Genomic DNA, 92,982 nt, shown 5'->3' with positions numbered 1-92,982 from the left:
GGCGTGAGTGGAGCGGAAGAGCTGGGCGGGATGAAGTATCGTCTTCAATACACGGATTTCCAGGAGGTTACTGAGCGGCTCGTTGAGACGAGTGTCACCCGAGGATGGAGATTGACGGAGGTTTACCGGGAGAAGAGTTCCTTGGATGCCGTTTTTGCCGAATTATCAAAGAAGTAATTTTAAAACACGTTTACGATGAAGACAATATTCAAGATAGCGAAAACGGAATTACAAACGTTGTTCTACTCGCCGATCGCCTGGTTGATCCTGATCATATTCACGTTTCAATGTAGTATGACCTTCTCCGGTTTGATTGAAAATTTTGTTCGTCGGGAATCCATGGGGTATGGAAACTGGGCTCTCACGCTTGGACTTTATGGAGGCTGGAGCGGTTTGTTCACGGCCGTTCAGTCTTACCTTTACCTTTACATTCCCTTGTTGACGATGGGTTTGATGAGCCGGGAGCTGGGAAGCGGTTCCATTAAGTTGCTTTACTCCTCGCCGGTAACGAACACGCAGATCATCATGGGAAAATACCTCTCGATGATGGTATACGCTCTTGTTTTAATCGGCGTTTTGACGGTTTACACGATTTACGCCGCTTGCGTTGTAAAGGATTTTGATTTTCCGGTAGTTCTTTCGGGGATGCTCGGTATATACCTTTTGATCTGTGCTTACGCGGCGATCGGTCTGTTTATGTCGAGTTTGACCTCTTACCAGATTGTTGCTGCTGTCGGCACCTTGGCTATCTTAGCAGCTTTGTCTTACGTGAAAGGATTGTGGCAGGAGATCGATTTCGTGCGGGATATTACTTTTTGGTTAGCCATTTCCGGACGTGCCGGGGAGTTTGTAAACGGTTTGATCTGCTCGGAAGACGTGCTTTATTTCTTGATCGTTATCGTTTTATTCCTCTCGATGTCTATCGTTCGTTTGCAATTGCGGCGTCAGAAAGCATCTTGGATGGTAACATGGGGAAAATACGTCGGTATTTGGTGTGTGGCCATGTTTATCGGTTATCTCTCCTCCCGTCCGGCGTTGATGTCGTTTTATGATGCTACGCGGACGAAGACAAACACGTTAACTCCGAACAGCCAGAATATAGTGGCGAGGATGGACGGCAAGTTAAAAATTACCACTTACGTGAATGTTTTGGATGGTTTTGCCTGGTATGGTTTACCTTCCAGCCGGAATTGGGATTTACAACGTTTCAGACAATACCTTCGTTTTAAACCGGATATGGAAATGAACTACGTTTATTATTACGATTCGGTGAATATGGAAGAACTGGACAAGCGATTCCCTAACACGACGATGGAGTGGAAGGCTAAAAAGATGATCGAGAGTTTCGGTCTGGATTCCAACAAGGTATTGACACCGGAACAGATTCGTGAAAAAATCGATTTATCGGGTGAGAAAAACCGTTTTGTTCGTTTGTTGGAACGGGAGAACGGCCAGAAAACCTTCTTGCGGGTGTTCGATGACATGTCGGTTTTCCCTGGTGAGACCGAGATCTCTGCCGCTTTCAAACGTTTGGTGATGAAGTTGCCGAAGGTCGGGTTCTTGACCGGACACGGGGAACGTAACACGGAGCGCGAGGGAGATCGTGATTTCAGTATGTTCACCCAGGATAAACCTTTCCGTCACTCGTTGATCAACCAGGGATTCGATTTCGAAAACCTGACGCTGGATAAAGAGATTCCGGAAGATGTTAATATTTTGGTTATTGCCGAGATGCGTCAACCGATGACGGAGGTAGAAAAAGTGAACTTTGACAAGTATATCGCCCGGGGGGGCAACTTGTTTATTGTCGGAGAACCGAAACGCCAGGAGGTGATGAACCCCGTAATCGAGCAATTCGGAGTGCAGTTCATGCCGGGTATTCTTGTACGCCCGACGGAAAACTTTTAGGCTGATCTTATCGTTGCTACCCCGACAAAAGAGGCTGCTGATTTCTCTTATGTTTACAAACGTATGAAAGCCTGGGGATACGTGGCCACGATGCCGAGTGCCACGGGGTTAGATTATGTAACGGATAAGGGGTATACGGTAACGCCTTTATTTGTCAGCGACACGATCGATTGCTGGAACGAGTTGCAGATGACGAACTTTGTTGACGACACGGCCCGTTTCGATCCTTCTGCGGGAGAGATCCGGAAAACCTTCGTGACGGGTTTGGCTTTGACTCGTAAGATAGGTGACAAGGAGCAGAAAATTATGATCTTCGGTGATGCCGATTGCGTGAGTAACGGCGAATTCAGCCGAAGTCGAAAAGGTATTAAAGCTTCCAACTACATGATTATACAAGGAGCCTTCTTCTGGTTATCGGATGAAGAGGTGCCTATCGACGTGCGTCGTCCTCCTATTCCTGATAATAAAATATACGTGGGAGAAACGGGGGCTTATATTATCAAAATAATGTTTATGGGAGTATTTCCTGTCGTCTTACTTTTCTTTGCTCTATTTATCTGGATCAGGAGAAGAGGAAGATAAATGTCCGGCCTTTTTCGATCCAGAGAACGTGAGGAAGATTGCGAGTGATACTATAAGGGGAACGAATATGATTCGCTCCCCTTTTTACGATAATCGATTGAAAAATGCTTGCTTTTCTTTTGGAAAACTTTCCGGAAAGTAATTCATATTTGCAAAAATTTAAATACTATGGCAACAGTAAAGGTTAAATTACGCAATTCAACGGTCGCAGGAAAAGCCGGAACGGTTTATTATCAATTATCCCATAGGGGGAAAAGTCAGCAAATAACAACTCGGATACATCTGTTTCCTGACGAATGGAATTCGAATACCGGGCAGGTAATCTCTTCTTTTAGAAATGTGGTTCCGATACAAAAACAGATAGATAATGACCTGATGCATTTGAAACATATTATCAAGCTTCTCGATCGTCGGGGTAAGACATACACGGTAAACGATATTGTCAGACGTTATAAAACCGCTAACAGTCCAGTGTCCGTACTGGCTTTCATGCAAATGCAAATCGAATTTTTGCAACGTTGCAATCGGTGGGGAACGGCAAAAAATTATGAACGTACAAAGAATAGTTTTTCCTCGTTTCTCGCCAATATGGATCTGCCTTTTGTGGCTATGACCGAGGAGCTCATCGACGATTACAGTATTTTTCTTGTCAGGCGCGGGATTGTCCGTAACTCCATCTCTTTTTACATGCGTGTTTTGCGGGCGATTTATAACAAGGCGGTCCGGCAACGTATAGTCGAGCAGACCTATCCGTTTCAAAATGTCTATACCGGTGTGGACCAGACGCGTAAACGTGCGGTCGATGAACAAATCATACGCCGGCTTCATAAACTCGATCTGTCATGGAATGCAGCATTGGCATTTGCCCGTGATCTTTTTATATTCAGTTACTGTACGAGGGGTATGGCGTTTGTGGATATTGCCTACCTGCGTAAATCGGATATTCAGAACGATATGATTTGTTATACGCGACATAAAACCGGGCAACTGCTTTGTATTCGGCTTGAACCCAGTATTCGGTCTATTATCGTCCGATACGAGAAAGCGACTGAAAATTCGCCCTATGTTTTCCCGATCTTGACGACGGACGATAGGTCAGTAGCTTACAGACAATACTTGGCTGCATTAAATAATCATAATCGCCTGCTTCATAAATTGTCCGGATTATTATTGGCGGGATGTAAAATCACTTCATACACCTCCCGGCATAGTTGGGCGACTGCCGCTCGCAATTGCAATGTTCCGATATCGGTTATCAGTGCGGGATTGGGACATACGTCCGAGCGAACGACTCAGATTTATTTGACAATGTTGGAAAATTCCATCATAGATTCTGTGAATCAGGGTATTATAGAGATGTTGGATCAGTAGATCTCTATGCAAGAAACATGATATATTACTCGCAAAAATAAAATATTTTCGTCATTGAATCAAAGAAATTACAGCATCTTTTAACTAAAAAAAAACTATCCGATTGTGTAGAATGCTATATAATAGTATTTTATATATATTGTTAAAAAATCGAGATTTAATCATTTAATGTTAATAATAAATAAAATTTAAGATAGGATTATGAATCTGGAGAAATAAAAAATTATAAAATATATAAAAATCAAATCACGTCTTTTATTATTGTTCTAATAGTCAAATATTTAATCTACATAAAGATTTCTTGCATAGAGATCTGCAATTTGTTGTAGCGTATGTTGTCGTAGATAGAATATAGATATGAGAAAATGAAGATGAAAGTCGAAATTAGAACAATTCTGTTTTTATGCATGGCACTCGGAAGTCTATGTGCCAAAAGTCAGAATGTGGCGGTTAAAACGAATCTGCTTTATGATATTGCCGCTTATACTGTGAATGCAGGTGTAGAGGTGGGACTTGCTTCCCGTTGGACCTTGGATGTATCTGCCAACTACAATGGCTGGACACTTTCGCATGAGCGAAAGTGGAAACACTGGCTCGTTCAGCCGGAGGCCCGTTATTGGTTTTGCGACCGATTTGCCGGGCATTTCATGGGAGTACATGCTTTGGGCGGTCAGTATAATATAGGAAGCTTGAAGAATAGTATTTCTTTTCTTGGTACTGATTTTTCGAATCTTTCCGATCGACGTTATCAGGGATGGTTCGTCGGTGCGGGTATTGCTTACGGTTACACGTGGATACTGGGTAAACACTGGAACTTGGAAGCGGAGTTGGGAATAGGTTATATTTATACTCGTTATGACAGTTATCCTTGCGCTACCTGCGGAAAGAAACTTGCGAAGAATAAGTCGCATAATTATGTCGGTCCCACGAAGGCCGCGGTCAATCTGGTATATACGTTTTAATTCATGGGGTTATGGTTGTGGATAAAATAATGAAAATACTTTGCAGCGGCCTGTTGCTTCTGTTTTGTATAATGGAAGCCGGTGCTCAGACGATTATGAATGGAAAGGTAACGGTATCGAATCTTGCTGTTTCTAGTACGGAGGATAAATTATTCGTATCGATGGATATCGATGTTTCGGCTTTGGAAATGAAAAGCAATCGGGAAGTGATATTTACGCCGTTATTAGCCGGAGAGAGAGACAGTTTGCGTCTTTCTTCGGTAGTGGTCGCCGGTCGTAACCGTTACTACTATCACTTGCGTAACGGTTTTTCTTCGGATGATATGGCACTTTATCGTTGCGGAGAAGTTTCGGTTATCGAATATCGTACGGTGATACCCTACGAAAAGTGGATGTCTGCGGCGATGCTTACGATGGAGGAGGGAGAGTGTGGATGTCAATGCGAAGTATTGATGGAAAACGGCGAATTGCTTACCTCGTTAAATCTCGAGCCGGAAAAATTCAAACCGGAGTTTGTCTATATACCTCCGAGGGCAGAAATTAAGATGCGGGAGGAGAAGGGTTCTGCTTATATCGATTTTCCCGTGAACCGGACGGAAATCCATGAAAATTACCGGAATAACCCGGCGGAGTTACAGAAGATCAGAAGCACGATAGATGCCGTACGGAATGATCCGGATATGTGGATTACCGCAATCCGTATCAAGGGGTATGCTTCGCCGGAAGGTTCCTATGCCAACAACACTCGTTTGGCCAAGGGGCGTACGGAAACGCTGATGAGATACGTACAAGGGTTGTATGATTTTGCCGATACGCTCTTGTCGACCGCTTATGAGCCGGAAGATTGGGCAGGATTGGCCCGGTACGTGGAAAGTTCCGACTTGACCAATCGGCAAGGTATTCTGGAACTGATTCGAAGCAATATGGATGCGGATGTCAAAGAAAATAAAATCAAGTTGACTTATCCGGCGGATTATCGTTTTTTGCTGGAAAACGTCTATCCCGGTTTGCGGCATTCCGATTATACGGTGGAATATGTCGTGCGTCCGTACGCGAATGTTGACGAGATAAGAAGTCTTTTGGCTACCACTCCTCAGAAATTGAGTCTTCAGGAGATGTTCCTCGTTACGCGGGAAATGGAGCCGGGTAGTGAAGAGTTTAACGAAGTATTCGAAATTGCGGTGCGGATGTATCCTACCGATTCGACGGCAAACCTTAATGCAGCCAATACGGCGATGGCTATGGGGGATTTGAAAAAGGCAGAGCGTTATCTCCGTAAGGCAGGTAATGCTGCCGAGAGTGTATATGCCCGGGGAGTTTATGCTGCGCTCGCGGGCGATTACGATGCGGCAGAGAAATTTTTCGTTGAAGCCGGAGAGAAAGGTATTGTGAAGGCTGAAACGATGTTAAAACAAATCGAAAAACTGAAAAACGAATCGAGTCAAAAACAACCTCAGCATGATAATAATAAAGCAAATGAAACATTGGAGTAAAATTTTAGCTGTTTTTTTCATAGCCGGATTAATAGCTGGCTGTCACAGCGAAGAGAAAATTCCCGACGAATGGCCTGATGATAAAGGAGAGCGGGAGATGTTGTATATGAATGTTAACGTGGCATTACCGACCAAGACATTGGCGCGCAGTACGACGGGGAATACCGGTCAGGAGGTGGGCCAGGATTATGAGAATCATGTGGCTTCCATTCTTCTGGTGTTGGCCGATACGAAAGATAAATACGTGACACATGGTATTGTAGGCGGACTTCCGGCACAACCCGGAACCCGGGCTACTATAACCGCTACTGCGGCAATCAGTCGAACAGGTATCCAAAGATTGTATGATAACAACGGAATTTTAAAGGATCCGGGCAACAATAAAGTTCACGTGTATGTATTTTGTAATCCCACGCAGGACCTGATAGACGAGTTGTCCGACATGGAAGAAGGCCATGAAGCAGATTGGGCGAACAAGGTTTGCCGTGTGTTACAGAATGATATTGAGGGTAGCGACAAGAATACCACCATTTGGTCTAACGGGTTGTTTCTGATGTCTAATGCGGGAAAGGCCGAGCGGTTGATTCCCAATACGTTCCAAGAGTGGGTGGAGGCATACGCTACCGAAGCGAATCCCTTCAATCTGAGCGGGGATAACGGTGGAAATTACGATAATGCTACGAACGATAGAGGAGCGATCGATGTGGAACGTTCCGTGGCGCGTTTTGATTTCAGGGACGGGAGTGGTACCGGAAAGAATACGTACAACATCGGAAGGACGCCCGAAGGAAAGGAAGACGACGGCTTGCAAGTACAGTTGATCCGCATGGGTTTGGTCAATATGAGCAAAGAGTTTTATTACTTGAGGCGTGTGTCTGCGGACGGGAAGGGAGAGAATGCGGTAATCGGCGGCAAGGAAACCGCTTCCAATTACGTTGTAGATACGGATGCTGAGTTCAAACAAAATGATTTGAACACATCTGAGGTAATCAATAAACTGAAAGATCATTTTAATTTTCGACTGTTTAACAACGATGGCCGTATTGATGCCAGTACACGCAGGCAATGGGACAATTACTGGATCGACGATGTGATTAAGGGACGTGAAGACAATGACGAAGGCTGGACGCCGGAGGCAGGAACTTCGGTCGTGAAGGACTATCGTATCTGGCGTTATGTGACGGAGAATACGATTCCGGGGAATGACGACCACCAGAAAAACGGCATTTCGACGGGGATCGTTTTTAAAGGGAAGCTACTTGCCGGAACCAATCTTGAAACGACGAATGAGCAGCTTTATAAGGCTATCCGGGGCGAATATACTTTGCCTGAAGGTATAAAGGGATACACGTATAACGTGGAAGGCAGCAATGCCGTTTACCCCATTTTGTATACTTTCCAAAATCAGATATACGTGGGATGGAACACCGGGGTGAAGGTGGCAGCACAACAGACTGCTCCGGGACATCCGCTCCATTCGGCAGCGAGGATCGGCGAGGAGAGCGGGCCGGATAAATTATACCAGCAGCTGATAGAGATTTGGGATGAGGGCAAAGGGGATGTGCAAAAAACGGAGGAAGCGCTTGCCGCTTTCCGTAAGGCAGCAACCGAAGCCGGTTTCACTCTTTATCAGGCAAGCAATGATGCGGAGATGGATAAAGACAATCATGCCGGAGTGGGATACTATTTCTACTATTATTACTGGAACCGTCATAACGACAATGGTTTTCCCGGTACGATGGGGACAATGGAATTCGGCGTGGTACGCAATAACGTGTATAAACTGGCAGTAACGGGTATCAGTAAGCTGGGGCATCCCCGTATTACAAGTAACGATCCCGACCCCGTGGATCCCGACGATCCGGATGAAAGCGGTGAGATATACCTGACGGTGTCGGTGGAAGTGTTGCCTTGGACCGTACGTGTCAATAATATCGAATTTTAAAAATGAAAAATAACAGACAGTTTATAATATCACGCTTCATCGGCATGGTGCAGAGCGTTATGTTAGCAACGGCCTTACTTTCGTGCGAACGTATTTATGAAGACCTCGAACCTTGTCAGCATGGTGTGTCTCTGCGATTCGTGTACGATTATAATATGGAGTATGCCAACGCATTTCCGAAAAAGGTGGATTGTCTGACATTGCTTGTGTACGATGGGGAAGGCCGTTACGTGACGAAGCGGGTTGTGACGGGGACCGAGTTACGGGATGAGGCATACCGGATGACCTTGGACTTGGAGGAGGGAGATTACCGTTTCGTGGCGTACGGGGGATTAGCCTGTGAGAAAAGTTCTTTTGAGATGGTATCGGAGCCGGACAAAAGGGCTGTATATGACGATTTGCAGGTAGTGATGGACAGGGAGTGTCTCACGGTGGCCGGAAAAAAGAGGCTGCATGATATGTACTGGGGAGAATTGAGTTTACGGACGGCTGATTCCTACCGGGAAGGTGTGGTGGAGATGATGAAGAATACGAATAACATCAGGATTGTTCTGCAACAAACCAATGGCGATCCGGTAAACGATAAGGATTTCGAATTCGAAATTACGGATGACAATACACTTTTCGGTGTAAATAACGATTTGATCGACAACGGAGTGGTGAGGTATACCCCCTGGGCGCAGGGACAAGCGTCAACGGGGGTGATCGAGGGAGGAAAAGAGGCGATAGTGGCCTACGCGGAGTTTTCGACATCGCGGCTGATGACGAAAAATGCTCCCCGGTTGGTCATCAAAAGGAAGAAGGATGGAACGGAGATTATCGATATCCCTCTCAATAATTACCTGTTGTTATTGAAAAGTGAACTTTATGCCGAGATGGATCCACAGGAGTTTCTCGACCGGGAGAGCGAATGGTCGTTGATTTTTTTCCTTCGCTCGGATTATTCCTGGCTCAGGACTTATATCAAGGTTAATGACTGGACCGTGAGACTCAACGAAACAGAGTTATGAAAATAATAAAATTGTTGGCATATATCATACCGTTTCTCATGTGCCTTATTTTCATGGGATGTAGTTGCGAAGGGATAGAAGAGACACGGGAGGGAGAAGACAGGTTGGTAAATCTGGAAATCGATGTGGCTTTATCCGACGTACCGGTACGGATGCGAAACAGCGAGCCGGCGTCGAACGAAAACGAGAAGATGAAAACGTTGCGCATCGTCGTGGTGCGTCCCGACAATACGGTGGAAGCCAACCGTTTGCTGGAACTCTCATCGGCTGTCGAGACATACGGGAACGTTTTGTTCAGGGTGGTAGGCAAAGAGACCAAACGGATCTATCTTTTTGTCAATGAAGAGACGATGATTCCAACGAAGGAGACCGGGGTATTCCGCAAACTGCTGAAGGAGGATCTTTCGGCGATTTATGTCGGATTGCCCTTTCCGGAGGACAGGTTGGGGGGATTGACGATACAGTTAGACAATAATTCGGAGCAGATTCTCGGACCATTACCCATGAGCGAATGCCACAAGGTAGAGGTTGCGGACAGTGATGCCTATTGTAGGCTTTACGTAACACGGGCTGCCGTTAAATTCTCTTTCCGTATAATCAATCGTACCGGTAGCGATAGAGTATTCACCGGATTGAGTATCGACAAGATGGCTCGCCGGGAGTATTACCTGCCGAAAGATACAAAATATAACGAAAACAAGGAAATTACCGAATATGCCGTTCCCACGATAGGGAGTAACGAGTATTACACGTTTGAACGGAAGGAGAATATAAAATTACCTGTTGGACAGGAGATCACGTTGGACCCGATCTATTTGTTGGAAGGTAAATATACCGATCCGGGCGGAGATCCGAGAAATTACCGGATGTCCATCTCTTTGGACAAGGGGGCGGTGTTGAGCGATTATTTTCCCGATTTGTCATGCCTGCCGCGCAACACGCATGTGGTAGTAAAGATCATTATCAATGACAATCAGGTAAATTGGCAGGTCGATCTCGAACCCTACGGGGAGGTGGTCCTTGAGCCGGATTTCGGATTGTAACAAAGGAAGTATTTAAGAATATGAAACGCAATATCTTATATGGTATTTTGTACATTTTAATCATCGGACTGGCAGCTTGTACCGATGATTTGATAGATGGAGAAGATGAATTTGTGCCGAAGGGTGAAAGTTCCTTAATGGCTACCGTGGAGTTTAAACCGTTGGCTGCGGCTTTGACCGGGAAAGCTAAGACTGCTGGCAATACCATTAAAAGTATTGAAAATCTTTGCGTGCTATTGTATGATTTGGAAGGGAAGTTGATAGAGCAGCGTCTGCTTGCATCCGGACAATTTTCCGTACAAAACGAAAACAGAGAGGGAATCAATATCGCCGAGAGTTCTACGCCCCGGGCCGTGTTTAAATTGACGATACCCTATGGGCGCTATTATATCTATGTCGCTGCCAACATGGGGGATCTCGGTTCTTATGCAGAGAAAATCCAAACGATAGAAGGCCTTAAAAGTATCTCTTTTGATTGGCAAAACAAGGTGGCCGAAAATAACCAGATGTTCGGTCATTTTACCGAGGAAGATGAAATTCATGATGAGGCACCCGTGTTGACTGTCAATAAAAAAAATATGCGGCTACATGCGTGGATACGCCGTGCGGCTTCGAAAGTGACGGTTGCTTACGACGGTACGAACCTTGAAGAAGGGGTTTTTATCTACATTAAATCTGTGCAGATCAGAGATATTCCCGCTCGTTGTTTCCTTGGACAGAAAAATACTCCCGTTAAAACGGACGAACTCATTCGCGAAGGCGAAAGGATAACATATGCCGATCCTAAGAATCAGCCTTACGACGAGACTTGGCCGGTACGTGTCACCAAGGGAAAACCGAAGCACGGAAGCGATCATTCCGAAACTGCCGATGCGCTTTTCTTTTATGAAAACATGCAGGGAGAAGGGAAAAGTAAGCGTCAGGATGCAAACGAGAAAGGAGTGATTGCCTATCCTAACGGGAATCAGGAGGGAGCCGACGGATACAAAGATAATAAGCCTTACGGCACTTATATCGAAGTTCGGGCTTACTATCGTTCCATTAATGAAAAAAGATTGGGAAACGGGGATATCGTGTATCGTTTCATGCTTGGTAAGGATACGGATAAGGACTATGATGCGGAGCGTAATCATCATTATAAATTAACATTGAAATTCAATCATTTTGCTAACGATGTGGATTGGCATATTGATTACGAAGAGGAGATACCGAGTATCCAGGTACCGGAGCCTTATTACATTTCCTATCTCTATAATCACTCCATGTTGTTACCCGTTAAAGTCAACGGCGGTCCTCATGAAGTGACGGAATTATCGGCCAAAATCGATACGAACGCGTGGGCTCCTTATAATGCTCCCCGTTTCGATTACTGGAGAAATATGGATCCGGAGGTGACTTCGAGTGCCCCTTTAAATCAGTGGAACGGCTTCTTGTCTCTCCGCAGGACAACGCAGACCATTCTTGAAGAATCGAAAGTCACATCGAACGAGATGTATTATAAAAACACCAACCGAGGAGAACGGGTGTACAAAGAGGTGACGACAGGCGTGTACGGGTCGGATACGGAGGACGGCCGGTATTACGTGGTGAAAGAACCTGAGGAAAATACGGTGACTTACCGGCTTCCCATGTATACTCGCGCTAAGCAGATGATTGTTAAAACGGGTTACACGGGTAATAATCCCTATGTCGCTTACCAGCGTAAAGCGGTGGTTACGTTCACGGCAACGTTGTCTAACGGAAAAAAAATCGTAAAGCCGGCTACGGTTATGCAGGTACGTCGTGTAGTGAACCCGAAGGGAATATGGCGTAAACACGATAACAAGCGGCCGTTCCACGTCGTGTTGAAACGACTACCGATGGAAAATGCCACGGAATTTCAAACTTTTACTTCAGAAGGAGCGTGGAAGGCTTATATCGTGCGGGGGGATAAACAAACCATCACTTTAGCAAAAGATACGGTGAAGGGCAGCACGGGTACTCCCATCGATTTTCAAATTTATTTTAACGGTTGTGATGAACATGAATCCCGTTGTGCGGTGATTCGAGTGGAGTATCATAACTACAGTTGTTACCATCTGATTTTTGCCCGTCAGGGGTACGCTCCCTTGGCGCTAATAGAGAATGGCAGGAAATGGCATTCGTTTAATATGCGTACGGCCACGCGAGAAGCGGAAGCTCCCACGGAGGAAGGTTCGCTGTTTAAATTCGGAAACTGGGAGCAACCGATCGACGCTACTAATAATAAAAACGATAAGCCGATTTGGATTGACGTATCCGAAAGTGATTTCAAAGATCATAAGGATACTCCATTTCTTATTGCCGGGACAGATACAACTTGCCTTTGGAGCGAAATAACCTCAAAGAATCATTTCGGAAGTTTTTCCGATCCTACTGTAAACGGGAAGAAAGTATCCGTGGCAACTTATAAAGATTATAATGATTTGTGGGATAGCGACGACATTGAACAAGGTTTTGGCGTACTCTACGGTGACGAAGCTACCGAGACCCTCTCCAAAATAGAGGAAGTTTATGGTTATCAGTATAATACGAATCCGAAATTCGGCATGCGCGGGGTTTTCGTGTACAACAAGTCGGAAACGTCAAAAGAGTACGGGGGCAGAAACGTGTTTTTTCCTTTGGGAGCTTCCGGGTACGGCCATCGGAAAGACGGAAAGAACGAAAATGGGAAAGTAGCGGTACTCAGATATGCTTCGGGGCGAAGTGCTCCCTTTCCTACACCTGATGATAAGCCGCTTTTCTATGATCTTTATATGCGACCGGGAGCTATTTATTGGTTAAAACAGAAAGAGAATAATGGAAGGGAAGGTAATGCTATTGGTTGGGATTTTAATTATTTTACTTTCGATTTCAATTTGATAAGCAGTTCTAACATTTTCAACAATAACGAGAGTGTGAATACCAGCGATGCATGTTTTATACGTTGTGTGGAATAGGCGACAGGACTGTCGAATTTATAACGAAATAAAGAAGATATGAAAATTGGAGGCGGAATATTCGTTTTATCGGTGTTGTTTGCCGTTTGTGGAAACGGTGGGACGGCTCAACCTCGTGATACGGCGATCTGCGATAAGATTTTAGGGGATACCTTGTCGTCTCGGGAACTTCCTCTTCCCGAAATCCCTTCGACTCTTCGTAGTGCTCCCGAAAGGGCGGCTTACGTTGTTACGCATTTCTGGGACGATATGGACTTCCGGGATACGCTATGCAGTCGTGATACGGCTTTTATGGAACAGAATTTTGTCAATTTTGTCGCTTTGTTTCCTCATGCCGAATCGACTTCATTGCAGCCGGCTGTCCGGAACCTGATGCGACGAGCCGAAGCCGACCCCGTGGCCTATACGCTTTTAATGGAAATAGCTGAAAAGTATCTTTATGAACCCGTTTCCCCGATGGTGAACGAGGAGTATTTTATCTTTTTTTTAGAGGAAATGGTGCGTACGCCTGTTTTGGGAGAGTACGATAAAATGCGTTCCGTCTATTTGTTGGAAGCGGCAAAGAAAAATCGCCCCGGAATGAAGGCTGCCGATTTTACCTATTTTACCCGGGACGGGAGGCTGCAGACACTTTACGGTACGAAAGGGCGTCGAATACTGTTGATCTTTTATGACCCTGATTGCGACCACTGTAAAAAAATGATGGAGAAGTTGCAAGGAAATGAATTTCTCCGGCAACAAATTCATGCACAACAGTTGACGGTACTCGCTATTTACGCGGATGACGACCGGAAGGCATGGAACCGTACGAAAAACGATTTTCCGACGGAGTGGATTGTCGGATTGGACCGGGGCGATATTCGTGAGCGGGAACTGTATGTCATGTCAGTCATGCCGACGCTTTATCTGCTTGATTGCGACAAGAAAGTGGTTTTGAAAGAGGTGCCGTTGCAGACACTGCTCGGTGTGTTGTCCGATGATTTATATCGATAATTCATAAAGGTATTTCAGAGGATATGGACCAACTTTTTTCAGTATGACATATGCTTTACCGCTGAATGAGCTGACTGATCAGAATTACAGTAATCCGCCAGAAAATTTTATCGGTCAAATTCCGCATTATTTGCAAGAGATCAATAAGACTTTAAAGAGCGGTTTGAAAAAGGCATAATGATTTTGAACGTCTTTATCCCGTAAAAACAAACCTATTAACGGGATTGCGATCCATTAAGTTGGTTAAGAGATTATTTTTAAATCAAACGGTTCTTATAAAAAGGGGCCTCTGCATAGGATTTTTTGCCGATAAATAAGTACTTTTGCCGATCGACAGAAGGAATAGAATGGAATATTTTTTAGAATATTTGGGCGTTGTGACGGGGATTGTATACCTGATATTGGAAATTTTTCAGCATCGGGCGATGTGGGTTGTCGGGTTCCTGACCTCTTTCGTCTATGTATTTGTCTTTTTCTTTTCCAAATTTTACGCGGACATGAGTTTGAATATTTATTATGTTTGCATGAGCGTCTATGGTTTCTGGCAATGGCGGAAAATGGGGAACAGGGGAGAAAAACGAGAGGTCGCTATACTGTATCACCATTTGAATCTGAAAATATTTTTAGGGATTATAGCGGTAACAGGAGTGTTGTACGGGGTTTTATTCCGCGTACTTGCCGATTATACAGATTCTCCTGTTCCGGTCGGTGATGCTTTTACGACGGCGTTGAGCATTACGGCCACGTGGATGCTTGCCCGCCGGATTTTGGAACATTGGTATTTTTGGGTAGTAATTAATTTTGTATCGGTGTATCTCTATTACCAGCGGGAACTTTATCCTACTTGCTTTCTTTTTATATGTTACGGAGTTTTGGCTGTCGTAGGGTGGGTCAATTGGAAGAAAAAGGGAATCTTATATGATGGAAAATTATAAATGTGTAGTTGTCGCTAATGGTTTGTTTCCTTCCGGAGAGTTAGCGTTGAGAATATTGAATCAGGCGGAGTATATCATTGCATGTGATGGAGCTGTAGTTCACCTGGAACAACACGGAATTGTTCCGGACGTTATTGTGGGGGATTTAGACAGTTTACCGGAAGAGTTGTGTACTCGTTACGCGAATCGTTTGTATCAGTTGAGGGAGCAGGAGACCAATGATTTGACAAAAGCCGTTCGTTATGCCGGGGAAAAAGGAATTCGTGAGGTGCTGATACTGGGAGCCACGGGGTTACGTGAAGATCATACATTAGGAAATATCTCGCTGTTACTACAATATGCTCCCGATTTCGCCCGGATTGAAATGTTATCTGATTATGGTTTGTTTACGCCGCTCTTGAAAGATGCGACCTTGTCATGTCGGCCCGGGCAACAGGTTTCGCTCTTTTCTTTGTATCCTCACGGGATGGTTTCGACCTTCGGTTTGCGTTATCCTATCCGGAAACGGAGGTTTTTATATTGGTGGGAAGCCACCCTGAACGAAGCTTTAGGGAAGACCTTTTCCGTTGTATTGGAAGAAGGGGCTAAGGTTATCGTTTATCGTCAAATGTGACTATAGATTCGTTTCGAATGAAGTAGTAATATTTGTTTTATGTGATTAATAGTCTTCCTTTTCTTCTTGCTTGACAGGTTCTTTTGTTTCCGGTAACGGATTGTTAAATATATCGTGTTTATCTTTAGGCTGAAGGTACTTTAACCATTGAAAGCCTTTTAGCCGAGCTTCCTCGGGATCAACAAGGAACAAGGGATTCAGTTCTCCTTCCGGCTTGTTTATAAAGATAATATCCGTTACCTTTCGGTTTTTTATTTCGATACGTATGTTTGAACTCGTGGCCCGGTTCATTCCTATAATGGCTCCTTTGTCGTCCGGATAGTAAATACTCTCTCCGTTTCCATCCACGAACACTCTATAAAGTTCGTTATCTTTAAAATAACCGGTCATGTTCCTACCCTTGAGCTGATCGAACATTTCGGTTTCCTCCCTTCGGGCTATCATCATAGCCTGATTTTTCAGGTAAAACTCTTTTACGGTTCCTTTTCCGGTAAGAATAGATATAATTTCTCCCGTCATTTGATTACCAGAGGCCCATATTACCGGACGCTTATAAATGGAGATCATAGAATCGACCGTTAAGTAGACCACGGAATCGCCTACTCCTTGTAGGTCTTTACTATAAAACCGGACCTTGTAGTAAGCTTTTAAAATATTATTGCCTAATGTATCCTTGTTTAAAAAAAGGGTATCGCCGTGTAAAAATAAAGAGTCTTGTTTTCCCGCGAGAATCAATAAAGCGCGATCGGTAACGAAAGCGTTGTTACTTTTTTGGTTAACCATTCCATAATTTCCTTTTACAATGACATCATTGACCGTATCGGTAAGTACTACATCGTCTATTAAAAGAGCTTCTTGCGTAATACTGTCGATGACCATGGTCTTGGCTGTTCCTCCATAAGTTAGGTAAGTGATATGATTATTTTTGTAAAGTTCGGCATGTCCTGTCAACGTGTTGTACCATCCATCCTCTGAATATAAAGTAGTACCCTCTTCGCCTTTTCCGTATATATTCGTAGGACCTAATATGGAGACCACTTTCGTCTCTGTTTGGTATTTTAGGGTATCCGAGTGGATAATATAGTCGGGAGCATCTACTCGTACACTATCTTTAAAGTACGCTAATTTGGTCTTGGTAAAGTAGTTTCCTAATTTGCTGGTTAGAACCGTTACGCTGTCTTTTATTTGTCCGCCATTAAAATAATAACCTATTTCAAACAAACCGTCGTAATCTAAAAAGTTGGTTGTTAAGGTGATCTTAGGATCTCTTAAAGAAACATTGTTTCTGATTTTCACCATTTTCGTGTTGCCGTCGTAATGCATGTAATCACCTGCCAAGTGTATGCTATCGTTCTGTCTGGCTCTAACATGTCCGAAAGCTTCAATATAGTTACTGTCCGGATATTGGTAAAGGCTGTCGCACCACATAAGCATATTTTCATGAGTCATATGAACATTGCCGATAAATTTATTTATTTTTTTCAGGTTGTCGATCTTAAGATTATCAGCATGTTTTATGTCGATCTTTGCCGGTTTTTTGTTTTGTGCGGAAATATTCCCAATCAATCCTCCAAGACAGATACACCATATAATTCCCCAGATACGTAGCATTTTGTTTACGATTATATTGATTAAAACGTGGCCTACTCTTTTAGGAATTTATTTGATCCAGCCGTCAAAATTAAACTTGGCATTCTTGTATTCGTCGTCAATATGTATATAAGTACTTTCTTGCTTTTCTTTTATCCATTTCTGAAAAGCCTTTTGTCGTTTCTCTATTAATAAATTATTCTCGAAGAAACTCCAGTCGTCTTGAAGATTGGCTTTGTGGGTAGGGTAGTAAGCCTTGATTTTTATAATTTTATACTCTTCGATAGGACCGGATTGATCCCAGAAAGGCTCTGAAATTTCTCCTACTTGAAGGTTTTTTACCTGTTTGGCCATTTCCCCTTTAATTATCTCCAAAGGGAGTTTGGGGTTGGCGTCTTCATCTACGATTAACCCGTAATTATTTCTCGTGTTTTTATCATCGGAACGCATTTCAGCCACGTACTCGAAAGGCACGCTGTCTCTTTGGATATATTTCACGATGGAATCCATTCTCTGTATGGCTTCTTGCCGTTGGCTGTCTTCTATACGCGGACGTAACAAAATGTGACGTACGTTTACTTTATCTCCCTGTCTGTCGATTCCCTGAATGAGATGGAATCCATATTCTGTTTCTACGATTTTAGAAAGTTTTCCCGGTTTTAAGGCAAAAGCCGCTTCCGCGAATTCGGGGGCTAATTGGCTTTTAGCTATATATCCTAACTCTCCTCCCTTGGAAGCAGACACGGGATCTTGCGAATAGAGTCCGGCCAAAACAGTAAAAGATTGTTTGCCGCTTAAAACTTCATCCCTGAATTCTCTCAATTGGTTTCTGATCCTCTCTTTTTCCGAATCGCTGATTTTTGGACGAATCACGATTTGTTGAATTTCGTATTGAGCTCCTACGTCTCTTATACTGTCTTTATTTAATTTTTTATAGTAGTAACGAACTTCAGAAGGAGTGACTCTCACGTCTTTTACGATTTTTTGTTGCATTTCCGAGGTAATTGCTCCCTCTTTTACAACGGTTCGCATTTCGTTTTTAAGTTCTTCTATCGATTTACCGAAATAACTCTCCATTCTTGCCTGAGAACCGATTTGATTAATATAACTATCTATTCTGGCATTTAACTCTCTTTCCACATCTTCGTCCGTCACAACGACACTGTCTACTTTCGCTTGTGCCAACAACAATTTGTTTACCAGGAGTTGTTCCAATACCTGAGTTTTATAATCGATTTGGGGATCGAGTATATTTTCACTTCTTAGGTGTATCAGCTGATTTTCGATTTCCGATTTTAATATGATCTCTTCTCCCACGACAGCCACAATTTTGTCTATAACATTATTTTGTGCTGAGGCATAGCTTATTAAGAATGATAACGTAAGTAGTACTAAATATCTCATAATTTATTTGTAAAGTTATTTCAATAAAAACGCTCTAAACTAATACTTTTTCTTCAAAAACACGGAATAATCTCTCGATTTTCTACGATTTCAATATATTTTGACGTAATTTTTTTCTATTCCCTCTTCGTTGATCTGTTTTTCCAAATTATCTTCGAAGTTCATTTTTTTCTTGTTCCGTAAAATAATTTCAATTTCCTGTTTCACGTAATCTGCCGGGGCTGTATCGTGTTCATTTAAGATCTCCTTGATTCTCAAGAAAAAGTAATTTTCATCATCTTCTATCTCAAGGTATTCTTTATTCTTGTATTTCTTTTCCCAATCTTCTTGAGTGATGGGTAGAATATTTAATAAATATCTTAATTCTATCCATTTATCATTGAAATTATCGTACTTTTTAGCATTGGTGATACAATACTCTTCTAAAGCCGCCTGATCGTTTGCTTCATTGGAGCGGATCCATTTTCGAACATTATTGATGTTAGATGCCGATTTCGGGATGATAATCAATTGAGCTCTGACGACGGGAGTTCTCAATACGAAGTTATATTTGTTTTTTTCATAATATTCGTCTATTTCTGCTTGACGGATTTGAGCCTCTAATTTTTGGGATATCAGTTTTTCCTTGTATTTATAAATTAGGATAGAGGAAGAGTATTCTTCTACCTGTTTGCGGATGTCTTTTTCTTTATCGGAAAGATTTTGCAGGGCCTTATTTAATAATAGCTCTTTTGTGATCCATTTTCTCACGTATTTTTGTGCTATCAAAGTACTGTCTGTTTTGGAGGTACCCGGAGGGATTATTTCATTTACTTCGGATAGAAGCAGGTATTTATCCAATACTTTGGCTACCGGTACATCGTTCGGATCGATTTTATTACCGCATCCGCTGAGGAGTAGAGTGAACAAGACAAGTATAATTATCGATTTCATGTTGTTGTTAAATAGTTGGGCGAAAATAGTAAAAAACCGTTTTAAATAGATCTTTTCGCGGATGAAAGTTGAAAATAGGAGTAGTAATTTTTTAGAAACGACTTATTTTGTACGTTTGTAGGGAAATCAGCTAAAAGATGGTAAAGATCGATGATATATTGAAAAAGTATTGGGGATACGATGAATTCCGTTCTCTCCAAAGAGAGATTATTTTGTCTGTTTTAGAGGGTAAAGATACACTTGCTTTAATGCCTACCGGAGGAGGGAAGTCTTTGACCTATCAGGTGGCGGGAATGGTTCTTGACGGCATTTGCTTGGTCGTGACGCCGTTAATCGCTTTAATGAAAGATCAGGTAGAAGATTTGAGGCGTAGGGATATTGCCGCTGAGGCCATACATACGGGAATGGATGCGGATGAAATCGCATCCGTGATCAACAAATGCATTTATAAAGGGGTTAAATTCCTGTATGTCTCTCCGGAACGTTTGACTTCCGGGCAATTTCGGTTGAAGCTGAAAGAGATGCCTTTGTCTTTGATAGCCGTGGACGAGGCTCACTGTATCTCTCAATGGGGATACGATTTCCGGCCTTCTTATTTGCGTATAGCCGAGATTCGTGATTTTTTTCCTGGTGTTGCGGTATTGGCGCTAACGGCGACGGCTACTCCTGAAGTCGTTAAGGATATACAGGAACAATTAAAATTTAAGGCGGCTCACGTGTTGTCAAAAAGTTTCCGTCGGGATAACTTATCTTATGTCGTCCGGAAAGTGGAAGATAAAGCCGGAGAGTTACGGATGATTCTTTCCCGGGTGAATGCTCCGGCTATTGTCTATGTACGTAAACGTAAGAAAGCGGAGGAGTTGGCTGACTTTTTGCGGAAAGCGGGTATACGCGCGGATCATTATCATGCCGGGATGTCGGCTGTGCAACGAGAAAAAAGACAGGAGGCATGGAAAACGGGAGAAGTTCCTGTCATCGTTGCGACAAATGCTTTTGGTATGGGTATCGATAAGGCGGATGTCAGAGTGGTTGTGCATTATGATATTCCGGATACTCCGGAATCTTATTTTCAGGAGGCCGGACGTGCCGGAAGAGACGGACAGCGGGCATATGCCGTTTTATTATACAATACTGCTTCTTTAACGGCTTTAAAAAATCGCGTAGAGAAAGAGTTTCCGGAAAAAGATTACGTGAAGCGGGTCTATGAAGCTTTGGGGAATCATTTCCAATTGGGAGAAGGAGAGGGGGCTGGACGAGTATTCGAATTCGATCCGGACTCTTTTGCTTCTTGTTTCGAGCTGGATCAGGTGAAAGTACTTTCGGCTATCGGTATATTGAGTGTGGCGGGGTATATGGAATGTACGACAGATATCAACTCTCGTTCCAGAGTTAGGTTTCTGTTGTTACGCGATCAGTTATACGACGTGGATTTGGGAGATGAGTTGTCGGAGCGTCTGATGGTTGTGTTGATGCGGAGTTATGCCGGTATATTCGTGCAGGACGTGTACGTGGATGAAGAGTATATCGCGGGGGAACTGAATGTGGACAGGTATAGACTCTATCACGCTTTTGTCGTTTTGGCCAAACAAAAGATTCTTCGTTATGTTCCGGGAAACAGCAGACCCTATATCTTGTATCATCAGCCTCGCTTACCCTTGTCTTATTTGTCGATCGGCCGCGAAGCGTATGAATGGAGGAAACAGGCCTACCAGAAGAAAGTGGGAGCCATGGTAGGGTATATCGAGTTGGGAGAGACTTGTCGGCAATTGTATTTGATGGCTTATTTCGGACAAAAAGAGTATAAAGGGTGCGGGATATGCGACGTATGCATAGATAGAAGAAAAGCTTCCGTAAAATTGGGAAAGGAGAGGATCGATCAGGAAATCCTTGCAGAACTTGCTAAAGGAGATATGGATATAAAAGAATTGGTTTGTTCCGTACCCGGCGATCGGGATGCGGTGATCGCCCGAATCCGTTTTTTATTGGATGAGGATCTTATTCATTATGTTACGCGTACCCGGCTGGGATTAAAAAGGTAAAGCAATGGAGGGTGTTTTTTTAGAGACGAAACGATTGATTCTTCGAAAAATGTCCATGGAGGATTTTTCGATTTTATCGACGATGTTACAGGACCGGGAGGTTATGTACGCGTGGGGATATACTTTTACAGACGAACAGGTATACTCTTGGATCGGACGGATGAACGAGAATTATGAAAGATACGGATACGCTTATTTTTTGGCGTGGGACAAGCAGCTGCACGAGGTGATAGGCCAAATCGGTTTGTTGCCGGAAGAGATAGAAGGGAAAAAATATATCGGTATAGGTTATATATTGTGTAAAAAACATTGGGGGAAGGGATACGCGACGGAAGGAGCAGGAGCTTGTATGGAATATGCTTTCCGTGTTTTGGGTGCATCGATAGTGATTGCCGATATTCGTCCTGAAAACCTATCGTCCCGTGCCGTGGCGGAAAGGGTCGGTATGAAAATGGTAGGTGAGTATGATAAAATAGTAAACGGTAGGGAGATGACTCATCTTGTATACCGTGCTACTAACTAAAGAAGAAGTCCTGTTATAGTGGATTATACTCCTTGTTTATTGCCGAAAAGAGAGAGGTGAAGACGGTCGCAATAGCGCCAGCCGTTACGAATGCAATGCTCCAAAGTCTTGGGAATAGTACGTTGTAACTCTTCGGGAGTTGCTCCCATGGGCATCAATAGAATATCTTCGTTTCTCCAATCCGTGAGCTGAGTCAATATCTTTTTTATTTCTTCCCCATCGTGTTCCGCGGAATAAACAAATTTGAGTTGAAAATCTTTTCCGTATTGCCGTGCATGAGTGATGAACGATTGGATGTTTCCTAAATTTATCCGGGTGGTACTGTGCCGACGGTCATGTGGCGACGGGGGAGTAGAACTGGCTAATTTAGGGGAGATGCTGAAAAAATCGATTTCGGCGGCGCAAGCTTCATTGAAAAGGGTTCCGTTTGTCTCTAAGGTGATATGAAACGGGTACTCTTTTTTCAGTTCCCGACAAAGCATAAGCACTCCTTCTGCTTGCAAAAGGGGTTCTCCCCCCGTAATGATGATGTGACGGATGTTTTCCCGGTTGTGTTTAACGATCCGAGTGATATCCGTAACCGGAAGCCGGAAGCTCTCCTCGATCTTAAAAGCGGCATAGGCCGTATCGCATTCGACGACTCCTTCCGGAGTTTGCCAGCAACAATGTAAGTTGCATCCTGCCAATCGGATAAACAGTGAAGGTATACCGTTCAATTTTCCTTCTCCTTGAATGGTTCCCGGAAAAGTAAACCCGGAAGCCGGAAGTTTTTTTAATGGATTACCTGCTTTATCCCGCGTAATAGGAAAGATGCCGTCTTTTGCCAATTGAATAAACATAACCGTTGAATGAACTCGATTCACTTTAATGTTTTCCACCATACATTGTCTTTCCATTCTTCCTGAATGGCTTCGGAGAAACGGATGTCTTTCAAGGAGAAGTCAACCAAAGACAGATCTTCCCGGAAGGCTTCCGCGTAACCGGTTGCCGTTTCATGTACCCGCACGGAATTTAACCGTACATTCCCTTCTCCGTTTTTATGTTCCGTACGTTGCAGGATTTTATCGATCAGGAATAGAAACAATAAAGCGTAGCCTTCGGCGGAGGGAGACACGGGGATCTCCGCTACTCGACGGTTATAGCGGTATACGAACTGTTTCAAATCTTCTTCTTCTTTTTGCCAGAGAGAGTAGGAGTGATCGAAGCTGTCGATCAGTTCCTTTACCTTATCTAATAGTACAAAATCCATGACCATGTAGCCTTTGTCCAGCTTGTCGGAGGCGATAAACACTTCAACGATATAGGAGTGGCCGTGGATGTTCTCTCTGCATCGTTGCGACGAACAGTTCCGTACGATATGGGCTCCTTCGAATTTAAACAATTTACGAATTAACATATGGTGTTTTTTGAGTTACTCTATCGCGGGATCCTCAATTCCGGCTTCGGCAAACGCTTTTGCCCGTAAGAGACAGCTGTCGCATGTACCGCAAGGTTTGTCGCCTCCCCGGTAACAACTCCACGTGAGACCGAAATCTACTCCCAGTGTCGTTCCTAAACGAACCTCTTCAGCCTTGGTCATATGCATAAAAGGGGCATGTAGGGTTATACGGCGTTTCTTTTCGGCCCCCAAAACCGTTCCCAAGTTTATGGCATTTTCCATGGCTTTGATAAATTCTTCCCGGCAATCCACGTAACCGGAATAATCCACTTCGCTGACTCCGATAAAAATATCAGTGATCTCCAGGGCATCCGCGTAAGAGGCGGCAACGGATAAAAATACCATATTTCGGGCCGGAACATAAGTAGCCGGAATATCGTCCCGTTCGATATTTCCGTCAGCAATGTCGATCTTTTCATCGGTAAGGGAACAACCGTCCCACTGGTTCAACATCAACTCGACGATTTTATGTTCTTTAACGCCGACGGCTTTTGCGACGGCTTTTGCAGAAAGTAATTCCTTATCGTGTTTTTGACCGTATAGGAAGGTTATAGCATACAGTTCGTCGAATCCCCGGTGTTTTGCCAGGTAAACTGCAGTCGTCGAATCCAATCCTCCCGATAATAAAACAATCGCTTTCTTCATAATGTCTTCTACTTCTTGTTTTGTTTTACAAAAGTAGTGAAAATATTTTGTAGAACAAGGCTGTTCCCGAGAGGCTTATTTGATAAAATAAATGAAAGCAATAAATGAAATTTTAATCAAATTTTGTGTTTGATGATCTTATTATTAAAATAATTGAAATCTGATTCATCCTTTTGTAATATTAGATCGTTCTTTTGTTGAGATAGTATATAAAAAGAGGGAATATACTGTATGTTTAATTTATTTTATATTTAAATTATTATGAGAAGAATTTAAAAAAAAAGCATGGTAGCAATACTGTTAATTGTATTATCTGCACCTTTATTTGCTTCAAAAGTAACTATTTACATTAAAAAACCCCTTAGTGATGGAGGATCTAAAGTTTTAGGATATATTATTGAGAAAAAAAATCTTGGAGCAGAAGAGTGGGTAAGATTGGTTAAGGATATTTTGCCATTACCTGGCAATAATCCGATGTATACCGTAATATTGGACCCTGGTATTTATGATTTTAGGGTAATGGCTGTAACTAAAGTCGGCACAAGTGCTCCTAGTGAACCAGGTCGAGCACGAGTTCCTTATAATAATTCGGAAAGTGAGGTTAGATTGGTATGTAACGATTGTCCGCCGATCAGTGGAAAATCAATTTCTAAGGCTTTTAGTACACCATTTGATTTTTTGAAGTTTAATAATAAGTCAGAAGTCAAAGTTCCGTTCCGACCGACAAAATAAAGAAGTATTAGCGAACAGAATAAAATTAAAGTGGCATGAGCTATAAAAATATAAAACAAATTGCAAAATATGAGGTTAAGATACTGATGAGAGACAATGGATTTCGATTCGTATCGCTATTTTGTATAGTATTAGTAACTTGTATTCATTTGTTAAGACAAGGAAATATAAAAAATCCAGATTGGATAGCTATTTCACTTCCCTCTGCTATTCCGTTCGCTAATGCCTATTTGATAAGTTTTTTTTTAATTTTTATAACTGTTTTTTTCGGAGGAAGATTCATTAGCAAAAGGCGTTATGATGAATCATTATCCTCAATCGATATTCGTCCTTTTTCAAATATAGATTATACTCTTGGAAAAATTGTAGGATTTATGATTGTTGTTTTAGGATTGGATTGTATGCTGGCATTGATTGCTATATTTATTAATATTTTGCTGAGTGATGCTCCTTTTGCTATTTTTCCTTATGTTTTTTACTTCTTTACTTTGACATTGCCTTTATTCGTATTTGTTTTGGGATATAGTGTGATGGTAAAAGGAGTAGTGAAAAATCAAGCAATGGCTCGGTTTGTTTTACTGTTTTTGTCTTTTATTTTAGTAAAGATTGTACCTGATTATTTCTTTGGTATTTTTGATCCGTTTGCCACTTATTTACCTAATGTTTTTTCTGATGTAACAGGTTTCTCTGTTTTGAATATTTATTTTATTCATAGGCTAATCTTTTTTTTAGTAGGAGTAGGTATGTTATTTTTAGGCATTTTGACTTTAAACCGTATTTGGAATAGTGATCGAGTACGAGTTTATACTGTCTTTGCAGGAAGTTCCTTTCTATTATTGGGATTTGTTCTAGGGTTTATTTATATAATTCATTTTAAGCGTGAAGAGGAGGAGAGAGAGAAAATTCGAATAGTATTCGAAAAGTACGATAAACAACTTAAAATAAGAGTTGTCAGTCATGATATATCTTTTAAACAAGTTGGCAATTCCTATGAATCGACAAGCGAAATGGTCGTGTATAATCCTTACGATAAACCTTTGACATCTTTTATATTATATTTGAATCCCGGATTAGAGATAACGAGTATGATGGTAGAAGATGAAATTGTTAATTTCACAAGAGAAAAACAGGTCGTTGTTTTAAATTGCAAGTTACAAGCGCATGAAACGAAAAAGATAACTTTATTGTATCATGGAAGGCCTGTCTCGGAACTTTGTTACCCGGAAATAACACATTTGTCAGATCGAATGGAGGAACGAACTTATTCTATTTTTAAAATGGGAAATGATTTCTTTTACCTGAGTTCCGATTATACTTTATTGACTCCTGAATGCATGTGGTATCCGATATCAGTTCCAACAGTAAATATTAGTTCTCCTTATTCGACTATAGAGAATTATACACGTTTTCGCTTGACTGTGACAGGAGAAAAGGAACGATGTGTAATTTCACAAGGAGAAATGAAGTGCCGGAAAGATACCGTAATATTCATATCTCCAATAAAATTAACCGGAGTATCGCTTTGTATGGGAAAATATATTCATAAAGCGATAAAACATGAGGGTAAATTGTATGAAATATATTTGTTTAAGGGACACGAATATCTAGTTGATCAATTTACTGATCCGAAAGAATTAATTGATTCATGGTCTTTTGATTTTCGTTATACTAAACATAAAGCCTATGTTTATAATAAATTAGCATTAATTGAGACGCCTATTCATTTTGCTGCTTACTCGAGAGTATGGAGAGACAGAAGTGAATATGTTCAACCGGAATTAATTTTTCGTCCGGAACGGGAGGCTCTGCTCTCTTCTGCTTTCAAGGTTTGGAAAAATGCTTTGAATGAAGGAATAAGCACTCCTCAGCATGAATTCTTTAATATGGTTTATCTTCAAAATTTTGAAAGTGTCCGTATTCTAAAAAAAGGAAATGTATTGTTTGGACCATTAGAGCGTGAGAAGGAGATAAAAAATGAATATGATATATCTTCTCTAACTCGGAAAAATCATTTTTATATATATTCTCCTGAATTCAAGGCTATTGATATCTTTTTTCAATATATACAAAAACGTTGGGATACAATGGCTAATAGTTTTGGAGAGAGTAATACTTTTCCTGCGGCAATAGCCTATCTTCAGGAAAATAGTTTGGAATATTTATTTCAGCAACCGAGGGAGAATGTTATTTTTGACCAAGTGATGTGGCTAAAAGCCAATGATTACTTGAAGCGATTGCTTTGTAAAGTTCCATTTGATGAATTTTATCTTTTTACCCAAGATTTTATTCGACGGAATACTTTTTGTGAAACAAATTATGAGGAATTTGGTAAAGCGTTTCAAGAACGTTTCGATGTGGATTTAATTGATTTTACGCGTAAAATATATAAAGAGACCAGACTTCCTTCCTTTCGATTAAGAGATATATGTTTATGGCAGGTTGAAAATCCAGATGGAAGTTTAGGTCTTTTACAAAGCGTAAAAGTTTGGAATAAAGGAAATGTTGGCGGAGTTATAACTCTGGCTGGATCATTTTTTGAAAGGAGTGTTCACTATTTTATTCCTGTCGGAGCTTGCAAAGAGATTCGTTGTTATTTTGATTATCGGAAAGTGGATAAATTTAATTTGGAAATTCAAACCAATTTATCTCAAAATATTCCTTCATCTTATTTATGGAGGGATATTAAGTTAGAGGAAGGTATGCTTATGAATCCATACGCCGGTGTTTTTGATGCAGATACGACCTTATTCATGTCTAAAAAAGGAGAGTATGTGGTTGACGATAGAGATTCTGGATTTTATTTGTTGGAGGATAAAAAGTTTTTTAGGAATATTTCTCATTGGAAATATTCTGATTGGGCCGGAGGCTATGGGGAACCAGTTGCCGGCTTTCTGGAGAAAAAAGGAGGAATTGGAAATTCTTATGCCGTGTGGGAAACTACTTTACCAGAAGAGGGGGAATATGAATTATTTGTTTATAATAATGCTAACGCGGTTGAAAATGAAATGTATTCGATGAATGCTGTTGACGGGCAAGTTGTAGTTAAAAAGGAACCTGTGCAAACCTATATTTTTACATGTAAAGAAGGAGAAAAAATAGTTTCTCTTACCTATACAGAGATGAAACAACCCGGCTGGATATCTCTTGGTAAATATGATTTTCGGATCGGAATGACTCAAATCAAATTAAGTGATAAGGGATCAGATTCTTATCAAAAAGTATTTGCCGATGCGGTGAAGTGGGTAAAAGTAAAATAATTGTTTTTTCATTCGTTAAAATAGGATATATTTGTCTGAAATGTAATATGAGTATGGATAGGACAAATGTAGAAGTAAGACGAGTGGCTTTCGACAGGAAACGTTATTTGGATTTGTTATTGGATGCGGATCCTTCGGAGGAGATGATCGATCGTTATATCGAAGAGGGAGATATGTTTGTGTTGTTGGCGGGTAAAACGGTTATCGGGGAGGTCGTGGTGGACCGGAAAGGGGAGATCAAGAATCTGGCTGTTTGTTCCTAGTATCGGAATAGAGGGTACGGCAGTTATTTATTGAATTACCTGACGGAATATTACCGAGATCGATTCGAATGCCTGTGGGGCGGGACGAGTGAGTCGGGAGTAGGTTATTACGAGAGAAACGGTTTTAAAACCGATCACGCGCTCGAACATTTTTTTATTGCCAACTATCCGGAGCCGATATGGGAGGACGGCAAACAATGTATCGATATGTATTATTTAAAGAAACGGCTGTCTTAAAGGTTATTCATTATTCTTTTGAATTTACACGGAGTTTTGTGTAATAAGTGGAAAAAGTGAATTCAAACGGTTATATTTGTACGATGTATATGTGTTTTACTAAGAATTGATAGACTCATGGGTATATTCAGTAAATTATTCGGTAATGGCGGATGTGCTAAAATAGAAACTCCTGCCGATAAAATAGTTCGTGTTATTCGGGAAAAGACAACGACTCCCAGTATAAGGCTCCGTCCGGCTAAGGAAAAGTGTTCTTTATATAATAGTAAAATCGGTGGAGTTCCTTATTTGCCCGTGGATTTTCCATATCCCACGGAAGTGTCGGAGGAGGGGCAGGAGAGGCCTTTACGTCTTTTAGCTCAGATCAATTTTGAAGAGATACCTTCCTTAGAAGGATTTCCCGCGACGGGAATGTTACAATTTTATATTAGTGACGGAGGAATGTACGGGTTGAATTTCGAAGAATTGACCCTTCAAAAGGGATTTCGGGTCATTTATCATGAGAAAGTCGATAAAGAGGCGGAGTTGATTTCTGCACTTCCTTTCGATGAGGAGAGAAGGGACAAAGAAGTATTTCCCGTATCCGACGAATTGAAGTTGAATTTCGAATTAGGCGAGATGCCTATGGGCGGGGGGGATTTTCGTTTTGATAAATTAGTCTTGGATGCCTATAATGAAGTCTATCCCTCGAATCAAGTCTCATCTTTAGAACGGATATCCGAAGAGATTACGGATGGAGTATACGATCAGTTGGAGGGAGGTGGGCATCATATCGGCGGTTACCCGATGTTTACGCAAATAGATCCTCGGGAATACCATGAGAATTTGCGGGGGCATACCGTGCTATTGTTTCAATTGGATTCGGAGGAGACGAATGATTATTCGATTCTTTGGGGGGATTCGGGTGTTTGTCATTTTTTTATAAAGCCTGAAGATTTGGCCAGACGTGATTTTTCTAACGTCTTATATAATTGGGATTGTTATTAAAGACGTTTCGCATGAAAAAACACCCAAGAATAGTATCATTCTTGGGTGTTTTTCAATAAGTAATGACGGAAGTTTGTTTTTTGCCGTCCATCCAGACGGTCAACGGCTTTTTGAAACGGACTCGTCGGGCATAGGTTAATTCGTGAATGACATCCTGTTGTTCGAGTACGTCGAACCTAATAAATGAATCGGGGGATTCGAAGGGGATAGCAAAATAACCGATATTCATGGAGGTAACATTATGAAAAAAGTGAGAACCTAAAGAGGCATCCAACGGAAAATCAGGAAGTCCTTGTTCCACTATTATTTTTGCATTGGCGATATCGGACCATTGGACGGGAATTCCCGTAAGCGGGTCCCGTGTACCCCAGCGTCCCGGGCCGATCAGTATGAATTTTTCTTCTTCCCGGGCAATTTCGGCATTGAGTTGTTTTACCTCTTCTGCCATTTCCCGGGTTTTGAGTCTGTCGAATTTCCGAGGATCGATATAGACGACGTCCCGGATATATTGCAATTTTCCGTTTCCCATACCTTTATTGGCTTTAAGAAGAATCTTTTTTTGATCGATGTGAAGCGTATCGATATCTATAGAGTATTCGTTTTTAATTAACGGTTTGATTTGTAATAAATAGAATACTGGTATGCTTTCTTCTATATTAAGGGAAAATTCAATTTCAACGGGTGACCCCATGGCTTGCGAGAAGATATCCAGCAAGATTTGTAGAGTGGAGGCTAACGGAATATAATCGTATTGTAAGATTTTGGCAAAATCAATAATTCGGGGACCTTTTTCATTCAGATCATAGACGATACGATCGTTCATGAAATCATAAACCGAAGCACTGTATTCCAATGTGCCGTCTCGTTCGGCCTCTTTTAAATCATAGGCTTTAATTGCTGCATTTTCTCCGTCTCGGATTAAATCGTATCCCCGGTGTTTCATATCAATAGCGTAAAAATAATTTTGGGAGCTACGGATTTTGTCCTGTATGGAAGCTAATTGCAATTTTGGAAATGCCGGAGAGAAACGATGAGTCTTTTCACCTCCTACCACGTAAGCTCCGAGTCCTATGGCAGTAACAGCAAAACCGTCTTCCGGCCTGATATAGGAAAAGGGGTAGAAGTTATAAGATTGGGCGACCCCGCTGATATCGGGATAATATCGTCCGTTGTGTTCGTTCCCGATTACTTCCTGTATGATTACACCCATTTTTTCTTCCTCTATCATGCTGTCAATAGCTTTGAAATAAGCCCTCGATTCATCGGAAAAGACAGAGGCGTAAACTAATTTGATGGCATCTTCCAGTTCTTCCAATCTGCGTTCAAAGTCCGGATTATTGTTAGGAATCAAATAAGTCGCGTACACACCGGCGAAAGGTTGGCTTAAGGAGTCTTCAAACAGACCGGAAGACCGGACTGCTAACGGCTTGGTCATGACTTGAAGATACTGGCGTAGCTTTTCTTTCAATGGTAAAGAGAGGGTGGCCTGTTGAAAGGCCTTTTTTAGGTGGTCGTATTCGTTGTTGATATAAGTTTCTTTATATAAATCGTTTAATTCCAGAAAATTATCGAATTCTTCCACCCCGATGATGGCGGTTTTGGGAATAGCGATTTTTAAGTTGGGAATTAATTTTTTAAGGTAAACATTCTCAATAAAGTTGGATATAAATGCTAATCCGCGTCCTTTGCCTCCGAGAGAGCCGAGTCCCAGGCGAGTGATATAACGGTTGGAGTCGACCAATTCCGGCCGGAACGGAATAATACGTCCTCTTATTTTTTTTAGTTTGGAAGATTCGAAAACGTTGGCAATAAACTGGCGAATTTCATCGGTATTTTTAAAGTATTCAAAACTATACCGTCGTAATTTTTGAGCGAGATTGATTTCTCCCCTTGCCATTAACCATGTGGAAATACCGTTGCGAATAGAGTGGTATTCCAAAGATTCATCCGGTATGGTGGTCAATTTCCTTCGAAACTCTTTGATTGAAGTCGCTTTATCTATCGGGTGTCCTGATTTGTCTCGAAAAATAAAATTTCCGAACCCGAGACGGGTTTTGATAAAAGTTTTTATTTCTTGTGCCAGCGTGAGCGAGTTTTTATTGATGAATTCCGCATGGATTTTTTCTGCCCGTTTGGCATTTTCCTCTTCATGGCTTTGAAGAAGGCAGGGAATCTTGTATCCTAATCGCTGAACGTATTTAATCAACTCAACACCCGCATCTTCATCCTCGATGCCGTTTTTAGCGTAACGAACATCTGATATGACACCGATGATATTATTTTTGTATTTATCAATAATCTCTATCGCATCTTCATAGGTACTGACTAAAATCACTTTGGGACGTACCCGGATTTTCAATATAAGTCCCAGCTCGTCGTCCGATGGTTCGTCCGCGATGATTTTTTGTGTCTGGGTCATGATTTCGGTATAGAGTAAGGGTAAATAACGGGAGTAATATTTGACGGAATCCTCCACCACCAATATGACTCTGACATCCCCTAAACGTGTATCAGCTTCCAAATTCATTCGGTCTTCAAGATATTTGGCCATAGCCAAGAAGACTTTCGTCGAACCGTTCCAAACAAATAACCGTTCGATGGATTCGTGTACCTCTTTTTCGATGCGATGAAAGTAAGCAAGGTCTCCGTTGTTGTTAACTAACATTAACTGTTTGATATGGGGATGTACTTTTTTTATGTTACGGCTGATTATCAAAGGGGTCTGTTTATCTAAGCCGGCCATGATGATAATGAGATCGTAATGTCGTTCCCTTAATTTTTTCAAAGCTTCCGACTCGCTCGCTACAGAGGTGAAACGGGGAGCCGTAAATAAATTCAATTGCAGGTATTCTCCGAATATTTTGTCTGAAAATTGCCCTTCCCGTTCGATCGTGTAGGCATCGTAATAGTTTGCCACTAATAGAATCTCCTTTACTTTAAAGGGCATAAGTTCTTGAAAAATATCTCTATCGTTTTTTTTGCGTTTATATATGCGATTCAAATCTATTTTTTCCATAACAAGTTTTATTTTTATTCGCTTTTACGATTAAGTCGACTTTTCTGTTTTTTTTGTTGAATCGCTAAATATAAAAAAATTTTAGTAAATTGCAGCCGTTTATTATATCCGCTGTGTTGGGAGTTTATGAACAGAAGATATTTTTGCTTTAGATGCATGGTATACTTTTCCAAATGGAATCGTAAGGGATATGCTATTTTTGCCTCTTTGAGAAAAGAGGTAAGGATAGCGACGTTATCGATAGATATTTGTAAGGTAGCATTAGGAAAATCTTCTTTAAAGGGGATAATCGTTGATTTTTCCGGAGTCTCAAAGAAAATCATGGTAAAGGATAAGAGAGAGGAGTCGGATGGCGGACTAAAACAGGTATGCGAGGTGGTATCATCATGTGTTGGTGCGGAGTTTCCTGTAAAGCATGGGAATGAAAAATTTAATATAGATGGGTATACTTGTTGTGAACAATGGGTATACCTTTTTTGTATATAGATATGTTAATAGATACATTGAAAGAGAAAATCTTTAAAGGACAGTCGATTACTAAGGAGGAGGCTCTGGAGTTATCCCTGATAAAGGATAAAAGGGCTTTATATGAGGCTGCGGGAGAGATACGGGATCATTTCGTCGGAAATTATTTCGATACTTGTTCGATTATCAACGCGCGTTCCGGACGTTGTTCTGAAAATTGTAAATGGTGTGCCCAATCGGCAGTTTTTCGGACAAAAGTAGATGAGTATGATTTAATCGATGAAAAGAGTTGTATTGAATTGGCTCGTTTGAATGCGACTTATCGGGTGAATAAATTTTCTTTTGTAACGAGCGGAAGAGCTCTTTCCGATAAAAATATAGATCGGTTGTGTGATTATGCCCGAAAGATAAAGCGAGGGATGGATATCAATTTATGTGCCTCCATGGGATTGTTAAACAAGACACAATTACTTAGATTAAAAGAGGCTGGTATAACACGTTACCATTGTAATTTGGAGTCTTCTCGTCGTTATTTTCACTCCTTGTGTTCTTCTCATACGACGGATGAAAAAATAGAGACGATTCGTGCGGCTCAAGAGGTAGGAATGGAAGTTTGTTCCGGAGGAATTATAGGAATGGGAGAGACGATGGAAGATCGCATCGATCTGGCTCTGATGATTCGAGATTTGGGGATTAAGTCAATTCCTATCAACGTGTTGAATCCTATTCCGGGAACTCCTTTGGAGAATGCAGCACCTTTGGCGGATGAGGAAGTATTAACGACGATAGCCGTGTTTCGCTTTATTCATCCGGATGCCTTTTTAAGATTTGCCGGAGGTAGAAATTTAATAGCACATATAGAAAAAGAAGCGATAGAAGCCGGAATTAATTCGGCGATTGTCGGGGACCTATTGACTACGGTGGGATCAAAGGTTATGGAAGATATGGAAAAAGTAGAGAAAATGGGGTTTATCACAAGAAAGTAAAATCGAAAAATGAAGGTTATGGAAAATTTTATTGAGACAATGACGACGGAAGCGATGCTTCGCTTTGATCGGGAACATTTGTGGCATCCTTACACCTCTACGGTAAATCCGCTTCCGGTGTATCCGGTGAAACGAGCTGAGGGCGTGTACATAGAATTGGAAGACGGAACCCGGTTAATTGACGGCATGTCTTCCTGGTGGTGTGAAGTACACGGGTACAATCATCCGAAAATTAATGCTGCTATTGAAAAGCAATTGAAAAATATGTCGCACGTGATGTTTGGTGGATTAACGCACCGTCCGGCTGTAGAGTTGGCTGCCAAATTAGTGAAACTGACCCCTTACGGGATAGAGAAGGTCTTTTTCAGTGACTCCGGTTCCGTGGCCGTAGAAGTGGCGATGAAGATGGCCCTTCAGTACTGGTACGCGCAGGGACGGGAGGAAAAACGACATTTTTTGACCATTACCAAGGGATATCATGGTGATACCTGGAATGCGATGTCCGTTTGTGATCCTGTTACGGGAATGCATAGTATATTCCGGGGAACTTTGCCCATTCACTATTTTGTTACTTCTCCCCGGGTTCGATACGGACAACCTTGTCGTGATGCGGATATAGAAGAGTTCAAACAGTGTTTGCGAAATAATCACAATCGTATCGCGGCTGTTATTCTGGAACCGATTGTACAGGGTGCCGGAGGCATGTGGTTTTATTCCGCCGAATACCTTTGGAAAGTCAAAGAGTTGTGTAAACAATATGATGTACTTCTGATTTGTGATGAAATTGCAACCGGTTTCGGGAGGACCGGAAAAATGTGGGGATGTGATCACGCGGGTATCGTTCCGGACATTATGTGCGTAGGGAAAGCGATCACCGGAGGATACATGAGTTTTGCAGCCACGATGACAACAGAAAAGGTAGCCACGGGTATATGCTCGAAAAATCCGGGTGTGTTTATGCATGGTCCTACTTTTATGGGCAATCCTTTGGCTTGTGCTGCCGCCAATGCTTCTTTGGATCTGATCATGAGCTATGATATCGACACGATGATCGGTCTAATCGAAAGGCAGATGCGGACCGAGTTGGCCCCGGCCGCACATTACAGTAACGTTGCCGATGTAAGAGTGTTGGGTGCCATAGGAGTTATCGAGTTAAGAGAACCCGTGGATATGGCCTATATCCAATCTGCATTTGTACGTGAGGGCGTATGGGTACGTCCTTTCGGTAAATTGGTATATATCATGCCGCCTTACATCATACGTCCGGAAGAACTTTCTCGTTTGACACAGGCTTTGTTGCGGGTTCTTTCTAACCTGAAATGATATGAACAGAGAGCGTTACATCAATAAATTAAATAAGATAAAGGAGTCTGGAAATTATCGGGAGTTGAAGGAGATTCAGCATAATGGTTTTTTGATCCACCATGACGGACGCGAAATGTTGAATCTCTCCTCCAACGATTACTTGGGACTCTCTTCCGATCCGCATCTGTATGAAGAATTTCGTCAGGAGACGGATGTGAAATTGCTATCGTACAGCGCCGTATCTTCCCGTTTGTTATCGGGTAATCATGAATATTACGGGGTATTGGAGAATGATTTGCGGGAATTGTACGGTAAGGAGTCAGCATTGGTATTCAATTCCGGGTATCATGCTAATATCGGGATATTGCCTGCGTTAGCGGGTAAAAAGGATTTGATTGTTGCCGATAAACTTGTACACGCGAGTATTATTGACGGATTGCGGTTGAGTGAAGCGGAGATGTTGCGTTACCGGCATTTGGATTATGGACATTTGCGGGAGATCCTGTTTAATCATAGGGAAAAATACGAGAATGTATTTGTTGTGACTGAGTCCATTTTCAGTATGGACGGGGACGTGTGTGATTTGCAGGAATTATGTGATTTGAAAAAAGAGTACGATACTTTTTTGTACGTGGACGAAGCTCATGCCGTTGGAGTCCGGGGAACGAACGGTTTAGGATGCTGTGAGGAACAGGGATGTATGGAAGATATTGACTTTATTGTCGGTACATTCGGTAAGGCCTTTGCTTCATACGGGGCTTTTGTAGTCTGTGACGATCTTTTTCGAGAATTTTTGGTTAATACGCAGAGAAGTTTGATTTTTACGACGGCATTACCGCCGATAAACGTGGCTTGGACTCGTTTTATTTTAAATCGTATGCCTGATTTTTATTCCAAGCGTTTGAAGTTGATGACGATTTCTGAACGATTGAGAAATACATTGATAAACAGGGGATTTGAAACCAGGGGAAATTCTCATATCGTACCTTTTTTATGTGGAAGTAACGAAAACAGTGTTTATATGTCTGAGCAATTCCGGGATAATGGTTTTTTTGTATTACCGGTGAGATACCCTACCGTACCTAAAAACGAGGCCCGAATACGGTTTTCTTTGAATGCAGCCATTCCGGAAGAGGATTACGAGTGCTTATTCGAATTTATTGAAGTGAGTTGTTAGGATGCGGAGAGTTTGGTTAAAAAAAAACGGTAACAAGCGGGTAATTCTTTTTTTTAGCGGATGGGGTTTGGACGAAAGAGCCGTAAGTCATATGACCGGGGAGTCGGACGTGTTGATGCTTTACGATTACCGGAACATAGAAGGTGAAAAAGCTCCGGTTTTAAACGGTTACGAAAGTATAGATGTGATAGCCTGGTCCATGGGTGTATGGGCAGCTTCCGTCTTGCTTCCCTTGTGGAATTTACCCGTGGACAGAAGTACGGCAATCAACGGAACGGAACGTCCCGTGGATAATCTGTACGGTATCCCTCTTCATGTGTATCTGCTTACGGAGAGGGGGATGGATGAGCGTGGAAGAGATAAATTTTTTGTTCGGATGTTATCGGGAACAGGGGAACGCACCCGGTTTAAACAACATCATCCGGATAGGAATTTGGAGGAGCAATTGGAAGAGTTGAAAGCCATCCGGGAACAATCCGATAGATTAAAAGGAGAAATTTGCTGGAATAGGGTGTATATTTCGGAAAATGATATTATATTTCCGGTGACAAATCAAGAGAACTGGTGGAGGGGACGAAGTGAAATAAAAAAAATAGTAGGGGGACATTATCCTTTTTACGTATTTGAAAACTGGGATTTAATAATATAAATATGGCTGTAAATAAACACGAGGTTGAACAGCGTTTTCGTCGTAGTATAACTACTTATAACGCTAACGCAATGGTACAAAAGGCGATGGCTGTACGATTAAACCGAATGGTTATGTCCAGTTTGGATTATATTCCTAAAAATATATTGGAGGTGGGATGTGGAACGGGATTGTTCACGGAAGAGTTAAGACGCTGTTTTAAGGAAGACGAGATCTATGTCAATGATATCGTCGAGGAAGTTTGTTCCCGTACAGCACGTTTGTATCAGGTCATAGCTTCTCATTGTTTACCGGGGGATATCGAGGAGATTCCATTGCCGGGGCGATTCGACCTGATTGTTTCTGCCGCTACTTTTCAATGGTTGAACGAACCGAAAGCGACTTTCAGAAAATTATCCGAACATTTGCGGGAGGACGGTTTGATGATTTTCAGTACTTTTGGAAAGTACAACTTGCGGGAAATTCGATTGACAACGGGGGGAGGATTAAGATACCGGACACAGGAGGAGTTGATGGGACTTTTGGAACCATATTTTAAGATTGAACAAATCCGAGAAGAGTTCAGGTTGATGGAGTTTGACGATCCTTTGGCGTTGTTACAGCATTTGAAGAAAACGGGAGTAAATGTATCCGGTGATAAACGGGTATGGACCAAGGGAAAGGTTCAGGAATTTATTGACGAATATAATGCTCGTTTTGCTATGGATGGGAAAGTGACCTTAACTTATCATCCCTTGTATCTGGTATGTAGAAAGAAACCGAGGATTATGAATACCTATGGCGTTGCCAGTTGGTAAATGTAAATATAGATTCACGATATGATATATTTTGTAAGCGGTATCGATACGGATACCGGAAAATCGATTATAACGGGGTTATTAGCCCGTTCATTACGAAAAAAAGGAGTTCGGGTGGTTACCCAAAAGTTTATACAGACTGGTTGTACCGGGATCTCTGAAGATATTTTAAAGCATCGGGAAATTATGGAAATCGGTCCGCTCGAAATAGATCGGGACGGAACGACTTGTCCCTACGTGATGACTTACCCTGCTTCCCCTCATTTGGCGGCGGAGATCGATCGTGTGACTTTGGATACGGACCGGATAGCGGCTTCTTCCCGTAAATTGGACGAGTTATACGATATCGTATTGTTGGAAGGGGCCGGGGGATTGTATGTTCCGGTCACCAGAGACTATTTTACCATTGATTATATTCAAGAGAAGAAGCACCCTTTGATTTTGGTTGCCTCTTCCAAATTAGGCAGTATAAACCATACGTTGATGAGTTTGGAGTTATGTCGTCAACGGGGAATAGAACTTGCCCTGCTGGTGTATAACCGATTTCCGAATGATAGCGAGTGGATTACAAATGATTCCATTACGATTTTTCAGCGTTATTTGCATGATTTCTTTCCTTCTTGCCGTTTGATAGAGGTGCCTGTCGTGCATGGGAAGGAATATCCTGATATAGAGGTGGGGCCGTTATTGTCGAAATGAGAAGATTAGAACTTTTATCCCCTGCCAAAAATTTGAAGGTTGCTTTGGCCGCCATTCAAAATGGAGCCGATGCCGTGTATATCGGAGGGCCTGCTTTCGGGGCACGAAAGGCGGTGGGAAATTCTATTGAGGATATTACACGATTAGTCTCTGTCGCTCATCGTTTTTATTGCCGGGTATTCGTGACTATGAATACTCTTCTTTACGATGAGGAGCTGTCAGAAGCGGAGAAACTGATAAAGGCGCTATACCGGGTTGGCGTAGATGCCATTATCATACAAGATCCCGGTATCCTGAAATTGGATATCCCTCCTATAGCCTTGCACGCGAGCACTCAAATGCACAATTACGAGTTGGAACGGATTAAATTCTTGGACAAGATTGGATTTCAACGGATTGTGTTGGCCAGGGAGCTGTCGTTGGAAGAGATAAAAAAGATCAGGCGGGAGGTAAGTGCAGAATTGGAATATTTCGTGCACGGCGCCTTATGTGTCAGTTTAAGCGGACAGTGTTATATGTCGCATTATCTATTGGGACGTTCCGCCAATCGGGGGGAATGTGCTCAGGCTTGCCGTATGAAATGGAACGTGGAAGATGCGACGGGAAAACTTTTGTTGAAGGAGAAGCATGTATTGTCTTTAAAAGACCTGAATCTTTCCGATCGATTGTTTGAGCTTGCAGAAGCGGGCATCGATTCGTTTAAGATCGAGGGACGCCTGAAGGATACTCCCTATGTCGCTAATGTGACAAGCTACTACTCTTCGCGGCTGAATAGGATCGTAGAGCGGGAAAGAGGTTATGCGCGCGTGGGGTCCGGTAGTGTATCGGCCGATTTTGAGGCTGACCCGGAAAGAAGTTTTAACCGGGGGTATTCGGAATATTTTTATGCCGGGAGATCCGTCGGTTTGGTTAATATGGATACGCCAAAATCCATGGGGAAAAAAGTGGCGGAGGTAAAATGTACCAGAGGAAACCGATTGCAGGTAAATGCTTTTGAAGAACTTCATAATGCTGACGGATTGTGTTATATGGAGAACGGGGAGTTGAAGGGTATAAAAATCAATACGGTGGAAGGTGAATGGTTGAATTGCAATGAAAAGGTGAATATCTCTCCCGGTACCCCGTTGTATCGTAATTACGATCATCGGTTTGTCGTCCGATTGGAAAAAGGAAATGCCGTTCGGAAAATAGGAGTAAGGATTGACGTGTGTACGGAAGATCGAAGATTGATATTGTCTGCCACGGATGAGGATCGGGTTCATGTTACTTTAGTAAGCGAAGAGCGTTTCGATGAGGCAAAACAGCCGCAACAAGCTGAAAGAATTTGTCAACAATTGAAAAAATGCGGGGATACGGATTTTAGATGTGATTCGGTTGAGTATCGTGGAAAAGATGTGTTATTCATACAGGCGGCCGTGTTGAATACGTATCGTCGACAGTTATTGGATAAATTGCAGGAAAAGCGCGAAGAGTTAAGGGTGAAATGGATACAAGAACCTTTGAACGGTGAGTTGACGTATACCGGAAATTCTGATTGGAAGCTAAATATCGTTAATAAATTTTCGCGAGAATTTTACCGGGAACATGGAGTACAGATTCCGGAAAAGGGATTTGAAATTAGAAAAGATTATTGCGGAAAAGAGGTGATGACTACTCGTTATTGTCTTCTATTCGAGTTAGATTTATGTCGCAAAACGAATAAGTGCAGTGACTTAAAGTTTCCGCTATATCTTTCTAATAATTTAGGGCGTTTTCGGTTGGAGTTTGATTGCCAGTCCTGTGTAATGAAGGTGATAGCTTTAAAATAAAAAGTTGTTCCTTTCTTTCCTGAAAAGCTGTTTTCAAATAATAAAATCCGTAACTTATTTATTCCTTATCTAATTTTGATCATAAAACCTTTTCAGATAAATGCTCCTTGATTTATTCAAGGGCTATTTTTTTCGTTTTTTTCGCTATATTTGTTCTATAAATTATTTTATGAAGATTTTGTTTGTTCGAGGAATTATAAGCATTGTCGTTTTCTTTTGTTTGGGTGCTTGTCATGATGAAAAGATAAAGCCTCAAAAGGAGAGGACTGTATTGGTATATATTGCCGGAGATAATAATCTTTCCTATTTTTCATCCCAGAATATGGAAGGAATGATGAAAGGAATGAAAGAAGATAACGGTAATTTAATTGTTTATTGGGACCAACCGAATGTTGCCCCGAAATTACTTGAATTGGAGGTGATGAAAAACGGTTCCGTAAAGCAACGGGTGATAAAGGAGTATAAGGAGGAAAATTCAGCTTCACCTGCCGTTTTGGCACGGGTTATTCGCGAAACACAAAAATTGTATCCGGCCAAATCATACGGATTGGTTCTTTGGTCTCACGGGACAGGTTGGTTTCCCGAGAGTCCATCCGTGAAAGCTCGGAGTTTCGGAGAAGATCATGGTTCCGAGATGGATATTAAGGAGTTGGCGGCCGTTATTCCCGATAAATCTTTTCATTATATCATTTTCGATGCTTGTCTGATGGGAGCCGTAGAAGTTTTTTATGAACTGAGGAATAAGGCGGATTATATCATTGCTTCTCCTACGTTAGTTCCTGCAAAGGGACTTCCTTACGAACAAGTCGTTCCTTATTTTTGGGGGGAGGATTCGGATTTGGAAAAGATTTGTGAAGTTTATTACGATTTCAATAATACGACGACGGAAACGGCTACGATCACTTTAATAAAGACTTCCGAGTTAGAAGCTTTATACGTCCTTTGTCAGGAAATCTTGGAAGGAAAATTACCGGAAGTACAGACCCAAGACAAGAGTAGTGTTTACCGGTATTACGTGCCGCTTGCAGTTATAAATTATACCTTTTATGATTTTGCCGATTTAATCCGTCAGGTAGCTACTCGGGAGGAGCTCGCTAAATTCGATGCCCAACTGAAAAAGGTAGTCCTTTATTGTGCGGCTACCCGATATTTTTGGGATTATGTTCCCGTGGATAAAGATAGATTTAGCGGTATCAGCACCTATGTCCCTTTTCCGGATTGGCCCGGTCTAAATAACTATTACTTCACGTTATCATGGTCTGGAGTATATGGATTGTGATTTATTTCGTGTTTAGAATCTCTTGGGCGATCGAGTAAAACATACCCGCGCCGGATTCGATGAGCTCGTCCGGAAAATCGTATTGGGGGGAGTGAAGCGGGGGACAATTTTCTCCGGCTCCCAACCCGAACATAGCTCCTTTGTACTCTTGGGTAAAAAGACCGAAATCTTCTCCCCAGCTAAAAGGAACGTTCATTTCCAGGTAGGGTAGCTTGTTGGTTTCCGCTGCCTTTTTTATGTGTTGGACAGCTTGCGGATCGTTCACATTGGCAGAAAAAGATTCCAGCCATGTTATAGCCGAATTTAAACCGGGAGTAGCTGCCGTTTCTATTTCGATCAGTTTTTCTAATTTCTGCATATGCAGACGGAGTAGCCGATCGTTTTTAGCACGTAGAGTTACCCGGATAACTCCTGTTCCCGCTGCTACCCCGTAGGCTTCTTCTCCAATATGGATTTCTACCAAGGTCGCCAGGAAATAATCCTCTTTCTCTATATCGTATTGATTCCATCCTGTAAGCGTTTCGACTATTCTAAAGGTTGCGTTTACGGGATTGATTCCTTTTAAAGGTTCTGCTGCATGAGCTGTTTTGCCGGAGAGTGTAATTGCCGCACTGATGACGGAACAGGTGAAACTACCCGGTTTACATAATACGGCGGACGCGGAAAATCCCGGAATATTGTGAAGAGCGAAAACGTATTGGATATGGTATTGGGGAAGTACGAGATCGGCCAAAATGGCGGATGATCCGCAGCCAGTCTCTTCTGCCGGTTGGAATAAGAGCAATACCCGTCCTTGTCTCATCGGTTTTTCGGAAAGCATTTGGGCCAATCGTAATAGAATGGTCGTGTGACCGTCGTGGCCGCATTTGTGCGATATCCCGGTACGAACCGAACGATAGGAAATATTATCTTTCGATTCATCAATAGCGACAGCATCCATATCAGCCCGAAACAAGAGGGTTGGTCCCTCTTCGGAAAAGAAATACTCAGCCAGTAAGCCGTGTCCTCCTATGGAGCGAATGATTTTAGTCGGATGAAACGGGCGGAGAGAGGTTTCGATAAAACGGGCTGTTTCTCTTTCCTTGCCGGAGAGTTCCGGTTGTCGATGTAATTGGTGACGGATCGAATCAAAAGAGTGTGTTTGCATATATTTATTATTTTATAAGCATAAAATCAGTATTTGAAAAAGAACGATCAAATAGAGTTGTTATAATGGAGTAAATAATAATTTTAATGATGTAATATATTGATTTTTAACACATTGTGTTATATGAAATAATTCTGCCGCAAAGATAAATATATAATATTATAAACCCAATAACTATTCGGTCTTTATTTTGTTGTGTTTGTCCTTAAAAGATCCCGATAGATTCTGAAACAGAGTGGACTCTTTTATTTGATTTATCGGGAAAAATAGGGGTATCGACCTTTGATTTGGATGTATATTTTGTAATTTTGAGTTGCTAAAGAACGTAAGTATCATTTTAAATCCAGTTGTTTAGCCGGATTTATGCTATAAATCAGATCGAGTATGATTCAAAGAGATTATCTATTGCGGCAGATGGAGGTGTTTTTCAAAGCGCTTGATGAGAGATTCAGAGGAAAGAATAAGAATGAATACGAAGATATATCTGTTATTTTAAATGAATTTTATTCTACCTATTTTCATATCGACCGGGAAAAAATAACAGGGGAGGGAGAACAAATTATTAGTCACTGTATCTTGTATGAGCCTGTGGAAAAAGCGGAGATGCTTTCCGAATTGATATTTAAAGATGCTGTTTTTACAGTAGATACTCGTCGGAAAAATTATCTATTCCGATTGGTATTAAAGCTATACGACTCTATCGAATGCAGGTCGAAAACCTATTCTTCTCAAAGAGAAAAAAAGAGAAGGGAGATAACCGATTTTTTATCGGGTAATTGAATATAAATTTGTAAGATTTTTGCGTTTTATAGGTAATTGTTATGGGATCATTGGTCGCTTGGGGATATTGGGGATTATTTATCGGCTCGTTTTTAGCATCGACAATCATTCCGATGAGTGCGGATCTCTTATTGGTAGGGGTACTTTCCTTGGGAGGGAATACATGGATTTGTTTGATAATTGCCACTATCGGAAATTGGTTGGGAGGCTTGACCTCCTATTGGCTGGGATGGCTTGGACGTTGGGACTGGCTCGAGCGCTGGTTAAAAGTGAAGCGAGAGCAATTGGAGAGACAGAAGGAAAAGATTGATCGATACGGGGTTTGGCTGGCTTTGTTCACTTGGCTTCCCCTTGTGGGAGATCTTTTTGCCATCGCTCTCGGTTTTTATCGCGTGAGCCCTAAAATGTCGGCTCTATATATGTTGGTCGGCCGTTTTGTCCGTTTTCTTGTTTGGACACTTTTGTATATTCGGTATGCCGATCGGTTTGTCGAATGGATCCGATGATATAACATACTTTGTTCGCTTGCGTTATAAGTGAAAAAGGTATTTTCATGGATTCACTTCTTGATTTAGGATATTTGGGTTTATTTATCGGTTCGTTTATTTCGGCCACTGTAATTCCGATGGGAGCGGATGCCTTATTGTTGGGGATGTTGGCAGCCGGGGGAAAACCTGTATGGTGTTTAGCCATCGCAACAACGGGGAATTGGTTAGGTGGGACGTTGACCTATTGGTTGGGATATGCCGGAAAATGGACGTGGATACAGCGTTGGTTTAAAGTGACACCCGAAAAATTGAAACGGCAGAAAAACAGAATTGAAAAATACAAAAGCGTTATGGCTCTTTTGGTATGGGTTCCTGTTTTGGGGGATCTTTTCGCGTTGGCTCTTGGTTTTTATCGTATTAATGCCGTGAAATCATTTATTTTTATGTTTTTCGGAAGGTTGATACGATTTTTGTTTTGGTTGGTGTTATACTTACTTTGGACGGATAAATTCGTAAAGTTTATTTCCCATTTGTAGGATATATCGATACCCGTGGAATCGGTTGGTGCGATCCGGAAATAAAAAAACGCCCGTACTGATTTCGACGTACGGGCGGTTTATTGATATCTTTTTCAGTTTTCGACACGGATCATCTTGTAATGATGGGATTCCTCTGCCGGTAAGATAAATCCGCTGAAATGGTGTGTCTGCGGAACACTATTGATACCGTTGGCATTCACGCCGGTTGTTCCTTCGCTGACGGTGATACTGGCAGCATTACTGTCTTTGGTCAGGATGACGGTTACCTCTGCGGCAAAAGGATGATTGACGTAAAATTTGTAAATCCAGTTTCCTCTTTTATCTTGTTTCTTTTCAACTTTTTTTATCGGTCCGTCTTTGATGAGCTCTATATAACTATCGCTTTCACCATACGCTAAATTAGCGACTAACCTTTTTCCGGATGAACCGACGACATTAGGACGATTCCGTAGGGTCAAACGTTTACCCTGGGAGTTGTACACCTCTTTGGTCTCGAAAGCCCAGTCATTGGCTTCCAACGCTTTTAAAGCTTTGTCATGTGCTATTTTAGCCTGTTCTGCTTCTGCTGCCTTTTTTTCCGCTCTGATTTCACGTTTGCTCTTTTTCTGAGTTTGCGCTTCTGCCATTGTCGGTATTAGTACTGCAATGGCCATTAAAATAAAAAATAGTTTTTTCATAATCATTGGTTTATAATTACACATATATCGTTACCAGCTTCCGCTGGCACCGCCTCCTCCAAAGGAACCACCTCCGAATCCACCAAAGGAGCCATTTCCGCTGCTGAATGAGCCGAAACCTCCGCTATTGCTCCCGAATGGAATACCTCCGATAAAAAACGGACCGGAGGAGTGTCCGGGAGAAAATCCTTTACGCCGCCGAATAAAAAGAAACAAAATAATAAAGAAGAAAAGGGGAATAAATACCAAAAGCGAACCTTCCGATTGCTGTTCGTACTCTTCCGCTGTAAATTCTCCTTTTGTCAGATCCATCAATACATTGGTTGCTTTGTTTATCCCTATGTAATAATTCCCTTGCTGAAAAGAGGGAATTATTTCGTTTCGGATGATACGAGAAGCTGTAATATCCGGAATAACACCTTCCAATCCGTAACCGACGGATAAGGCGACTTCTCCTTTTTCATTTCCTTTTTTAGGTTTGATCAGAATCAATATTCCATTGTCTTTCCCCTTTTGGCCGATACCCCATTTTTCGGCCAAACGAGCCGCGTAATCGTTGATGTCGTATCCATCCAACGAAGAGACCGTTACCACGGCGATCTGGGTTGACGAAGTTTTATTGAAATGGGATAATTTTTCTTCTAAAGAAGAGATCTCTTTTTTGTTGAATAATTCCGTATAATCATTCACCAGCCTTTTGGGTTGCATCGGCTCCGGAAATTTTTGGCTGTAACCGGATACGCTGATTAGGCTAAATATGAATAATATAATGAGTTTCTGGATGTTCATGTTATAATTCATTTTACTTTTCGGATGGATTGAATGAAATGTCATCGGGTAGTTCATTAACGTCGTCTTGCCGGTAGGGAAAAAATTCCTGTAATTGTTTTCCGGCCTGAATGACGGCTTCGCAAATTCCCTCCGTAATATATCCCTGTTTAAATTTTTCAATCATACGGTTTTTCAATTCGTCCCAATACTTGTCGGGAACTTTGGCATTGATCCCGGCATCTCCTAATATAGCCATTTTTTTATCGACCAAGGCGATATAGAACAAAATTCCATTACGAAGGGCTGTTTTTTGCATTTTTAAATTGGCGAACACATCCGCAGCGCGATCCAGAATTTCTTTTGGGCAGTGGTTCTCGATATGAATGCGAATTTCTCCGGATGTATTTTTCTCCGCTTCCCTAATAGCTGCTACCATCTTATCTTTTTGTTCTTCCGTGAAATATTTTTCTGGAGACATAATAACAGGATTGAGATTAGATGTTAGAATTTAACTTCCGGGGCTTTTTCGGCACCGCTTGAGGCTTCGAAATAAGGTTTAGGCATAAAACCGAACATCCCGGCCAAAATATTTTTGGGAAAAGAACGGATGTATGCGTTATATCCCTTTACCTCTTCATTGAATTTACGTCTTTCCACGGCAATACGGTTTTCTGTTCCTTCCAATTGGGCTTGGAGATCTCTGAAATTCTCATTTGCCTTTAAATCAGGATATTGTTCGGATATGGCCATCAAACGGGATAGGGCAGAGGATAATTCTCCTTGCATATTGTTGAATTTCTGTAAGGTTTTTTCATCCAGCTGATCGAAATTGATTCGCATTTGAGTGGCTTTCGCCCGGGCATCTGTTACCTGTGTTAAGGTGTTTTGTTCGTGTTCCGCGTATCCTTTTACCGTGTTTACCAAATTGGGGATGAGATCCGCTCGCCTTTGGTATTGGTTCTCAACATTAGACCATTGGGAGGATATGGTTTCACTTCTGGTTACCATTTGGTTATAGCTTCCTTGAAACCATGCAAAAATGCCGATAGCAATGATGGCTATTATGGCTAATACGATATAACTTTTTTTCATTTTTGTTTCTGTTTTATGTAAAACTAATAGATCGTTTTTACAAAGATAAAATAAAAATTCAAACTAAAAAACGAGGCCGCAGCAATGCGGCCTCGTTTTTAGCGGGACTTGTACTCGTCATTTTACCAAATTCATTGTATCTGTAGCAATTACCAATTCTTCATCGGTGGTAATACTCATAACGATTACTTTTGAATGAGGTTTTGTCAATATTATATCTTTGCCGCGAACACCGTCATTCGCCTTGGAATCGAAATCTATTCCCATGTATTCCATATGGGCGCATACCTGTTGACGCACCTCACAATCATTTTCTCCTATACCTCCGGTAAATATGATCAAATCAGCCCCGTTCAGTACGGCTGCATAACTACCCACGTATTTTTTTACATCGTGAGCTAAAATGTCTAAGGCCAAACGGGCTTGAGAATTTCCTTTTGCTGCCGCGGCTTGTAACTCTCTACAATCGGAAGAAACTTCGGAAACTCCCATCAGTCCCGATTTTTTGTTGATCAGATCGTTGGCTTGCGGGATGTTTAACCCCTCCTTCTCACAGATAAAAAGCAAAGCACCCAGGTCCAGATCTCCTGTACGGGTTCCCATGATGACACCCGCGTTCGGGGTAAATCCCATGGAGGTGTCTACCGATTTGCCATGGTCGATAGCCGTAATGGACGAACCGTTTCCGAGGTGACAGGTAATGATCTTCTTTTCGCTTATGTCCCAACCCAATATTTTACAGGCTTTTTCTGCAACGAATTTGTGTGAGGTCCCGTGAAAACCGTACCGACGGATTCCGTATTGTTCGTAATATTTATAGGGTAATCCGTATACGTAGGCTTCCTTGGGAAGAGTTTGATGGAAAGAGGTATCGAAAACAGCGACTTGAGGAACTCCGGGAAGCAGTTGTTCCATAGTCTCTATCCCTTTTAGGTTAGCCGGGTTATGAAGCGGTGCCAACTCGCAACAAGCGGCGATTTTTTTCTTTACATCGTCGTCGACCAATACGCTCTGGGAAAAATATTCTCCCCCGTGAGCTACTCGGTGTCCGACAGCGTTTATATCGTTTAAAGATTCGATTACGCCATAAGTCGGGTCGACAAGAGCTTTTAAGATAAGATTGATACCTGTGATGTGGTCCTTTATGGACTCCTCTATCTCGTATTTGTCCTTTCCTGAAGGTTTATGGGTGAAGTTCCCTTTCGGGAGACCGATTTTCTCAACCAATCCTTTGGCTAATACAACCGGTTCTTCTTTCATATCTAATATCTGATATTTGATGGATGAACTTCCGCAATTTAAAACTAATATATTCATGACATTCGGTTTTACGTGGGGTGAATTATTTACTTGCGGCTTGGTTTACGGTAATGGCGACTAAATTTACGATATCACTAACGGAACATCCCCGCGACAGGTCGTTAATCGGAGCTGCCATTCCCTGAAGTACTGGACCTACGGCCTCTATGCCGGCAATGCGTTGTACTAATTTATAGCTGATATTGCCTACTTCCAAACTGGGGAAGATTAAGACATTGGCTTTTCCGGCAACGGGACTACCCGGAGCCTTGCTGGAACCCACGGAAGGAACCAAAGCGGCGTCAGCCTGCATTTCGCCGTCGATCATTATGTCAGGAGCCATCTGTTTGGCTAATTCGGTTGCTTTTATCACTTTATCAACCAATTCGTTTTTTGCGGAACCTTTCGTTGAGAAACTTAACATGGCTACTCGCGGTTCTATTTTGGCAATGGCTTTAGCCGTACCTGCTGTAGCTACGGCGATTTGAGCCAACTCTTCGGCCGTCGGATTCGGAAGTACGGCACAATCCGCACATACGATTAACCCGTTTTCACCGTATTCCGGTTTATCGGTTAACAGGAGGAATGCCCCCGATACTACGGATATACCCGGCAATGTTTTTACGATTTGCAAAGCAGGCCTTAGTACGTCGCCTGTCGCATTTTTGGCTCCGGCAACCTCTCCGTCCGCATCCCCGTTCTTAATCATCAAAGTCGCTAAATAGAGCGGATTGGTTACTAATTTAAGAGCCTCTTCCTTGGTCATGCCCTTACTTTTGCGTAATTCGACAAGCATATCCGCGTAAACTTCTTTTTTCGGATGATTTTCAGGATCGATGATGGTAGCTTTCCCGATGTTTTTCAGTTCAAATTTATCTGCCAGCGTTTGTATTTCTGCCGGTTTACCGATTAAAATAATCTGAGCAATTCCTTCGTTCAGAAGAATATCAGCAGCCTTTAGCGTACGCTCCTCCGTCCCTTCCGGGAGTACAATTCTTTTGTTGTACTTTTTCGCGTTTTCTTTGATTTGTTCAAGAAGGTTCATAAGTATCTTTTTTATGATAAGTTGTTGTTCATTTCTTTCGCGAAAGTAGAAATAATTTAATCAATAACGTAACTTTTTGTAAGCTATTGTTCGCAATTTTCAAGAATATTGTCAAGCAGAGATTGCAAAAATCGCAGAATCATTCCTGGAGCAATTTAAAACGAATCCTTAATCTTTGGTTTTCCATATCGTAAGAAATGATTTTAAAAATACCGATTTCGGCTGTATTAGCCACGTGCCGGCCGATGCAGGCACACGTATCGTAACTGCCTATGCGTACGATACGTAGGGTTTGACTGACGTTCTCGGGTAATTTGCTGAGATCAATCTCTTCCGGAACATGATCTTTATCTACAAATTCTGCGGTTACCGGTAAATGCATACCGATGACTTCATTGACTTTACGTTCGACTTCGGCCATTTGTTCTTCCGAGGGAGACGCGGATAAATAATAATCACATTTGGATTTTTTCTTTTCAATGTGCGTGTTTTTAGATCTTTCGCAACCGAATATCCGGACCATCGTTTGATTCAATATATGTTCTGCCGTATGCATGGGAGGATGTTCTTGTTTATTATGATCGTTGAGTTGAAGTTGTTGTTCCATATTATCTAAATTTTTACGAGAATGAATCCATTGGAATGACAAATTTAATATTATTTCCCGGTAAAGGATAAATTTATTTATGTAGAAAGAAGGTTTCAATAGAGTTTCTCGGAAAGTATAAAACCGGGGTACCAGAATTTTCATTTTTCAATTAATTGACTACTTTTGTCTTCCGTTAGGGTAAAAAAGAGTAACGGGTTTACTTCATGATGCCTAAGGTTTAATTTAGTTTTAAAAAAGCTATTGATATGAGATTATTAGAAGGAAAAACGGCCATTATTACCGGAGCTTCAAGAGGTATCGGTAAAGCTGTGGCATTAGAATTTGCTAAACAAGGTGCGAACATTGCTTTTACTGATTTGAGATACGATGAGATTGCTCAGGAAACGGAGAGAGAGATTGCCGCTTTGGGGGTAAAAGCGAAAATGTATGCTTCTAATGCTGCCGATTTCGCCGCAACAGCGGCAACGGTGGAAGAGATTGCCAAGGAATTCGGACGCATCGATATTTTGGTGAATAATGCAGGAATAACAAAAGATACGTTGTTGATGAGAATGAGTGAAGAACAATGGGATGCTGTTATGAATGTAAATTTGAAGTCTGTTTTCAATTTTACAAAAACGGTTTCGGCAATCATGTTGAGACAGAAATCCGGTTCCATTATCAGTATGAGCTCTGTTGTCGGTGTTAGTGGAAATGCCGGACAAGCTAATTATGCTGCCTCTAAAGCCGGAATTATCGGTTTTACCAAGAGTGTTGCCAAAGAGTTGGGGTCCCGGAATATTAGAGCCAACGCGGTTGCTCCCGGTTTTATTATTACCGATATGACAGCGAAATTGTCGGAGGAAGTGAGAAACGAATGGGCTCAAAAAATTCCGTTAAAAAGAGGTGGTACGCCTGAAGATATTGCGAAGGTATGCGTATTTTTAGCTTCAGATCTCTCTGCTTACGTTACGGGACAAACCATTCATGTATGCGGCGGTATGAACATGTAATTTCAGATAGTGAAAAATTTAAATGCCTGATCTTCGGATCGGGCATTTTGTTTTGATTGAAGGTCAAATTTTGTACGTGATTTGATCTGAATTCTTGTTTGCTTTCAAATATCTCCTTATCTTTACATGAAATGATTATGGCTTACTTTTTGTTAGTTTTGAGATAACGTAAAAGAAAGTAATATGTATGATAAAAGAGGTAAGATAGTAGATCGATGCGTACGGGGGACTTTATTGTTTCTCGTGTTTTCTTGTTTAATTTCTTGTGCGGGTTATCGTTTACTCGATATCGACGTTTTAGAACCTGCAGACCGAGAGTTGAAACAAGGAGATATCAAAATTCTTTTTTTAGACCGTAAGTTGATATATCAATCCGATTCGACGGCGTTTCGGGAGTTGAAAAATCTGTCGGGATTGACCCGGGGGGATTTGGTGGAATGTTTTTACGACGGTTTTCAGGCTGGTATTCACAATAGTGCTAAAAAAGTAGTGTTGGGGCGTGCCGTCGGATTGAATAGCAAATACATGAGAGATACCATTACTCCCGCACCGTTGACTCTTTCAGAGTTGCAAACCGTTAACAAGGGGGTATACTCTTATGTCCTGGGGATAGAATCTTGTGTGTTTCGCTTGTACGATAGATATAATGCAGTGGTAGACAATGCGTTGTTTTTAAGATTGTACGATACGGAGAGTAATCAACCTATAGATACCATGTATTCCAATGTATTGAGATCCGCTATAACTGCCGGGGAAGATATAAATGCGATATGCGATTTCTATTATCAGTTGGGGCTGGATTACGCCAAACATCTGGTTCCGACCTGGCAGCCAGAAAAAAGGAGAATCTATATGAGTAATAATGCCTTGAAATTGGGATATTATTTTTTGAAAGATGAAAAGTACGATCAGGCCTATGAAATATGGAATGCGGCATTGAATATGAGACCGCTCGTGGCAGTGAAGGCTACTGTAAATATCGCTTGGTTGTATGAGCGGCAAGGTAATTTTCAGGGAGCGATCGATCTGTTGGAGGCGGCTTTAAGACATATGGAAAAATCCAACGTGAAAAATAATAATCTATCGGAATACATAGAGCATTATATTCAAATACTGAATCAAAGAATAAAAGACGATCGCAAATTATTAAATCAGTTATAAAAGCATTTTATATGGAGAATTTTAATTATTATAATCCGGTAAAAATTCTTTTTGGTAAAGGGAAGATTAGTGAGATTGGAAAATTAATCCCCAAGGGATTTAAAGTAATGATCACTTATGGTGGTGGCAGTATTAAAAAGAATGGCGTGTACGATCAAGTTATGTCCGCACTTGAAGATTTTCATGTAATCGAATTCGGCGGAATTGAGCCGAATCCGCATTATGAAACTCTGATGAAAGCGGTGGAGATTGCCAAGAATGAGAACGTGGGTTTTTTGTTGGCTGTTGGAGGAGGATCGGTGATAGACGGTACGAAGTTTATTGCAGCGGCTTCTTGTTTTGAAGGTGAAGACAAGTGGGACATTCTGGCTAAGATGGCTCCCGTTCATGCGGCTTTGCCCTTGGCTACGGTTTTAACCTTACCGGCTACGGGATCCGAGATGAATAGCGGGGCTGTAATTACCCGGCAAGAGACAGAAGAAAAATTGGCTTTTAGATCTCGTCATGTATTCCCGAAATTTTCCGTGTTAGATCCGACGGTTACTTTCTCCTTACCGAAGCATCAGATTGCCAATGGGGTAGTGGATGCTTTCGTGCATGTGATGGAACAATATTATACAACGACTCAGGATGTTGAAATTCAAGACCGTTTCTCGGAAGGAATATTGAAAACGTTAATCGCTCTCGGTCCCCAAATGATCGCAGCAGAACAACCGGATTATCAAACCCGGGCTAATTTTATGTGGGCGGCAACCATGGCGTTGAACGGATTGATCGCTTGCGGGGTAACGGAGGATTGGTCGACGCACCATATCGGTCATGAGCTGACGGCGTTTCATGGATTGGACCATGCGGTGACCTTGGCCATTGTTCTGCCGGGTGTAATGAAAGCCACGAAGATGTTGCGCCACGATAAATTGCTTCAATATGCACAACGGGTTTGGGATTTGGATATTTCACAGCCGGGGGCTGCCGATCAGGCTATTGCGAAAACAGAACAGTTTTTCAATGACATGGGAATCAAAACCCGTTTGTCGGATTATGGTATAGGTATTGATACCATTGATCGTATCGAGAAACGTTTCCGGGATCGGGGAGAGTTTGCATTGGGAGGAATTGACGATGTGAACGTGGATAACGTGAGAGTCATTTTAACATCCAGATTATAAGAGAAGAAGGTGTCTGGCAAAAGCCAGACACCTTCTTTTTAATTTCCATTTTAATGTCCAAATTGAAAATATACAGGGCTTCTGCCGGAGCAGGAAAGACTTTTGCCCTGACCATGGAATATTTTAAGATAGTCTTTGCTTCTCCTTTAGAATATAAGAATGTTCTGGCCGTGACGTTCACGAATAAGGCGACGGAAGAGATGAAATCCCGTATTATTCGGGAATTGAATAAATTGGCAGAGGGTGAAAAAAGTGATTACAATGAGGCTTTAAAATCGAATTTACGTTTATCCGATGAACAAGTTAAGGAGCGGGCTATCGTATTGCGTACATTGATTCTGCACGATTACGGTCGATTGTCCGTAACTACCATCGACCGTTTTTTTCAACGGATCATTAAGGCATTTACGAAGGAATTGGGGATATTTCCCGGGTATAACGTGGAGTTGGATAGTGATTACGTGCTATTGAGGGCGGTCGACCAGATCATGCAACGGATGAACGAGGATAAGGAATTGAGGGTTTGGATTACCGAGTTGATGAACAATAGCGTGGAAGAGGCTAAATCGTGGAGTGTGAAAGGGAAGATTGCGGAGTTGGGAAAAGAATTGTTCGGGGAGAATTACATGTTGTTCGATAAGGCCGTTCAACAAAAATTCGGTAATCGGGATTTTTTGAAAGCTTATCAGTCGTTTTTGCGGGGTATTGTGAAACGTTTCGAAAAACGATTGGAAGAGTATGGTAAGAGGGCATGTCATTTGATTGAAACAAATAATTTGCGGGTAGAAGATTTTAAAAATGGGAAACGAGGAGTCGTTAACTATTTTTATAAACTAAGAGACAAAAATTTAAACGGTATAACGGATTCGACCCGAAACGCTCTCGATAATCCCGATGCATGGATCGCTAAAAAACAGCATCCGGAAATTCGAACCCAAATAGAGAACCTTTATCCTACCCTAAATAGCTGGTTGGGGGAGAGCATTCAATTCTACGACGAAGAGGTGGTGGATTATCATTCTGCCAGATTGTTACTCGATAATTTGTACCAGTTGGGTATATTGAATGATTTGTATCGGGAGATCCGAGCCTATTGTGAGGAAAAAGGCCTTATGTTACTGAGTGATACTACCCGTATCTTAAACGTGCTGATTGCTGCTAACGATACCTCTTTTCTATTCGAGAAAATAGGAAATTTCTATAAACACGTCATGATTGACGAATTTCAGGATACCTCGGCCATGCAATGGTCCAATTTCCGGCCGTTAATTGTAAATACGTTGTCAGAAGGAGGAAAGGCGTTGGTGGTAGGGGATGTAAAACAGAGTATTTACCGATGGAGAAACGGCGATTGGCGTTTGTTGTCCTCCGGTGTGGAAAAAGATTTTAAAACGTTTGGGATTTGCGATGAGATTTTGGAGCATAATTGGCGAAGTGCGGGAGAAATTGTAATGTTCAATAACCTGCTGTTTTCCCAGGCGGCTTTGCAATTGAAAGAGATGTATGATAAAGAGGAGGGAAAGAACGATTACTCTTTCTCGATCTTGGAGGCTTATGCCCATACGGAACAGAAAATACGCCGCGATGAACGGGGTTATATACAAATAAAATATGGAGGGGATAAACAGGAAGAGGGGAGTGCGGAAGCCATTATGGAAGCCGTCGTGGGAGTAATCCGGAATAGTATGGGGAGAGGGGAGGAATTGAAGAATAGCGTGATTCTTGTAAGAAACGGTAAGGAAGGGGCTTTTGTAGCCGATTATATTATTGAGTATAATCGTCTGCACCCGGCTGCACCTATTCCTTTTATTTCGAATGATTCTTTATACGTGGCGGCTTCTCCGTATGTCGTTTTGATTATTAGTGTATTAAAATACATAATGACTCCTTATGACTTGGTAAACCGGGCCGTTTTGTCGTACCACTATTTTACTTATGTCAGAAACGAAAATTGGGATGATCAGGATACGCGGTTTAAGGCAGTCGCTTCAGAAGAGACCTTCATGACCTCTTTGGGTATTCCTTTTTTGCAGGAGATAAATCGAGAGACGACCGGGTCTTTGTATGAAATGGTAGAGGCTATTATTGCGGCAATGAAACTGAGGGACCGGGTAGATGAATTGCCTTATTTAATTGCTTTTCAGGATATTATATTCGAATATGAAGAGAACAATACGAGCAGCATACCCGTATTCTTGGAATGGTGGGAAAAAGAGAAGGATAAAAAGGTTCTCTCAACTTCGGAAGAGACCAATTCTGTTCGGATATTAACCATTCATAAGTCCAAGGGATTGGAATTTGATACCGTGATCATTCCCTTCTGTAACTGGGATTTGGACGATATGAGACATGCCCGTCGCCTTTGGTGCGATAACAAGGAGGAGGGGTTTAAAGATTTGGAATATGCTCCACTGAATTACTCTTCAAAGTTATCGGACAGCCATTTTAAAGAGGCTTATTTGGAAGAGCATATGAAGACCTATATCGATAATTTAAATCTTTTATATGTCGCTTTGACGAGAGCAAAGAGAGCCTTGCATGTTTTCCCTTATGCGCCTAAAATCAGTAAGGAAGGGCGACCGGCTGATATTGGATCTTTTTTGTATCAAGTGTTGGAAAGACTGGAATCAACTCGTTTATTATCCGGATGGAACAGCGGGGAAAAACAGTTAAGTATAGGGGAATACGGTATTTTGAAGGAAGGAAGGAAAGAGACGGTAGATAACAGGATTACGTTAAAAGAGTATCCGGTTTTCGATTTGAAAGATCGTGTCCGGGTACGTTATAAATACGAAGATTACACGGATATTGAAGAGAAGGGAAATTCGGCGGTAGACGAAGGAAAATTGTTTCACGAACTTTTCTGTCGTATCGAAAAAACGACAGATATAGAACGGGCGGTAAATGAGGTATATCGTACCGGTTTAATACATTATAATGAAAAGGAGATGTACCGAAAAAAATTAGTCGATTATTTGGATAATGTTCCTGTGGCTTCTTGGTTTGACGGCAGTTATCGCGTCATTACCGAACGGGATATCCTTTTTACGAACGCGGGAAGAGCTCGGCCCGACCGGGTTATGTTTGACGGGAATAAGGTCGTTATCGTAGATTACAAGTTCGGATACAAAGAGGAGGAGGAGTACAGTAAGCAAATGGGATTCTATTGTAAAATACTGAGACAAATGGGGTATAAGGAGGTGAAAGGATATATTTGGTATGTAAACATGAATAAAATATATCCTGTCGGGTCCGGCACTCAATTGCAGTTGGATTTTTAGTAGCTGTCTACGGTGCTGATTTGATCCGTGTTTTTTCGAATTTTGGGACGAATGATCGGGTCTGCTGGATGTCCGATAGGGATGATCAATTCTACTCTTTTATACGAAGGGATATGTAGTAAATCCTTTATCTTTTTTTCATTAAACCATCCCATGATGCAAGTTCCCAATCCTTCAACGGTAGCTTGAAGGCAAAATTGTATTGCCGCAATGCCGTTGTCGATTAAGGTAAAATCCTTATTCTTTAATGTTTGACCGATACGGGAAGAGAGATTTGCTTTTTCTCTAACCATGACGACGATAACAGGGGCCTGTTTGGTAAAATGATTCATGGGAAGAATTCCTCCCGATGTGGCGTCCGCTACCTTATTCTTTAATTCAGGGTCTTTGACGATGACAAACTTCCACGGTTGGGCGTTGCAGGCTGAAGGAGCCAGGCGGGCGGCTTCGATGCACCTCGATAAACTCTCTTGAGATACGGGTTCGCTGGAGTATCCTCTGACACTTTGTCGTTGTAAAAAGAGATTTAATAATTCCTGTGGTTCCATATATTCAAAAATAGAGGGTACTGGAACGGTACCCTTATCGGTTATTATTTTTTGTGTTTATACCATTCTAAGTTTTCTGTCCCGTTTGAAGTTGCCCATCGGGTATACTGCGGGAATGCTTCATCGATACGTTGTCCTTCTTTAGGAAAATCAAAAGAAGTTCCCACGATATGAATGGCAAACGGGAAATAGTTGTTGGATATGAAGTAGAGTCCTTTTGCCGGTTCGGAAAGATCATGCCCGTAATGCAGAAGGCTCATATCCATTAAATCCGTAGGCTTGTGATTAGGCAGATGTACCTCGCGGCCTCGTTGCTTATTGGACTCGACGATAATAAAAGGATTATAAGGTGGTAAACCTAACTCGCTGGATTTCATACCGCCTAAAGTCGTCTCTACGGTAAAAACCATGTCTTTTCCTGTTTTAACCACGTCTTCCGCATCGTCAAACAGAATGATCGTTGCCTTTGTTTGGTTGTTCTCCAGCCCTTTGCTATTCAAACTGAAACGGGTAGGAATCGTGTAGTCTGACGTTATATTCATTGATCGAATCATGCTGCTGCTGGTTTCGTATTGGTAAGCAAAACCATTTGTGTACTGGGCTCCGTTATTCTTTAACGTCCATACGTCTTTTACTTTAACGATTAAATTTCGGGCGTTCAGATAGTGAATGGTATTGTATTCCATCACGACGTCGTTCATGTCATAGTCTCCCTGGTAAGGCCATATATCCTCGAAAGCAACCGTTCCGTTGTATTTTATGGTGTAAGCTAATAGAGGATCGTCCGGAAATTCGTCATCTACGTCCGGAACACCATCCCCATCGCTATCCGTCAAATCTTTTCCGTCCGGAATGTTGTCGTCGTTGTATTCCACGTACGATGGATCGGCCTCTATGTAGAAAATAAAGTCACGGTAGTCTGCCTGATGGAAGTTTTTATCCTCGAAACCGATATAACGGATTTTCGTGTTGGGATCCCGGACGATCACGTTGTGTTTTCGCTGTAAATCGTTGAGTTCCGTATTGGAATAGGCATATACTTTCCAGGTATCCGGTTGGGATATGGCATAGGATGTGGAATTGAAACCTCCGACTAAAATAAACCATCCGATGGTTATTCCTTTTGGAAATTGGTCTATCCAGCTTTGGGTGGCTTCGTCCCAATATTTTAACCGAACGTTGTCTCCCAATTGTAAACCGGCTTTCGGGGCAAAAGTAGCGTTCGGGAATAACACGATTTTTTGAATATCTTCAACGGAACGGGGTGGTTTTTGAGAATCGTAATAATAATATCCCATCGTATTAGTTACCGTATTGCCGCTATTGTGTACAACGACTAAATCGATAATGGCTCCGTCTTTAACGATATTGATATTGGCTTCCCCGCTTTCTGCAATATAATTATCGACATTATCGCTTTTCGTGCCTAAACTTGAATTCACCATCTTTAGTCCGTCTGACGATACATTTTTGGGAGCGCCTAAATAATTCGGAACACCTTTAACATTCCATTTGCCGTCGTTTACTATTTTCAATTCGCTTGGACGGGTAGAGTAGATATAATCCGTTTCTCCTGTCCGCGAACTAACGGACTTGGATTTTACTTGTGTACCATCGATGGAATATTTTATTACAGAAGGAACACCTAAAGCATCAGTGTATAGGTATACTTCTTTAATAGATGCAGGGATCTGTACTAATTCCGAATAATTTCCGTCATTGTCCGTGATTCCTTTGAATAAGGTTTTTAAACCTTCTTTTTTCACGGGTTCATCATTTACGATCTCAATCGGATCTTCCGCGTAAGCTTCGAACGCTAACGCGTACCCTTCGGGAACACTATAATTTACATTTGCAGTAATGTTGTTTGCCGTACGGTAGTCAAACGCGTTTCCATCTCCCGGAGGAGGGGTCTTCGACATGTCTTTATCCGTACAGCCTATAAGTATAGCGATAAAAACAATAATTCCTGTGCTTACAATTTTGGTTTTCATTTTAGTATCTATTTAGGTCACATTTTGCAAATGTAATGAATTAATTTTCAGTTGCAAATAAATGGATTGAATACTGTTATTAATAATAATTATCAAAACGTAGATAATGTATATTTTTTCTAAATAAAAAAAGAGAACCCTTTGAATGGGTTCTCTTTATCGTAGCGGGAGCCTGACTCGAACAGACGACCTTTGGGTTATGAGCCCAACGAGCTACCAACTGCTCCATCCCGCAATATAAGCCAAAACAACTTTTTCTGTTTTGCGAGTGCAAAGATAGTTATTTGTTTTTACTAATCCAAATATTCGGGTAAATAAATCAGTCATTATATAAACTTCCCTATGTTTTCCTATCTTTGCAGAAAGATCGGTTTATGGAAACATTCATAAAGAAAAGGAGAGGGGTATCCGCTTTTGGGGGATACGTTTAATTTTTCCGCCATTCGCGTTCCGTTCGAAGTTGAAACGGTTACAATAAATTTGTTATCGAGAAAAACAAGTAAAAGGTATACATAAACAACAAGAATATGATGAATTTGATTAGAATAACAAGTCCTGACGATCGGAATCTGGATCGTTTGATTCCTCTCTACGAGGATGCTTTTCCGGCGGAAGAGAGAAGAGACATAGGGCAATTGAGACGGATGATAAAAGAGAAATCCGATATGTATTTTAGTGTCGTTGAATGTGACGGAGAGTTGTGCGGTTTTTTCGTGTACTGGGATATGAAGGATTTTTATTATTTAGAGCACCTTGCGGTATATCCATCCATGCGCAACAAGAAGATCGGGCAACAGGTTCTAAATTACGTGGCTGATCATCTGAAAGGGATTCGGTTATTGGAAGTCGAGCCGATGCAAGACGAGATGACTACCCGGCGTGTCCGTTACTATCAGCGGAACGGGTATCAGGTTCTGGAGGAGGAATATATACAGCCTTCTTACGACGGAGTCCGGGATTCTTGTCCGCTTTGGATTATGGGAAACCAACATTCCGAACGTTTACCCGAGTTTATAGAGACCATAAAACGGAAGGTGTATACCGATAATTACGGTTTAATAGAGAAATAAACAGCTGTAAAGGATCCGACGAGTAGACGGTTCAAACAAACTGGCTAATATTAAAAACCGTTCGAAAGAGAATTTCGAACGGTTTTTATTTAGTAGCGGGAGCCTGACTCGAACAGACGACCTTTGGGTTATGAGCCCAACGAGCTACCAACTGCTCCATCCCGCAATATGTGCTAAAACAACTTTCCTTGCTTTGCGAGTGCAAAGATAATGCTATATTCGGAATATACAAAGATTTTTTTGTTTTTGCGATATGTCCGGTAATTAAATAGAGAACGGGGATTTTACGATCCCCGTTCTTGTTTAATTTTTTGTGAAATTATCTCTTTAACATTTCGCATACTTCGTTATATACGTTTTCTCCGGTGAATCCGAATTTTTCATCCAATACTTTCGCCGGGGCCGAATAACCGAAATGATTTACTCCGTGGATTCGTCCGTTTATTCCGACAAGTCCTTCCAACGTGACGGGAAGACCGGCTGTCAAACCGTATTTGGGCTTATTGGCCGGGATAACTTCTTCTTGGTATGTTGAGGATTGCTCGCGGAATAATCCTTCGGAAATAACGGATACCACTTGAGAAGATATGCCTTTACGTTCTTTTAATAGTTGTGCACCTTCCAGTAAGGTAGATACTTCCGAACCGGAAGCGATCAATACGATATCGACATTCTCCGCGTTTTTGGTTACCACGTATGCTCCTTTTTCTGCTTGTAAGGCTTCATCGAATCCTCCCGGCAGGTCTTTGATATTTTGCCGGGACAGGATCAGTGCGGTAGGGGTGGAGGTGTTTTCCATGGCCATTTTCCACGCGACGGAAGTTTCGGCGGCATCCGCCGGACGAAGGGCCAACAGGCTCATTTTGCCGGAGTGATTATGAAGTTTCTCCATTAACCGGAGCTGTGCTTCATGCTCGATAGGTTGGTGAGTCGGTCCGTCTTCCCCCACGCGGAATGCATCGTGCGACCAGATGAATTTTACGGGGATCTCCATCAACGCGGCTAAACGAACAGCCGGTTTCATGTAGTCGGAAAACACGAAGAACGTACCGCAAGCTACGAATATACCACCATGTAAGGCAATCCCGTTACAGATAACAGCCATGGTTAATTCGGCAACTCCGGCTTGGAAGAAAGCTCCGCTGAAGTCTCCTTTTATCAGATTTCGGGCTCCGCCTTTGATGAATCCGTCTGTTTTATCGGAATTGCTTAAATCGGCAGAGCTGACGATCATGTTTTCAACCTGTTTGGCTAATTCGACTAATACGTCGGCCGATGCGGCACGGGTAGCAATTCCAGGCTTGTGTACGATGGATTTATAGTCGATTTCGGGAGCTTTGCCGGATAAGAAACGATGCCATTTTGCGGCTAATTCCGGGTTGGCTTTTTCCCAAGCGGCTTGTTCTGCTTTTTTAGCCTTGGCATAAGCCCTCTTCTGTTCTAATACTTTGTTGTAAAATTCTTTAACCTCTGGGAATATAACAAACGGATGTTGTGGATCTCCTCCTAAGTTTTCAATGGTTTTCTCGATAGAGGCGCCTGCGGCGCTTAACGGTTGTCCGTGAGTGGAGACCTTGTCGGAGAAATCTTCCCCGTCAGCCCCTACGGCTCCTTTTCCCATTAATGTTTTCCCGATAATAAGGGTAGGTCGTTCCTTCTCTTCGTTGGCAGCTTTCAGAGCCTCTGTGATTTCTTTCGCATCGTTTCCGTTTACGGTAATGACATTCCAGCCCCATGCCTTGTATTTCATGGCCGTATCCTCTCTGGTCACTTCGTTGACGCGGGTCGAAAGCTGCACCTCGTTTGCGTCGTAAAACATAATCAGATTAGATAATCCCAATGTTCCGGCAATACGGCCGGCTCCTTGAGAAATTTCTTCCTGAATACCTCCGTCAGAAATAAAAGCGTAGGTTTTATGGGCCATCCATTCACCGAATCGAGCGACCAAAAATCGCTCTGCGATTGCTGCCCCCACGGCCATGGCATGTCCTTGCCCCAGGGGGCCTGAGGTGTTTTCCACTCCTCGTTTAACATCGACTTCAGGGTGTCCCGGAGTCACACTTCCCCATTGACGGAAATTTTGTAAATCTTCCATACTGTAAGTCCCCACGAGACTGAGAATGGAGTACAGCATGGGGGACATATGTCCGGGATCCAAGAAAAATCGGTCTCTGTTGGCCCAACTCATATCGTCCGGGTCAAAATTTAAAAATTGGGAGTACAAAACATTTACAAAGTCGGCTCCACCCATGGCTCCACCCGGATGGCCAGATTTAGCTTTCTCAACCATGGAGGCTGAAAGAATACGGATGTTATCCGCTGCTCGATTTAGGATTTTATCCATGCCTATATTTTTTGAGATATTGTTAAAATTTTTGCGCAAAGTTACGATTTTCCCATGGGAAAACAAGAAAATAGACAGCGGGGATTCAATAAAAATCAGGATTATATATTCATCCTGATTTTTATGTGTTTACCATTCCGAAAAGGGGTGTTTGCTTAGCATCGAATTGTAGTATTTCCGCTTTCCCGTGACCTCTTCTCCTATCCATTCCGGTTTCGGAAAAGTATCGTTTTCATCTTCCAATTCTATCTCTGCTAAAATTAAACCTTCGTTGCCCCCGTGAAATTCGTCTATTTCGTACGTGAATTTGTCCGCTTTTACGTAGTAGCGGGTTTTATTGATGATTCCGGGTTCACAGATTTGTAGTAATGCTTCGGCTTCACCGACGGATATCTCTTTTTCCCATTCAAAACGATTCGCCCCGGTAGCATTACCCTTTCCTTTTACGGTCAGGTAGGCGCGATCTCCCTTTATGCGTACCCTTACGGAGCGTTCCGGTACGGAAGACAGATATCCTTGTGTGATTTGAGTCTTATTAAATGCTTGTGATTTGAAATCTCCGTTGACTAAAAATTTGCGCTCGATTTCCCGGAACATGATTATAAATTTTTATTTTTATACATATTCTCCCACCAGGCCGGTTGACCTTTTAAGTATTTGGCAAAGTAAGATAAAATGGTATTATTCCATAGGATTCGTTGATCGTAGTCGACTACTGCATGGTCGGCATTGTTGATCAAAACCAGATCCACCTCTTTGCCCAATAGTTTCAATGCCGTATAGAATTGGATACTCTCTCCGGTGGGTACATTCACGTCGGCTGTTCCATGTAATAACAATATCGGTTTTTTCACTTTGTCCGCGTTGAATAAAGGACTCTGATCAACATATATGTCTTTTCGGTTCCAGGGAAAAGAGTAAGCAGCTGCTTGGGTGCTGTAACTGTATCCCCAATATCCTTCACCCCAGTAGCTGGATATGGACGAGATTCCGGCATGGGAGATCGCACAGGCAAATATATCGGTACGGGTTTGCAGAAGCATGGTCGTGAAACCGCCGTAGGAGGCTCCCATACAGCCTACTCTTTGAGGATCTATGAACGGATGTGCTTTTAAGAAAGCTTTCGTACACGCGATGATCTCGTCTGCCGTGATGATTCCCCAGTTGTTTTGGTGACGTGCGGAAAACTCCTGTCCGAATCCCGTGGCACCAGAGGGTTGCATAACATACACGACATACCCGTTCGCCGCGTATAAATTAAACGGCCAGCGTCCTCCGAAAGTTCTTTCGACGGGAGAGGTCCCTCCGTAATAATAGACAATCATCGGATATTTTTTACTCGGATCAAAATCGGCCGGAAGGTAATAGCGTCCGTCAATAGTGGTGCCCCTTTTGTATTGGTAATCCCAATCCTTGACTTTTCCGAAAACAATATTTTTGTACTGTTCTTCAGCCGGGTTATCCCATAATTGCGTGCTCAGATCCGTGAGATTTAAGGTATAGACACGAGTGGGGTAACTTTGATCGGAAGCCGTGTAAACAGCTAAATCACCCTGTTGCGGTAAAGAGAGTCTTTGGATGACGTCTCCCGGACAATCGATCTTTTCTATTTTACCGTTTCGGTAACGAAACAGGTGGATATAATCCGTGTCGCCCGCGATGATATAAATAGAGCCGTCTTTATGCCAATAGGAAGTAGAGACTGAAGGATTGAAGTATTTGGTAATCGGATCTACCCGGTGGGTTTCCAGATCGTAAATGAAAAGTTGGGTATCGTATTCGTTTACGATTTGTCCTTTACGAATGTTAACACCTGTATTCCCGAAAGCGTTAGCGCCTCCGCTCACCAACAGTTGCTTATCGTCGGGAGAAAACGAGCAATATATGCTGACCGGGCGGTCTTGCCATAAGGTATCGATTTGGTTCGACGGTATATCCATCAGATAAACGGATTGCTTACTATACGGATATTCGTTGTAATCCGGACGGTTTGTAGTGATGACAACCTGTTTACCGTCGTGACTGATATCCATGATTGACGTGGTTTGATTTCCCCAAGTCAGACGGGAGTGGATTCCGCTTTTGAAATCATATTTACAAAGGAAATAACGGGTACGGTAATTGGGTTGGCGGTCTTCCATACCTTCGATTTTACGCAACTCCCACTCTTTTTCGCTATAATTTTCCGATTGGTAATAAAGCAAGTAGGTTCGATCGGGAGACCATCGGTATCCTGAGATCGAGCGATCGGCTTTGATGAGGCATTCTTGGCGTCGGGTTTCAGGATCATAGGTATAAAGTGAATGTCCTTTTCCTTCCGGTATCAAAAAGGAGAGTTTATCTTGCCCCGGTACCCAAGTGATGTCGGTCGTCTCTTTTCCGTAAAAAGAGTAAATGATTTCTTTATTTGTAAGTCGATAAAGATAGGTTATTCGGCTACTCTTGCCTTTTATGATTTCCGTTTCACTTAAAAGCAAATATTTACCAGAAGGGGAGGTTTGTATGTCTCCGATACGGGTTCCGTTCAATACATCGTAAATATTTTTTCCTCTCATGGGGGAAAGGGTAAACTCTACGGGAATGTTTTTGAACTCATCTCCTGCTTTAAAGGAGGCGGAAAACAAGGTTTGCGGGGAGTTCGGGAGTACAAGACTTTTTACGATTATCGTGTGTTTGCCCGGTATCCAATTTCTGCGTATCTCTTTAGGGACGTTTTCTTCTTCCTCGTTACAGGCTTCGTAAGTAAGTACTTTTTCTCCGTCTATAAATACTTCCGCGGGAGTACTGAAATGGAAAGTCATGCTGCCATCCATCCATTCCGTGTTGGCCATATAAACGGCGTTATAGACGATCGAAGGCTTTTTTCCCCGTGAGGAGTAACGGACTTTCCCGTCAACCGCATCCGAACGTCGCCATTGAAAATCTTTTGTTCCTTGTTCGATGCCTTCCGGAACAGGAGTGAGATTTTCGACGGATAGAGTCGAGAATTCTAAAAGCGAAACGGGAGTGAAAGATTGGTTGTTCCCGTTTTTTTGATCGTGAAAAGCGGGCATTTCCACAGGAATAGGAGGGAGACTCATCCATTCCCGGATTATTTGTCCTTGCACTTGAAAGGAAAATATAACCCAAACGAAAAGGAGTAGTTTTTTCATTCTTTTTTGATTATGGTATAATTGTTTATTTGTCCTTTTAAAACAGAACAAAGTTAATCCTAAAACGTAGAATGTTTGAAAATTCTGAATAAAATTTATTATGATGTAATTTTTATCATTAATTTTGCTCTGCGTAGATAAAAGATTTATAACATTTAAAGAAGGGAAAAAATGAAAAGTATTGTATTGATAATTATGTTGGCTGTCATTGCGGCCAGTTGCGGGACAAATAAAAAGGTATATGCTCCGCCTTTCGAAGAAGAGGAAGATGTGGTAATTGAGCAAACAGTTCCTACAACACAAACGCAGGAGAAGAAGACAAACGGTAAGCCTGTTGTTTCTAAGGAAGAGAAAGTAACCATGACCCACGGCGATGTTATGAAAAAGTATAACGTTATTGTAGGAAGTTTCTCTAATGAAGACAATGCTATTAGGTTACGGAACCGTTTGATCGGTGAGGGATATAATAGTATCATTATGAAAAATGATGCCGGAATGAATCGGGTAAGTATTGCCGGTTTTGACGAAGAGGCCCCGGCAAGGGCCGAACTGATACGGGTGAGAGAGAGATATCCGGAGTTTTCGGATGCGTGGTTATTGATTACGAAAGATAACTAAAAATCTGATTGATATAAAAAAATACCGCTTATGATGTTTTTCACTTCATAAGCGGTATTTTTTTGGATTCGGCCCGTTTTTTATATTAATTCAATACCTATCGCATCGTTCGGCGCATTTTCCTTTTTATCTGTCTGTTTTTCTTCTGTTAAAAATGAGTCCTCTGTTTTTCCTTCCTCCATGCTTTCGGCTTCCGTCGGCATCTGCTCCGATTCCAAGGACTCCATAACGCTTTCTTCCACAGGCATATTATTGCCAGTCGTGTTTATGACGCACTCTTCTACCGTTGAAGTCTCGTTTTCCGGATTCCGTGTTAATATTTCCGGGTTGCTCTCCACGATATTTTCGATCTCTTCTTCACTTAAGGGCGGGTTTTCCGCTACAATCTCAGAAAAAGAGTGGTCTTCAAGAATGGTTCCGTTTTCACATCGGAAAACCCGTCCGGGAAATTTGGTGATCAGGTCGTACTGGTGGGTTGCTATGATAACCGTCTTCCCGCTGTCACAAATGTCTTTCAGCAGTTCGATCAAATGGTAGGAGGTTTCCGGATCTATATTTCCGGTCGGTTCGTCTGCCAAAATAAGGGGAGGGGCGTTTAATAAAGCCCGGGCCAATACAATACGCTGCTGCTCTCCTCCGGAGAGTTGATGCGGGAATTTATCTTTCTTATCCGGCATCTCCACCTTATCGAGGACTTCGTCTATTCGTTCCCGGATCGCTTTTTTGTCTCTCCATCCTGTTGCCCTCAATACAAATTCTAAGTTGGCATAAACATTTCTGTCCGTGAGTAATTTGAAATCCTGGAACACGATGCCGCATTTTCGTCTTAATAGGGCGATATGGGATTTTTTTATCTTGCCTAATTTGAATCCGGCAACTTCCGCTTTTCCGTACTCTAAAGGTATTTCGGCATATATTGTTTTTAATAGAGACGTTTTTCCACTACCTACTCTTCCGATGATATAAACAAATTCGCCCTCGGCAATCTCCAGGTTAACGTTCTTTAACACCGTGTTCTTTTGTTGCCGGATAGCTGCTTGCTCCAGCTTGATAATAGTTCCCATAGACATAAGCGTATCGTTTTACTATTTTTTACACCTTCGGTCGGCGGATTATAAATTTTTCAATCCTTCAATATTTTTTTTCGGGTCCGGAGAGTTAAATACGAAACTCCCCGCAACCAAAGCGTCTGCCCCGGCTTCCACAAGCCGACGTCCTGTCTCGAAATTCACACCGCCATCGACTTCTATACAGGTGGAGGATGCTGTTTCCTTTATCAGTTTTTTGAGTTTTGTAACTTTCTGGAGCGTACTTTCTATAAAAGATTGTCCGCCGAATCCGGGATTGACACTCATAAGCAAAACCACATCGATGTCTTGAATGATATCGTCTAAGCCGTGTACCGGGGTATGCGGATTGAGAGCTACCCCGGCCTTCATTCCCAGTGATTTGATCTGTTGTAAAGTCCGGTGTAAATGCGTACACGCTTCGTAATGGACCGTCAATATATCGGCTCCTGCTTTATGAAAAGCCTCCACGTAACGTTCGGGTTGAATGATCATCAAATGCACATCCAACGGTTTCCGGGCTGCTTTCTTTATTTGTGATACGAGTGGTAGACCGTAAGAAATATTCGGGACGAAAACGCCGTCCATGATATCCAAATGAAACCAGTCTGCGGAACTTTCGTTAACCATTTCAACATCTTTGGCCAAGTGAAGGAAATCTGCAGATAGTAAGGAAGGAGAGACTATGATACTCATATAATTTATTCCGTTTTTTTAAATTACTTATACCAGCTTGCATACGTGGAATAGGAGTTTACGATACGCTCCACCTCGTCACGAAGTAATTCCGGCCCCATCTCTTTCAGTTTTTTGGCCGGGGCTCCGGCATATACCCAACCGGATTCAACGACGGTGCCTTTGGTTACCACGCTTCCCGCGGCGACAATGGAATTACTTTCTATAACGGCATTGTCCAACACGATGGCTCCCATGCCGATTAGTACATTATCATGAATCGTACACCCGTGGACGACCGCATTGTGCGCAATGGATACGTTGTTACCTATATTTGTTGGCGACTTTTTGTAGGTGGCATGGATGGTTGCGTTGTCTTGAATATTTACATTATTACCTATCTTTATATAATGTACATCTCCCCGTAATACAGCACCGTACCAAATACTGCAATTATCGCCCATTTCCACTTCTCCAATGATTGCTGCATTCTCAGCAATAAAACAATTTTCTCCGAACTTGGGAGAATGTCCGTTTAATTCTTTAATAATTGCCATAGTAAAATCTTCGTTATTTTCAGGATTCGAAATTACGAAATATGCATCAGAAAACAATTTCCTTTCGTGATTTTATATATTCTTTTTGTAACACTTTGGAATTTTCAACGTATAAGACGATGTACAATTAAACTAAACGATCACTTTTAATAGAGGAGGTAAAATTATGAGCATAGTGAAAAGAAATAGTGATTTAAGGCCATTTTATTCTAATCTCTTTGATGATTTTTTCGATACATGGCCTAAGACGATTAACGAACAAAGAGGGATTCCGGCTTTGAACGTGAAAGAGGACGATAAGAATCTGACGTTGGAACTTCAAGTTCCGGGGATGAAAAAAGAAGATATTAAGTTAGAGTATAAAGATGGTTTTCTGACAATATCCGGTGAACAAAAAGAGGAGAAGGAAGAGCAAGATGGTAAACAAAAATTTTTACGAAGAGAGTTTACCTCCGTCTCTTTTCATCGTACGATAGAATTGCCGGAGGATAAATACGATGTCGGTAAAGCCGAAGCGGTTTATAAAGACGGTATCTTGGATATTACGATGCCTAAAAACGAAGAGAGAGCTAAATTAAATAAGACGATACAGGTAAAGTAGGTGGTTTTATTTTGAGTGATCGGTCGATTTTTAAAAAAAAATCGGCCGATTTTTTTGTTCTTTTTTGAAAAAGAGTTTACCTTTGCATCGCAATAAAAGGCATGTGAGATGCATTTGATAATTTGCGAAAATAGCTCAGTTGGTAGAGCATAACCTTGCCCAAAGCGAAGCGTCATCGATGTAACCTTGGTAAGGTTTAAAGATGCCAAAAGTGTTATTGATTATATTTGCGAAAATAGCTCAGTTGGTAGAGCATAACCTTGCCAAGGTTAGGGTCGCGGGTTCGAGTCCCGTTTTTCGCTCCGGTAGAACGTCGTCCGATTTTAATTCGGACGACGTTTTGTATTGTTAAAAGAAATTATCCCTATTTGTAAAATAGTAAATTTTATTTGTTTTTTATCTACTATATATTTAGTTTTACAAAATCTAAATTAAATAAAGAAATTAGAAATTGAGGGGGAGATTGGTATTCGGACGGTGAATTCTGAATTTCCGTTAGTCTACCGACAAAAAGGAAATCTGATAACTATTTTTTACCGTTTTATAACCGAATGACTTATGAAAATGCGTGACGTGTTCCATGTAGCCGTTTACGAGGCGAAACAACAAAGCAGGGGATGGGTATTTTTGCTGTTTGTTTTCGTTTCTTTATTCAGTATTACCTTATACCAACTGTTTTTGCAGGGAGAGGGGTATTGTGAGAATTGGAAGTTAGTTGCTCTTCCGTCATCCGTGCCTCTGATAAATGCCTATCTGTTTAGTGTTCTGCAATCGTTATTCGTGATCGTTATAATGACTGATTTCCCGAGGAGGGAGGGGATGGGAGAAACCTTAGAGCCGATATATGCCCGTCCGATGGGGAATGCAGACTACACGTGGGGACGGATATTGGGGAATGTCATGTTGTTTTCCATTGTAAACGTGATTGTAATGTTAGCCTGCATCTTTTTTGTAAATTTAAACAGTTTGGCACCTTTGAATCCGTGGTATTACCTGTTTTATTTTTTCACGTTGAATATTCCTTCTTTGATTTTTATGATGGGGTTGAGTCTTTGGTCGGTTCGTGTTATGCGTTTTCGCTACCTGGCACTTTTGCTTCTGCTCGGCTGGTTAGGCGTATCGATCGTGTGGTTGCCTTATGTATTACATGGTACGGTAGATTTTTTAGCGACCGGGGTGCCTAATCTGTTTTCAGATGTGACAGGGCATCTGGGTTTAGGATATTATTTATTGCATCGTTCGATTTTTTTGCTGTTGGGTACGGGATTCGTATTTTGCAGCATAAAGGGAATGAAGCGTTTACCGAGCGTGAAAAAACGTGCGACCTTTTACGCCTATGGGGGGGGAACCCTTATCTTGTTGGGTATTGCGTGTGGTATTTTGCTTGAGGCCGCTTATTGGTCTGATCGAAGTACTCGTGAAAAATATCGTGAAAGTTTCCGTAATCACTGGAAGGGAAAACTTTGTCATATAGAACGTCATTCGATAAGGATGGAGCAACGGCAGGATCGGCTTTTCATGGAAAGCGATCTGATTTTGTGTAACCTGACAGAAGAAAAGATCGACCGACCTCTTCTTTTCCTGAATCCGGGATTACGGGTCGAAGACGTGGAGGAGAGGGGAAAAAACGTAAATTTTAAGCGGGACGGACAAATTATTATATTGGATCGTCCTATAGATGGCGGTGATTCCTTGCGGTTACGTGTGTGTTACTCGGGAAAAATCGATGAGAGTTTCACGAATTTGCAATTGTCGGATCAGGATTACGAGAATCCTTTCTATAACGATCTGTTCTTTCCCACGGGCCGGCGCAGTGCTTTTATCGGGGATGATTATTTGTTGTTGACACCCGCGTGCGGATGGTATCCGACGGCGATTGCCCCGGTACATCCTTTTATGCCGATGAACACGGGAAAGGATATGACGCTTTATTACCTGAAGGTGGTGGCTCCTCGTCAAGCTTCCCTCTTTTCGCAAGGGAGAGTTTCCGAACGGGGAGACACACTCGTTTTCATCTCTTCCGGTTATTTACCGGGGATCTCGGTTTGTGGCGGGAATTTTAAAACGAGACAGTTGGATGTGGATAGTCTGGTAAGGCTTTCCTTGAATACCATAACGGAACCCAAGGCTTTTTTTAAGCATTTTGCCGCGGCGAAAGTGGAGGACGTGAAATTATTTTTTTACGAAAACCCGTATATGTTTCCTGATGGATTGAATTTTGCGGATTTAACTTGGAAAGACGGGGCGACGGCTCGTCTGAGTTTGATAGAGACCCCGTTGTCGTTTCGGATAGAATCCAATGAAGGCAGAGTCCTTGGCGGTCAAATCGAACCCGGGATTTTTTTCTTGCCGGAAAGAAGCTATACTGTCGACATGTTCGATATACTCAATAAACCCGTTGGGGACGGATCTCCCATTCCTATTAATATCGGGGATGGACAGGTCTATATGCAAGAGGCACAAAATCCTACTCTGGAACAAGGTATTAATCTTTGGTACTGTTTGAGTAAGGACTGGACACCGGGATCGAACAGTCATCCTTTGTTAATGCAAAACAGTTATGCTTCGAATGCGGTGAAACTGAATCCGTCGGATATTAGTTCTTTAATGACGGATCGTCGTTTGTCGATTTACTCGGAACAATATCCCTTTATCAACATACTGTGGGACAGGTTTTATTTGGATAAGTCGTTTTTAATGGGTAGGGGGGGAAAATTTGGAGTCGGGGATATGGAGACGGCTCGTGATTACATCCGGGAACACAGTTTAAAAGAAGCTATGTTGGACGAGAATATCGCTCAAACAACGCGGTACAACGTGATGTTGTGGAGTTTACGCGATTTGGTGGACCATATAGGGTTGAAAGTTTCCGTGGATACATTCTTTAGGGCGATAGATGATATTTACCATACCCGCCGGGGAATGATTCGTTTTGAGGATTTTTGTGAAGAGCTAAAAAGTCGAACGGGAGGAGATGTCGGAAGAGTGTTTGAAAGATGGTTGAACGTTCGTCACAATCAATATTTTAAAATAAAAGATTTAACCTCTTACTTTTATCCGGATCCGATATCCGGTAAGTTCGTGACCGGATCCGGATGGGCAGAACTGGAAGGAAAAGTGAAGAATTGCGGGAAAGAGGGCGGCTTTGTCGTGGTCTGTATAAAAAATGAAGAGGCTATTCAACGTTACAGTTGTTATTTGAATCCCGGGGAAGCCAAATCATTTTATATGGCTTATTGTGCGAAATGGGGACCGAATGCGGAAGTAACTACCGGTATGTCATCCAATCGTCCGAATACCTTTATGGTGTGGAAAAGAGGAACCCGTGAAAAACCTGAAAAACTGGAAACGCGGGTTAGCTGGACAGATATAGACCCTGCTGTTTTTGCTTCGGACCCGCGAGAAACCATGGTGGATAATATGGACTCCGGTTTTTCATTTGATGATAAGGTAAACCAGACCATACTGCAAAAATGGTTCGGGATTAAGAAGAGAGAGGAGAGTACCCATTTGAATAGAGAAAGTGAGTCGATCCGCTTGTGGAAGAGTTTTATTGGTCCGAATTTTCAGGGGGATTCCGTGAGAAGTTGTTATTACAAGAGTTTTGGTTCGGGTAGTTGCACGGCAACCTGGAAAGCCCGGTTAAAGGAAAAGGGGAAATACAGGGTTATGGTAAAGGCAGGGTATATACCTTTTGACAGATACGTCAAAAGAGTTGATAAAAATTATTTATCCGATGTTGTTCTTTACTACACGGTAAAAAGCGAAGGGATAGAGGAACATATTGAAATAGAGGGGAATGATGCGGAAATACATTCTGTTTGGACTTCTCTTGGCGAGTTCGATTTCCCTGAAGGAGAAGTTTCCGTTACTCTCTCGGACAAGGACGAAAAGGGGAGAAAAGATTTAGCGATTGTTGCCGATGCTGTAAAATGGATAAAAATAGATTGATAAAAGAGATCAGGGAGACGGGTGTAAAGCATGTTGAAGAGGGGCGGATAAAATAGGGCTCTGTTTTTCGTAACGAATGTCTTTTCCGAAAATGAATAGCAGGGATCCCTCTTTTATCAGGTCGATGACTTTGCGGGATACCTGCCGGGGAAGGGCCGGACACCCCAGGCTGCGCCCGAGGCGACCTCTTGATGATAAAAGTGAGGGATCGCAATAGTCTGCACCATGGATTACAATTGCTCTCTCTTTGGCTCGGTCGTTTATCCCTTTTTCCAATCCTTCCAAGATCAACGAATAGCCGTTTTTACCTTGATACGTCCGTTCCGTGAGGAAGAATCCCAAGGAACTTTTGTACGAACTCGGCGTATTGGAAAAAGAGGTTGCGTAATTATTTCCGCTGTTTTTTCCATGAGCGACATGGGTGGATAATAGTAGTTTTTTTAGTTTAAGGTCTATAACAAACAGTCGTTTCGAAGTAGAGGGCTTTGTGAAATCAATGACGGTAAGAATCGGTTTTTTGACGGGAATTTTGTTATATCCGTCAATGGCGTATTTGAAAACTTTGTAATCCATCAACTGGTTTAATTTCATTTCATGGTAGAGGCTGAAACTATTGAGGGGTGTGTCGGCTTGACCTGAATTTGTATGAAAGACGAGTAATGAAATAAATAATAGGTAGCTGATTTTGTTTGAGATCATGATAGGTTGAGTTTATTCTATTACAATAACAATAGTTTTGTCTATAGGAGCCCAATCGTAAATGAATTTAGCATGAGATGTGGCATTACGTACGCACATATGGGAGCGGGGCGTAGTTCCGAGCGTGTAACTGTATTCGTGGATGACCGTATCCGGATAATTCACGGGTATGCCGTGAATATAGGCCCCTCGACTGAAACGACTGGCATAAGGTGCAAATCCTGCATTTTGATACGATCCGTCTTTCGTGTAATACATTTTGGGTATTTTGTTTTGTAGTACAAATATACCGGTAGGAGTCTCTTTATAATAGGGAGGCCGATGCAGGCCTGTCGTTGCCGGATTCATACTCCTGATCAGCCAAACCGAATCGGCGTTCTCCAATGTCGTCACGTATTGATTGGTACGGTCTATGAAGATCGCTTTATCGAAAGTAACCGAATCCAGGGTTTTTATGTATTTGCGTGGAACCATCCATACCCCTCGGAAAGAGGCCAATGTCACCTTGATGAATTGGGCACTGTCCTGTAAAATAGCAATTAAAACTCCGTCCGGTCCGTAGCGTTCCGGTGCGGTTAAATCATTTGTCCGGTAAAGAGGAATGGCCTGATTTCGTTCTACCCCCAAGGTATCTTGTTGTTGATTATACTTGTTTTTTTGAATGTTCTTAACAAGAGGTGCCAATCCGTTTCTGTTTTTATAATTTTGTAATACTCCTAAAACGATATGTCGTTTTTGGAAGGCCGTGACATAATCTAATTGATGGGCTATTTTATGCCACTGGAATACCCGTTTCTGTTTTCCCGAGTTAAACGTATCTTTCAGGGAGTGGCGATTATACAGTAACGCTTTTTCTAACGTTACTGTTGGGAGCTTTTGCCCGTACACGAATAGACACACGAATAGAAAACATATTCTTATCATACTTGTACAAGTGTATTTTTATCTTCGTTAGTTCGATTAAATATACGTTATAAACCCGTAGAAAGATAGGGGTTTATGAATGTTTGTGAATTAAAAACAAGAAAACATATTTATTTAGTTATTGATGGGAAAATTGACATCTCCTTCCGTCGAATGGAGGGACAGGGTAGGCTGTCCGGTACTTTTTTGTATAAAAATTTAAAATAAAAATTTGCGTGTTGGAATTAATTATATACCTTTGTCCTGTTCTTAAAAAAGTATGCGAGTAGCTCGGTCGGTAGAGCACAACCTTCCCCCCGGAAGCTAAGCGTATAGAGGCAACCTTGGGTAGGTTTGAAGATGCCAAAACGTTGTTTGATGATAATGCGAAAGTAGCTCAGTTGGTAGAGCACAACCTTCCCAAGGTTGGGGTCGCGGGTTCGAGTCCCGTTTTTCGCTCGATAGGCGGTGATGTTTCATCACCGCTTTTATTTTATGTAAAAGTCGGGAGCTGTAATCGATAAAAATACTCATCTTTCTGTTTTTTAATATATTATAAAATAGCGAATTAATTAAAATAGGAAAGAATTGTTTTTGGACGAAAATAAAATTATTTTTGGAGAAGTTGGTGTAACGGATTCATCCGGTATGGATCCAATGAAACCATATAGTGAAAATCCAAAATGTAAAACGATATGGCCGACAAAAAAAATACTGTAAAAAACAGAGGTAAGAAAGCAAATCCTGAAGACGAGTTTAAGTTTAAAAGTATCCGGATAAGTAATCGTAATATCATTGATTATACGGGACATAAACGTTACCGTACGGTCTATCGTTCAAATGAAGTGGAGGCATTTTATATCGATACGGAATGGATAAACAAACGCTATGATGAAAGTTCATGGAATGCTTCGGTTGTTGTCGGTTTATTCTTTATGGATGAAGATAATCCAGTTATGGTGGCCAAGAAAGAGGAGGTAGTGGTTATTCCTAAAGATATGAATGTCTTTAACTATTCTGTTTCGTTTGTTTTAGCGGATCTGAATGGGTTTGTTTTCCGGGAGGGGGTATACCGGGTACAGGTGGTGGTCAACGGAATGGCCGCTTTATCGGATGAGATTCATTTGCTGGAGGCTCATGCTGATGTGGCGGATTATTTTAAGGTTGTTGATGCCGGATTTGATAAGTGTTGCGAGGAAGATCCCAACACGGAACGTCCCCACTCTTTTCGCATGTTGAACGGAAATAACCTGCAAGACGTACGTTTTTATCTTGTGGCGGAAAATCGTTTGAAAGAGGATTGGACCTATGAATTTCTCGTTAACATTATGGATCATAATGGAATGACGAAAGCAACCCGGATGGTTAAAGGAAAGTATTACGTATCCGATTCGAAGGGAAAACGATTGCTCTGTTTTGCCGTGGATTTAGGTGGAAAATTGGAGCATTTTTGGGAAACGGGAAGTTATACGGTGGAATTACTTTGTTTTGATCAGGTCGTACTCGTATTGGATTTTGAAATAGGGACGGAAGATGTACCGTATCGTTTTAACGAAGAGGTCGCATCCATGGAGCGTACCGATACGGTTCATCCGGGAAATGATGAAAAATGGATGGAAAAGGAAGATGCTTTAGAGCAACTATATCAATTGGTAGGGTTGAGGAACGTAAAAGAGGAGATTACCCGGGTGAACGAGTTGGTCGAATTTGTAAAAATGAGACAAGAGAACGGATTTGATGATGAGTTTCCTCCCATGCATATGTTGTTTATGGGCAATCCGGGAACGGGGAAGAGTACGGTAGCCCGACTTATAGGAAAAATATTTTATAAAGAGGGCATATTAAGCAACGGTGAGTTGCACCGGTACCGTCGGGAACATTTAACAAATCCCGGACAAACGGCAGAAGAAGAGTTGATTCGGGACGCCTTGTCCAAGAGCGAAGGCGGTATATTGTTGATAGAAGATGCGGACGAGCTCTATCCGACGAATAATCCGAATGATCCGGCCATTCGAATATGGAATATATTATTGAATATTCTGGATAACGAATCCCCTCGTGTGTTGGTTATATTGGCCGGCAATAAGAATGAATTATTGGCCATAGCGGAGGGAATTCCCGACATGAAACGTTGTTTCCCCACTCGATTGGTTTTTGAAGATTATTCTCCGGATGAACTTATGGAGATTACGCATCGGATGTTAACCTTACGTCAATATAAATTTACTCCAAAAGCGGAAGAGAAATTTGCCAAGCTTTTAAATGATTATTGTACGTTTAAAAATGAAGGATTTGAAAACGGGCATTTTTTAGAAGATCGTTTGGCTTCGGCCGCATCGAAATTGGCTAAACGTTTGATGGCTAATCGTTCCGGTAGTTACACGAAGGACGAGATGATGTTGATTCGGGAGGAGGATATCGATGCTTGCGAGCAACCGAGTCCGGAAGACTCATTGAAGAAATTGAATGAAATGATCGGATCTGACAAATTGAAAAACAGCATGATTAACTATATAAATTATGTCTATTTTATCCGGGAAAGGCAAAGACACGGATTTACGGATGTTCTTCCTCCGCTGAACATGATTTTTACGGGTAATCCCGGTACCGGAAAAATTACGGTCGCTCAAATGTTGGGGGAAATTTTCAATACGGCGGGAGTGTTGGAAAGTTCTGCGGTAACGGTAAGAACTCGGGGGGAATTGATCGGAGACGGAAGTGTATCTCCCCAGCAAATGGCATTCTATATTTATGAACAAGCTCGAGGGGGGATTCTTTATCTTGAGAATGCTCATACTTTGTTTCAGGAGGTAACGGGTATGACGGCTTTAGGCATGATTTTAAATCAATTATCCGAAACCGAGAACGGTGATACCGTGGTCATATTGGGGGGAGATTCCGAAGAGATGGAAAAAATTCTGACTGCTAACCCAAAGTTGAAATTGCTTTTTCCCTATTCATTCTATTTTGAAGACTACACGCCTGAAGAGTTGCTGGAGATTGCCGTTCAGAAAGTGAAAGAAAAAAATTATAGTTTACACCCCAAAGCCAAAGAGGCTTTTAAGAAGTTAGTATCTAAGGTATACGATGAACACGATAAACATTTTGGAAACGCTCTTTTCGTGGAAAAGATGGTAGATCAGGCTATACGAAATCTTTCATCACGAACGATGAAAATCCGAAAAGAACGGGAATTGACCCGGAAGGAGATTACTACCTTGATGGAGATTGATATCCCCGATATAACTTCTCAATTACCCAATTCCTACAAGGATCGGTTCGATGAAAAAGAGATTGCAGCTGCTTTGAAGGATCTGGATCATATGGTTGGTCAGGCTAAATTAAAAAAACAAATTCACGATTTTGTGGATTTGGCCCGACATTACAACCGACAAGGAGTAAAATTAAATACCCGTCTCTCCTTACAATGGTGTTTTACAGGTAATTCCGGTATGGGCAAAGGGACGGTAGCTCGAATCATAGCCCGTCTATATAAGGCTATGGGAATTATTGACAAAGAGGAGGTAAAACGTTTCCGGGTAGAGAAGCTGATCGGACAAACAGACGAAGAAGCCATGCAGAATATAGGCAATGCGCTGATTCAATCGAAAGGTGGGCTTTTCTTCTTCGATGAAGATTCCAGTCGTTTGAATGATGTTCCGGGAGTGAAAGAGAGGGTACGTGCCCTATTGGTTAATCAATTGGCGGAAAAACCGGGGGCTTACACGATTATATACGCCAAGCAGAATCCTCCGCGAATCATGTTGAACGATGACGTGGAAAAAGTTTCCGATATGATTAATGTTTTGGTGTTTGAGGATTATACGAAAGAGGAGTTGTTGGAAATATTGAAGCGGGATCTGGCTACCGAAAAATCCAAAATGACTCGTACGGCTCAACAGCAAATCGTTTCATTTATTTCCCATTTGGTCGACAATAAGAAAAAAAATCACGCCAGTGCTCGCCTGATCAAATTGGTAGCTGAGATGATGATTCGAAATAGGATTCAACGGGTAGCTAAAACCGGTCTTAAAGAGAACAAAGGCAAAATGTATTCGATAACTAAACACGATGTGGAACAATTCACTCCGGAATTCCTTGCCAGTATGGTCAGGGAGCGGAATACGATCGGATATAAAATGTAAGTTCGAATAAATAGATTGTTGCATACAATACTCTTTGGTAAAGGTTATAGGCATTTTCGTCATTCCGTTAATTCTGTTTTATTTTATGTTCGAATCCTGTTTTTAGGGAAAGATCCCTCGTTTTTTATTATATTCGCGGGTGAAACGTGGAATTCAAAATAAACAGATATAACGCATGGCAATAGTTTTCTACCAAAAAGATGAAACGGTGTATGCCGTTCACTACCAAGATTCAGAAAATCCTTTGGATGTTAGTAAATTAGAATGGTTATTCAGCGGGGCAAAGAGAGTTCGAGAAGAGGCGATGGAAGGATATTTCGTGGGTCCTCGCCGGGAAATGGTAACTCCTTGGAGTACTAACGCTGTAGAGATCACTCAAAATATGGGAATATCGGGGATCCTAAGGATTGAAGAGTTTGCTCGTAGTAATGAGAAAGCAACATACGATCCTATGCTTCAGGCATTTTATGCAGGATTGGATCAATCTGTTTTTACGATCGATAAGAAACCGGATCCCATCGTTTATATCGAAGATATACGAGCTTATAATCAACAAGAGGGGCTCGCGTTGAACGAGGAGGAGGTTGTTTATTTGGAAAACTTAAGTAAAAAGTTAAAACGAAATTTGACGGATTCGGAGGTATTCGGTTTTTCTCAGGTAAACTCGGAGCATTGCCGTCATAAAATCTTTAACGGAACATTTATTATCGATGGAGAGACTAAAGAAGAATCTCTTTTTTCGATGATAAAAAAGACTTCAAAGACCAATCCGAATCGGATCGTGTCAGCTTATAAAGACAATTGTGCCTTTTTGGAAGGTCCGCATGTGATTCAATTCGCACCTCGTACGCAGGATAAACCGGACTTTTTCGAAACGAAAGAGATCGATACGGTAATATCCTTGAAGGCGGAAACCCATAATTTTCCGACTACAGTGGAACCGTTTAACGGGGCTGCCACGGGAACAGGAGGAGAGATACGGGATCGAATTGCCGGGGGACAGGCTGCTCTTCCTATTGCCGGTACGGCCGTATACATGACCTCTTACCCGCGTTTGGAGGCAGATCGTCCTTGGGAAGAGAAAATCGATCCGCGGAAGTGGCTTTACCAAACACCGGAGGATATCTTAATAAAAGCTTCCAACGGGGCATCGGATTTTGGAAATAAATTCGGTCAGCCTTTGATCGTGGGTTCCTTGTTGACGTTTGAACATGAGGAGAATGACAAAACATACGGTTACGATAAAGTAATTATGCAAGCGGGCGGTATCGGTTTCGGAAACCGCAGACAGGCCATGAAACATACTCCGGAAGTAGGAGATCAAGTTATATTATTAGGAGGAGACAATTACCGGATTGGTATGGGAGGGGGAGCCGTTTCTTCCGTGGATACGGGGGTTTATGCCGGTGCAATAGAGTTGAATGCCGTGCAACGTTCCAATCCGGAGATGCAAAAACGAGTATGTAATGCGATCCGGGCGATGGCGGAATGCGATGAAAATCCGATCGTATCCATTCACGATCACGGTGCTGGCGGACATTTGAATTGTTTGTCGGAGTTAGTGGAAGAGACAGGGGGATTGATTCACTTGGAAAAATTGCCCGTGGGAGATCCGACTCTTTCCGACAAAGAGATCGTGGGGAACGAGTCTCAGGAGCGTATGGGATTGGTGATGAAAGAGAAAGATGTTGCTACTTTACAGCGCGTTGCAGACCGGGAAAGAGCCCCGATGTATGTAATCGGTGAGGCTACGGGAGACCACCGTTTTACCTTTATTGATGCCGAGACAGGAGAAAAGCCTATAGATCTGGAGATGAAAGATATGTTCGGGAATCCGCCGAAAACAATTATGGAGGATAAAAACGTGAAGGAACATTTCACGGAGGTCGATTATGATATAAATAAGATCGAAGAGTATATCGAACAAGTGTTGCAGATAGAAGCGGTAGCTTGTAAAGATTGGTTGACCAACAAAGTAGACCGTTCAGTGACCGGTCGTATCGCTTTTCAGCAATGTGCCGGACCTTTGCAATTACCGTTGAATGATCTGGGGGCTATCGCTTTGGATTATAAGGGAGAGAAAGGGATAGCCACCTCTATTGGTCATGCCCCGGTTGCTGCTATGATCGATCCGACAAAGGGCTCGCGTTTGGCCATAGCGGAAGCGTTGACTAATTTGGTTTGGGCACCCATAGAGCAAGGGTTACGTGGAATATCTTTATCTGCTAACTGGATGTGGCCCTGTAAAAATCCGGGCGAAGACGCTCGTTTATACGGAGCGGTAGAGGCTGCGAGTGAATTTGCCATCCAATTAGGTATAAATATTCCCACGGGAAAGGATTCTCTTTCCATGACACAGAAATACGGAGACAAAAAAGTCTATGCCCCGGGGACCGTCATTATCTCTACGGTTGGAGAGGTGAAGGATATAAAAAAAATAGTTTCTCCTGTTTTAAAAGTCGACCCGCAAACAGAAATCGTATATATTGATTTTTCATTCGATAAATTGAAATTGGGCGGATCCAGCTTTGCTCAGGTATTGGATAAGGTCGGAAAGGATGCTCCGGATGTTAAAGACGCGGAATATTTTGCAAATGTTTTCACCGTTTTGCAACAATTGGTAGAAGAGGGGTATGTATTGGCCGGTCATGATATTTCGGCCGGGGGGATGATCACGGCTTTGTTGGAGATGTGTTTTGCCGACAATCGTTTGGGACTGGATATCGATTTTTCTTATTTGGCTGAAAAGGATATCGTGAAAATTTTATTCGCTGAAAATCCGGGAGTATTGATACAGGTAAAGGATTGTAAACAGGTGGCCCGGATTTTGGATGAGGCCGGCGTTGCCTATAATTTCCTTGGGGGATTGTCTCAGAGCGGCCGTTTGACGATTAAAAAGGATAGTGCGCGGTGGAACCTGGATATTCGTTCTTTAAGGGATTTGTGGTTTAAAACCTCTTATCTTTTAGATCGTCGTCAAAGCGGAGTTGAGTTGGCATTGGAGAGGTATAAAAATTACAAGCAGAATGAATTGAAATATCGATTCCCCTCTTCTTTTACTGGAAAATTAGCCGCGTTGGGGTTGGATTCGAATCGTTCGACTCCTTCGGGTATAAAAGCTGCTATTCTTCGCGAAAAAGGGTGCCAATGCGATCGGGAGATGGCTTGGGGGCTGTATTTAGCAGGATTCGATGTTAAGGATGTTCACATGACGGATTTGATTTCCGGTCGGGAAAATCTGGAAGACGTGAATATGATTGTTTTTGTGGGAGGATTCTCCAATTCGGATGTTTTAGGTTCGGCAAAAGGATGGGCCGGTGCGTTTAAATACAATGAAAAAGCGCGTGTCGCTTTAGAGAATTTTTATAAGCGGGAGGATACCTTGAGTCTGGGTGTTTGTAATGGATGCCAATTAATGGTGGAGTTGGATTTGGTTTATCCGGAGCAAGAGAAGAAAGTTAAGATGCTGCATAACGATTCCCATAAGTTTGAATCAGCTTTCGTAAACGTGGATATCGTGGAGAATGATTCAATTATGTTGAAAACGTTAGCGGGATCTCGTCTGGGAATTTGGATCGCTCATGGAGAAGGGAAATTCTATTTACCTTATGAACAGGAGGAGTATCATATTCCTGTCAGGTATAGTTACGACCGCTATCCGGCTAATCCGAACGGTTCTCCTCTGGCAACGGCGGCTATTTGCAGCAAGGATGGTCGTCACTTGGCGATAATGCCTCATTTGGAACGCTCTATGGCTCCTTGGAACTGGGCGTATTATCCGGAAGATCGGAAAGAGGATGAAGTGAGTCCGTGGATCGAAGCATTCGTGAATGCTAAAAAATGGATAGAAGCACAGAAATAAACATTGTTATTGTTATATAAAAAAGCAGCCATAAGAATGGCTGCTTTTTTATAATTTGAAAAGAACGGATCGTATCACAAGAGATTTTTATACTTTTGCAGGGAGTGTGAAATAGATAAATATAAAGACCTATGGAGTTACTAAAAAGAAGGATTCTGCAGGATGGTAGATGTTTTGAAGGAGGTATCTTAAAAGTGGATAGTTTTATAAATCATCAAATGGATCCCATCTTGATGAAATCTATCGGGGTTGAGTTTGTTCGTCGGTTTGCCAACCTGAATTTCAACAAGGTAATGACGATTGAAGCCAGCGGAATAGCTCCGGCAATCATGGTCGGGTATCTATTAGAGCTACCGGTCGTATTCGCTAAGAAAAAGCAGCCCAAAACGATGGAAAATACGATTTCGACAACGGTTCGTTCCTTTACGAAAGACAGGGAGTATAACGTGTGTATCAGTAGAGATTTTTTAGGTAAAGGAGACCGGATTCTTTTTATCGACGATTTTTTAGCCAATGGCAATGCCGCTAACGGTATCATTGATTTGATAGAGCAAGCTGGAGCAGAGTTAGTCGGGATGGGATTTATCATAGAGAAGGCATTTCAGCACGGGGGAGATTTGTTAAGAAATAGGAATATCCTTGTTGAATCCTTGGCGATCATCGATAGTTTGGATAACTGCCGGATTGAAATACGGGAATAAATACGGTAATTAGAGGAGGTATGGACATGGAAAACAAGCAGGAGCGTTCAGCCTTGATCTATGGAATTGAGGATCGGCCGCCTTTTAAAGAGGCTTTTTTTGCCGCATTACAGCATTTATTGGCTATTTTTGTCGCCATAGTGACACCACCCCTTATAATAGCCGGGGCGTTGAATTTGGATGTGGAAACTACTGCATTTTTAGTCTCCATGGCTCTTTTTGCATCAGGAATATCCACATTTATTCAATGCAAACGAATAGGTTGTATAGGAACGGGGTTGCTGTGTATACAAGGAACGAGTTTTTCTTTTATCGGTCCGATTATCTCTACCGGATTAACGGGAGGATTGCCTTTGATCTTCGGGGTTTGTATGGCTGGTTCTTTTGTCGAGATGTTGATTAGTCGGCTATTGAAATATGCCAGAAAGATAATTACTCCCCTTGTCTCCGGAATAGTTGTTACATTGATCGGCATGAGTTTGATTAAAGTGGGGATTACGGCTTGTGGTGGAGGGGCTTTGGCTAAAGCCGACGGAACATTTGGTAGTTTCGAGCATTTGGAACTGGCGGCCTTTGTTCTGGTATTGATTATTTTCTTTAACCGGAGCGGGAATAAATACCTTCGGATGAGTTCTATCGTTATCGGTTTGGGTGCCGGGTATGTTGTAGCTTATTTTATGGGGATGATTGATTTTTCTTCTGTCCGGAATTACGGTGGTGTCCATATTCCCCTTCCCTTCAAGTACGGATTATCTTTCGAGTGGTCTTCCTTTATTGCTGTAGGACTAATTTATACTATTACCGCTATCGAGGCATACGGAGACATCACGGCTAATTCCATGATATCCGGAGAACCCGTGGAGGGAGACAAGTTTATAAGACGGGTTTCCGGAGGTATTATGGCCGATGGATTTAATTCTTTCATGGCAAGCGTATTCAATTCTTTTCCTAATTCAATATTTGCTCAAAACAACGGAATGATACAATTGACGGGAGTTGCCAGTCGCTATGTAGGGTATTATATTGCTGCCTTTTTAATACTTCTGGGACTTTTTCCGGCCGTAGGGTTGGTATTTTCCTTGATGCCGGAACCGGTTTTAGGAGGAGCTACTTTATTGATGTTCGGAACGGTGGCCGCGGCCGGCATACGAATTATAGCTTCTCAGAATATCGATCGCAAAGCGACCTTGGTAATGGCTCTCAGTTTTTCTTTAGGATTGAGTGTGGAGTTGCTTCCTGAAATTTTAATGTATTTTCCGGACACGATAAAGAACATTTTTTCTTCCGGAATTACGGCCGGAGGGGTGACAGCTATTGTATCAAACGCGTTGATTCGAATTAAAGAATGATAAAATGAAGACAGAAGATATTTATTCGTTGGCCATAGAGTACAGGCGTTATTTCCACCGGCATCCGGAATTTGCCATGCAGGAATTCAATACGCAAAAATATATAACAGGGATACTGGAGGATCATCATATTGACTATCAGGAGATCGGTACGGGTATTATTGCTTATGTGGGCAGAGGGAAGCGTTGTGTTGCCCTACGGGCCGATATGGATGCGTTGAAGATAGAAGAAGAGACCGGATTGGAATATTGTTCTGAAAAGGAGGGAATGATGCATGCTTGCGGACATGATATGCATATGGCCATGGTTTTGGGGGCTCTCCTTTTTTTGAAAAGGAGAGAGAAAGAGTTGAACGGGACGGTTAAAATACTTTTTCAGCCGAGCGAAGAGAAACGGCCGGGAGGAGCTCGTTTGCTTTTACCGGAAGTCGTAAAGGACCCTGTGCCGCAGGCGATTTTTGCTCAACATATTTTTCCGGGATTGAAAACCGGTCGTATCGGTATACGTGCCGGAGCTTTTTTTGCTTCTTCGGATAATATTATTTTTTCAGTGGAAGGCAAGGGAACGCATGCTGCCATGCCGCAAATGGGATCGGATCCGATACTGGCCGTTGCTCATCTGATACAGTTTTATCAAACTTTAATAACTAAATTCAGGAATCCCTTTATTCCGGCGGTTCTTTCAATTACCTCTGTTCACGGTGGAACCTGTAATAATGTCATTCCGGACCGGGTCGATGTTTTGGGAACCGTTCGCACGCACGATAACGTTTTACGCCATCGAATCTTCGAGTTGATAGAAGAAAAGTCCCGTGCTATCTGCGGACTTTACGGGTGTTCTTTTAGAATGGATAATACTTGGAATGGACTTCCCGTACTCGTGAATGACGAACAGCTTACCCGTTTGCTCCGGAAAAATGCTTCCGATCTTGTCGGTTCAGAGAATGTAATCGAGATGGATCCCCTGACATTGGGAGAGGATTTCGCTATCTATTTGGAAAAAATACCGGGCGTGTTATGGGTATTGGGTGTTTGCCCGGAAGATTCCGAATCTATGCCGCCCTTGCATAGCCCCCGGTTAGCCCCCGATGAAAAAGCAATATCCATAGGAATAGACTTGCTGGTCAAGAATTGTTTGACCTTTCTGAATAACCGATAAACTTTGAGAGTTACAACTTTATGGAGAATTTTTTTAATCGGTCGTCAAGCATAGACGAAGGAATGATTTTTTTCACCGTGTCCGCAACGGCATTTATCATTCTTTCTTTAACGTAATCTTTCCGTATGATAATTGAGATTTCCCTCACGGCAGGAGGAGATGCGATGGATCTGATATTTTTTTTCTGTTCTTCCGTCAAAAACGGCAGGTGTAATTCCGGAATCAAGGTATACCCGCCGTTTTTATCTACGATCCGGATTAATGTGTCTATACTTCCTGCTTCGTAAATGTGGTTGTAACTGGCCGTTTGAGAACATAGATTAAAAATTTGATTCCGGATGCAATGGCCTTCTTGTAGCACCCAAAGATTTTCTCCCGGCAAATTTTCCGCTGTTAGAACCTGATCTTTTTGTTGATTTTCCGGGGCGAAATAAGCCACGAACTGTTCATAATAGAGCGGTATCTCATAAAAATCAGGTCTATTCAATGGAGTAGAAGCAATAACGATATCTATCAATCCGTCGTGAAGATGGTGAACGAGATTATCGGTTCTCATCTCCGAGATAGAGAGGTCTACTGTCGGGTATTCGAGTTTAAAAAAAGTAATAAATTCAGGAACAAGATAAGGGGCAACTGTTGGAATAATGCCTATCTGCAAATTTCCGGAAAGAGATTCGGTCTCGGCAATGACCATCTCTTTGATTTTTCGGATTTCGAATAGAGAAGCTTCGGCCTGCCTGATGATCCGTAGCCCCATATTAGTTGGTTCTATGGGATGCTTGGTCCTGTCGAATATTTTAATCTCCAACTCCTCTTCCAACTTCTGAATCATCATACTCAGGGTCGGTTGGGTTACTCCGCATTTTTCCGAAGCTGTCACAAAATGACGGTATTTATTGACCGCCACAATGTATTCCATCTGTTGTATTGTCATTGTATATAGATTTTATAGATACAAATATAAATAATATCTGTTTGATTGATGAAAATATTCAGAATATTTTTGTATCGAACTAATAAGAACAGATAGATAAACAGTATAAATTAAAAATGAAGATTATGTCACTAATTGGAAAAGAGATTGTAGATTTTAAGGTTCAAGCCTATGTAAATAAAGAGTTTAAAACAATCGGTAAAGCGGATGTCCTGGGCAAGTGGTCCGTGATTTTCTTTTATCCGGCCGATTTTACATTCGTGTGTCCTACGGAATTAGAGGATTTGGCGAATAAATATGAAGATTTTAAACAGGCAGGTTGTGAAATTTATTCCGTATCCTGTGATACTCATTTTGTTCATAAAGCATGGCATGACACCTCAAAAACCATTCAGAAAATACAATATCCCATGTTGGCTGATCCGACAGGAATGCTTGCCCGCAGTTTTGATGTTATGATCGAGAGCGACGGAATGGCAGAGAGGGGTACTTTTATCGTCAATCCGGAGGGGAAAATCGTTTCTTACGAGGTATTGGCCGGTAATGTGGGACGTAATGCGGAAGAATTGTTCCGTCGTCTTCAGGCTCTTCAATTTGTCGCGGCACATGGGGATGAAGTTTGTCCTGCCAAGTGGAAAAAAGGAGAAGAAACGTTGAAACCGAGTATTGACTTGGTCGGAAAGATTTAAGATAAATTGAGAGGAAAACGGGGTCGGGAAACTTTATCTCGACCCTATTTCTTCGTCAGGAAACCACTAAAAACAAATAAAACAAGATGTTAGATTCTGAATTAAAAGAACAATTATATACAATATTTAGCCCGTTGGAGGCAGAATACCTTTTCGATATTTCTGTTTCGCCGGAACATGGAAGTCGTGCGGAATTATTGGAACTATTGGAAGACGTATCTTCCTGTTCCGAGAAAATTTCCTGTCGAGTAGGAGAGGGAGAAGGTTTATCCTTTGTTTTACTGAAAAACGGCAAAATGACCGGTATAAAATTCAGGGCGGTTCCTAACGGACACGAGTTTTCTTCTTTATTGCTGGCGATATTGAATTTGGACGGAAAAGGGAAAAATTTTCCGGATAAAGGAATATGTGACCGTGTAAAAGTTTTAAAAGGTCCCATACATTTGACGACTTATGTCTCTTTAACCTGTACCAATTGCCCCGATATCGTACAGGCATTGAATGCAATGACCACGTTAAACGGTGCGATTCGACATGAAATGGTGGATGGAGCTATTTATCCCCAAGAGATAGATGCATTGAGGATTCAGGGAGTTCCTGCCGTTTTTGCGGACGGGCAGTTATTGCATGTCGGAAGGGGTGATTTCGGGACTTTATTGGATAAATTGGAAGTTCGGTACGGGAAAATCGAAAACGTTCGGGAGATACCTGCTAAAGAATACGACGTTGTAGTTGTTGGAGGAGGACCGGCCGGATGTTCTGCCGCCATTTATTCGGCTCGTAAAGGATTGAGTGTCGCGGTCATCGCTGAAAGGATAGGGGGGCAGGTGAAAGAAACTGTAGGGATAGAGAATTTAATATCCATTCCCGAAACCACGGGAGATCGGTTAGCCGATAATTTGAGGACTCATATGAATCGTTATCCTATCGATTTGTTCGAGCATAGAAAAATAGAGAAAATAGAGATACAAGAAAGTAAAAGACAATTAACGGTATCCGGTGGGGAAAAATTCATGGCGGATGCAGTTATTATTGCCACGGGAGCAAGTTGGCGTAAATTGAATGTACCGGGAGAAGAAGAGTACATTGGACGCGGCGTAGCGTTTTGCCCGCATTGTGACGGTCCTTTTTATAAAGGAAAACGAGTGGCGGTTGTCGGGGGAGGAAATTCGGGGATCGAAGCTGCAATAGACCTGGCTGGAATCTGCTCGAACGTGATTGTATTTGAATTTCTGGATGAATTGAAAGCCGATAAGGTATTACAAGAGAAGGCTAAAAGTATGCCTAATATCGATATTTTCACCGGTTCTCAAACCACGGAGGTGATTGGAAATGGAGAGAAGGTGACTGGGATTCGCGTAAAAGATCATCGAACGGGGGAAGAACGTATCGTTGAATTGGATGGTATCTTTGTGCAGATCGGTTTAGCTCCCAATACGCTCCCGTTTAGGGAATATTTGGATACGAACCGCGGAGGCGAGATTGTCATAGATAGTTATTGCCGGACGAATGTTCCAGGAGTTTATGCCGCAGGAGATGTATCTTCCGTGCCTTTCAAGCAAATTATCATTGCGATGGGTGAGGGAGCAAAAGCTGCTCTTACGGCCTTTGAAGATCGTATACGGGGAGTCGTCTGATCAAAACAGAGAGAAAGACTCTTACAAAAGATTCCTCGGAACCAAAGATTTCCGAGGAATTTTATGACTTGCAGAAAGTCTAAAAAAGTCGCTTAACTGTTATCTGGTATGGATTTTTTTTATTTTATTTGCCGCGTAATTTTTTATGCTAAAATATGATGATAAGATTCTTTGTGAAATGTGCGGTTGTACTCATGTGTACAACATTCGTGATGCCTGTAATGGCGCAGTTGAAACTTAAAAAAGCAGTGAGCGGGGCATCGAAAGCGGTGCAGGCGGTTACGCTGACTGACGAACAAATGGCCGCGTATGTAAAGGAGTATATCGATTGGATGGATAAGCACAATCAGGTATGTGCCGATGATGATCCTTATACTATTCGACTGAAGAAACTGACGGAAGGATTGAAGGAGGTGGAGGGTATTCCTTTGAATTTTAAAGTGTACTATGTGATTGACGTTAACGCTTTTGCTTGTGCGGATGGTAGCGTACGCGTCTTTTCTTCGTTAATGGATATTATGAGTGACGAGGAGTTGTTGGGTGTGATTGGACACGAGGTGGGACATGTGGCCCATAAGGACTCGAAGAAAGCTTTTCGTACGGCATTGTTGACTTCCGCTTTAAAAGACGGAGTGTCGTCTCAAGGCGGAAAAGTTGCCGCATTGACCGATTCGCAGTTAGGTGATCTCGGTGAAGCTTTGGTGCAAGCCAATTACTCGCAAAAACAGGAACGCGATGCGGATGATTACGGTTATGAATTTTTGAAGAAGGCCGGGAAAAATCCATGGGCGATGGCTCTTTCGTTTCATAGATTGAAACAAATGCAGGAAGAGGCTGGAGCGAAAAAAAACAGTAAACTGAACCAGTTATTTTCTACTCATCCCGATTTGGATTCACGCATAAAGCGTATGGAAGAACGCGCAACGACTGAAGGTATTCAGAAGCCTGTCGATACGACTGAAAATAAATAAATGAATGAATCGATAAAAAATGAGAAGCGCTTTGCTGCGCTTCTCATTTTTTTTATACTGACATTTAGAGCCTTTTCCCCTTTTAAAGACCGACTCTTATTGGTAGATTTTTCCGGTAAGTTCTCCGCGGATAACCATCAGGCCATTCATGGCCAAAGCACGCATTTCGTCTTCTCCGGGGTATACCTTTAGCGGGGCGATGAATTCGACCATCTCTTTTACATAAGCAACCAGGAAGGGGTTATGTGCGATTCCTCCGGTTAACAGAATGCCATCCACGTCACCTTTCAAAACGGCAGCCATCTCTCCAATAGCTTTACCCACCTGATATGACATTGCGTCCTGAACCAGTTTCCATTGCGGGTCTTCTTTCGCTTTCAGCTCTACTTCATAAGCATCGTTAGTTCCTAAATAAGCTACTAATCCGCCTTCACCTTTGATCATCTTTTTTATCTCGGCTTGAGTCTTTTCTCCGCTGAAGCACATTTTTATCAATTGTCCGGTAGGCAAGGTACCGGAACGTTCAGGAGAAAACGGTCCGTCTCCGTCCAAAGCGTTGTTTACGTCAATTACTCGTCCCCGTCTATGTGCTCCGACGGAAACGCCTCCTCCCAAATGGGCAATAATCAGATTGATATCTTCGTATTTTTTCCCAATCTCTTTGGCATAAGTTCTTGCAATTGCTTTTTGATTCAATGCATGGAAAATGGAGACTCTTCGGAATGCGGGATGTCCGGTGAGACGGGCAACTTCTTCCATTTCATCCACAACGACCGGATCCGCGATATAGGCTTTGGCTCCGTTATTTAAAGAGCGGGCGATATCGTGAGCAATCAATCCGCCCAGGTTGGATGCATGTTCTCCGAGAGGAGGGTTGTTTAAATCGGTTATAAGGGCATCGTTTACTTCATACACTCCCGATTCTATAGGCTTAACCAATCCTCCCCGGCCAACGATTGCATGGATCTCGTTGATATCGAACCCGGCATTTTTCAATTCGGTTAAAATGATCTCTTTTCTGAATTGGAATTGAGAAGCAACGGTCTCAAAACGGGCGATTTCTTCGGATGAATGCTTGATATTTTTCACGAATAGCTCATTCTCATCCTCGTAAATAGCAATTTTCGTGGAAGTTGACCCCGGATTAATCGCAAGAATTTTATAAGACATAAATTATAAGTTTTTGTTATTAGATAATTATTTATGATTGTCTGTTTTGAAGCTGCAAAATTTATAAATTGTAAGCAAATGTCAAAGGAAAAGTGATAATTTATTTTGCAGAGGTTACATGGAATAGATGGAAGCGTAAAATACATCCGAGATTTCCTGGGCAATGATTTTTAGATATTCTTTTGCATTTATGATAGAGTCCTCCACGGAAGAAGCATGAGATAGCAATGTGAAGACCTGGTCGAAAGAGGAGAGAAGTCGATGGTCTGTCATTCCGGCAATAGCATATACCGTTTTATGATTTTCACGACATAGGTCGGAAATGGATCCGGGAATTTTTCCGTGCAGAGATTGTACGTCTATTTTACCTTCTCCTGTTATTACTGCTTGGACAGAAGAGAGATAATCCCTTAGTCGAGCAAGTTCTATACAAAAAGTGGAACCGGATACTAATTTAGCATTCAACAAAGAACAAAAAGACAAAGCAATCCCTCCGGCAGCACCTCCGTGTTTCAGGGTATGTAACGACTTCCGGGTTTTGGATTCTAACAAGCAGGTCAGATTATGAAGCTTTTCATTCAATAAAATGACCTGTTCCGAAGACGCCCCTTTTTGGGGACCGAACATGAAAGCAGCTCCCTGTTCTCCTGTTATCGGATTATCCACATCACATAAGACGGTACACTCTATATCCTTAAATCTATTTTGTATATAATCGGTATGAATGTCCTTCATATCAATAATATCGTTCCTGTATGTATCTGATTTTTTTTCTATGGACAAACCTATTTCCCGTAAAGCTCCCATTCCTCCGTCCACACTGGCACTTCCTCCTATACAAAGAATTAATTTTTTAAAACCGCACTCTATTGCGTTACGGATCATTATTCCGAACCCCGCCGTATTCGTATTTAAAATATCGTATTCTTCTCTTTTCAAGTGTTTTATCCCGCAACTTTCGGCTAACTCGATGATAGCAGTATCTCCGTCAACGTAGTAAATAGCTTTCCGGGTTCGTCCCAACGCGTCACATGTCACGGTTTCTATGGGCCGAGCTTTATAATAATAAGCTAATACGGCGGCAGTTCCATCTC

The 92,982-nt window shown here is 42.0% G+C and carries 74 protein-coding genes, 4 tRNA genes and 2 pseudogenes (1 of these 80 cut by a window edge); 50 read left to right on the top strand and 30 right to left on the bottom strand.

Annotation, left to right across the window (positions count from 1 at the left end; genetic code table 11):
• Positions 1-195 precede the first annotated feature (195 nt).
• The 13 genes from DMB45_RS02975 (at position 196) to DMB45_RS02925 (ending at position 15,812) form a co-directional block, all read left to right on the top strand.
• A complete protein-coding gene (locus tag DMB45_RS02975) occupies positions 196-1,908 on the top strand; it encodes a Gldg family protein (protein WP_317046860.1) in 1,713 nt (570 codons plus the stop codon).
• A 63-nt stretch (positions 1,909-1,971) separates the two neighbouring features.
• Positions 1,972-2,490, top strand: coding sequence for a hypothetical protein (locus tag DMB45_RS15030; protein ID WP_317046859.1), 519 nt, complete (start codon positions 1,972-1,974; stop codon positions 2,488-2,490).
• 168 nt (positions 2,491-2,658) lie between these two features.
• On the top strand, positions 2,659-3,861 hold the full coding sequence (locus DMB45_RS02970; protein ID WP_041503573.1) for a site-specific integrase: 1,203 nt from the start codon (positions 2,659-2,661) through the stop codon (positions 3,859-3,861).
• 371 nt (positions 3,862-4,232) lie between these two features.
• Positions 4,233-4,823, top strand: a complete 591-nt coding sequence (locus DMB45_RS02965; RefSeq protein WP_110688432.1) for a DUF3575 domain-containing protein — start codon at positions 4,233-4,235, stop codon at positions 4,821-4,823.
• A 29-nt stretch (positions 4,824-4,852) separates the two neighbouring features.
• Positions 4,853-6,316: a DUF3868 domain-containing protein gene (locus tag DMB45_RS02960; protein WP_237143270.1), complete on the top strand. Its 1,464-nt coding sequence runs from the start codon at positions 4,853-4,855 to the stop codon at positions 6,314-6,316.
• Positions 6,300-8,261, top strand: coding sequence for an Mfa1 family fimbria major subunit (locus tag DMB45_RS02955; RefSeq protein WP_181416481.1), 1,962 nt, complete (start codon positions 6,300-6,302; stop codon positions 8,259-8,261). Before DMB45_RS02960 ends, DMB45_RS02955 begins: the two co-directional genes overlap by 17 nt.
• A 2-nt stretch (positions 8,262-8,263) precedes the next feature.
• Positions 8,264-9,271, top strand: coding sequence for a FimB/Mfa2 family fimbrial subunit (locus DMB45_RS02950; protein WP_041503575.1), 1,008 nt, complete (start codon positions 8,264-8,266; stop codon positions 9,269-9,271).
• Complete coding sequence (locus DMB45_RS02945; protein WP_052634632.1) at positions 9,268-10,314, top strand: hypothetical protein; 1,047 nt, start codon at positions 9,268-9,270, stop codon at positions 10,312-10,314. The genes DMB45_RS02950 and DMB45_RS02945 overlap by 4 nt, the downstream gene beginning before the upstream one ends.
• 20 nt (positions 10,315-10,334) lie before the next feature.
• The gene (locus DMB45_RS02940; RefSeq protein ID WP_110688415.1) at positions 10,335-13,271 is read left to right on the top strand and encodes a DUF4906 domain-containing protein; all 2,937 of its coding nucleotides are present in this window, start codon (positions 10,335-10,337) and stop codon (positions 13,269-13,271) included.
• A gap of 39 nt (positions 13,272-13,310) precedes the next feature.
• Positions 13,311-14,264, top strand: a complete 954-nt coding sequence (locus DMB45_RS02935; protein WP_110688414.1) for a DUF5106 domain-containing protein — start codon at positions 13,311-13,313, stop codon at positions 14,262-14,264.
• 43 nt (positions 14,265-14,307) lie between these two features.
• Positions 14,308-14,442, top strand: coding sequence for a hypothetical protein (locus DMB45_RS14985; RefSeq protein ID WP_262509234.1), 135 nt, complete (start codon positions 14,308-14,310; stop codon positions 14,440-14,442).
• Positions 14,443-14,611: 169 nt separating this feature from the next.
• Entirely contained in the window at positions 14,612-15,199 is a 588-nt protein-coding gene (gene pnuC, locus DMB45_RS02930; RefSeq protein ID WP_041503576.1) for a nicotinamide riboside transporter PnuC, read from the top strand.
• Positions 15,183-15,812 (top strand): thiamine diphosphokinase, encoded by a 630-nt coding sequence (locus tag DMB45_RS02925; RefSeq protein ID WP_041503577.1) that lies wholly within the window; start codon positions 15,183-15,185, stop codon positions 15,810-15,812. Before pnuC ends, DMB45_RS02925 begins: the two co-directional genes overlap by 17 nt.
• 45 nt (positions 15,813-15,857) lie before the next feature.
• Here the strand turns inward: DMB45_RS02925 and DMB45_RS02920 are convergent, their stop codons facing one another.
• The 3 genes from DMB45_RS02920 to DMB45_RS02910 form a co-directional block, all read right to left on the bottom strand.
• Positions 15,858-17,423 (bottom strand): OstA-like protein, encoded by a 1,566-nt coding sequence (locus tag DMB45_RS02920; RefSeq protein WP_041503578.1) that lies wholly within the window; start codon positions 17,421-17,423, stop codon positions 15,858-15,860.
• Positions 17,424-17,471: 48 nt separating this feature from the next.
• A complete protein-coding gene (locus DMB45_RS02915) occupies positions 17,472-18,806 on the bottom strand; it encodes a peptidylprolyl isomerase (protein ID WP_041503579.1) in 1,335 nt (444 codons plus the stop codon).
• 90 nt (positions 18,807-18,896) lie between these two features.
• Entirely contained in the window at positions 18,897-19,739 is an 843-nt protein-coding gene (locus tag DMB45_RS02910; RefSeq protein ID WP_041503580.1) for a peptidylprolyl isomerase, read from the bottom strand.
• A gap of 137 nt (positions 19,740-19,876) precedes the next feature.
• Here DMB45_RS02910 and DMB45_RS02905 point away from each other — a divergent pair, with 137 nt between their 5' ends.
• Entirely contained in the window at positions 19,877-21,778 is a 1,902-nt protein-coding gene (locus DMB45_RS02905) for a RecQ family ATP-dependent DNA helicase (RefSeq protein WP_041504884.1), read from the top strand.
• Between the two features lie 4 nt (positions 21,779-21,782).
• Positions 21,783-22,301 (top strand): GNAT family N-acetyltransferase, encoded by a 519-nt coding sequence (locus DMB45_RS02900; protein WP_041503582.1) that lies wholly within the window; start codon positions 21,783-21,785, stop codon positions 22,299-22,301.
• A 23-nt stretch (positions 22,302-22,324) separates the two neighbouring features.
• On the opposite strand, the gene DMB45_RS02895 is transcribed toward DMB45_RS02900, so the two are convergent.
• From DMB45_RS02895 to queC, 3 genes and pseudogenes are all read right to left on the bottom strand, one after another.
• Positions 22,325-23,182 carry a 7-carboxy-7-deazaguanine synthase QueE gene (locus DMB45_RS02895; RefSeq protein ID WP_235375069.1) on the bottom strand — a complete coding sequence of 286 codons (858 nt, stop codon included), beginning with the start codon at positions 23,180-23,182 and terminating at the stop codon, positions 22,325-22,327.
• Complete coding sequence (locus DMB45_RS02890; protein ID WP_041503583.1) at positions 23,161-23,697, bottom strand: 6-pyruvoyl trahydropterin synthase family protein; 537 nt, start codon at positions 23,695-23,697, stop codon at positions 23,161-23,163. The genes DMB45_RS02895 and DMB45_RS02890 overlap by 22 nt, the downstream gene beginning before the upstream one ends.
• A 15-nt stretch (positions 23,698-23,712) precedes the next feature.
• A pseudogene (gene queC, locus DMB45_RS02885) lies at positions 23,713-24,390 on the bottom strand (7-cyano-7-deazaguanine synthase QueC); the annotation flags it as partial.
• A gap of 279 nt (positions 24,391-24,669) precedes the next feature.
• Here queC and DMB45_RS02880 point away from each other — a divergent pair.
• The 5 genes and pseudogenes from DMB45_RS02880 (at position 24,670) to DMB45_RS02860 (ending at position 29,860) form a co-directional block, all read left to right on the top strand.
• Positions 24,670-25,116: a fibronectin type III domain-containing protein gene (locus tag DMB45_RS02880; RefSeq protein WP_110688412.1), complete on the top strand. Its 447-nt coding sequence runs from the start codon at positions 24,670-24,672 to the stop codon at positions 25,114-25,116.
• 35 nt (positions 25,117-25,151) lie between these two features.
• Positions 25,152-28,373 carry a hypothetical protein gene (locus DMB45_RS02875; protein ID WP_146216410.1) on the top strand — a complete coding sequence of 1,074 codons (3,222 nt, stop codon included), beginning with the start codon at positions 25,152-25,154 and terminating at the stop codon, positions 28,371-28,373.
• 53 nt (positions 28,374-28,426) lie between these two features.
• Positions 28,427-28,636, top strand: coding sequence for a hypothetical protein (locus tag DMB45_RS02870; RefSeq protein WP_110688410.1), 210 nt, complete (start codon positions 28,427-28,429; stop codon positions 28,634-28,636).
• 12 nt (positions 28,637-28,648) lie between these two features.
• A pseudogene (locus DMB45_RS15060) lies at positions 28,649-28,873 on the top strand (GNAT family N-acetyltransferase); the annotation flags it as partial.
• 117 nt (positions 28,874-28,990) lie between these two features.
• A complete protein-coding gene (locus DMB45_RS02860; RefSeq protein ID WP_052634642.1) occupies positions 28,991-29,860 on the top strand; it encodes a YwqG family protein in 870 nt (289 codons plus the stop codon).
• A 52-nt stretch (positions 29,861-29,912) separates the two neighbouring features.
• On the opposite strand, the gene DMB45_RS02855 is transcribed toward DMB45_RS02860, so the two are convergent.
• Positions 29,913-32,876, bottom strand: a complete 2,964-nt coding sequence (locus DMB45_RS02855) for a PEP/pyruvate-binding domain-containing protein (RefSeq protein ID WP_041503587.1) — start codon at positions 32,874-32,876, stop codon at positions 29,913-29,915.
• 156 nt (positions 32,877-33,032) lie between these two features.
• Here DMB45_RS02855 and DMB45_RS14625 point away from each other — a divergent pair, with 156 nt between their 5' ends.
• From DMB45_RS14625 to DMB45_RS02815, 9 genes are all read left to right on the top strand, one after another.
• Positions 33,033-33,362 carry a hypothetical protein gene (locus DMB45_RS14625; protein WP_041503588.1) on the top strand — a complete coding sequence of 110 codons (330 nt, stop codon included), beginning with the start codon at positions 33,033-33,035 and terminating at the stop codon, positions 33,360-33,362.
• Positions 33,363-33,364: 2 nt separating this feature from the next.
• On the top strand, positions 33,365-34,327 hold the full coding sequence (gene bioB / locus DMB45_RS14845) for a biotin synthase BioB (protein WP_041505006.1): 963 nt from the start codon (positions 33,365-33,367) through the stop codon (positions 34,325-34,327).
• A 54-nt stretch (positions 34,328-34,381) separates the two neighbouring features.
• Positions 34,382-35,650: an adenosylmethionine--8-amino-7-oxononanoate transaminase gene (gene bioA / locus DMB45_RS14840; RefSeq protein ID WP_200889855.1), complete on the top strand. Its 1,269-nt coding sequence runs from the start codon at positions 34,382-34,384 to the stop codon at positions 35,648-35,650.
• Position 35,651: 1 nt separating this feature from the next.
• The gene (locus tag DMB45_RS02840) at positions 35,652-36,809 is read left to right on the top strand and encodes an aminotransferase class I/II-fold pyridoxal phosphate-dependent enzyme (protein ID WP_041503589.1); all 1,158 of its coding nucleotides are present in this window, start codon (positions 35,652-35,654) and stop codon (positions 36,807-36,809) included.
• A gap of 1 nt (position 36,810) precedes the next feature.
• The gene (locus DMB45_RS02835) at positions 36,811-37,458 is read left to right on the top strand and encodes a DUF452 family protein (protein ID WP_052634644.1); all 648 of its coding nucleotides are present in this window, start codon (positions 36,811-36,813) and stop codon (positions 37,456-37,458) included.
• 2 nt (positions 37,459-37,460) lie between these two features.
• Positions 37,461-38,255 (top strand): malonyl-ACP O-methyltransferase BioC, encoded by a 795-nt coding sequence (gene bioC, locus DMB45_RS02830; RefSeq protein ID WP_052634646.1) that lies wholly within the window; start codon positions 37,461-37,463, stop codon positions 38,253-38,255.
• A gap of 21 nt (positions 38,256-38,276) precedes the next feature.
• Positions 38,277-38,954, top strand: a complete 678-nt coding sequence (bioD, locus tag DMB45_RS02825) for a dethiobiotin synthase (protein ID WP_041503590.1) — start codon at positions 38,277-38,279, stop codon at positions 38,952-38,954.
• Entirely contained in the window at positions 38,951-40,762 is a 1,812-nt protein-coding gene (locus DMB45_RS02820; RefSeq protein ID WP_110688408.1) for a peptidase U32 family protein, read from the top strand. Before bioD ends, DMB45_RS02820 begins: the two co-directional genes overlap by 4 nt.
• 169 nt (positions 40,763-40,931) lie before the next feature.
• A complete protein-coding gene (locus DMB45_RS02815; protein WP_181416480.1) occupies positions 40,932-42,041 on the top strand; it encodes a clostripain-related cysteine peptidase in 1,110 nt (369 codons plus the stop codon).
• A 1-nt stretch (position 42,042) separates the two neighbouring features.
• Here the strand turns inward: DMB45_RS02815 and DMB45_RS02810 are convergent, their stop codons facing one another.
• On the bottom strand, positions 42,043-43,188 hold the full coding sequence (locus DMB45_RS02810; RefSeq protein ID WP_041503592.1) for an amidohydrolase: 1,146 nt from the start codon (positions 43,186-43,188) through the stop codon (positions 42,043-42,045).
• 384 nt (positions 43,189-43,572) lie between these two features.
• On the opposite strand from DMB45_RS02810, the gene DMB45_RS02805 reads away from it, so the two are divergent.
• From DMB45_RS02805 to DMB45_RS02795, 3 genes are read left to right on the top strand one after another with little or no spacing between them, the layout of a single operon-like run.
• A complete protein-coding gene (locus DMB45_RS02805; protein WP_041503593.1) occupies positions 43,573-43,968 on the top strand; it encodes a hypothetical protein in 396 nt (131 codons plus the stop codon).
• 41 nt (positions 43,969-44,009) lie between these two features.
• The gene (locus tag DMB45_RS02800) at positions 44,010-44,474 is read left to right on the top strand and encodes a YqaA family protein (RefSeq protein WP_041504887.1); all 465 of its coding nucleotides are present in this window, start codon (positions 44,010-44,012) and stop codon (positions 44,472-44,474) included.
• A 47-nt stretch (positions 44,475-44,521) separates the two neighbouring features.
• Positions 44,522-44,992, top strand: coding sequence for a YqaA family protein (locus DMB45_RS02795; RefSeq protein ID WP_041503595.1), 471 nt, complete (start codon positions 44,522-44,524; stop codon positions 44,990-44,992).
• 95 nt (positions 44,993-45,087) lie between these two features.
• Here DMB45_RS02795 and DMB45_RS02790 read toward each other — a convergent pair whose 3' ends face one another.
• The 7 genes from DMB45_RS02790 to DMB45_RS02760 form a co-directional block, all read right to left on the bottom strand.
• A complete protein-coding gene (locus DMB45_RS02790) occupies positions 45,088-45,672 on the bottom strand; it encodes a DUF4251 domain-containing protein (protein ID WP_041504888.1) in 585 nt (194 codons plus the stop codon).
• A 30-nt stretch (positions 45,673-45,702) separates the two neighbouring features.
• Complete coding sequence (locus DMB45_RS02785) at positions 45,703-46,461, bottom strand: TPM domain-containing protein (protein WP_041504027.1); 759 nt, start codon at positions 46,459-46,461, stop codon at positions 45,703-45,705.
• A gap of 13 nt (positions 46,462-46,474) precedes the next feature.
• A complete protein-coding gene (locus DMB45_RS02780) occupies positions 46,475-46,921 on the bottom strand; it encodes a TPM domain-containing protein (RefSeq protein ID WP_041503597.1) in 447 nt (148 codons plus the stop codon).
• A gap of 23 nt (positions 46,922-46,944) precedes the next feature.
• Positions 46,945-47,535, bottom strand: a complete 591-nt coding sequence (locus DMB45_RS02775) for a LemA family protein (RefSeq protein ID WP_041503598.1) — start codon at positions 47,533-47,535, stop codon at positions 46,945-46,947.
• A 117-nt stretch (positions 47,536-47,652) separates the two neighbouring features.
• Positions 47,653-48,852: an acetate/propionate family kinase gene (locus DMB45_RS02770; protein ID WP_041503599.1), complete on the bottom strand. Its 1,200-nt coding sequence runs from the start codon at positions 48,850-48,852 to the stop codon at positions 47,653-47,655.
• Positions 48,853-48,877: 25 nt separating this feature from the next.
• Positions 48,878-49,879 (bottom strand): phosphate acetyltransferase, encoded by a 1,002-nt coding sequence (pta, locus tag DMB45_RS02765; RefSeq protein ID WP_041503600.1) that lies wholly within the window; start codon positions 49,877-49,879, stop codon positions 48,878-48,880.
• Positions 49,880-50,018: 139 nt separating this feature from the next.
• Entirely contained in the window at positions 50,019-50,486 is a 468-nt protein-coding gene (locus DMB45_RS02760) for an alanyl-tRNA editing protein (protein WP_110688430.1), read from the bottom strand.
• A 248-nt stretch (positions 50,487-50,734) separates the two neighbouring features.
• Between DMB45_RS02760 and fabG the strand changes: the two genes are divergently transcribed.
• From fabG to DMB45_RS02740, 4 genes are all read left to right on the top strand, one after another.
• A complete protein-coding gene (fabG, locus tag DMB45_RS02755) occupies positions 50,735-51,481 on the top strand; it encodes a 3-oxoacyl-[acyl-carrier-protein] reductase (RefSeq protein WP_041503601.1) in 747 nt (248 codons plus the stop codon).
• A gap of 183 nt (positions 51,482-51,664) precedes the next feature.
• The gene (locus DMB45_RS02750) at positions 51,665-52,642 is read left to right on the top strand and encodes a DUF6340 family protein (RefSeq protein WP_041503602.1); all 978 of its coding nucleotides are present in this window, start codon (positions 51,665-51,667) and stop codon (positions 52,640-52,642) included.
• A gap of 11 nt (positions 52,643-52,653) precedes the next feature.
• Positions 52,654-53,811 carry an iron-containing alcohol dehydrogenase gene (locus DMB45_RS02745; protein ID WP_041503603.1) on the top strand — a complete coding sequence of 386 codons (1,158 nt, stop codon included), beginning with the start codon at positions 52,654-52,656 and terminating at the stop codon, positions 53,809-53,811.
• A gap of 53 nt (positions 53,812-53,864) precedes the next feature.
• A complete protein-coding gene (locus DMB45_RS02740; RefSeq protein ID WP_110688406.1) occupies positions 53,865-57,092 on the top strand; it encodes a UvrD-helicase domain-containing protein in 3,228 nt (1,075 codons plus the stop codon).
• Here the strand turns inward: DMB45_RS02740 and DMB45_RS02735 are convergent.
• The 3 genes from DMB45_RS02735 to DMB45_RS02725 form a co-directional block, all read right to left on the bottom strand.
• Positions 57,089-57,640: a nitroreductase family protein gene (locus DMB45_RS02735; protein WP_041503605.1), complete on the bottom strand. Its 552-nt coding sequence runs from the start codon at positions 57,638-57,640 to the stop codon at positions 57,089-57,091. The genes DMB45_RS02740 and DMB45_RS02735 overlap by 4 nt on opposite strands.
• A gap of 44 nt (positions 57,641-57,684) precedes the next feature.
• Positions 57,685-59,634, bottom strand: coding sequence for an LruC domain-containing protein (locus tag DMB45_RS02730; protein WP_110688405.1), 1,950 nt, complete (start codon positions 59,632-59,634; stop codon positions 57,685-57,687).
• A 162-nt stretch (positions 59,635-59,796) separates the two neighbouring features.
• Positions 59,797-59,869: transfer RNA gene (locus DMB45_RS02725), tRNA-Met, on the bottom strand.
• Positions 59,870-60,161: 292 nt separating this feature from the next.
• On the opposite strand from DMB45_RS02725, the gene DMB45_RS02720 reads away from it, so the two are divergent.
• Positions 60,162-60,704 carry a GNAT family N-acetyltransferase gene (locus DMB45_RS02720; RefSeq protein ID WP_041503607.1) on the top strand — a complete coding sequence of 181 codons (543 nt, stop codon included), beginning with the start codon at positions 60,162-60,164 and terminating at the stop codon, positions 60,702-60,704.
• 93 nt (positions 60,705-60,797) lie between these two features.
• Here the strand turns inward: DMB45_RS02720 and DMB45_RS02715 are convergent.
• From DMB45_RS02715 to DMB45_RS02700, 4 genes are all read right to left on the bottom strand, one after another.
• Positions 60,798-60,870: transfer RNA gene (locus DMB45_RS02715), tRNA-Met, on the bottom strand.
• 153 nt (positions 60,871-61,023) lie between these two features.
• On the bottom strand, positions 61,024-63,048 hold the full coding sequence (locus DMB45_RS02710; RefSeq protein ID WP_041503608.1) for a transketolase family protein: 2,025 nt from the start codon (positions 63,046-63,048) through the stop codon (positions 61,024-61,026).
• Between the two features lie 129 nt (positions 63,049-63,177).
• Positions 63,178-63,645, bottom strand: a complete 468-nt coding sequence (locus DMB45_RS02705; RefSeq protein WP_110688404.1) for a CYTH domain-containing protein — start codon at positions 63,643-63,645, stop codon at positions 63,178-63,180.
• 2 nt (positions 63,646-63,647) lie between these two features.
• Complete coding sequence (locus tag DMB45_RS02700; RefSeq protein ID WP_041504893.1) at positions 63,648-66,200, bottom strand: S9 family peptidase; 2,553 nt, start codon at positions 66,198-66,200, stop codon at positions 63,648-63,650.
• A 171-nt stretch (positions 66,201-66,371) separates the two neighbouring features.
• Between DMB45_RS02700 and DMB45_RS02695 the strand changes: the two genes are divergently transcribed.
• A complete protein-coding gene (locus tag DMB45_RS02695; RefSeq protein WP_052634653.1) occupies positions 66,372-66,818 on the top strand; it encodes an SPOR domain-containing protein in 447 nt (148 codons plus the stop codon).
• A gap of 80 nt (positions 66,819-66,898) precedes the next feature.
• Here DMB45_RS02695 and DMB45_RS15025 read toward each other — a convergent pair whose 3' ends face one another.
• Genes DMB45_RS15025 through DMB45_RS02680 form a run of 3 tightly spaced genes read right to left on the bottom strand, consistent with a single transcriptional unit; the run spans position 66,899 to position 69,117 of the window.
• Complete coding sequence (locus DMB45_RS15025; protein WP_316933177.1) at positions 66,899-67,888, bottom strand: cell division ATP-binding protein FtsE; 990 nt, start codon at positions 67,886-67,888, stop codon at positions 66,899-66,901.
• Positions 67,889-67,930: 42 nt separating this feature from the next.
• Positions 67,931-68,581: a ribulose-phosphate 3-epimerase gene (rpe, locus tag DMB45_RS02685; protein WP_181416479.1), complete on the bottom strand. Its 651-nt coding sequence runs from the start codon at positions 68,579-68,581 to the stop codon at positions 67,931-67,933.
• 23 nt (positions 68,582-68,604) lie between these two features.
• On the bottom strand, positions 68,605-69,117 hold the full coding sequence (locus DMB45_RS02680; protein WP_041504032.1) for a gamma carbonic anhydrase family protein: 513 nt from the start codon (positions 69,115-69,117) through the stop codon (positions 68,605-68,607).
• A gap of 166 nt (positions 69,118-69,283) precedes the next feature.
• Between DMB45_RS02680 and DMB45_RS02675 the strand changes: the two genes are divergently transcribed.
• The 3 genes from DMB45_RS02675 (at position 69,284) to DMB45_RS02665 (ending at position 73,669) form a co-directional block, all read left to right on the top strand.
• Positions 69,284-69,718: an Hsp20/alpha crystallin family protein gene (locus DMB45_RS02675; protein ID WP_041503611.1), complete on the top strand. Its 435-nt coding sequence runs from the start codon at positions 69,284-69,286 to the stop codon at positions 69,716-69,718.
• A gap of 229 nt (positions 69,719-69,947) precedes the next feature.
• A tRNA-Gly gene (locus DMB45_RS02670) sits at positions 69,948-70,020 on the top strand.
• A 256-nt stretch (positions 70,021-70,276) separates the two neighbouring features.
• Positions 70,277-73,669: a golvesin C-terminal-like domain-containing protein gene (locus DMB45_RS02665; protein WP_146216409.1), complete on the top strand. Its 3,393-nt coding sequence runs from the start codon at positions 70,277-70,279 to the stop codon at positions 73,667-73,669.
• Positions 73,670-73,678: 9 nt separating this feature from the next.
• Here the strand turns inward: DMB45_RS02665 and DMB45_RS02660 are convergent, their stop codons facing one another.
• On the bottom strand, positions 73,679-74,368 hold the full coding sequence (locus DMB45_RS02660) for a murein L,D-transpeptidase catalytic domain family protein (protein WP_082027469.1): 690 nt from the start codon (positions 74,366-74,368) through the stop codon (positions 73,679-73,681).
• A 12-nt stretch (positions 74,369-74,380) separates the two neighbouring features.
• The gene (locus DMB45_RS02655; protein WP_110688402.1) at positions 74,381-75,292 is read right to left on the bottom strand and encodes a L,D-transpeptidase; all 912 of its coding nucleotides are present in this window, start codon (positions 75,290-75,292) and stop codon (positions 74,381-74,383) included.
• Between the two features lie 365 nt (positions 75,293-75,657).
• Here DMB45_RS02655 and DMB45_RS02650 point away from each other — a divergent pair.
• The 6 genes from DMB45_RS02650 (at position 75,658) to DMB45_RS02625 (ending at position 86,487) form a co-directional block, all read left to right on the top strand.
• Positions 75,658-75,730: transfer RNA gene (locus DMB45_RS02650), tRNA-Gly, on the top strand.
• 236 nt (positions 75,731-75,966) lie between these two features.
• On the top strand, positions 75,967-79,416 hold the full coding sequence (locus tag DMB45_RS02645; protein ID WP_110688401.1) for an AAA family ATPase: 3,450 nt from the start codon (positions 75,967-75,969) through the stop codon (positions 79,414-79,416).
• Between the two features lie 175 nt (positions 79,417-79,591).
• On the top strand, positions 79,592-83,278 hold the full coding sequence (purL, locus tag DMB45_RS02640; RefSeq protein ID WP_041503614.1) for a phosphoribosylformylglycinamidine synthase: 3,687 nt from the start codon (positions 79,592-79,594) through the stop codon (positions 83,276-83,278).
• Positions 83,279-83,409: 131 nt separating this feature from the next.
• The gene (xpt, locus tag DMB45_RS02635; RefSeq protein WP_041503615.1) at positions 83,410-83,979 is read left to right on the top strand and encodes a xanthine phosphoribosyltransferase; all 570 of its coding nucleotides are present in this window, start codon (positions 83,410-83,412) and stop codon (positions 83,977-83,979) included.
• Between the two features lie 20 nt (positions 83,980-83,999).
• Positions 84,000-85,328 carry a nucleobase:cation symporter-2 family protein gene (locus tag DMB45_RS02630; RefSeq protein ID WP_041503616.1) on the top strand — a complete coding sequence of 443 codons (1,329 nt, stop codon included), beginning with the start codon at positions 84,000-84,002 and terminating at the stop codon, positions 85,326-85,328.
• A gap of 4 nt (positions 85,329-85,332) precedes the next feature.
• The gene (locus DMB45_RS02625; RefSeq protein ID WP_041503617.1) at positions 85,333-86,487 is read left to right on the top strand and encodes a M20 metallopeptidase family protein; all 1,155 of its coding nucleotides are present in this window, start codon (positions 85,333-85,335) and stop codon (positions 86,485-86,487) included.
• A gap of 10 nt (positions 86,488-86,497) precedes the next feature.
• On the opposite strand, the gene DMB45_RS02620 is transcribed toward DMB45_RS02625, so the two are convergent.
• Positions 86,498-87,421 carry a hydrogen peroxide-inducible genes activator gene (locus DMB45_RS02620; protein ID WP_041503618.1) on the bottom strand — a complete coding sequence of 308 codons (924 nt, stop codon included), beginning with the start codon at positions 87,419-87,421 and terminating at the stop codon, positions 86,498-86,500.
• A 125-nt stretch (positions 87,422-87,546) separates the two neighbouring features.
• On the opposite strand from DMB45_RS02620, the gene ahpC reads away from it, so the two are divergent.
• The 3 genes from ahpC (at position 87,547) to DMB45_RS02605 (ending at position 90,718) form a co-directional block, all read left to right on the top strand.
• Positions 87,547-88,110, top strand: coding sequence for an alkyl hydroperoxide reductase subunit C (ahpC, locus tag DMB45_RS02615; protein ID WP_041503619.1), 564 nt, complete (start codon positions 87,547-87,549; stop codon positions 88,108-88,110).
• Positions 88,111-88,196: 86 nt separating this feature from the next.
• Entirely contained in the window at positions 88,197-89,747 is a 1,551-nt protein-coding gene (gene ahpF / locus DMB45_RS02610) for an alkyl hydroperoxide reductase subunit F (RefSeq protein ID WP_041503620.1), read from the top strand.
• A gap of 158 nt (positions 89,748-89,905) precedes the next feature.
• Entirely contained in the window at positions 89,906-90,718 is an 813-nt protein-coding gene (locus DMB45_RS02605; RefSeq protein ID WP_041503621.1) for a M48 family metallopeptidase, read from the top strand.
• A gap of 96 nt (positions 90,719-90,814) precedes the next feature.
• On the opposite strand, the gene buk is transcribed toward DMB45_RS02605, so the two are convergent.
• Both buk and DMB45_RS02595 read right to left on the bottom strand, forming a co-directional pair.
• Positions 90,815-91,888: a butyrate kinase gene (gene buk / locus DMB45_RS02600; RefSeq protein ID WP_041503622.1), complete on the bottom strand. Its 1,074-nt coding sequence runs from the start codon at positions 91,886-91,888 to the stop codon at positions 90,815-90,817.
• Between the two features lie 114 nt (positions 91,889-92,002).
• Positions 92,003-92,982, bottom strand: the 3' portion of a protein-coding gene (locus DMB45_RS02595) for a glycerate kinase (protein ID WP_082032903.1). It continues 142 nt past the right edge of the window; only the last 980 of its 1,122 coding nucleotides appear in the window; the start codon falls outside the window, past its right edge — the gene reads right to left on this strand; the stop codon is at positions 92,003-92,005.

Source organism: Sanguibacteroides justesenii, from assembly GCF_003204205.1.
Taxonomy (GTDB): domain Bacteria; phylum Bacteroidota; class Bacteroidia; order Bacteroidales; family Marinifilaceae; genus Gabonibacter; species Gabonibacter massiliensis.
This window is presented reverse-complemented; position numbering and strand designations above follow the sequence as displayed.

Excerpts from the sequence above, each read along its gene's own strand:
- DMB45_RS02975 (WP_317046860.1), top strand. The coding sequence starts at position 196 with ATGAAGACAATATTCAAGATAGCGAAAACGGAATTACAAACGTTGTTC.
- DMB45_RS15030 (WP_317046859.1), top strand. The coding sequence starts at position 1,972 with ATGAAAGCCTGGGGATACGTGGCCACGATGCCGAGTGCCACGGGGTTA.
- DMB45_RS02970 (WP_041503573.1), top strand. The coding sequence starts at position 2,659 with ATGGCAACAGTAAAGGTTAAATTACGCAATTCAACGGTCGCAGGAAAA.
- DMB45_RS02965 (WP_110688432.1), top strand. The coding sequence starts at position 4,233 with ATGAAAGTCGAAATTAGAACAATTCTGTTTTTATGCATGGCACTCGGA.
- DMB45_RS02960 (WP_237143270.1), top strand. The coding sequence starts at position 4,853 with ATGAAAATACTTTGCAGCGGCCTGTTGCTTCTGTTTTGTATAATGGAA.
- DMB45_RS02955 (WP_181416481.1), top strand. The coding sequence starts at position 6,300 with ATGAAACATTGGAGTAAAATTTTAGCTGTTTTTTTCATAGCCGGATTA.
- DMB45_RS02950 (WP_041503575.1), top strand. The coding sequence starts at position 8,264 with ATGAAAAATAACAGACAGTTTATAATATCACGCTTCATCGGCATGGTG.
- DMB45_RS02945 (WP_052634632.1), top strand. The coding sequence starts at position 9,268 with ATGAAAATAATAAAATTGTTGGCATATATCATACCGTTTCTCATGTGC.
- DMB45_RS02940 (WP_110688415.1), top strand. The coding sequence starts at position 10,335 with ATGAAACGCAATATCTTATATGGTATTTTGTACATTTTAATCATCGGA.
- DMB45_RS02935 (WP_110688414.1), top strand. The coding sequence starts at position 13,311 with ATGAAAATTGGAGGCGGAATATTCGTTTTATCGGTGTTGTTTGCCGTT.
- DMB45_RS14985 (WP_262509234.1), top strand. The coding sequence starts at position 14,308 with ATGACATATGCTTTACCGCTGAATGAGCTGACTGATCAGAATTACAGT.
- pnuC (WP_041503576.1), top strand. The coding sequence starts at position 14,612 with ATGGAATATTTTTTAGAATATTTGGGCGTTGTGACGGGGATTGTATAC.
- DMB45_RS02925 (WP_041503577.1), top strand. The coding sequence starts at position 15,183 with ATGATGGAAAATTATAAATGTGTAGTTGTCGCTAATGGTTTGTTTCCT.
- DMB45_RS02920 (WP_041503578.1), bottom strand. The coding sequence starts at position 17,423 with ATGCTACGTATCTGGGGAATTATATGGTGTATCTGTCTTGGAGGATTG.
- DMB45_RS02915 (WP_041503579.1), bottom strand. The coding sequence starts at position 18,806 with ATGAGATATTTAGTACTACTTACGTTATCATTCTTAATAAGCTATGCC.
- DMB45_RS02910 (WP_041503580.1), bottom strand. The coding sequence starts at position 19,739 with ATGAAATCGATAATTATACTTGTCTTGTTCACTCTACTCCTCAGCGGA.
- DMB45_RS02905 (WP_041504884.1), top strand. The coding sequence starts at position 19,877 with ATGGTAAAGATCGATGATATATTGAAAAAGTATTGGGGATACGATGAA.
- DMB45_RS02900 (WP_041503582.1), top strand. The coding sequence starts at position 21,783 with ATGGAGGGTGTTTTTTTAGAGACGAAACGATTGATTCTTCGAAAAATG.
- DMB45_RS02895 (WP_235375069.1), bottom strand. The coding sequence starts at position 23,182 with ATGGTGGAAAACATTAAAGTGAATCGAGTTCATTCAACGGTTATGTTT.
- DMB45_RS02890 (WP_041503583.1), bottom strand. The coding sequence starts at position 23,697 with ATGTTAATTCGTAAATTGTTTAAATTCGAAGGAGCCCATATCGTACGG.
- DMB45_RS02880 (WP_110688412.1), top strand. The coding sequence starts at position 24,670 with ATGGTAGCAATACTGTTAATTGTATTATCTGCACCTTTATTTGCTTCA.
- DMB45_RS02875 (WP_146216410.1), top strand. The coding sequence starts at position 25,152 with ATGAGCTATAAAAATATAAAACAAATTGCAAAATATGAGGTTAAGATA.
- DMB45_RS02870 (WP_110688410.1), top strand. The coding sequence starts at position 28,427 with ATGGATAGGACAAATGTAGAAGTAAGACGAGTGGCTTTCGACAGGAAA.
- DMB45_RS02860 (WP_052634642.1), top strand. The coding sequence starts at position 28,991 with ATGGGTATATTCAGTAAATTATTCGGTAATGGCGGATGTGCTAAAATA.
- DMB45_RS02855 (WP_041503587.1), bottom strand. The coding sequence starts at position 32,876 with ATGGAAAAAATAGATTTGAATCGCATATATAAACGCAAAAAAAACGAT.
- DMB45_RS14625 (WP_041503588.1), top strand. The coding sequence starts at position 33,033 with ATGGTATACTTTTCCAAATGGAATCGTAAGGGATATGCTATTTTTGCC.
- bioB (WP_041505006.1), top strand. The coding sequence starts at position 33,365 with ATGTTAATAGATACATTGAAAGAGAAAATCTTTAAAGGACAGTCGATT.
- bioA (WP_200889855.1), top strand. The coding sequence starts at position 34,382 with ATGCTTCGCTTTGATCGGGAACATTTGTGGCATCCTTACACCTCTACG.
- DMB45_RS02840 (WP_041503589.1), top strand. The coding sequence starts at position 35,652 with ATGAACAGAGAGCGTTACATCAATAAATTAAATAAGATAAAGGAGTCT.
- DMB45_RS02835 (WP_052634644.1), top strand. The coding sequence starts at position 36,811 with ATGCGGAGAGTTTGGTTAAAAAAAAACGGTAACAAGCGGGTAATTCTT.
- bioC (WP_052634646.1), top strand. The coding sequence starts at position 37,461 with ATGGCTGTAAATAAACACGAGGTTGAACAGCGTTTTCGTCGTAGTATA.
- bioD (WP_041503590.1), top strand. The coding sequence starts at position 38,277 with ATGATATATTTTGTAAGCGGTATCGATACGGATACCGGAAAATCGATT.
- DMB45_RS02820 (WP_110688408.1), top strand. The coding sequence starts at position 38,951 with ATGAGAAGATTAGAACTTTTATCCCCTGCCAAAAATTTGAAGGTTGCT.
- DMB45_RS02815 (WP_181416480.1), top strand. The coding sequence starts at position 40,932 with ATGAAGATTTTGTTTGTTCGAGGAATTATAAGCATTGTCGTTTTCTTT.
- DMB45_RS02810 (WP_041503592.1), bottom strand. The coding sequence starts at position 43,188 with ATGCAAACACACTCTTTTGATTCGATCCGTCACCAATTACATCGACAA.
- DMB45_RS02805 (WP_041503593.1), top strand. The coding sequence starts at position 43,573 with ATGATTCAAAGAGATTATCTATTGCGGCAGATGGAGGTGTTTTTCAAA.
- DMB45_RS02800 (WP_041504887.1), top strand. The coding sequence starts at position 44,010 with ATGGGATCATTGGTCGCTTGGGGATATTGGGGATTATTTATCGGCTCG.
- DMB45_RS02795 (WP_041503595.1), top strand. The coding sequence starts at position 44,522 with ATGGATTCACTTCTTGATTTAGGATATTTGGGTTTATTTATCGGTTCG.
- DMB45_RS02790 (WP_041504888.1), bottom strand. The coding sequence starts at position 45,672 with ATGAAAAAACTATTTTTTATTTTAATGGCCATTGCAGTACTAATACCG.
- DMB45_RS02785 (WP_041504027.1), bottom strand. The coding sequence starts at position 46,461 with ATGAACATCCAGAAACTCATTATATTATTCATATTTAGCCTAATCAGC.
- DMB45_RS02780 (WP_041503597.1), bottom strand. The coding sequence starts at position 46,921 with ATGTCTCCAGAAAAATATTTCACGGAAGAACAAAAAGATAAGATGGTA.
- DMB45_RS02775 (WP_041503598.1), bottom strand. The coding sequence starts at position 47,535 with ATGAAAAAAAGTTATATCGTATTAGCCATAATAGCCATCATTGCTATC.
- DMB45_RS02770 (WP_041503599.1), bottom strand. The coding sequence starts at position 48,852 with ATGAATATATTAGTTTTAAATTGCGGAAGTTCATCCATCAAATATCAG.
- pta (WP_041503600.1), bottom strand. The coding sequence starts at position 49,879 with ATGAACCTTCTTGAACAAATCAAAGAAAACGCGAAAAAGTACAACAAA.
- DMB45_RS02760 (WP_110688430.1), bottom strand. The coding sequence starts at position 50,486 with ATGGAACAACAACTTCAACTCAACGATCATAATAAACAAGAACATCCT.
- fabG (WP_041503601.1), top strand. The coding sequence starts at position 50,735 with ATGAGATTATTAGAAGGAAAAACGGCCATTATTACCGGAGCTTCAAGA.
- DMB45_RS02750 (WP_041503602.1), top strand. The coding sequence starts at position 51,665 with ATGTATGATAAAAGAGGTAAGATAGTAGATCGATGCGTACGGGGGACT.
- DMB45_RS02745 (WP_041503603.1), top strand. The coding sequence starts at position 52,654 with ATGGAGAATTTTAATTATTATAATCCGGTAAAAATTCTTTTTGGTAAA.
- DMB45_RS02740 (WP_110688406.1), top strand. The coding sequence starts at position 53,865 with ATGTCCAAATTGAAAATATACAGGGCTTCTGCCGGAGCAGGAAAGACT.
- DMB45_RS02735 (WP_041503605.1), bottom strand. The coding sequence starts at position 57,640 with ATGGAACCACAGGAATTATTAAATCTCTTTTTACAACGACAAAGTGTC.
- DMB45_RS02730 (WP_110688405.1), bottom strand. The coding sequence starts at position 59,634 with ATGAAAACCAAAATTGTAAGCACAGGAATTATTGTTTTTATCGCTATA.
- DMB45_RS02720 (WP_041503607.1), top strand. The coding sequence starts at position 60,162 with ATGATGAATTTGATTAGAATAACAAGTCCTGACGATCGGAATCTGGAT.
- DMB45_RS02710 (WP_041503608.1), bottom strand. The coding sequence starts at position 63,048 with ATGGATAAAATCCTAAATCGAGCAGCGGATAACATCCGTATTCTTTCA.
- DMB45_RS02705 (WP_110688404.1), bottom strand. The coding sequence starts at position 63,645 with ATGTTCCGGGAAATCGAGCGCAAATTTTTAGTCAACGGAGATTTCAAA.
- DMB45_RS02700 (WP_041504893.1), bottom strand. The coding sequence starts at position 66,200 with ATGAAAAAACTACTCCTTTTCGTTTGGGTTATATTTTCCTTTCAAGTG.
- DMB45_RS02695 (WP_052634653.1), top strand. The coding sequence starts at position 66,372 with ATGAAAAGTATTGTATTGATAATTATGTTGGCTGTCATTGCGGCCAGT.
- DMB45_RS15025 (WP_316933177.1), bottom strand. The coding sequence starts at position 67,888 with ATGTCTATGGGAACTATTATCAAGCTGGAGCAAGCAGCTATCCGGCAA.
- rpe (WP_181416479.1), bottom strand. The coding sequence starts at position 68,581 with ATGAGTATCATAGTCTCTCCTTCCTTACTATCTGCAGATTTCCTTCAC.
- DMB45_RS02680 (WP_041504032.1), bottom strand. The coding sequence starts at position 69,117 with ATGGCAATTATTAAAGAATTAAACGGACATTCTCCCAAGTTCGGAGAA.
- DMB45_RS02675 (WP_041503611.1), top strand. The coding sequence starts at position 69,284 with ATGAGCATAGTGAAAAGAAATAGTGATTTAAGGCCATTTTATTCTAAT.
- DMB45_RS02665 (WP_146216409.1), top strand. The coding sequence starts at position 70,277 with ATGAAAATGCGTGACGTGTTCCATGTAGCCGTTTACGAGGCGAAACAA.
- DMB45_RS02660 (WP_082027469.1), bottom strand. The coding sequence starts at position 74,368 with ATGATCTCAAACAAAATCAGCTACCTATTATTTATTTCATTACTCGTC.
- DMB45_RS02655 (WP_110688402.1), bottom strand. The coding sequence starts at position 75,292 with ATGATAAGAATATGTTTTCTATTCGTGTGTCTATTCGTGTACGGGCAA.
- DMB45_RS02645 (WP_110688401.1), top strand. The coding sequence starts at position 75,967 with ATGGCCGACAAAAAAAATACTGTAAAAAACAGAGGTAAGAAAGCAAAT.
- purL (WP_041503614.1), top strand. The coding sequence starts at position 79,592 with ATGGCAATAGTTTTCTACCAAAAAGATGAAACGGTGTATGCCGTTCAC.
- xpt (WP_041503615.1), top strand. The coding sequence starts at position 83,410 with ATGGAGTTACTAAAAAGAAGGATTCTGCAGGATGGTAGATGTTTTGAA.
- DMB45_RS02630 (WP_041503616.1), top strand. The coding sequence starts at position 84,000 with ATGGACATGGAAAACAAGCAGGAGCGTTCAGCCTTGATCTATGGAATT.
- DMB45_RS02625 (WP_041503617.1), top strand. The coding sequence starts at position 85,333 with ATGAAGACAGAAGATATTTATTCGTTGGCCATAGAGTACAGGCGTTAT.
- DMB45_RS02620 (WP_041503618.1), bottom strand. The coding sequence starts at position 87,421 with ATGACAATACAACAGATGGAATACATTGTGGCGGTCAATAAATACCGT.
- ahpC (WP_041503619.1), top strand. The coding sequence starts at position 87,547 with ATGTCACTAATTGGAAAAGAGATTGTAGATTTTAAGGTTCAAGCCTAT.
- ahpF (WP_041503620.1), top strand. The coding sequence starts at position 88,197 with ATGTTAGATTCTGAATTAAAAGAACAATTATATACAATATTTAGCCCG.
- DMB45_RS02605 (WP_041503621.1), top strand. The coding sequence starts at position 89,906 with ATGATAAGATTCTTTGTGAAATGTGCGGTTGTACTCATGTGTACAACA.
- buk (WP_041503622.1), bottom strand. The coding sequence starts at position 91,888 with ATGTCTTATAAAATTCTTGCGATTAATCCGGGGTCAACTTCCACGAAA.